General features: G+C 70.8%; 102 protein-coding genes and 1 riboswitch (2 of these 103 running past the window's edge). Of the genes, 37 read left to right on the top strand and 65 right to left on the bottom strand.

Translation table 11 applies throughout. The features are described from left to right. Together ABD784_RS10620 and mmuM are read left to right on the top strand one after the other, a co-directional pair. A protein-coding gene (locus ABD784_RS10620; RefSeq protein WP_344884105.1) for an amino acid permease crosses the window boundary here: on the top strand, positions 1-23 show its 3' end. 1,414 nt of this gene lie to the left of the window's left edge; the window shows 23 of its 1,437 coding nt (coding positions 1,415-1,437); its start codon lies beyond the left edge, outside the window; the stop codon is at positions 21-23. 98 nt (positions 24-121) lie between these two features. Further along, the gene (mmuM, locus tag ABD784_RS10615; protein ID WP_344884102.1) at positions 122-1,078 is read left to right on the top strand and encodes a homocysteine S-methyltransferase; all 957 of its coding nucleotides are present in this window, start codon (positions 122-124) and stop codon (positions 1,076-1,078) included. Positions 1,079-1,232: 154 nt separating this feature from the next. Here mmuM and ABD784_RS10610 read toward each other — a convergent pair whose 3' ends face one another. From ABD784_RS10610 to ABD784_RS10590, 5 genes are all read right to left on the bottom strand, one after another. Then, positions 1,233-1,832 carry a C40 family peptidase gene (locus ABD784_RS10610; RefSeq protein WP_344884099.1) on the bottom strand — a complete coding sequence of 200 codons (600 nt, stop codon included), beginning with the start codon at positions 1,830-1,832 and terminating at the stop codon, positions 1,233-1,235. Positions 1,833-2,155: 323 nt separating this feature from the next. Beyond that, complete coding sequence (locus ABD784_RS10605; protein ID WP_344884096.1) at positions 2,156-2,482, bottom strand: hypothetical protein; 327 nt, start codon at positions 2,480-2,482, stop codon at positions 2,156-2,158. 42 nt (positions 2,483-2,524) lie between these two features. After that, the gene (locus tag ABD784_RS10600) at positions 2,525-3,103 is read right to left on the bottom strand and encodes a hypothetical protein (protein ID WP_344884093.1); all 579 of its coding nucleotides are present in this window, start codon (positions 3,101-3,103) and stop codon (positions 2,525-2,527) included. A 23-nt stretch (positions 3,104-3,126) separates the two neighbouring features. After that, complete coding sequence (locus ABD784_RS10595) at positions 3,127-4,467, bottom strand: MATE family efflux transporter (RefSeq protein WP_344884090.1); 1,341 nt, start codon at positions 4,465-4,467, stop codon at positions 3,127-3,129. A gap of 9 nt (positions 4,468-4,476) precedes the next feature. Next, entirely contained in the window at positions 4,477-5,748 is a 1,272-nt protein-coding gene (locus tag ABD784_RS10590; protein ID WP_344884087.1) for an MFS transporter, read from the bottom strand. 256 nt (positions 5,749-6,004) lie between these two features. Between ABD784_RS10590 and ABD784_RS10585 the strand changes: the two genes are divergently transcribed. Together ABD784_RS10585 and ABD784_RS10580 are read left to right on the top strand one after the other, a co-directional pair. After that, the gene (locus ABD784_RS10585; protein ID WP_344884083.1) at positions 6,005-6,856 is read left to right on the top strand and encodes a nitrilase-related carbon-nitrogen hydrolase; all 852 of its coding nucleotides are present in this window, start codon (positions 6,005-6,007) and stop codon (positions 6,854-6,856) included. A 178-nt stretch (positions 6,857-7,034) separates the two neighbouring features. Beyond that, on the top strand, positions 7,035-7,646 hold the full coding sequence (locus ABD784_RS10580; RefSeq protein ID WP_344884080.1) for a hypothetical protein: 612 nt from the start codon (positions 7,035-7,037) through the stop codon (positions 7,644-7,646). Positions 7,647-7,694: 48 nt separating this feature from the next. Here ABD784_RS10580 and ABD784_RS10575 read toward each other — a convergent pair whose 3' ends face one another. After that, complete coding sequence (locus tag ABD784_RS10575) at positions 7,695-9,404, bottom strand: PucR family transcriptional regulator (RefSeq protein WP_344884077.1); 1,710 nt, start codon at positions 9,402-9,404, stop codon at positions 7,695-7,697. 118 nt (positions 9,405-9,522) lie between these two features. Here ABD784_RS10575 and ABD784_RS10570 point away from each other — a divergent pair, with 118 nt between their 5' ends. Next, complete coding sequence (locus ABD784_RS10570; RefSeq protein WP_344884074.1) at positions 9,523-11,010, top strand: amino acid permease; 1,488 nt, start codon at positions 9,523-9,525, stop codon at positions 11,008-11,010. 220 nt (positions 11,011-11,230) lie between these two features. Continuing rightward, complete coding sequence (locus ABD784_RS10565; protein ID WP_344884641.1) at positions 11,231-12,880, top strand: flavin monoamine oxidase family protein; 1,650 nt, start codon at positions 11,231-11,233, stop codon at positions 12,878-12,880. A 136-nt stretch (positions 12,881-13,016) separates the two neighbouring features. Here ABD784_RS10565 and ABD784_RS10560 read toward each other — a convergent pair whose 3' ends face one another. The 3 genes from ABD784_RS10560 to ABD784_RS10550 are packed head-to-tail and all read right to left on the bottom strand — an operon-like array spanning position 13,017 to position 17,634. Further along, positions 13,017-13,781, bottom strand: coding sequence for a CPBP family intramembrane glutamic endopeptidase (locus tag ABD784_RS10560; protein ID WP_344884071.1), 765 nt, complete (start codon positions 13,779-13,781; stop codon positions 13,017-13,019). Positions 13,782-13,821: 40 nt separating this feature from the next. Further along, the gene (locus tag ABD784_RS10555) at positions 13,822-15,897 is read right to left on the bottom strand and encodes an ABC transporter ATP-binding protein (RefSeq protein ID WP_425582964.1); all 2,076 of its coding nucleotides are present in this window, start codon (positions 15,895-15,897) and stop codon (positions 13,822-13,824) included. After that, the gene (locus tag ABD784_RS10550) at positions 15,898-17,634 is read right to left on the bottom strand and encodes an ABC transporter ATP-binding protein (RefSeq protein ID WP_344884068.1); all 1,737 of its coding nucleotides are present in this window, start codon (positions 17,632-17,634) and stop codon (positions 15,898-15,900) included. Between the two features lie 186 nt (positions 17,635-17,820). On the opposite strand from ABD784_RS10550, the gene bcp reads away from it, so the two are divergent. Further along, a complete protein-coding gene (bcp, locus tag ABD784_RS10545; protein WP_344884065.1) occupies positions 17,821-18,297 on the top strand; it encodes a thioredoxin-dependent thiol peroxidase in 477 nt (158 codons plus the stop codon). Between the two features lie 204 nt (positions 18,298-18,501). On the opposite strand, the gene allB is transcribed toward bcp, so the two are convergent. Genes allB through ABD784_RS10520 form a run of 5 tightly spaced genes read right to left on the bottom strand, consistent with a single transcriptional unit; the run spans position 18,502 to position 24,690 of the window. Next, positions 18,502-19,890 (bottom strand): allantoinase AllB, encoded by a 1,389-nt coding sequence (allB, locus tag ABD784_RS10540; protein ID WP_425582963.1) that lies wholly within the window; start codon positions 19,888-19,890, stop codon positions 18,502-18,504. Positions 19,891-19,938: 48 nt separating this feature from the next. Next, the gene (locus ABD784_RS10535; RefSeq protein WP_344884062.1) at positions 19,939-21,084 is read right to left on the bottom strand and encodes a glycerate kinase; all 1,146 of its coding nucleotides are present in this window, start codon (positions 21,082-21,084) and stop codon (positions 19,939-19,941) included. Between the two features lie 8 nt (positions 21,085-21,092). Then, positions 21,093-22,910, bottom strand: coding sequence for a glyoxylate carboligase (gcl, locus tag ABD784_RS10530; protein WP_344884059.1), 1,818 nt, complete (start codon positions 22,908-22,910; stop codon positions 21,093-21,095). A 40-nt stretch (positions 22,911-22,950) separates the two neighbouring features. Then, positions 22,951-23,868 carry a 2-hydroxy-3-oxopropionate reductase gene (locus tag ABD784_RS10525; protein WP_344884056.1) on the bottom strand — a complete coding sequence of 306 codons (918 nt, stop codon included), beginning with the start codon at positions 23,866-23,868 and terminating at the stop codon, positions 22,951-22,953. Positions 23,869-23,898: 30 nt separating this feature from the next. Continuing rightward, positions 23,899-24,690, bottom strand: a complete 792-nt coding sequence (locus ABD784_RS10520; RefSeq protein ID WP_344884632.1) for a hydroxypyruvate isomerase family protein — start codon at positions 24,688-24,690, stop codon at positions 23,899-23,901. Positions 24,691-24,947: 257 nt separating this feature from the next. Between ABD784_RS10520 and ABD784_RS10515 the strand changes: the two genes are divergently transcribed. Together ABD784_RS10515 and ABD784_RS10510 are read left to right on the top strand one after the other, a co-directional pair. Continuing rightward, positions 24,948-26,519 carry an NCS1 family nucleobase:cation symporter-1 gene (locus tag ABD784_RS10515; RefSeq protein WP_344884053.1) on the top strand — a complete coding sequence of 524 codons (1,572 nt, stop codon included), beginning with the start codon at positions 24,948-24,950 and terminating at the stop codon, positions 26,517-26,519. A gap of 9 nt (positions 26,520-26,528) precedes the next feature. Continuing rightward, positions 26,529-27,260 (top strand): aspartate/glutamate racemase family protein, encoded by a 732-nt coding sequence (locus tag ABD784_RS10510; RefSeq protein WP_344884050.1) that lies wholly within the window; start codon positions 26,529-26,531, stop codon positions 27,258-27,260. Between the two features lie 171 nt (positions 27,261-27,431). Here ABD784_RS10510 and ABD784_RS10505 read toward each other — a convergent pair whose 3' ends face one another. Both ABD784_RS10505 and ABD784_RS10500 read right to left on the bottom strand, forming a co-directional pair. Beyond that, on the bottom strand, positions 27,432-28,946 hold the full coding sequence (locus ABD784_RS10505; RefSeq protein WP_344884047.1) for a nucleobase:cation symporter-2 family protein: 1,515 nt from the start codon (positions 28,944-28,946) through the stop codon (positions 27,432-27,434). Between the two features lie 417 nt (positions 28,947-29,363). Continuing rightward, positions 29,364-30,749 (bottom strand): 8-oxoguanine deaminase, encoded by a 1,386-nt coding sequence (locus ABD784_RS10500; RefSeq protein WP_344884044.1) that lies wholly within the window; start codon positions 30,747-30,749, stop codon positions 29,364-29,366. Between the two features lie 452 nt (positions 30,750-31,201). Here ABD784_RS10500 and ABD784_RS10495 point away from each other — a divergent pair, with 452 nt between their 5' ends. The 5 genes from ABD784_RS10495 to ABD784_RS10475 are packed head-to-tail and all read left to right on the top strand — an operon-like array spanning position 31,202 to position 38,671. After that, entirely contained in the window at positions 31,202-31,696 is a 495-nt protein-coding gene (locus tag ABD784_RS10495; RefSeq protein ID WP_344884041.1) for a nucleoside deaminase, read from the top strand. A gap of 15 nt (positions 31,697-31,711) precedes the next feature. Then, the gene (locus ABD784_RS10490) at positions 31,712-33,265 is read left to right on the top strand and encodes an NCS2 family permease (protein ID WP_344884629.1); all 1,554 of its coding nucleotides are present in this window, start codon (positions 31,712-31,714) and stop codon (positions 33,263-33,265) included. Positions 33,266-33,295: 30 nt separating this feature from the next. Then, positions 33,296-34,738 carry an XdhC family protein gene (locus ABD784_RS10485; RefSeq protein ID WP_344884039.1) on the top strand — a complete coding sequence of 481 codons (1,443 nt, stop codon included), beginning with the start codon at positions 33,296-33,298 and terminating at the stop codon, positions 34,736-34,738. After that, the gene (locus ABD784_RS10480) at positions 34,729-35,766 is read left to right on the top strand and encodes an FAD binding domain-containing protein (protein ID WP_344884036.1); all 1,038 of its coding nucleotides are present in this window, start codon (positions 34,729-34,731) and stop codon (positions 35,764-35,766) included. Before ABD784_RS10485 ends, ABD784_RS10480 begins: the two co-directional genes overlap by 10 nt. Position 35,767: 1 nt before the next feature. Beyond that, positions 35,768-38,671 carry a molybdopterin-dependent oxidoreductase gene (locus tag ABD784_RS10475; protein WP_344884033.1) on the top strand — a complete coding sequence of 968 codons (2,904 nt, stop codon included), beginning with the start codon at positions 35,768-35,770 and terminating at the stop codon, positions 38,669-38,671. Positions 38,672-38,711: 40 nt separating this feature from the next. Here the strand turns inward: ABD784_RS10475 and ABD784_RS10470 are convergent, their stop codons facing one another. The 15 genes from ABD784_RS10470 to ABD784_RS10405 form a co-directional block, all read right to left on the bottom strand. Further along, positions 38,712-39,092: a hypothetical protein gene (locus ABD784_RS10470; RefSeq protein ID WP_344884030.1), complete on the bottom strand. Its 381-nt coding sequence runs from the start codon at positions 39,090-39,092 to the stop codon at positions 38,712-38,714. Then, positions 39,089-39,631: a DUF2975 domain-containing protein gene (locus ABD784_RS10465; RefSeq protein WP_344884027.1), complete on the bottom strand. Its 543-nt coding sequence runs from the start codon at positions 39,629-39,631 to the stop codon at positions 39,089-39,091. Before ABD784_RS10465 ends, ABD784_RS10470 begins: the two co-directional genes overlap by 4 nt. Positions 39,632-40,470: 839 nt before the next feature. Next, positions 40,471-40,884, bottom strand: a complete 414-nt coding sequence (locus ABD784_RS14345; protein ID WP_425582973.1) for a VanZ family protein — start codon at positions 40,882-40,884, stop codon at positions 40,471-40,473. An 821-nt stretch (positions 40,885-41,705) separates the two neighbouring features. Then, positions 41,706-41,981, bottom strand: coding sequence for a hypothetical protein (locus ABD784_RS10460; RefSeq protein ID WP_344884025.1), 276 nt, complete (start codon positions 41,979-41,981; stop codon positions 41,706-41,708). After that, positions 41,981-42,898 carry a hypothetical protein gene (locus tag ABD784_RS10455; protein ID WP_344884023.1) on the bottom strand — a complete coding sequence of 306 codons (918 nt, stop codon included), beginning with the start codon at positions 42,896-42,898 and terminating at the stop codon, positions 41,981-41,983. The genes ABD784_RS10460 and ABD784_RS10455 overlap by 1 nt, the downstream gene beginning before the upstream one ends. An 89-nt stretch (positions 42,899-42,987) precedes the next feature. Next, complete coding sequence (nboR, locus tag ABD784_RS10450) at positions 42,988-43,593, bottom strand: nicotine blue oxidoreductase (protein ID WP_344884020.1); 606 nt, start codon at positions 43,591-43,593, stop codon at positions 42,988-42,990. A 236-nt stretch (positions 43,594-43,829) separates the two neighbouring features. Beyond that, positions 43,830-44,666, bottom strand: coding sequence for a maleate cis-trans isomerase family protein (locus ABD784_RS10445; RefSeq protein ID WP_344884017.1), 837 nt, complete (start codon positions 44,664-44,666; stop codon positions 43,830-43,832). Continuing rightward, a complete protein-coding gene (locus ABD784_RS10440; protein WP_344884014.1) occupies positions 44,663-46,105 on the bottom strand; it encodes a dihydroorotase in 1,443 nt (480 codons plus the stop codon). Before ABD784_RS10440 ends, ABD784_RS10445 begins: the two co-directional genes overlap by 4 nt. Further along, the gene (locus tag ABD784_RS10435; protein WP_344884011.1) at positions 46,102-46,962 is read right to left on the bottom strand and encodes an aspartate/glutamate racemase family protein; all 861 of its coding nucleotides are present in this window, start codon (positions 46,960-46,962) and stop codon (positions 46,102-46,104) included. Before ABD784_RS10435 ends, ABD784_RS10440 begins: the two co-directional genes overlap by 4 nt. Next, positions 46,959-47,633 (bottom strand): GntR family transcriptional regulator, encoded by a 675-nt coding sequence (locus ABD784_RS10430; RefSeq protein ID WP_344884008.1) that lies wholly within the window; start codon positions 47,631-47,633, stop codon positions 46,959-46,961. The genes ABD784_RS10435 and ABD784_RS10430 overlap by 4 nt, the downstream gene beginning before the upstream one ends. A gap of 86 nt (positions 47,634-47,719) precedes the next feature. Beyond that, on the bottom strand, positions 47,720-49,048 hold the full coding sequence (locus ABD784_RS10425; RefSeq protein WP_344884005.1) for an MFS transporter: 1,329 nt from the start codon (positions 49,046-49,048) through the stop codon (positions 47,720-47,722). 274 nt (positions 49,049-49,322) lie between these two features. Then, positions 49,323-50,159: a bifunctional allantoicase/(S)-ureidoglycine aminohydrolase gene (locus ABD784_RS10420; protein ID WP_344884002.1), complete on the bottom strand. Its 837-nt coding sequence runs from the start codon at positions 50,157-50,159 to the stop codon at positions 49,323-49,325. Further along, on the bottom strand, positions 50,152-51,432 hold the full coding sequence (locus ABD784_RS10415; RefSeq protein ID WP_344883999.1) for a DUF6986 family protein: 1,281 nt from the start codon (positions 51,430-51,432) through the stop codon (positions 50,152-50,154). The genes ABD784_RS10420 and ABD784_RS10415 overlap by 8 nt, the downstream gene beginning before the upstream one ends. Further along, a complete protein-coding gene (aceB, locus tag ABD784_RS10410; RefSeq protein ID WP_344883996.1) occupies positions 51,429-53,054 on the bottom strand; it encodes a malate synthase A in 1,626 nt (541 codons plus the stop codon). Before aceB ends, ABD784_RS10415 begins: the two co-directional genes overlap by 4 nt. A gap of 20 nt (positions 53,055-53,074) precedes the next feature. Next, entirely contained in the window at positions 53,075-54,460 is a 1,386-nt protein-coding gene (locus ABD784_RS10405) for an NAD-dependent malic enzyme (protein WP_344883993.1), read from the bottom strand. Between the two features lie 224 nt (positions 54,461-54,684). Between ABD784_RS10405 and ABD784_RS10400 the strand changes: the two genes are divergently transcribed. Further along, a complete protein-coding gene (locus tag ABD784_RS10400) occupies positions 54,685-55,443 on the top strand; it encodes an IclR family transcriptional regulator (protein ID WP_344883990.1) in 759 nt (252 codons plus the stop codon). Between the two features lie 694 nt (positions 55,444-56,137). Here ABD784_RS10400 and ABD784_RS10395 read toward each other — a convergent pair. The 4 genes from ABD784_RS10395 to uraD all read right to left on the bottom strand — a co-directional run bounded on the left by ABD784_RS10395 (position 56,138) and on the right by uraD (position 59,849). Further along, positions 56,138-57,862, bottom strand: a complete 1,725-nt coding sequence (locus tag ABD784_RS10395) for a nucleobase:cation symporter-2 family protein (RefSeq protein WP_344883987.1) — start codon at positions 57,860-57,862, stop codon at positions 56,138-56,140. A 107-nt stretch (positions 57,863-57,969) separates the two neighbouring features. After that, positions 57,970-58,896, bottom strand: coding sequence for a factor-independent urate hydroxylase (gene pucL, locus ABD784_RS10390; protein ID WP_344883984.1), 927 nt, complete (start codon positions 58,894-58,896; stop codon positions 57,970-57,972). Between the two features lie 2 nt (positions 58,897-58,898). Next, entirely contained in the window at positions 58,899-59,255 is a 357-nt protein-coding gene (uraH, locus tag ABD784_RS10385; protein ID WP_344883981.1) for a hydroxyisourate hydrolase, read from the bottom strand. A gap of 72 nt (positions 59,256-59,327) precedes the next feature. After that, entirely contained in the window at positions 59,328-59,849 is a 522-nt protein-coding gene (uraD, locus tag ABD784_RS10380) for a 2-oxo-4-hydroxy-4-carboxy-5-ureidoimidazoline decarboxylase (protein ID WP_344883978.1), read from the bottom strand. A 372-nt stretch (positions 59,850-60,221) separates the two neighbouring features. Between uraD and ABD784_RS10375 the strand changes: the two genes are divergently transcribed. Beyond that, positions 60,222-60,455, top strand: a complete 234-nt coding sequence (locus ABD784_RS10375; protein ID WP_344883975.1) for a hypothetical protein — start codon at positions 60,222-60,224, stop codon at positions 60,453-60,455. 110 nt (positions 60,456-60,565) lie between these two features. Here ABD784_RS10375 and aceE read toward each other — a convergent pair whose 3' ends face one another. Continuing rightward, positions 60,566-63,286, bottom strand: a complete 2,721-nt coding sequence (gene aceE, locus ABD784_RS10370) for a pyruvate dehydrogenase (acetyl-transferring), homodimeric type (RefSeq protein WP_344883972.1) — start codon at positions 63,284-63,286, stop codon at positions 60,566-60,568. A gap of 163 nt (positions 63,287-63,449) precedes the next feature. On the opposite strand from aceE, the gene ABD784_RS10365 reads away from it, so the two are divergent. From ABD784_RS10365 to epsC, 5 genes are all read left to right on the top strand, one after another. Further along, positions 63,450-64,244, top strand: coding sequence for an SDR family oxidoreductase (locus tag ABD784_RS10365; protein WP_344883969.1), 795 nt, complete (start codon positions 63,450-63,452; stop codon positions 64,242-64,244). A gap of 53 nt (positions 64,245-64,297) precedes the next feature. Beyond that, positions 64,298-65,464, top strand: a complete 1,167-nt coding sequence (locus ABD784_RS10360) for a WD40/YVTN/BNR-like repeat-containing protein (protein ID WP_344883966.1) — start codon at positions 64,298-64,300, stop codon at positions 65,462-65,464. 3 nt (positions 65,465-65,467) lie between these two features. Further along, the gene (locus tag ABD784_RS10355) at positions 65,468-65,764 is read left to right on the top strand and encodes a MoaD/ThiS family protein (protein WP_344883963.1); all 297 of its coding nucleotides are present in this window, start codon (positions 65,468-65,470) and stop codon (positions 65,762-65,764) included. A 113-nt stretch (positions 65,765-65,877) separates the two neighbouring features. Further along, positions 65,878-66,408, top strand: coding sequence for a GyrI-like domain-containing protein (locus ABD784_RS10350; RefSeq protein ID WP_344883960.1), 531 nt, complete (start codon positions 65,878-65,880; stop codon positions 66,406-66,408). Continuing rightward, positions 66,405-67,001 (top strand): serine O-acetyltransferase EpsC, encoded by a 597-nt coding sequence (gene epsC, locus ABD784_RS10345; protein WP_344883957.1) that lies wholly within the window; start codon positions 66,405-66,407, stop codon positions 66,999-67,001. Before ABD784_RS10350 ends, epsC begins: the two co-directional genes overlap by 4 nt. A 24-nt stretch (positions 67,002-67,025) precedes the next feature. Here the strand turns inward: epsC and dnaB are convergent, their stop codons facing one another. Then, positions 67,026-68,396 (bottom strand): replicative DNA helicase, encoded by a 1,371-nt coding sequence (dnaB, locus tag ABD784_RS10340; RefSeq protein ID WP_344883954.1) that lies wholly within the window; start codon positions 68,394-68,396, stop codon positions 67,026-67,028. Positions 68,397-68,858: 462 nt separating this feature from the next. On the opposite strand from dnaB, the gene ABD784_RS10335 reads away from it, so the two are divergent. Continuing rightward, positions 68,859-69,329, top strand: coding sequence for a DUF1801 domain-containing protein (locus ABD784_RS10335; RefSeq protein ID WP_344883951.1), 471 nt, complete (start codon positions 68,859-68,861; stop codon positions 69,327-69,329). 10 nt (positions 69,330-69,339) lie between these two features. Next, positions 69,340-69,777: a hypothetical protein gene (locus tag ABD784_RS10330; protein WP_344883948.1), complete on the top strand. Its 438-nt coding sequence runs from the start codon at positions 69,340-69,342 to the stop codon at positions 69,775-69,777. 15 nt (positions 69,778-69,792) lie between these two features. Here the strand turns inward: ABD784_RS10330 and ABD784_RS10325 are convergent, their stop codons facing one another. Next, on the bottom strand, positions 69,793-70,314 hold the full coding sequence (locus ABD784_RS10325) for a flavin reductase family protein (protein ID WP_344883945.1): 522 nt from the start codon (positions 70,312-70,314) through the stop codon (positions 69,793-69,795). A gap of 51 nt (positions 70,315-70,365) precedes the next feature. Then, positions 70,366-70,484, bottom strand: a riboswitch (SAM riboswitch). A 189-nt stretch (positions 70,485-70,673) separates the two neighbouring features. Here ABD784_RS10325 and ABD784_RS10320 point away from each other — a divergent pair. Then, positions 70,674-71,024 carry a hypothetical protein gene (locus ABD784_RS10320; RefSeq protein ID WP_344883942.1) on the top strand — a complete coding sequence of 117 codons (351 nt, stop codon included), beginning with the start codon at positions 70,674-70,676 and terminating at the stop codon, positions 71,022-71,024. A 76-nt stretch (positions 71,025-71,100) separates the two neighbouring features. Here ABD784_RS10320 and rplI read toward each other — a convergent pair whose 3' ends face one another. The 12 genes from rplI to ABD784_RS10260 form a co-directional block, all read right to left on the bottom strand. Continuing rightward, positions 71,101-71,562, bottom strand: coding sequence for a 50S ribosomal protein L9 (gene rplI, locus ABD784_RS10315; protein WP_309081820.1), 462 nt, complete (start codon positions 71,560-71,562; stop codon positions 71,101-71,103). Between the two features lie 17 nt (positions 71,563-71,579). Further along, positions 71,580-71,819 carry a 30S ribosomal protein S18 gene (rpsR, locus tag ABD784_RS10310; protein WP_309081819.1) on the bottom strand — a complete coding sequence of 80 codons (240 nt, stop codon included), beginning with the start codon at positions 71,817-71,819 and terminating at the stop codon, positions 71,580-71,582. Between the two features lie 63 nt (positions 71,820-71,882). Next, positions 71,883-72,491, bottom strand: a complete 609-nt coding sequence (locus ABD784_RS10305) for a single-stranded DNA-binding protein (RefSeq protein WP_344883939.1) — start codon at positions 72,489-72,491, stop codon at positions 71,883-71,885. Positions 72,492-72,536: 45 nt separating this feature from the next. After that, positions 72,537-72,842 carry a 30S ribosomal protein S6 gene (gene rpsF, locus ABD784_RS10300; protein WP_309081817.1) on the bottom strand — a complete coding sequence of 102 codons (306 nt, stop codon included), beginning with the start codon at positions 72,840-72,842 and terminating at the stop codon, positions 72,537-72,539. A 329-nt stretch (positions 72,843-73,171) separates the two neighbouring features. Next, positions 73,172-73,936, bottom strand: a complete 765-nt coding sequence (locus ABD784_RS10295; protein ID WP_344883936.1) for a transglycosylase family protein — start codon at positions 73,934-73,936, stop codon at positions 73,172-73,174. A gap of 312 nt (positions 73,937-74,248) precedes the next feature. Next, positions 74,249-75,571 (bottom strand): M18 family aminopeptidase, encoded by a 1,323-nt coding sequence (locus ABD784_RS10290; protein WP_344883933.1) that lies wholly within the window; start codon positions 75,569-75,571, stop codon positions 74,249-74,251. Positions 75,572-75,635: 64 nt separating this feature from the next. Continuing rightward, entirely contained in the window at positions 75,636-75,797 is a 162-nt protein-coding gene (locus ABD784_RS10285; RefSeq protein ID WP_344883930.1) for a hypothetical protein, read from the bottom strand. 11 nt (positions 75,798-75,808) lie between these two features. Beyond that, on the bottom strand, positions 75,809-76,471 hold the full coding sequence (locus ABD784_RS10280) for a response regulator transcription factor (RefSeq protein ID WP_344883927.1): 663 nt from the start codon (positions 76,469-76,471) through the stop codon (positions 75,809-75,811). Further along, entirely contained in the window at positions 76,461-77,792 is a 1,332-nt protein-coding gene (locus tag ABD784_RS10275; RefSeq protein WP_344883924.1) for a sensor histidine kinase, read from the bottom strand. The genes ABD784_RS10280 and ABD784_RS10275 overlap by 11 nt, the downstream gene beginning before the upstream one ends. Before the next feature lie 195 nt (positions 77,793-77,987). Beyond that, positions 77,988-79,571, bottom strand: coding sequence for a phytoene desaturase family protein (locus tag ABD784_RS10270; protein WP_344883921.1), 1,584 nt, complete (start codon positions 79,569-79,571; stop codon positions 77,988-77,990). After that, the gene (locus ABD784_RS10265; RefSeq protein ID WP_344883918.1) at positions 79,561-81,045 is read right to left on the bottom strand and encodes a glycosyltransferase family 87 protein; all 1,485 of its coding nucleotides are present in this window, start codon (positions 81,043-81,045) and stop codon (positions 79,561-79,563) included. Before ABD784_RS10265 ends, ABD784_RS10270 begins: the two co-directional genes overlap by 11 nt. 9 nt (positions 81,046-81,054) lie before the next feature. Continuing rightward, complete coding sequence (locus ABD784_RS10260) at positions 81,055-82,074, bottom strand: ROK family protein (RefSeq protein ID WP_344883915.1); 1,020 nt, start codon at positions 82,072-82,074, stop codon at positions 81,055-81,057. 158 nt (positions 82,075-82,232) lie between these two features. Between ABD784_RS10260 and ABD784_RS10255 the strand changes: the two genes are divergently transcribed. Next, a complete protein-coding gene (locus ABD784_RS10255) occupies positions 82,233-83,318 on the top strand; it encodes an inositol-3-phosphate synthase (RefSeq protein ID WP_344883912.1) in 1,086 nt (361 codons plus the stop codon). A gap of 81 nt (positions 83,319-83,399) precedes the next feature. Here the strand turns inward: ABD784_RS10255 and ABD784_RS10250 are convergent, their stop codons facing one another. From ABD784_RS10250 to ABD784_RS10230, 5 genes are all read right to left on the bottom strand, one after another. Continuing rightward, entirely contained in the window at positions 83,400-85,001 is a 1,602-nt protein-coding gene (locus ABD784_RS10250) for a formate--tetrahydrofolate ligase (RefSeq protein ID WP_344884626.1), read from the bottom strand. 155 nt (positions 85,002-85,156) lie between these two features. Further along, on the bottom strand, positions 85,157-85,432 hold the full coding sequence (locus ABD784_RS10245) for a hypothetical protein (protein ID WP_344883910.1): 276 nt from the start codon (positions 85,430-85,432) through the stop codon (positions 85,157-85,159). Positions 85,433-85,838: 406 nt separating this feature from the next. Beyond that, positions 85,839-85,976, bottom strand: a complete 138-nt coding sequence (locus tag ABD784_RS10240) for a hypothetical protein (protein ID WP_344883906.1) — start codon at positions 85,974-85,976, stop codon at positions 85,839-85,841. After that, complete coding sequence (locus ABD784_RS10235) at positions 85,976-86,161, bottom strand: hypothetical protein (protein WP_344883903.1); 186 nt, start codon at positions 86,159-86,161, stop codon at positions 85,976-85,978. Before ABD784_RS10235 ends, ABD784_RS10240 begins: the two co-directional genes overlap by 1 nt. 62 nt (positions 86,162-86,223) lie before the next feature. After that, entirely contained in the window at positions 86,224-86,373 is a 150-nt protein-coding gene (locus ABD784_RS10230) for a hypothetical protein (protein ID WP_344883900.1), read from the bottom strand. 302 nt (positions 86,374-86,675) lie between these two features. Between ABD784_RS10230 and ABD784_RS10225 the strand changes: the two genes are divergently transcribed. Next, positions 86,676-87,998 (top strand): DUF418 domain-containing protein, encoded by a 1,323-nt coding sequence (locus ABD784_RS10225; protein ID WP_344883897.1) that lies wholly within the window; start codon positions 86,676-86,678, stop codon positions 87,996-87,998. Here the strand turns inward: ABD784_RS10225 and ABD784_RS10220 are convergent. Further along, a complete protein-coding gene (locus ABD784_RS10220) occupies positions 87,995-88,576 on the bottom strand; it encodes a histidine phosphatase family protein (protein ID WP_344883894.1) in 582 nt (193 codons plus the stop codon). The genes ABD784_RS10225 and ABD784_RS10220 overlap by 4 nt on opposite strands. A 58-nt stretch (positions 88,577-88,634) precedes the next feature. After that, complete coding sequence (locus ABD784_RS10215) at positions 88,635-90,071, bottom strand: CCA tRNA nucleotidyltransferase (RefSeq protein ID WP_344883891.1); 1,437 nt, start codon at positions 90,069-90,071, stop codon at positions 88,635-88,637. A gap of 163 nt (positions 90,072-90,234) precedes the next feature. Here ABD784_RS10215 and ABD784_RS10210 point away from each other — a divergent pair, with 163 nt between their 5' ends. From ABD784_RS10210 to trxA, 5 genes are all read left to right on the top strand, one after another. Further along, the gene (locus ABD784_RS10210; protein ID WP_344883889.1) at positions 90,235-90,720 is read left to right on the top strand and encodes an NUDIX hydrolase; all 486 of its coding nucleotides are present in this window, start codon (positions 90,235-90,237) and stop codon (positions 90,718-90,720) included. Continuing rightward, positions 90,710-92,491, top strand: a complete 1,782-nt coding sequence (murJ, locus tag ABD784_RS10205) for a murein biosynthesis integral membrane protein MurJ (RefSeq protein WP_344883886.1) — start codon at positions 90,710-90,712, stop codon at positions 92,489-92,491. Before ABD784_RS10210 ends, murJ begins: the two co-directional genes overlap by 11 nt. 118 nt (positions 92,492-92,609) lie before the next feature. Next, positions 92,610-94,625: a hypothetical protein gene (locus ABD784_RS10200; RefSeq protein WP_344883883.1), complete on the top strand. Its 2,016-nt coding sequence runs from the start codon at positions 92,610-92,612 to the stop codon at positions 94,623-94,625. A 188-nt stretch (positions 94,626-94,813) separates the two neighbouring features. Next, entirely contained in the window at positions 94,814-95,818 is a 1,005-nt protein-coding gene (trxB, locus tag ABD784_RS10195; RefSeq protein ID WP_344883880.1) for a thioredoxin-disulfide reductase, read from the top strand. Positions 95,819-95,851: 33 nt separating this feature from the next. Continuing rightward, complete coding sequence (trxA, locus tag ABD784_RS10190; RefSeq protein ID WP_344883877.1) at positions 95,852-96,175, top strand: thioredoxin; 324 nt, start codon at positions 95,852-95,854, stop codon at positions 96,173-96,175. A gap of 196 nt (positions 96,176-96,371) precedes the next feature. Here the strand turns inward: trxA and ABD784_RS10185 are convergent, their stop codons facing one another. The 8 genes from ABD784_RS10185 to rpmH form a co-directional block, all read right to left on the bottom strand. Next, complete coding sequence (locus ABD784_RS10185) at positions 96,372-97,742, bottom strand: ParB/RepB/Spo0J family partition protein (RefSeq protein WP_344883874.1); 1,371 nt, start codon at positions 97,740-97,742, stop codon at positions 96,372-96,374. Between the two features lie 2,617 nt (positions 97,743-100,359). Continuing rightward, positions 100,360-101,256 carry a ParA family protein gene (locus ABD784_RS10180; RefSeq protein WP_344883871.1) on the bottom strand — a complete coding sequence of 299 codons (897 nt, stop codon included), beginning with the start codon at positions 101,254-101,256 and terminating at the stop codon, positions 100,360-100,362. Between the two features lie 80 nt (positions 101,257-101,336). Beyond that, positions 101,337-101,984 (bottom strand): 16S rRNA (guanine(527)-N(7))-methyltransferase RsmG, encoded by a 648-nt coding sequence (gene rsmG, locus ABD784_RS10175; protein WP_344883867.1) that lies wholly within the window; start codon positions 101,982-101,984, stop codon positions 101,337-101,339. Positions 101,985-102,087: 103 nt separating this feature from the next. Beyond that, positions 102,088-102,603, bottom strand: coding sequence for a Jag family protein (locus ABD784_RS10170; protein ID WP_344883865.1), 516 nt, complete (start codon positions 102,601-102,603; stop codon positions 102,088-102,090). A gap of 2 nt (positions 102,604-102,605) precedes the next feature. Beyond that, positions 102,606-103,577: a membrane protein insertase YidC gene (yidC, locus tag ABD784_RS10165; protein WP_344883862.1), complete on the bottom strand. Its 972-nt coding sequence runs from the start codon at positions 103,575-103,577 to the stop codon at positions 102,606-102,608. 5 nt (positions 103,578-103,582) lie between these two features. Further along, the gene (gene yidD, locus ABD784_RS10160; protein ID WP_425582960.1) at positions 103,583-103,981 is read right to left on the bottom strand and encodes a membrane protein insertion efficiency factor YidD; all 399 of its coding nucleotides are present in this window, start codon (positions 103,979-103,981) and stop codon (positions 103,583-103,585) included. After that, on the bottom strand, positions 103,974-104,372 hold the full coding sequence (rnpA, locus tag ABD784_RS10155) for a ribonuclease P protein component (RefSeq protein WP_344883859.1): 399 nt from the start codon (positions 104,370-104,372) through the stop codon (positions 103,974-103,976). Before rnpA ends, yidD begins: the two co-directional genes overlap by 8 nt. Before the next feature lie 51 nt (positions 104,373-104,423). After that, positions 104,424-104,561, bottom strand: a complete 138-nt coding sequence (gene rpmH / locus ABD784_RS10150) for a 50S ribosomal protein L34 (RefSeq protein WP_309081787.1) — start codon at positions 104,559-104,561, stop codon at positions 104,424-104,426. Between the two features lie 603 nt (positions 104,562-105,164). Between rpmH and dnaA the strand changes: the two genes are divergently transcribed. The 6 genes from dnaA to gyrA all read left to right on the top strand — a co-directional run. Beyond that, complete coding sequence (gene dnaA, locus ABD784_RS10145; RefSeq protein WP_344884620.1) at positions 105,165-106,601, top strand: chromosomal replication initiator protein DnaA; 1,437 nt, start codon at positions 105,165-105,167, stop codon at positions 106,599-106,601. Positions 106,602-107,009: 408 nt separating this feature from the next. Next, positions 107,010-108,134, top strand: a complete 1,125-nt coding sequence (dnaN, locus tag ABD784_RS10140) for a DNA polymerase III subunit beta (protein ID WP_344883856.1) — start codon at positions 107,010-107,012, stop codon at positions 108,132-108,134. A 16-nt stretch (positions 108,135-108,150) separates the two neighbouring features. Beyond that, the gene (recF, locus tag ABD784_RS10135) at positions 108,151-109,467 is read left to right on the top strand and encodes a DNA replication/repair protein RecF (protein ID WP_344883853.1); all 1,317 of its coding nucleotides are present in this window, start codon (positions 108,151-108,153) and stop codon (positions 109,465-109,467) included. Next, positions 109,464-110,075, top strand: coding sequence for a DciA family protein (locus ABD784_RS10130; protein ID WP_344883850.1), 612 nt, complete (start codon positions 109,464-109,466; stop codon positions 110,073-110,075). Before recF ends, ABD784_RS10130 begins: the two co-directional genes overlap by 4 nt. Before the next feature lie 360 nt (positions 110,076-110,435). Further along, a complete protein-coding gene (gene gyrB / locus ABD784_RS10125) occupies positions 110,436-112,463 on the top strand; it encodes a DNA topoisomerase (ATP-hydrolyzing) subunit B (RefSeq protein WP_344884617.1) in 2,028 nt (675 codons plus the stop codon). 63 nt (positions 112,464-112,526) lie between these two features. After that, positions 112,527-114,712: the 5' portion of a DNA gyrase subunit A gene (gyrA, locus tag ABD784_RS10120; RefSeq protein ID WP_344883847.1), read on the top strand. Its footprint extends 520 nt past the window's final position; 2,186 of the gene's 2,706 nt are visible here — the first part of the coding sequence; its start codon is at positions 112,527-112,529; the stop codon falls past the right edge of the window.

Raw genomic sequence — 114,712 nt, 5'->3', positions numbered from 1 at the left:
GCCAGCGGATGCGGTCCGCGTAGGCGCCCGCTGCGGCCGTCTCCCCGGCCGCGGCTCCCGCTCCCCGCCCGGGCGCGCTCCCGCCGCCCGGCTCCAGCACCGACATCCCGGAGGTCATCCGATGCCCCGCAGCAATAGCCTGTCCCGCCTGCTCGCCGCCGGCGAGGACCTGGCGGTGGACGGCGCGCTCGCCACCGAACTGGAGCGGCACGGCTGCGACCTCGCGGACCCGCTGTGGTCCGCCAAGGTCCTCCTCGAGCAGCCGCACCTGATCGAACGGGTCCACCGCGAGTACTTCGCGGCCGGCGCCCGAATCGCCATCACGGCCAGCTACCAGGCGACGCCGCAGGGCTTCGCGCAGCGCGGCATCGGCCACGCGGCGGCTCTGGACCTGGTCGCCTCGAGCGTGCACCTCGCCGACGCAGCCCGCACGGCCCACGCGTCAGGGCACGCGGGATCCGCGGCGCTCGTCGTCGCCGGCTCGGTGGGGCCGTACGGCGCCTATCTGGCCGACGGGTCGGAGTATCGCGGCGACTACCGGCTGGACCGCGAGGCGTTCAAGGACTTCCACCGTCCGCGCATCGAGGCGCTCGTCGCCGCGGGCGCCGATGCCCTCGCCTGCGAGACCCTGCCCTCCGCCGCGGAGGCCGCAGCCCTGCTGGACCTGGTGGCGGAGTACGGCGTCGAGGCGTGGTTCTCGTTCACGCTGCGGGACGGGGGACGCATCAGCGACGGGACGCCCCTGGACGAGGTGGCCGCACTCTGCTCGGCGGAGCGGCGGGTGGCCGCCGTTGGGGTGAACTGCGTTCCGCTGGAGCTGGTCACCCCGGCGCTGACGGCGCTGCGTGCGGCGACCGATCTGCCGCTCATCGCCTACCCGAACTCGGGCGAGGAGTACGACGCCGCGACGAAGACCTGGTCCCCCGCGCCGGCGACGACGTCCACGGGAGCGGAGCTCGCCGGGCCCGCGGACGGCGTCGCAGAGTGGAGGGCGCTCGGTGCCCGGCTCATCGGCGGCTGCTGCCGGACGACCCCGCAGGACATCGCGGCAGTGGGCGCGGCGATCGCCGGCCACTAGCCAGACCCTGGGTCGCCCCTGAGTCGACCCGCCCCCGCGATGCGGCGAGGGACGGGCGCCGTGAGACAGGGCGCAGTGGGACAGGGCGCAGTGGCGAAGGGCGGCCCACAGCCTCAGCCGTGGGCCGCCCTTTCGCGGTGGACGAGCTGCCGCGTCAGTAGCGGCCGGCGACGTCGAGCATGTTGGCCGGGTTGTAGTTCACATCGGTCACGGCGACGCCCATCTCGGCGTTGCGCGCGTGGGCGATCTGGCCGTCGCCGATGTACAGAGCCACGTGGTAGATGCCCTCGGCGGTGCCGTCGTTGGACCAGAAGACGAGGTCGCCGACCTGGAGCTGGTCGAGCGAGACGTGCTCGCTGGCCGCGGCGAACTGGTCGCTGGAGGTGCGCGGCGCCTCGATGCCGGCCTCGGCGAGGGCGCCCTCCGTGAAGCCGGAGCAGTCGTACTTGGACGGCCCGGTGCCGCCCCAGCCGTAGTAGATCCCGGGATCGTTGGCCTTGTCCACCGCCCACTGGGCGGCGTGCTGCCACGCCGCGTCCGCGGAGTCGGCAGCGGCTGGCTCGGCGTAGCTCGCCTGCTCCACGGACTGTTCGGTGGAGCCCGTCTCGTGGGCCGAGGCCGGTGCCGGCCCGGCGAGGGCGGCGCCGGCGATGGTGAGGACGCCGGCCGCCCCGAGCGCCAGGGAGCGCAGGCGGTGGCGCGGGGACAGGGCGTCCCCGGTCGGCGTATGGGCGTCATGGAAGAAGTGGGACATTGGGATTACCTTGATAGACGGCGGTCGAGCGCTCCGGCCCAGCGACGCAGAGGTGCCCCGCAGAGGCGCCTCAATCCCCAACCCTGTTACCGGAACGTTATTCGACGATACAGGTTCGTTATCAAACCGCAACCTTTACACGTCCGAGGTGCGACGACGCCTCGCCCGGCCCGAACGTGCCCCGGGACGACGGAAGGCCGCTCTGGGGCGGCCTTCTGCGAGGTCGTTCGCGGTCCGGTCACGGAGCGCGCCCGGCCCGTCGGAGGGGGTGTCGGCTCTGTCGTCGGGGGCGGTCCTTGGCGCGTCCGCGGCCCGCCGTGGAGCTAGTGGCCCTTCTTCTGGCCGTACTCGCCGCCGCGCTTGTCCGCGGCCCTGCGGTCCGGGTGCTTCGACGAGCGGTTGACGCCGGAACCGGTGCCGAGGTCGGTGTCGTTCTCCCGCCCCGCCATGATCATCAGGGAGATGACCACCAGGGAGACGATGAAGGCCACGCCGAAGGCGATGAGGCCGATGTCGAGCCGGAGGCCGTTGTCCGTACCGCCGGCGGCTGCGAAGGTGGCGACCGCGCCGGCGATCAGGGCCATGACCAGGGAGAAGACCAGGGGTGCCTTGATGCCCTGCTGCCACGGCGCTTTGGGCTTGTTGGCCACGGGGAATGCCTCCAGAAAAAGGGGTTGCTGAACGGATCCAGTCTACCGGTCGCCCGAGGCGACTCCACCTCGGCGGCGGGCATCGAAGAGCAGGCCGAACGCGGCGATCAGCGTGAAGACGGCCACGATGATCTGTCCGCCGCCGGCGATGCCGAACACGCCGTGCGCGTCGAGCCCCGGGATGATGAACAGGCCCGCGCCGATCCCGATCTCCACGACGGCCGGCACCAGCCAGTCCCGCGCGGGCCCGAAGGTGGTGCGCAGCCGGAACCACGCGAGCAGCTGCAGCAGCCCGCCGAGGATCCACGCCAGCCCACCGGCCCAGACCAAGCCGTCGACGCTGCCCAGCAGCACCAGGGCGATGGCCCCGACCAGCCAGGAGACCACCACGAGGGCCCAGTAGGCCTTCGCCGCGGGCGGCGTCTCCTCCAGCATGGCCATCCGCCGCACGGACACCCCGGTGGCCACCAGGAACAGCGCGACGATCCAGCTCAGGGTGTCGGCGGGCGGGTCCGCCCAGAACACGCTGGTCAGGCCGAACGCCGCGGCGAGCAGGCCGCGGTAGAGCGTCGGCTTCCAGACGGAGGCGGCGAGATCGGCGGGGATGGGGGTGGCAGGCACGCTACGAGTCTAGGCGTTGCCGCCTACGCTGCTCCCACCCGCATCCACGCGTCGTTGCGCACCCGCCAGACCAGCGTCACCGCGCGGGCGCAGATGTAGCCGACGCCGAACGCCAGCCACAGCGCCAGGATCGGCTGCGCCACGTCCGCCACCGCGGCGAGGGCCAGCAGGGGTGCGTAGAGGCCGAACGCCACCAGCCCGGCGAGCGCCAGGTAGCGCGCGTCGCCGGCGCCGATCAGGACGCCGTCGAGCACGAAGACCAGCCCGCACACCGGCTGCGACGCGGCGAGGACCCACAGGCCCACGGTGGCGGCGCGGGCGACGTCCTGGTCCTGCGTGAACAGCCAGGGCACCCACGGCGCGGCGACCGCCAGCACGGCGCCGGTGACGAGCCCGAAGAGGACGCCCCAGCGCATCATGGTGCGGGTGAGCTCGTGGGCCACGTCGGTCCGGCCCGCGCCGAGCTCCTTGCCGATGAGCGCCTGCGCGGCGATCGCGAGCGCGTCGAGCGCGAAGGCGAGGAACGTGAAGAGGGTGAAGACCAGCTGGTGCCCGGCCAGCGTGACCGCGCCCTGCGCCGTGGCCACCCAGACGGTGGCGAGGATCGCGACGCGCAGGCTGACGGTGCGCAGCATGAGCCAGGAGCCCACCTGCGCCATGGCGATCATGCCCGCGGCGTGCGGGCGCAGCCGGACGCCCTCGGCGCGGGCGCGCGGCACCAGCAGCGCCAGGTAGACCGCCGCCATGGCCCACTGGACCACGGAGGTGCCGATCGCACTGCCGGCCACGGACAGTCCCGCCCCGTAGACCAGGAGCCAGTTCAGGCCGATGTTCGCCCCGAAGCCGACCGTCGCGACGAGCAGCGGCGTACGCGTGTCCTGCAGGCCGCGCAGCACGCCGGTGGCGGCGAGGACCAGGAGCATCGCCGGCAGCCCGGGCATGGACCAGCGGATGTAGTCGACGGCGAATCCGGCCACCTCGCCCGTGCCGCCCATGGCGGCCACGAGGCCGGGCGCCGTGAGCCACCCGGTCACCGCGAGGACGATCCCGAGCGCCACGGCGAGCCAGACGCCGTCGCGCCCGGCGGCGAACGCGTCGGGGAGGCGCCCGGCGCCCACGTGCCGGGCCACGGCCGGCGTGGTGGAGTACGCGAGGAAGATCAGGAGTCCGACGCCGGTGCTCACCACGGTGACGCCGAGTCCGGCGCCGGCGAGCTCGGGCACGCCCAGGTGGCCGACGATCGCGGTGTCCGCGGCGAGGAAGAGGGGCTCGGCGATCAGGGCGCCGAGGGCGGGGATCGCGAGGGCGAGGATGGCGCGGCCGAGGTCGCGGCGCGGCTGCGTGGCGGGCTGGGAGGCAGTCACCGCATCAGCCTAGCGGCGGTCGGCGTCCCGGCGCTCCCGGCCGGCTCCGGGCTGGCCGCGCAGGGTGTGCGCGGCCCACGCTGCGGCCGTCAGGGCCAGGGCGCCCACCGCGGCGACGACGCCGGGCCAGCCGAAGGGCGCGAACAGCAGGCCCACGGCCCAGCCGAAGAGGCTGGACCCGCCGTAGTACCCGAGGTTGTAGAGGCTGGTGGCCTGGGCGCGGCCCTGCGGGGCGAACGCGGAGATCCAGCCCGTCGCCACCGAGTGGGCCACGAAGAACCCGGCCGTCAGCAGCAGCATGCCGACGACTATCGCGGGCAGCCACCCGACCAGCGTGAGCAGGAGGCCGGCGGCCATGACGGCCGTGCCGCCCAGCAGGGTGCGCAGGCGCCCGAAACGGCGGACCGTGCGGCCGGCGCGGCTCGAGGACCAGGTGCCGGCCAGGTAGGTGACGAAGATGAACGCGGTCAGCTCCGGCGGCACGTTCAGCGGGCGGTCCTCGAGCCGGAAGCCCAGGTAGTTGTAGACCGCCACGAAGCCGCCCATGAGCAGGAACGCCTGCCCGTAGAGGGCCAGCAGCCGGCGGTCGCGCACGACGGCGCCCAGTCGCCCCACGAAGGAGAGCCCCGGGTCCGCGTCGGCGCGGGAGGCGGGCAGGAAGCCGCGCGGGCGGGGCGCGGCCCGCAGGCAGACGAGCGTCGCCACCGCGGCGAGCACGGTGACCGCCCCGACCCCCAGACGCCAGGAGACCAGTTCGCCGATCGGCCCGGCCAGCAGGCGGCCGGACAGCCCGCCGACGGTGTTCCCGGCGACGAAGAGCCCCGCGGCCACGGCGACGGCCGAGCGGCTCAGCTCCTCGGACAGATAGGCCATGGCGGTCGCGGGCACCCCGGCGATCGCGGCCCCCTGCGCGAACCGGGCCACCAGCAGCCACGAGTAGTCCGGGGCCAGGCAGACGCCCACACCGATGACCACCGAGGCGGTGAGCGCAGCGAGCAGGGTGGTCCGCCGCCCCAGCCGGTCCGCGACGGCGCTCCACGGGAGGACCGCGCAGGCGAGCCCGGCCGTCGCGGCCGAGACGCTGAGCGCGGCCCGGGCCTCCGAGATCTCGAACTCGCGGGCCATCGCGGGAAGCATGCTCTGCGTGGCATACAGCTGGCAGAACGCCGCGACGCCCGCGGCGAACAGGGCCACGATGACGCGCCGAAAGGCGGCGGTCCCGGGGAGGTGGCCCTCCCAGCCGGGCCCGGAGTCGGAGGGAACCACGCCGCTGTCTGCCACGATCACAGCCTAAGCCGCCCCGCGACCTGATCGCTCCCGCCGCACAGGTCGGCCTCGACGCGGCGGGGACTGCGCCCCCGCGGCGCACGCCCGGGCGGGGACGGGCGGGGACGGACGTGTCGGGACGGATGGACCCCGGGCCGCCATCGCCGGGGACGAATCGTCCCGGAGCGGACGCGACGCTCCGCGCCTATGCTGAGCGGAGCACGCAATGGCAGAAGAGAGCGCCACGGGCAGAAGAGAGCACAGGAGCACCATGCGGATCAGCGTCATGCAGGCCACGGCCTCCGTCCCCGGCGACGGCGTCGCGCTGGAGGCGGCGGTCTCCGAGAACCTCGCGTGCATCGACACGGCCGCGGGGCGGGCCGCCGCGGACGGCGCCTCGCTGCTCGTCACCCCCGAGCTGTTCACCACCGGCTACGCCCCGGCCACGATCGCGCCGCATCTGACGGACGCCGTCGTGCGCCGGATCGACGCCGCCGCCGCCGAGATCGCGCGCACGCGCGGCCTGCACCTGGTCTACAGCGTCCCGCGGCGGACCGGGGACGGCTGGGGCATCACCGCCGGCATCGTCTCCCCGTCGGGCGAGCGCCTCGCCACCTACACCAAGGTCCACCTCTTCGGCGGCGAGGAGCAGGAGGTATTCACGGCCGGCACGGCGGCCCCGCCCGTGGTGCGGATCGACGGCCTCAACGTGGGGCTGCTGATCTGCTACGACATCGAGTTCCCCGAGTCCGTGCGCGCCTCCGCCGAGGCCGGCGCGGACCTGGTCGCCGTGCCGACGGCGCTGACCGCCGAGTTCTCCGAGGTGCAGGACATCCTCCTGCCGGCGCGGGCGCTCGAGTCCCAGGTGGCGATCGCGTACGCCAACCACGCCGGGCCGGCCCCGTCCCTCGGGGGGCCCATCCAGCTCGGCGGCGGCAGCCTCGTGGTCGGGCCCACGGGCACGCTGCTGGCCGGCGCGGCCCGCCAGGAGACGGGATCGGCGGGCCTCTCCGTCATCACGGCGGAGGTCTCGGCCGAGGACGCGGCCGCGGCCCGCGAGCGCGTCCCGTACCTGCGCGAGCGCCGCCCCGCGGTCTACCGGGAGTGGTCCGCCGACCACTGAGCCCCTCCCCGGCGCCTGCCCCTCCCCGGCGCCTGCCCCACGCGGGCGCCCGCCCCGCACGGGCGCCTGCCCGCCCCGCCTGGCAGCGCGGGCCCCACAGGGTGGACACGCCTCGGTGCGCCGGGTAGCTTGCGTCGGACGGGATGCCGACGGGGCGGGGGAAGCGACGATGCGCGAAATGACGAGGGGCACGGCGGCGAGAACCCGGCCGGCGAAGCGGGAGCGGGCCGCACGCACCGCCGGCACCGGACTTCTGGGCCCGGCACTCGCGACGGCGGCAGCACTCCTCCTCGCGGGCTGCTCCGCAGGTGCGCCCGACGAGAGTCCCGGCACCGAGGCCGGCCCGCCCGCGTCCGCCGACGCCCCGGTGGGCACCGCCGATCCGCTGACCGGGATGGACGTCGGGGACGCCTCGGACGCCCAGGCGGCGGAGATCGACGACCGCGCGGCGACGGCCGAGGAGTACGAGGCGGCTTTCCAGCGGTACCGGACGTGCCTGTCCGAGGCCGGTGTCGAGTTGTCGGTAGCGGACTCGGATGGCCCGCTGCGCGTCTACTCGGTGCCGGGGACGGCCGTGGACTCCGGCGTCGACGGGGACTGCTACCGGGCGGAGTTCCAGTACACCGACATGCTCTGGCAGAGCACGGACACCGTGCAGGACAGCGCACAGGCGACCTCCCTGCTCCGCGAGTGCCTGCAGGACCACGGCATCGAGCCCGCGGACACGCGCGACGAGTTGGACGCGCAGCTGCGCGGGGCCGACCTCGAGATCATGGACTGCTTCGACTGACCTGCGAGCCGGGCTCCGCCTGGCCGCCGGCCGGCGCCGCTGCGGGGCTCAGCCGGACGTGGCCGGCGCCGTGCTCAGGTACGACGACGGCCGGTAGCGCAGCGCGATCAGCAGCTCGGCCCGCGTCTGCGCGTCGTCGAGGTCGCGGCCGATCAGGTCGCCGACCTGCGCCACCTGCCGGCGCACGCTGTTGCGGTGCAGTCCGGTCGCCTTGGCGGTGGCATCCCACCCGCCGTGGGCGGAGAGCCAGGCCTCCAGCACGTCCAGGAGTCCGGCCGCCCGCTCCGGCTCGAGCGCGCCGAGCGGCGAGAACGCATCGGAGAACAGCAGCTCCCCGGCCTGCCGGCCCAGCAGGCCCGGCACCGAGACCGGGTCCCCGGAGGCCCGCAGGGTCCGCCCGGTCTCCATCGCGCGGTGCCGCAGCGCGCTGAGGCGGCGGTGCGTCTCGGGCAGTTCGGCCACCGGGACGGCGTCGGAGATGACGAGCCGCCACCCGAGCGCCTCCACCTCGTTGACCACCGCGCGCTCGACCCCCAGGCGCGTCACCGCCGTGAAGCCGGTGTCCGTCAGCTCCACCAGCTTGGTGTCGAAGATCCGGCGCCAGCGCAGCACGGCGCTCGCGGCGTCGATCCGCGCCGACGGCCGGGAGCCCCGGCCCGCCGCGCCGGCCCCGGACGCGGCGTGCCCCGGGCTCCCCGGGATTCCCAGCGTCCCGGGCGTCCTCGCGGCGTCCCCGGCGGGGAATCCCTGCACCACCCGCAGCGGCGCACCGACCGGCGCGGCGGCGCTCTGGGCGGCCAGCGCGGCGGTCTCGTCCCGCCCGGCGGTCTCGGCGTCGGCGCGCAGCAGCAGTCCCGTGGCGAGCTGGCTGGGCGCCAGCGCCCCCTCGGTGCGCTGGCGCAGGAGCGCCTCCAGGAGTCCGACGGCGGTGCCCACCACCGACTGCTCCCCCGCCTCCAGCGGCCGCGCGGCCCCCAGGAGGAGCGCCCCCAGCGTGCCGTCGCGGGCGCTGCGCAGCGGGTGCGCCGCGATCCAGCCGGCACCGTCCTGCGGCAGCTGGCGCGTCTCGACCCGCGGCCCCCGGCCGGCGAAGAGCGCGTCGAGGACCTCGTCCAGGACCTCCTGCCCGGGGATGCCGGTCTGGGAGCGGGCGGAGACCGCCCGGGCGCGCGTCCGCCGGTCGGGGCCGACCACCAGAGCCCAGCCCGGGACCGTGAGCATCAGGGCCTTGAGCAGGTCCGCCTCGGGGCGGGCGGCCAGCGCGGCCCGCATGAGATGGCGGTTCCCCTCCGCCATGCGGCGCATCACCTGCATGTTCTCCGCCTCCAGCAGCCGGGAGAACTCCAGGCCGAGCGCGGCGAACGGGACGGCGGAGGGCACCTCCACCAGGGTCAGCCGGTGCCGCCGGCAGGCCTCCACGAGGGCCTCCGGCACCCGGTCGAAGTACGGCTGGACCCCGAACAGCAGGGCCGAGACGCCCGCGTCCACCAGGCGCCGCACGTAGCGGTCCACCGCCCCCTCCTCGCCGCCGTCGCCGGCGAACGGCAGCCCGGCCGTCATGACCACCTCGGCCTCGAGCAGGTAGGGCGTCGGGTCCTCGAGCTCGCTCGGCTCCACCCAGCGCACGGCGACCGGGCCGCCTCCGTCCGCGACGGCGTCGTACACGAGGCGAGTACCCGCCGGAAGGGCGGCCAGGAAGCGCTCGAGCGGCACGGTGGCGAGGCCGCCGACGGCGGTCGGTGGTGCAGAATGTCCCATACTGGAAAACTCTAGGATGAATCCGCCCATTTTGTTAGTCAGCTCACATGGCACGCTGGTGGGCGACCGGCAGAGGATGCGCCTGCGCATCCACGACCCCGCCAGAACAGGACTCACTATGATCGACACTCACGCGCCGACGCTGCCGCGGGAGCCCTTGGCCCGGCAGCTCAAGCGCCGCAAGCCCATCGAGCAGATGGTCGCCGCCTCCGGCACCGACGGCTCCCCCGGCGGCGGGCGGCTCAAGCGCTCCCTCGGCCTCTGGCAGCTGACCATGATCAGCGTGGGCGCCACGCTCGGAACCGGCATCTTCGTGGTGCTCGGATCCTCCGTGCCGATGGCCGGGCCCGCCGTCTGGATCTCCTTCCTGATCGCCGGCGTGGCCGCCCTGCTCTCCGCCGTCTCCTATGCCGAGATGGCCGGCGCCGTGCCGGTCTCCGGCTCCAGCTACTCCTACACGTACGCCACCATGGGCGAGGGCCTCGCCTGGGTCTGCGGCTGGTGCCTGGTGCTCGAGTACGGGGTCTCCGTGGCGGCCGTGGCCGTCGGCTCCGCCGAGTACGTCAACGAGACGCTGCGGATCTTCGGCCTCGCCCTGCCCGTGGAGCTCTCCGCCCCTCCCGGCGGTGCCGACGGCTCCATCGTCAACCTCCCGGCGATCGTCCTGGTCCTGCTCGCCATGGTCCTGCTGATCCGCGGCGTCAACGAGGCCGCCTGGGTCAACACCGTCATGGTGGTCATCAAGATCGCCGTCCTGCTGCTCTTCGTGGGCATCGCGTTCACCGCCTTCCAGGCCTCCCACTACGAGACGCTGATGCCGATGGGCGCGGCCGGCATGTCCGCGGCCGCCTCCCGCCTCTTCTTCTCCTACATCGGCTTCGACGCCGCCTCCACGGCCGGCGAGGAGGCCAAGAACCCGCAGCGCGACCTCCCGCGGGCCATCATCCTCTCGATGGCGATCGTCACCGCCCTGTACATCCTGGTGGCCATCGCCGCGGTCGGCGCCCGCGAGTGGAGCTGGTTCGACGGCACCGAGGCCGCCCTGCTGATCATCCTGCAGGAGCTCACCGGGGCCGAGTGGATCTCGCTGATCTTCGCCATCGGCGCCGTCGTCGCGATCGCCTCCGTGGTCCTGACCGTGCTCTACGGGCAGACCCGCATCCTGATGACCATGGCCCGCGACGGCCTGGTCCCCCGCGTCCTCGGCCGCGTCGACCGGCGCACCGGGACCCCCGTCATGGGCACCCTGATCTGCGGCGTGGTCATCGCCGTCATCGCCGGGCTGATCCCGCTCGGCCAGCTCGCGGACGCCACCAGCATCGGCACGCTCTTCGCGTTCATGCTGGTGAACCTCTCGGTGGTCTACCTCCGGCGCAGCCGCCCGGACATGGAGCGCACCTTCCGGGTGCCGTTCTTCCCGGTGGTCCCGCTGCTCGGTGCCGCCATGTGCGTCTACCTCATGGTCAACCTGGGCCTGTCCACCTGGTGGGTCTTCCTCGCCTGGATGGTCCTCGGCGCCTTCCTCTACCTCGGCTACGGCCGCCGGCACTCGCAGGCCAGCCTCGCCGCCCGCGCCGAGGCGGCCCAGCCCGCCCGCGACGCCTGACCGCCGCCGCGACCCCGCACGCCCCGGCCCCCGCACCCCGCACTCCGCGGAGGGCCGGGGCGCCCCGCGTCGCCGGCCGCCCCCGCACGACACCCGACCCCTCCCGCGCCCCGCAACGGGCTCGACCGCGAAGGAATCCGCTGAGATGACCACAGCCTCCACGTCACCGTCCACCGCCACCGCCTCCGGCGGACTCGACACCGACCTGCCCCCGGTCACCATGCTGAACCCGGACTTCCCGTTCAGCTACGACCACTACCTGCAGCACCCCGCCGGCCTGGGCGCCGTCCCGCCGGAGCAGTACGGCACCGAGGTCGCCGTCGTCGGCGCCGGCCTGTCCGGACTGGTCGCCGCCTACGAGCTGATGAAGCTCGGCCTGAAGCCCGTGATCTACGAGGCCGGGCACATCGGCGGCCGCCTCAAGACGGCGTCGTTCGACGGCGCCCCGGGCGTCACCGTGGACCTCGGCGGGATGCGCTTCCCGGTCTCCGGCAAGTCCTTCTACCACTACGTGGAGATGCTCGGCCTGGAGACGGAGGAGTTCCCCAACCCGCTCTCCCCCGCGACGAGCAGCACGGTCATCGAGCTCGCCGGCGAGAAGCACTACGCCGAGCAGGAGACGGACCTGCCCGCCTTCTTCCACGAGGTCTCCGATGCGTGGAGCGCCGCGCTGAAGGAGCACGCGATGTTCGAGGAGATGCAGGAGGCACTGCGCTTCCGCGACGTCCCGCGCATCAAGGAGATCTGGAACGCCATGATCCCGGCGTTCGACGAGCAGACGTTCTACGGCTTCGTCGCCGCCAGCCGCTCCTTCAAGGAGGCCGGCTTCGAGCACCGCGAGGCCTTCGGGCAGGTCGGCTTCGGCAGCGGCGGCTGGGACACCGACTTCCCGAACTCCATCCTCGAGATCCTCCGCGTGGTCTACACGAACGCGGACGACGAGCACCGCGGGATCGTCGGCGGCGCCCAGCGCCTGCCGGAGGCCCTGTGGAACCACGCGCCCGAGGACCTGGCCCACTGGCCGGCGGGCACGTCCCTGGCGAGCCTGCACCACGGCAGCACGCGCGGCGCCGTCGCCCGCCTCTCCCGCGGCCCCGCGACCGACGAGCGCCCCGAGGGCGACCTGCTGATCACGGACAAGTGGGGCCACACGGCCGCGTACCCGACCGCCGTCGTCACCTGCCAGACCTGGCTGCTCTCCACCCGGATCGAGACCGAGGAGGCGCTCTTCGAGCCGGGCCTGTGGACGGCGATCGAGCGCAACCACTACATGCAGTCGTCCAAGACGTTCGTGATGGTGGACCGCCCGTTCTGGAAGGAGCGCGACCCGCAGACCGGCCGCGACGTCCTGTCTATGACGCTGACGGACCGGCTGCCGCGCGCCACGTACCTGCTGGACAACGGCCCGGACCAGCCCGCCGTCATCCTGCTCTCCTACACGTGGAACGACGACGCCCTGAAGTGGCTGGCGCTGGACGCCGACGAGCGCGTGCGCCTGATGCTGCACTCGCTGGCGCAGATCTACCCGGACGTGGACATCGCCTCCCACATCGTCGGCGAGCCGATCACCGTCTCCTGGGAGGCCGAGCCGAACTTCATGGGCGCCTTCAAGGCCAACCTGCCGGGGCACTACCGCTACCAGCAGCGCCTGTTCACGCACTTCAAGCAGGACCGGCTGCCGGCGCACCAGCGCGGCATCTTCCTGGCCGGGGACGACGTCTCCTTCACGGCCGGCTGGGCCGAGGGCGCCGTCACCACGGGCCTGAACGCGGTCTGGGGCGTGGTGAACCACCTGGGCGGCTCCAGCAGCGCCGAGAACCCGGGCCCGGGCGACCTGCTCGACGAGATCGGCCCCATGCCGCTGGTCTGACGCAGCTGGACTGTCCCCTGGTCCGGGCGAAGCCCACGGGCCAGTACGACGGCGGGCGGTCGCCCCGCGCTGAGTGCGCGGGGCGGCCGCCCGTCGTCGTCGGTGGCTCAGCGGCCGGTCCGGCCGGTGGTCCCGGTCAGCCGCCGAGCAGCGGCAGCATCAGGTAGGAGAGCACCAGCGAGACGGTGTTGTTGAAGGCGTGCAGGACGTACGCGTACGCGAGTGATCTGCCGCTGAAGACGTAGGCGAGGCTGATGGCCGTGCCCAGCACCAGGTACGGGATCGCCGAGACCGGGTCGAACGTCCCCGAGCCGATGAAGTGCAGGGCCGCGAACGCGGCGATCGAGAGGGGCACGCAGATCCACACCGGGATCTTCCGGCCCAGCTTGCCGATGAGCAGGTGGCGGAAGACGTACTCCTCCACCATGGGGCCCATGATCGCGGTGGTGACGAGCATGGTCGCGAACGGGACCTCGCGCGTCATGCCCTCGATGGCCAGCTGGTTCTCGCTCTTGGTGGGGTCCGCCCCCGCCGCGACGAGGATGGCCGCCGTCGTCAGGATGGACGCCAGCCACAGGCCGGGGATGAGGAACGCCTTGGCCCACGGGTGGTAGCGGAAGGTCCGGAAGCTCTCGAAGAGCCTCGGCGCCACGACGATCATGACGGCGGTGAAGAGGACCGCGTAGGTCAGCAGGTTGACGGAGAACAGGGCCAGCGTGTCGGTGGGGAACTGCTCCCGGTAGCCGGGGACGAACAGCAGGAGCCCTGCCATGCCGAGGACGAGCAGGCCCGCATAGAGGGCCAGGACGACGCCGTCCGCGAGGCGGAAGCGCCCCGCGTCGAAGACGGGCTGTCTGCGACGCGGGGGCGCCGGGTACGGCGACTGCTGGGTGTCATGCATACGTGCCACGATATCGGCGTGCAGCCGGGCGGCCGGACCGCTACAGGCCGGGCGCGGCGGCGCCCGCCTCGGCCTGGGGCACGGTGCTCCCGTCGGGCTCCGCGTCCGGGTCCTCGGCCGGACCGGCGAACTGGCTCGTGTAGAGCCGGTGGTAGGCGCCCCGGGCCTCGAGGAGGGCCTCGTGGTCTCCCTGCTCCACGATCCGCCCGTCCTCCATCACGAGGATGGTGTCTGCGTCCCGGATGGTGGAGAGCCGGTGCGCGATCACGAACGAGGTCCGGTCCGTGCGCAGCGCGTTCATGGCCTGCTGGACCAGGACCTCGGTGCGCGTGTCCACTGAGGACGTGGCCTCGTCGAGGATGAGCAGCGACGGGTTCGCCAGGAAGGCGCGGGCGATCGTGATCAGCTGCCGTTCGCCGGCGGAGACGTTGGTCCCGCCGTCGTCGATCACGGTCTCGTAGCCCTCCGGCAGGGCGCGCACGAACCGGTCCACGTAGGTGGCCCGGGCCGCCGCGTACACCTCCTCGTCGGTCGCGTCGAGCCGCCCGTAGCGGATGTTGTCCATGATGGAGCCGTTGAACAGCCACGCGTCCTGGAGCACCATGCCGGCCTTGGAGCGCAGCTCGGAGCGGGAGAGCCGGGTGACGTCCACGCCGTCGAGCGTGATCCGCCCGGCGTCCAGCTCGTAGAAGCGCATCACCAGGTTGACCAGGGTGGTCTTCCCGGCGCCGGTGGGTCCCACGATCGCCACGGTGTGCCCGGGCGCCGCCTCGAAGGAGAGGTCCTCGATGAGCGGCCGCTCGGGCGTGTAGGAGAAGGAGACGCGGTGGAACTCGACGTGGCCGTCCGTGCGCGGCGGCAGGTGCTCCTCGGCGGTCTCCGGGTCCTGCTCGTCGGCGTCGAGCAGCTCGAAGGTGCGCTCGGCGGAGGCCACGCCGGACTGCAGCATGTTCGCCATGCCCGCGATCTGGCCCAGCGGCTGCGTGAACTCGCGGGAGTACTGGATGAACGCCGTCGCGTCGCCCAGGCTCATCTGGCCGGAGGCCACGCGCAGGCCGCCGACGACGGCGATGCCCACGTAGGCGAGGTAGGAGACGAAGTTCATCACCGGGAAGATCGTGCCGGAGACGAACTGCGCCCCGAAGGACGCCTTGAAGAGCGCCTCGTTCTTCTCGTCGAACTGCTCCCGGGCGTCGCCCTCGCGGCCGAAGACCTTCATCAGGTCGTGGCCGGAGAAGGCCTCCTCGATCTGGCCGTTGAGAGTGCCCGTGGCGCGCCACTGCTCGGTGAACAGCTTCTGCGAGCGGACGCCGATCAGTCCCGCCGCGACGGCCGAGAGCGGGAGCGCGATGAGGGCTATCAGGGCCAGCTGCCACGACACCACGAACATCATGACCACGATGCCGATGACGGTCAGCACGGACTGGACCAGCTGGGCGAAGGCCTGCTGCAGGGCGTTCTGGATGTTGTCGACGTCGTTGGTGACGCGCGAGAGCACGTCGCCGCGCTGGCGGGTGTCGAAGTAGTTCAGCGGCAGCCGGTTGAGCTTGTCCTCGACGTCCCGGCGCAGGTTGTAGACCACCCGCATGACCAGCTTGTTCAGGATGTACCCCTGCGCCCACATGAAGACGTTGGCGACGAAGTACATGGCCAGGACGATCATGATGATCATGCCGAGCTTCTGGAAGTCGATCCCGGTGCCGGGGACCAGCTCCATGCTGGCGATCATCTGGGCGACGTCCTCCTGCCCGTCGGCACGCAGACCGGCCACGACCTGCTCCTGGGTGGCCCCGGCGGGCATGCGCGCGCCGATGAACCCGGAGAAGATGACGTCCATGGCGTAGCCGAGGACCTTGGGCGCGATCACGTTCAGGACGACCGCGACCGTCACGAACGCGAAGACGAGCGTCAGGCCCAGCCTCTGCGGGGCCAGCAGGCCGATGAGGCGCTTGGCCGACGGCCAGAAGTGCCGGGGCTTGCGCGGGGGCGCCATCTCCCCGAAGCCGTCGGAGATGCTGACGTTGAGTTCCTCCTCGGTCAGCTCCTCGGGCGCGGTCTTCGGCTCGTCCACGGTCACGCCCGACTGCTCGCCGGAGGTCTTCCTCTTCCAGGCCATCTAGGCCACCTCCTCCGCCGTGATCTGGGACTCGACGATCTCGCGATACGTCTCGTTGGTCTCGAGCAGCTGCTCGTGGGTGCCGCGGCCGACGATCCGGCCGTCGTCCAGCACCAGGATCTCGTCCGCCTCGGTGATGGTCGCGACGCGCTGGGCCACGAGGATCACGGTCGCGTCGGCGATGCTGCGCTTCAGCGCGGCCCGCAGCCGCGCGTCGGTGGCGACGTCGAGGGCGGAGAACGAGTCGTCGAACAGGTAGACGGACGGCCGCGCGGCCAGGGCCCGGGCGATGCAGAGTCGCTGCCGCTGCCCGCCGGAGACGTTGGTGCCGCCCTGGGAGATCGGCGCGTCGAGCCCGCCGTCCTTGTCGCGGACGAAGTCCGTGGCCTGGGCAATCTCCAGCGCCTCCCACAGTTCCTCGTCGGTCGCGCCCTGGGCGCCGTACCGGAGGTTGGAGGCGATGGTGCCGGAGAACAGGTATGGCTTCTGCGGCACGGCGGCGACGGCCTCGGAGAGCGCCTCGCGCGTCAGCCGGTCCACGGGGACCCCATCGATCAGCACCTGCCCGCCGCCGGCGTCGTACAGGCGCGGGATCAGGTTCAGCAGAGTGGTCTTGCCGGCACCCGTGGAGCCGATGATGGCCGTGGTGCGGCCCGGCTCGGCGGTGAAGGAGATGTCCTTCAGCACCGGCTCCTCGGCGCCGGGGTAGCCGAAGGAGACGTCGCGGAACTCGACGCGGCCGCGGCCGGCCGCGGGGAGCTCGGCCCCGGTCTCCGGGTCGCGCAGGGACGGCTCGACGTCGAGCACCTCGCCGATGCGCTCGGCGCAGACGAGGGCGCGCGGGATCATCATGGCCATGAACGTGCCCATCATGACCGCCATCAGGATCTGCAGGAGGTACTGCAGGAACGCGGTCAGGGCGCCGGGCTGGATGTCGCCGGCGTCCACCCGCTGGCCGCCGAACCACAGGACGGCGGCCGTGGCCAGGTGGAGGATCAGGCCGATGACCGGGAACATGAGGACGAACAGCTGGCCGACCTTCACGCCGGTCTCCGTGAGCTTCTCGTTCGCCTCGCGGAAACGCTCCGTCTCGTAGGGCTCGCGCACGAATGCGCGGATGACGCGGATGCCCGTGATCTGCTCGCGCAGCACGCCGTTGATGCCGTCGATCCGCTCCTGCATGACGCGGAACAGCGGCATTAGCTTCACCACCAGGAAGCCGACGACGAGCAGCAGGACCGGCACCGACACCCAGACGAGCCAGGACAGGCCCGGGTCCTCCTGCAGGGCCATGATGACGCCGCCGATGCACATGATCGGGGCGGTGACCATGAAGTTGAGGCCCATCAGCACCAGCATCTGGACCTGCTGGACGTCGTTGGTCCCGCGGGTGATGAGCGTGGGCGCCCCGAACTCGTTGACCTCGCGGGCCGAGAACGCGGCGACCGAGTGGAAGACGGACCGGCGGAGGTCCCGGCCGATGGCCATCGAGGTCTTGGCGCCGAAGTAGACGGCGGCCACGGCGGTGAGAACCTGGACCAGGGCGACGGCGAGCATCACGTCGCCGGTGCGCCAGATGAAGTCGATGTCCCCGCTGACCACGCCCTCGTCGATGATCGACGCGTTGAGGCTGGGCAGGTACAGGGTGGCCATGGTGGTGGCGAGCTGCAGCAGCAGCACGGCGACGATCCACCCGGCGTAGGGCTTGGAGTACTGCGCGATGAGACGCAAGAGCATGATGAGCGGAGTCCTTAGACCAGAAGCGCCCGGGGAGCCGGATGCGGCCGGGCAGTAGCACCCTACTGCGGGGCTCCCCCGGAATGATCCACCCTCAGGATGATCTTGCCTGTACTTCATCGGGCGCAGTTCGTATCATGAGAAAGCGTTATCGCATGACGGAATAAGCAACCCGAGGAGTCCTCCATGTCAGACCAGCAGCACCGGCTCTCGCCCGGCGACCAGGCGCCGAACTTCGAACTCCCCACCGCCCGCGGCGGCACGGCATCGCTGACCGACTTCGCCGGCCGCAGCGTCGTGGTCTACTTCTACCCCAAGGCCGCCACCCCGGGTTGCACCACCGAGGCCTGCGACTTCCGCGACAGCCTCTCGGCCCTGCAGGGCGCGGGATACGACGTCGTGGGCATCTCCCCGGATCCGATCGACGATATCGAGGCCTTCGCCGCCGACGAGGCACTGACGTTCCCGCTGCTCTCCGACGAGAGCGCGGAGGTCGCGAAGGCCTACGGCGCCTACGGCGAGAAGGAGTTCAACGGGCAGCGCTCCACCGGCGTCCTGCGCACCACCGTGGTGGTGGGACCGGACGGCCGCGTGCAGCACGCCGAGTACAACGTCGCCGCGCAGGGGCACGTCTCGCGCCTGCGGGACCTGCTCGGCGTCTAGTCCGGCACAGTAGAAAAACCAGCGCCCACCCCGTCCGTCCCGGGGTGGGCGCTGGTCGCTCTGCCGGGCGGAGGGGCCGGCGATCCCCTCCGCCCTGGCCGGCGCGCTGAGCAGAGCGCGCCGGGTGCGCGGGGACCGCGGACGGTCCCCGCTACCGCGGCCGGCGACGACACGAAGCCACCGGCCGCGGAGTTCTCGTGAGGCTCAGGCCTCGCCGCGGCGGATCAGGCGTCCGCGCGGGGTCTGGAAGTCCACCTTCTCGCCGCGGACCCAGGTCCCGGACACCTCGCCGACCAGCTCGCGGCCGTCGTACGGCGAGATCTGGTTCCGGTGGTGCAGGCGGGTCACGTCGATGAGCTGCGAGGCCTCCGGGGAGAAGACCGCGAAGTCGGCGTCGACGCCCGGCTCGATCCGGCCCTTGCGCTCCAGCCCGGCGAAGCGTGCCGGGTTGGAGGACATCCACTGGACCACGCGCTCCAGCGCGATGCCGCGCTTCTTCGCCTCGGTCCAGATCAGGGACAGCCCGAGCTGCAGGGAAGCGACGCCGCCCCAGGCGGTGCCGAAGTCCCCGGTGTCCACGTGCTTGAGGTCCACGGTGGACGGCGAGTGGTCGGAGACGATGAAGTCGATCGTCCCGTCCTCCAGGCCCTGCCAGAGCAGCTCCCGGTTCGCCTCCTCGCGGATCGGCGGGCAGCACTTGTAGGCGGTGCCGCCGGCGGGGATCTCCTCGGCCAGCAGGGTCAGGTAGTGGGGGCAGGTCTCCACGGTCAGGCGCACGCCGTCGCGCTTGGCCTGCGCCAGCATCGGCAGCGCGTCGGACGAGGACAGGTGCAGGATGTGGGCCCGGGCACCGGTGCGGCGGGCGCGCTCGATGACCTCGGCGATGGCGATGTTCTCCGCCTCCCGCGGGCGGGAGGCGAGGAACCGCTCGTACGCGTCGCCCTCGGCCTGCGGTGCGCTGTCGATCGTCGTCGAATCCTCGGCGTGGACGATCATCAGGCCGTCGAACGTGGCCAGCTCGGCCATGTCCTCTTCCATCTCGTCCGCGGTCAGGTGCGGGAACTCGTCCACGCCCGAGTGCAGGAGGAAGCACTTGAAGCCGAACACGCCGGCCTCGTGCAGCGGGCGCAGGTCCGCCTTGTTGCCCGGGATGGCGCCGCCCCAGAAGCCCACGTCGATGTGGGACTGCGGTGCGGCGACGGCCTTCTTCTCCTCCAGCGCCGCGACGTCCACGGTCGGCGGGATGGAGTTCAGCGGCATGTCGATCAGCGTGGTCACGCCGCCGGCGGCCGCGGCGCGGGTGGCCGAGTCGAAGCCCTCCCACTCGGTGCGGCCCGGCTCGTTGACGTGCACGTGGGTGTCCACGAGGCCGGGGATCATGACCTGCTCGGCGCCCAGCTCCACGGTCTCGGTGCCGGTGAGGCCGCTGCCGTGCGGCTCGACCACGGCGATGCGCCCGTCGCGGATGCCGACCTCGCCGGCGACGATGCCGTCCGGGGTGAGGATCCGCTCGGCGCGCACGACCAGGTCGAACGCGGTGTCGCCGGAACCCGGCACGGTGGCCGCGGACGCGGCGCTGCTGTCGATGCTCAAGGCTGTCTCCTTCGTGTCTGGACCCGCCGGGGCGGGCCGGTGCTCAAATCATGCAGTGGTCGGGACGCGCTGCTCAAGGGCGCGCCCGATGCGGCCGCCGACCTCCTGCAGCAGGGGCCCGGGACGGGCGATGCAGGTGGCGACGTCCGGCTCGACGTCGGTCAGGGCGATCGCGGCGCCGATCCCGGCGGCCGCCAGGGTGTCCGCATCGAGGTCGAGGCGGCCGCAGACCGCGTAGACGGGGATGCCGCGCGCGGCCGCCGCGGCCGCGACGCCGGCGGGCGCCTTCCCCTCGAGGGTCTGCGTGTCCAGCCGGCCCTCGCCGGTGACGACGGCGTCGGCGCCGTCCAGCGCGGCCGTGAAGCCGGTGAGCTCCATGACCACGTCGATGCCGCGGCGACGGGACGCCCGCAGCACGGCCAGTGCCGCGAAGCCGACGCCCCCGGCGCTGCCGGCACCCGGCTCGGCGGCGGCTCCGGCCCGCTCGGGGCCGGCGACGCGCTCGAAGACCTCCACGAACTGCGCGAGCCCGGACTCGAGCTCGGCGACGATCTCCGGCGTCGCACCCTTCTGCGGTCCGAAGACCGCAGCGGCGCCGCGCTCCCCGAGCAGCGGGTTGTCGACGTCGCTGGCCAGGACGAAGTCCACCTTCTCGATCCGCGGGTCCAGGCCCGAGAGATCGACGCAGGCGAGCTGGTTCAGCGCTGCGCCGCCGTCGTCCAGCACGGCTCCTGACGCGTCCAGGAAGCGCGCGCCGAGGGCCGAGAGCAGCCCCGCGCCGCCATCGGTGCAGGCGCTGCCGCCGACACCGAGGACGATCCGGCGGGCACCGGCGTCGAGCGCGGCGGCGACGAGCTCGCCCGTGCCGCGGCTGCTGGCCGTGCGGGCGTCCCGCTCGGCCTCCGGCACCAGGTCCAGGCCGGAGGCCGCGGCGAGTTCGACGACGGCCGTCTCGCCGAGGACGGCCAGGGCCGCCTCGACCGGGCGGCCGTGGGGCCCGGCGACGGTGCGCCGGACCTCCGTGTAGCCGGCCCCGAGGGCCGCGGCGACGGTTCCCTCGCCGCCGTCGGCCACCGGGATGGTCGCGATCCTCGCCCCGGGCAGCACCTCGGCCAGGCCGGCGGCGACCGCCGCGGCGACGTCTGCCGCCGCGAGGGTCCCCTTGAACTTGTCCGGAGCGATGAGCACGTACATGGAGTGCCTCAGGCCCCGGCGCCGACCGGCTCGGCCACGACGTCCGTGAGGGAGGCGGCCAGCGGCACCAGCGCGGTCGGGGCGTCCTCGGCCGAGCCCGCGAGCTCCTCGAACTCGTTGACCGCGTTCAGCGAGGCACCCATCGAGATGTTGGTGACGCGCTCGAGGATGACCTCGACGACCACCGGCACGCGGTGCTCCTGCGCCAGGCGGCCGGCCTCCGCGAAGCCCGCGGCGAGCTCCGCCGGGTCCTCCACGCGGACGGCCTTACAGCCGAGGCCCTCGGCGACCTTGACGTGGTCCACGCCGTAGCCGTTGGTCTCCGGGGAGTTGATGTTGTCGAACGCCAGGGACACGTGGTAGTCCATCTCGAACGGCCGCTGGGACTGGCGGATCAGGCCCAGGTACGAGTTGTTCACCACCACGTGGATGTACGGCAGGTTGAACTGCGCGCCGACGGCCAGCTCCTCGATCATGAACTGGAAGTCGTAGTCGCCGGAGAGGGCCACCACGGTCTGGTCCGGCTTGCCGCGGACCACGCCGAGGGCGGCCGGTCCGGTCCAGCCCAGCGGGCCGGCCTGGCCGGCGTTGATCCACTGGCGCGGGCCGTAGACGTGGAGCATCTGGGCGCCGGCGATCTGCGAGAGGCCGATCGTGGAGACGTAGGTGGTGTCCCGGCCGAAGGCCGCGTTCATCTCCTGGTAGACGCGCTGCGGCTTGATCGGCACGTTGTCGAAGTTGGTCTTCCGGTGCCCGGTGCCCTTGCGGGCCGTGCACTCGTCGGCCCAGGCCGAGTAGTCCGGCAGGGTGCCGGCGGCGCGGCGCTCCCGGACGACGGCGAGGATCTGCTCCAGCGCCGCGCCCGCGTCGGAGACGATGCCCAGGTCCGGGCCGAACACGCGGCCGATCTGGGTCGGCTCGATGTCGACGTGCACGAACGTGCGGCCCTGGCGGTACGTGTCCAGGTCGCCGGTGTGGCGGTTGGCCCAGCGGTTGCCGAGGCCCAGCACGAAGTCGGAGGCCAGGAACGTGTCGTTGCCGTAGCGGGTGTGCGTCTGGATGCCCACCATGCCGGCCTGCAGGCGGTGGTCGTCCGGGATGGCGCCCCAGCCCATGAGGGTCGGCGAGACCGGGACGTTCAGCTCCTCGGCCAGCTGCACCAGCAGGTCGGAGGCGTTGGCGTTGATGACGCCGCCGCCGGCGATGAGCAGCGGGTGCTCGGACGCGACCAGCAGGTCCACGATCTTCTCCGCCTGGCCGCGCGTGGCCTCGGGGCGCAGCGCGGGGAGCGGCTCGTAGGCGTCGATGTCGAACTCGATCTCGGCCAGCTGCACGTTGATCGGCAGGTCCAGCAGGACCGGGCCGGGACGCGAGGAGCGCATGACCTGGAACGCCTTGGCGAAGTAGCCCGGGACCAGGCCCGGCTCCAGGATGGTCGCGGCGAACTTGGTGACCGGCTTGGCGATGGACTCGATGTCCACGGCCTGGAAGTCCTCCTTGTGCAGCACGGAGGTCGGCGCCTGGCCGGTGATGCAGAGCATCGGGATCGAGTCGGCGATCGCGGCGTACAGGCCGGTGATCATGTCGGTGCCGGCCGGGCCGGACGTGCCGATGCAGATGCCGATCCCGCCGGTCGCCCGGGAGTAGCCGTCGGCGGCGTGCGAGGCGCCCTCGACGTGGCGGTGGAGGGTGTGGCGGATGCCGCCGTGGGCCTTCATCGCCGAGTACAGCGGGTTGATGGCGGCGCCGGGGAGGCCGAAGGCCTCGGTGGCGCCCTCCTTCTCGAGGATCAGGGTGATGGCGTCTACTGCGCGCATGCGGGTCATGGGGTGCTCCTTGGTGCTGGGACGGACCTGGGGTCCGGCCTCAGGCAGTGGTGGGGGTCGGTTCGGTGGCGGCGTCGGCGAGGCTGCCGGAGACGCGCTGGACGCCGCGGAAGAGGCCGGAGTGGTCGAGTCCGCCGTCGCCGGTGGCGACGGTCGAGGCGACCAGCTGGGCGACGATGGCGCCGAGCGGGAGCACGACGCCGGCCTCGCGGGCCGCCGAGGTCACGATCCCCATGTCCTTGTGGTGCAGGGCGAGGCGGAAGCCCGGATCGAAGTTGCGGTCCAGGATCTTCTGGCCCTTCTGGTCCAGGACCTTCGAGCCGGCCAGGCCGCCGCCGAGGACGGACAGGGCGGCGGAGGTGTCCACGCCGTAGGCCTCGAGGAAGACGACGGCCTCGGAGAGGGCCTGGATGTTGGCGGCGACGATGAGCTGGTTGGCGGCCTTCACCGTCTGGCCGGAGCCGGCGGGGCCGACGTGGACGATCGTCTTGCCGACGGCCGCGAAGACGTCCGCGGCCGCGTCGAAGTCGGCCTTCTCGCCGCCGACCATGATGGACAGGACGCCGTCGATGGCGCCGGCCTCGCCGCCGGACACCGGGGCGTCCAGGGGGCGGGCGCCGGCCGCGCGGGCCTCCTCGGCCAGGCGGACCGCGACGTCCGGGCGGATCGTGGAGTTGTCGATCCACAGCACGCCGTCCTTGGCGTTGGCGAAGACGCCGTTCTCGCCGGTGACGACGGCCTCGACGTCCGGCGAGTCCGGGACCATGGTGATGACCACGTCGGCGTCGGCGACGGCCTCACCGATGTTGGCGGCGGCCTTGCCGCCGGCGGCCTCGAGCTCGGCGGCCTTGCCCGGGCTGCGGTTGTAGCCGGTCACGTTGAACCCGGCGGAGACCAGGTTCTTCGCCATGGGCAGACCCATGATGCCCAGTCCGATGAAAGCGATGTTCTTGCTCATGTTCAGCTCCTTGGAGAATTCGTTGTTGGCTCAGGCGGGCTGGCGGATGAGCCAGCCGAAGGCGTCTTCGCGGGCGGCCTTGTACTCGAGGCCGATCGGGCCGGCGTAGCCGAGCTCGCGGCTGCGGGTCACCCACTCGCCGAGCGGGAGGGTGCCGGTGCCGGGGGCGCCGCGGCCCGGGTTGTCGGCGATCTGGATGTGGCCGAACACCGGTGCGTGCTGCTCGACGACGGCGCTGACGTCGTCGCCGTTGACGGACAGGTGGTAGAAGTCGGCCAGCAGGCGGACGTTGTCGACGCCGGCCTCCTGGGTCCTGGCGATGACGTCCAGGGCGTTCTGCGCCGTCTTCAGCGGGTAGGCCTCCGTGCCGGAGACCGGCTCCAGCAGGACCGTGCCGCCGATGCGCTCCACGCCGCGGGCGGCGAGAACCAGGTTCTCCACGCCGAGCGCGTCCTGCGCGGCGGCGTCCTGGCCGTCCTGCCGATTGCCGTAGAGGGCGTTGAAGTGGCGGCAGCCGGTGGCCTCGCCGATCGCGGCGACCACGTCGATGTTGGCGCGGAACTCGTCCTCGCGGCCGATCCACGAGACGAGGCCGCGGTCCCCGCCGGGCATGTCGCCGGCGTTGAAGTTGAGGCCGGTCAGCTGGACGCCGGCGTCCTTGAGCGCGCCGACGAACTTGTCGATCTCGCCGTCGGCCGGGACCGACTCGGCGAACGGCCACCAGAATTCGACCTTGTCGAAACCGGCCGCCTTGGCCGCGGCCGGGCGCTCCAGCAGCGGCAGCTCAGTCAGGAGGATCGAGCAGTTCACGGTGTAGGACATCGCGGTTCCCTTCGTTTCGCCGGGTTTCCTGATCGTGGAAACCTTATTCTGCATTACGAGAAGCGTAGGTGTGGGCCGGAACACCTGTCAAGGGGCTCGCTCTCGCGATGCGACGAATCATTGTCGCGATGCGAGAAGTGGTTGACACGGCCCGTGTGATGGGCGTTACTTAATCCCACGTCGCGCGGAATCTTATTTCCGTGCTGTGAAAACTACTCCCCCACTCGCCGCAGCTGCGGCATGACAGAAGGCCTGCTATGAGCGCCACCGACGAAACGATCTCCCCGCCCACCGGCACCGGCGCCGGTCCGGCGGCCGCCGTGACGAACACCCCGGGCGTCGACCCGGGCAGCCCCACGGGCACCGTCCGCGAGAACAACCCCTTCGACCTGAGCCCCGATCTCTACAACCAGGACCTCGCCCCGACCAAGCGGGAGGGCCGCACCTGGCGCGCCTACAGCATCTTCACCCTGTGGGCCAACGACGTGCACAGCCTCGGCAACTACGCATTCGCGATCGGCCTCTTCGCCCTCGGCCTCGGCGGCTGGCAGATCCTGCTCGCCCTCGGACTGGGCGGCGCCTTCCTCTTCGTCCTGCTGAACCTCTCCGGCTTCATGGGCGAGAAGACCGGCGTCCCGTTCCCCGTCATGAGCCGCATCGCGTTCGGCATCCGGGGCGCCCAGATCCCCGCGCTGATCCGCGGCGCCGTCGCCATCGCCTGGTTCGGCATCCAGACCTACCTGGCCTCCGTCGTCTTCCGCATCATGATCGTCGCCGTGATCCCCGGCGCGGCCGCCCTCGACCAGAGCGACTACCTCGGCCTCTCGGCCCTGGGCTGGATCTCCTTCGTCCTCCTCTGGGCCCTGCAGCTGGTCATCGTCAGCTACGGCATGGAGATGATCCGCAAGTACGAGGCGTTCGCCGGGCCGGTCATCCTGGTCACCATGGCCGCCCTCGCCGTGTGGATGTTCGTCGAGGCCGGCGGCTCGATCGCCTGGAGCACGCCCGACTCAAAGACCGGCGTGGACATGTGGTTGGCCATCCTCGGCGGCGCAGCACTGTGGGTCTCGATCTACGGCACGTTCGTGCTGAACTTCTGCGACTTCACCCGCGGCGCGCACTCCAAGGGCTCGATCGTGCGCGGCAACTTCTACGGCATCCCCATCAACATGCTGCTCTTCGGGGCGATCGTGGTGGTCCTCGCCGGCGCCCAGTTCAAGATCAACGGCACCGTCATCGAGTCCCCCGCGGACATCGTCCAGACGGTCCCGAACACGCTCTTCCTGGTGCTGGCCTGCCTGGCCCTGCTGGTCCTGACCATCGCCGTGAACCTCATGGCGAACTTCGTGGCCCCGATCTACGCGCTGTCCAACCTCTTCCCGAAGGTCCTGGACTTCCGCCGGGCCGGCCTGGTCTCGGGCATCCTGGGCCTCCTGATCCTGCCGTGGAACCTCTACAACTCGCCCGTGGTCATCACGTACTTCCTGGGCGGCCTCGGCGCGCTCCTCGGCCCGCTGTTCGGCATCATCATGGCCGACTACTGGCTGCTGCGCCGCGCCCGCGTGAACGTCCCGGACCTCTACCGCGACCGGCCGGCGTCGGAGTACTACTTCAAGCGCGGCTTCAACCCGCGGGCGGTCGCCGCCCTCGTCCCCACGGCCGTGATCGCCATGCTCCTGGCCTTCGTCCCGGCGTTCGCCGTCGTCTCGTCCTTCTCCTGGTTCATCGGGGCCGGACTCGGAGCACTCGTCTATCTGGTGGTCGCCGACCGGCGCGCCGCCGTCACCGACGTCTCCGGCGAGCCGATCGCCGTCGCCAGCACCCACTAGGAGCACCGCATGCGCATTCTCGTCGTCAACGTCAACACCACAGAGTCCATGACCGAGGCCATCGCGGCCTCGGCCCGGGCCGTCGCCTCCCCGGGGACCGAGATCGTCGGCCTCACCCCGCGCTTCGGCGCGGACTCCTGCGAGGGGAACTTCGAGTCCTACCTGGCGGCGCTGGCCGTCATGGACGTCGTGACGTCCTACCCGGAGCCGTACGACGCCGTCATCCAGGCCGGCTACGGCGAGCACGGCCGCGAGGGGCTCCAGGAGCTGCTCGACGTGCCGGTCGTGGACATCACCGAGGCCGCGGCCTCCACCGCGATGTACCTGGGCCACAAGTACTCCGTGGTCACCACCCTGGACCGGACCGTCCCGCTGATCGAGGACCGGCTCAAGCTCGCCGGCCTCGACGCCCGGTGCGCGTCCGTCCGGGCCTCCGGGCTCGGCGTCCTCGAGCTCGAGTCCTCGCCGGAGCGCGCCGTCGAGGCGATCGTGGCGCAGTCGCGCGAGGCCGTGGAGCGCGACCACGCCGAGGTGATCTGCCTCGGCTGCGGCGGCATGGCCGAGCTGGAGGAGGCCGTCTCCGCCGCCACCGGCGTGCCGATCGTCGACGGCGTCCGCGCCGCCGTGGCGATCGCCGAGGGCCTGGTCCGGCTGGGCCTCTCGACCTCCAAGGTCCGCACCTATGCGCCGCCGCGGCCCAAGCAGGTCACCGGCTGGCCGTTCTCGGCCGCACGCGTCTGATCCATCCCCCACCAGGGCACGGCAGCGGGATCCCGGAAGGCCGGGGTCCCGCTGCTGTGTCCGGAGCATGATCTCCGCCTTCCTGCTCGCCACTGGTCGTTCTACTCGGTGCTGCTCGGCCCCGCTCGGTGCTGCTCGGCCCTGCTCGGCCCCGCTCGGTGCTGCTCGGTGCTAGTGCTCGCCCGCGGTGGACTTGATCGGCACCTCCCGGCCGTCGCAGTCGATCAGCCGGCCGCCCTCGAACCGGTCTCCCTCGGACAGGCACGCGACGTCCTGGTCGGTGACGACCCGGTCGGTCCCGGCGACGAACACGGACTGGTTCTCCGAGTTCCCCTTCTTCACGTGGTTGAACAGGATGTTCAGCAGGATCGCCATGACGGCCGCCGAGCTGATGCCGGAGTGGAAGATCGTGGCGAACCAGGTGGGGAAGTTCTCGTAGAAGTGCGGGGCGGCGATGGGGATCATCCCGAAGCCGATCGACGTCGCCACGATGACCAGGTTCATGTTGTTCCGGTACTCGACCTTGGCGAGGGTCCGGATGCCGCTGGCGGCCACCGTGCCGAAGAGCACCACGCCGGCCCCGCCGAGCACGGGCGTCGGCACCGCAGCGACCACGCGGCCCAGGATGGGCAGCAGGCCGAGGATCACGAGGATCAGGCCGCCGGCGCTGACCACGAACCGGCTCTTGATGCCCGTGATGGCCACGAGGCCGACGTTCTGGGCGAACGCACTCTGGGTGAAGGAGTTGAACACGGGCGAGAGGACCGAGGAGAGCATGTCGGCGCGCAGGCCGTTGCCGATCCGCTTGGAGTCGACCTTGGAGCCGGTGATCTCGCCGACGGCGATGATGTCCGCGGAGGTCTCCGTCAGCGTCACCAGGATGACGATCAGCATGGAGATGATCGCGGCGAGCTCGAACGTCGGAGCGCCGAAGGCGAACGGCGTGGGGAAGGCGACGATCGCGCCCTCGCCGACCTTGGAGAAGTCGGCCATGCCGGTCGCGAGGGCGATGAGCGTGCCGATCACCATGGCCAGCAGGATGGAGAGGCGGGAGATGGCCGCGTTGCCGATCTTGCTCAGGAGGAGCACGACGGCGGTGGTCGCCGCAGCGAGCCCGATATTCGCGACGCTGGCGTAGTCCTCCGCCGAGGAGTTCCCGCCCATGGCCCAGTTGGCCGCGACCGGCATGAGCGTCAGGCCGATGGTGGTGATGACCGTGCCGGTGACGACGGGCGGGAAGAACTTGATGATCTTCGAGAACAGCGGCGTGATGGCCAGGCCCACCAGGGAGGCGACGATCACGGAGCCGAAGACGGACTGGATGCCTCCGCCGCCGTGCACGATCGCGACCATGGTGGAGACGCCCGCGAAGGAGACTCCCTGGACGAGCGGCAGCTGGGAGCCGAAGAACGGGATCCCCACCGTCTGCAGGATGGTGGCGAACCCGCCGACGAACAGGCAGGCCGCGATGAGCAGGCCGATGTCCTGGGCGGACATTCCGGCCGCGGCGCCGACGATCAGCGGCGGTGCGATGATGCCGCCGTACATGGTCAGGACGTGCTGGAAGCCGTAGGCGAACGTGCTGCCCAGGGGCAGCCGCTCGTCCTCGGGGCGGCCGGACGCCGGCCGGTTGCGGGCCGACTCCCGGGAGGCGCGCTGGGAGGCGCTGGTCTTCTTGCTGGTCATGGTGCTGGTCCTGTCTCTGGCCGGCGTCGTCGCCGGACGGTTGAGTGGCCGCGGTGCGTCGTGGGGGTGCGTCGTGAAGAGTGCGTTTCGTTGGGTTCCGTCGGGCGGCTGCGGTGCGATGGGTTCGACTGCGGTGGGTTCGACTGCGATGGGTTCGACTGCGGTGGAGTTCGCTGGATGGGAGATGCGCTGGGGGCTGGTCGGGCATAAAAAAATGAGCCGGCATCGGTTGATGCCAGCTCATTACGACCCTGCCTGCTGCTCCCAGGTTACGTGATCGAGATCACGAGATGTGGATCACAGTAGCCCGCTTCCGGGTCGATGGGAATGCTTTCGGGAAAGTATTTCCATGAACCGGAAGCGGGCTGGGGTGTGGCGGCCGCCGCAGCGGGGCCGGAAGAGACCCTGGACGCCGCCTCACGCACCGGCCACCAGCCGGCGGGCCGCCGCGGAGTGCCGCGCCGCCAGCGCCGGGACGTCCAGCCCGGGGATCGCCCCGTCCACCACGCGCCAGCGGCCACCCACCATGACCCGGTCGGCGCGGTCGGCCCCGCAGAGCAGGAGCGCCGCGAGCGGGTCGTGGCTGCCGGAGAACCGCAGCTCGTCGAGCGTGAACAGCGCCAGATCCGCCTGCAGGCCCGGGGCCAGTTGGCCGAGGTCGGACCGGCCGAGCGCCGCCGCGGAGCCCCGGGTGGCCCACCCGAGCGCCCGCTCCACGGGGACCTGGGCCCCGTAGCGCAGCCGCTGCAGGTAGAGCGCCTGCCGGGCCTCGAGGATCATGTTGGAGGCGTCGTTGGACGCGGACCCGTCCACCCCCAGCCCCACCGGGACGCCCGCGTCCTCCAGCTCGAGCACGCGCGCCGTCCCGGACGCGAGCCGCATGTTGGACGTCGGGCAGTGCGCCACCGCGGTGCCGGCGGCGCCCAGCCGGGCGATCTCGGCGCCGTCGAAGTGGATGCCGTGGCCGAGCCACGTGCGGTCGCCGAGCCAGCCGACGCTCTCCAGGTAGTCGACGGTGCGCAGCCCGAACCGCTGCCGGCAGAACTCCTCCTCGTCCAGTGTCTCGGCGAGGTGCGTGTGGAGCCGGACGTCGTGGCGCTCGGCGAGCGCCGCGCTCTCCGCCATGATCTCGGTGGTCACGGAGAACGGGGAGCAGGGGGCCAGCGCGATCTGGACGAGGGCCCCGTCGCCGGGCTCGTGGTAGGCGCGGATCACCCGCTCGCTGTCGGCGAGGATCGCGTCCGCCCGCTGGACGGTGGAGCGCGGCGGGAGTCCGCCGTCGTCCTCGCCGAGGGACATGGAGCCCCGGGTCAGCGTGGCGCGCATCCCCATCCGGCGCACGACGGCGACCTCGACGTCGATGGCCTCCTGCAGTCCCGCCGGGAAGAGGTAGTGGTGGTCGGCGGCGGTGGTGCAGCCGGAGAGGAGGAGTTCGGCGAGCGCCACCTCCACGGCGAGCTCCAGGTCCTCGGGGGTCAGCCGCGCCCAGACGGGGTAGAGATTCTTCAGCCAGGGGAACAGCGGCGCATCCGCCACCGGCGCCCAGGCCCGCGTGAGGGTCTGGTAGAAGTGGTGGTGCGTGTTGACCAGGCCCGGCAGCAGGACGTGGCGGCCGGCGTCGAACACCTCCTGGCACGGCTGCGCCGGCGCTCCGCCGGCCGGGACCAGCTCGGAGATCCGGCCGTCCGCCACCACGAGGCCGCCCCGGGCGTCGAGCCCGTTGGCAGTGAAGACCGCGAGCGGGTCCTTGATCCAGAGCCGCGACGGGGCGGGATCAGTGAGGGCGTGGGTGCTGGCGTTCATGCGGGGCCTCCTGCACCGATGCGGTGCTCGACGTCGACGGTCGTCGGCGTGGGCCGACGAGCCAGCTCAGTGGGGCCCTGTCTGCTGATCCAGGGGCGCGCTGCCGATCCGGGGACGCAGGCGCGCGGGTCCGGGTCCGCCGCGGCATCGACCGCATGGCCTGCCACGGAGGAGGGACTCGTCCGCTCAGCATAGGCCGTCGTCAGCGCCGGGTGCGACCCAGAATTTCGTAGTGTGGGAAAAAAGTTCCAGAAAACCTATGGCGTGCATCACACACTGGTGCTAATCTCGGTTCTGCCCATGGCGGGCTCCCGGATCCCGGGGCGCTATCTACCAGGCAACTCAACGTTCATCCCCAAGCTGAAGCCTGGTAGCCGCAGCGCCGCAGGATCCTCGACGAAGACCCCCGCTACGGCGCCCCCGGGCTTCCTCAGCACCAAGGAAGTCACACAATGAGTACCACTGAAACCGCCACCTCCTTCCTCGCCACCGCCATCGAGCTGGCGACCGCCAACGCCCTCAACCAGGGCGGCCCGTTCGGCGCCGTCGTCGTCACCGCCGACGGCCATGTGTTCGAGGGAGTCAACCGCGTCACGGCGACCAACGACCCCACGGCGCACGCCGAGGTCACCGCGATCCGCACCGCCTGCGCCGCGCTCGGCACGTTCGATCTGACCGGCGCGACCCTCTACACGAGCTGCGAGCCGTGCCCCATGTGCCTGGCCTCGGCCCTCTGGGCGCGCATCGGCGACGTCGTGTACGCCGCCGACCGCCACGACGCCGCGTCCGGCGGCTTCGACGACGTCGTGTTCTACGAGTACTTCGAGAACGCCGACCGGGACCGCCTGATGCCCGTCCGCAAGCTCGACGGCTCGCCGGAGGACTTCCCGGACGTCAGACAGCCCTTCACCACCTGGAACTCGCTCGAGACGCGGATCGACTACTAGGACCCGGTGGTTGAGATGACCCTCCTCGACAAATCATCGGACTCCGGCCAGCGCCGGACCAGCGGCAAGAGCGCGACCAGCGGCAAGAGCGGGACGGCGTCGTCCCCCTCGACGGCCAGCGCCGTCCCGCCGCCGGGCCCCCTACGGGTGCTGGACGCGTTCTTCGAGATCAGCCGCCGCGGCTCCACGCTGACGCGCGAGTTCCGCGGCGGCGCCGTCACGTTCTTCACCATGGCGTACATCGTCATCCTGAACCCGCTCATCATGGGCGGCTTCTCCCCCGAGAACGCACCGGTCGACGTCGCCGGCGGGTGGCTGCCGGCCGCCCAGGTCGGCGCCGTGACCGGGCTGACCGCCGGCGTGATGACCATCGCCTTCGGGCTGATCGCCAACCTGCCCTTCGGGCTCGCGGCCGGCCTGGGCATCAACTCCTTCCTGGCCGTCTCCGTGATCCAGGACGTCACCTGGCCGGAGGCCATGGGGCTGGTGGTCATCAACGGCGTCCTGATCGTCCTCTTCGGCGTCACCGGCGCCCGGACGGCGATCTTCCGGGCGGTGCCCAAGGAGCTCAAGGCCGCCATCACGGTCGGCATCGGCCTGTTCATCGCCTTCATCGGGTTCGTGGACTCGGGCTTCGTCAGCGCCACCGACGGCGGCCCGCCCGTGCAGCTGGGCACCGACGGCTCCATCTCCAGCGTGCCCACCCTGGTCTTCGTGGCCGGCCTGCTGCTCATGGGCGTGCTCGTAGCCCGTCGCGTGCAGGGTGGCCTGCTGATCGGGATCGTCGCCACCACCGCCCTGGCCGCGGTCGCCGAGGCCGTGCTGCGGCTCGGCCCCGGCGGGGCGGACAACCCGGGCGGTTGGCACCTGAACACCCCGGTGCTCACCGGGCAGCCGATGTCCCTGCCGGACCTGACCCTGGTGGGCGAGTTCGATCTCTTCGGCTCCTTCTCCCGGGTCGGCGCCCTCGCCGCGGTGATGCTGGTCTTCACGCTGGTCTTCACCAACTTCTTCGACGCCATGGGCACCATGACCGGCCTGGCCAAGAGCTCCGGCCTGGCCTACAAGGACGGCACGTTCCCGCGGCTGAAGGCGGCGTTCGTGGTCGAGGGCATCGGGGCCGTGGCCGGCGGTGCGACGTCGGGCTCGTCCAACACGGTCTACATCGACTCGGCCGCCGGGATCGGCGAGGGCGCCCGGACCGGGCTCGCCTCCGTGGTCACCGGGGTCCTGTTCCTGGGCTCCATGTTCTTCACGCCGCTGACCTCGGTGGTGCCCATCGAGGTGGCCGCGGCCGCGCTGGTGGTGGTCGGCGCCATGATGATGGCCCAGATCAAGGAGATCGGCTTCAAGAAGTTCTCGGTGGCCCTGCCGGCGTTCCTGACCATCGTGACGATGCCGCTGAGCTACTCGATCGCCAACGGGATCGGGGTCGGCTTCATCTCGTTCGCCGTGATCAGCGCCGCCTCCGGGCGGGCCCGCAAGGTCCACCCCCTGATGTGGGTGGTCTCCGCCGGGTTCCTGGTCTACTTCGCGCGCGGCCCCATCAACGCTCTGCTCGGCGCCTGAGGCGCCCCGACCACACGGGAGGTGTGCTCCATGCTCGATCTGATGCCCCTGCTCGGCGACTGGCCGCCGACACTCGGCGGACGCCGCTGCGCCGTCGCCACGATCGTCTCGGCCAGCGGCTCCGTGCCGCGCCCGCCGGGGACCTCGATGCTGGTCTCCGAGGACGGCGACGTCCTGGGCAGCCTCTCCGGGGGCTGCATCGAGGGCGCCGTGGTGGAGGCCGCGCTCGAGGTCCTGCACGACGGCGTGAGTCGGCTCGAGCGCTTCGGCTACAGCGCCGACGACGCCTTCGCCGCGGGCCTGACCTGCGGCGGGGAGCTCGAGGTCCATCTGGGGCCGGCGGGCCCCCGCGAGCTCGCCGAGCTGCTGGCCATCGAGTTCGGCGCCGCTGGGCTCGTCCCGGCGGCACCCCAGGCGGGCTCGCGCACCGGGCGGGGACCGGGCTCCCGCATCGGCGCGCCCACCGGATCGCGGCGCGGCGGGGGCGCCGGCGCGCGGGCCGCTGCCGGGGACGCGGGGACCACCGCGGCACCGCTGGCACTGGTGCGCCGCCTGGACGGCCCGGGCGGGGCCGTCGTCGTGCACGACCCCGCCGGATTCCGGACCTCCCGGGCCGCCGAGCTCTCCCGCCTGCTGGGCGGGACTCAGCGGCTGGGCAGGACTCAATTGCTGGGCGGGACTCAGGGGCTCCTGGCCTCGGTGGCCGCGCAGCTGGGGCCCCTCTTGCGCGGCGGGGTGACCGGCCGCGTGGAACTCGCGGTCCCCGGCGAGTGCGAGTCCGGCCCGGTCTCGTTCTTCGTCGAGAGCCGACTCCCCGCGCCGCGGCTGCTGGTGTTCGGCGCCAACGACTTCGGGGCCGCCCTGATCCCGGTGGGGCGCATGCTGGGCTACGAGGTCACGCTCTGCGACGCGCGCCCGGCCTTCGCGGGCCAGGCGCGCTTCCGCGCGGCGGACCACGTGGCCGCGGAGTGGCCGCACCGCTATCTCGCGGAGGAGGCGGCCGCGGGGAGGATCGACGCCCGGACCGCGGTCTGCGTGCTGGGCCACGACCCGAAGTTCGACGTCCCCCTCCTGCGCACCGCCCTGGACCTGGACCTCGCCTACGTGGGGGCCATGGGGTCCCGCCGCAGCCACGGGCAGCGGATCGACGCGCTGCTCTCCGCGGGCACGGCCCCGGAGCGGCTCCTGCGGCTGCACTCGCCGATCGGACTGGACCTCGGGGCGGTCACCCCCGCCGAGGTGGCCGTCTCCATCGCGGCCGAGATCATCGCGGTCCGCGTGGACGCCCCGGCGACCTCCTTGAAGGAGGGCGCCGGGCCGATCCACGCGGACCACCGCCCGGGGCCGTCCCGGTCTCCGCTCGTGACAGCAGCCGCGCGGACCGAAAACGCACCCGGCGCTGCCCTCGCCGACGCTGCACCGCATCCCACCTCCGTCACCGGAGCCGACCGAGAGACCTCACCATGGACCTGAACACGATCGAGGCGGTGGTCCCCACCACGGACCCCGCCGACTGGCGCGACGGCGACGCCTGGCTCGCCGGGGGCACCGTGCTCTTCTCCTACGGCGCCTACGCCTTCGGCCCGCGCCCGCTGCGCCGGCTGCTGGACCTCGGCCGGGCCGGTTGGCCCGCCGTGACGGTGGACGACGACGGGATCGAGCTCGCAGCCACCTGCACCATCGCGGAGCTCTACGCGCTGCCCGGCTCCGAACCGGTCGCCGGACGCGACTGGCCCGGCCTGGAGCTGATCCGGCCCTGCTGCGACTCGTTCGTGGCCTCCTTCAAGATCTGGAACCTCTCCACCGTGGGCGGCAACATCTGCACCTCGCTGCCGGCCGGCCCGATGACCTCGCTCTGCGCGGGGCTCGACGGCGTCGCCACCGTGATCGGCGCCGACGGGGCCGCGCGCACGGTCCCGGTGGCGGAGTTCGTCACCGGGGACGCCCGCAACTGCCTGGGCCCGGGCGAGCTCCTGCGCAGCATCCGCATCCCCGCGGCCGCGCTGGCCTCCAAGGTCGCCTTCCGGCGGCTCTCGCTGAGCAACCTGGGCCGCTCCGGCGCGCTGCTGATCGGCCGGCTCGGCCCGCGGAACGATGCCGACGGCGCCCGGGGCCAGCTGGTCCTCACGGTCACCGCGTCCACCCGGCGGCCCGTGCAACTGAGGTTCCCTGCGGACGCGGCGCCGGACGCCGACCGGCTCGCGGCCGCCGTCGTGCAGTCCATCCCCGCGGAGCTGTACCACGACGACCAGCACGGCCTGCCGGAGTGGCGGCGGGACATGACCCTCCGGCTCGCGGAGGAGCTCCGCGCGGAACTGCTCGGCGAGCACGGGCCGGACGGGACGTTCGCGGTCTCCGGGGACTTCTGGGAGTGCCCGGACGGGACGGGTCGCGCCCACGCGCGGTCGGCCCAGCCCACCACGCAATCCAGCCCGCGGCCGAACGCCCGGCCCAGCGCCCAGCCCCCGACCACGCAGCCGATCCACCGGAAAGAGGCCTGACATGGCCATCGAGATCAATGGGACGCCGGCCGCGGCCGAGCCCCGCCCGGGCCAGTGCCTGCGCACCTTCCTCCGGGAGCAGGGCAGCCTCGGGGTCAAGAAGGGGTGCGACGGCGGAGACTGCGGCGCCTGCACCGTCCACGTGGACGGAACCCCGGTGCACAGCTGCCTCTTCCCGGCCGTCCGCGCCGAGGGCCACGCGGTCACGACCATCGAGGGCCTCGGTGCCGCCACCGGCCACGGCGAGGGCCTCCATCCCGTGCAGGAGCAGTTCCTGGAGGCGCAGGGCTTCCAGTGCGGGTTCTGCACCGCCGGCATGATGATGACGGCCGCCGCCCTGGACGAGGACCAGCGGGCGAACCTGCCCCGCAGCCTCAAGGGCAACCTCTGCCGGTGCACCGGCTACCGGTCCATCGCCGACGCGGTCGGCGGGGCCGTCGGCGGGGCGGACCAGCCCGCCGCGGAGTCCTGCCCGGGCCACACCGAGCCCTCGCCCTCAGCGGGCACCGGCACCGGCACGGGAACCGGCACCGGGAGGATGGGGGACGACGTCCCCGCGCCGGCCGGACACGCCGTCGTCACGGGCACCGCCCGCTACACGCTCGATGTGCCGCCGGAGGACCTCCCGGGTCTGCTGCACCTGAAGGTGCTGCGCTCCCCGCACGCCCACGCCCGCATCCGTTCCATCGACGCATCGGCGGCGCTGGAGATCCCCGGGGTCGTGGCCGTCCTGACGCACCGGGACGCCCCCGCGCAGCTCTTCTCGACCGCCCAGCACGAGATCTACACCGACGATCCGGACGACACTCGGGTGCTCGACGACGTGGTCCGGTTCGTCGGCCAGCGCGTGGCCGCCGTCGTCGCCGAGACCGTCGCCGCCGCCGAGGCCGGCACGCGGGCCGTCGTGGTCGACTACGAGCCGCTCGCGGCCGTGCTCAAGCCCGTTGACGCCCTCGCGCCGGGAGCGCCGGCGCTCCACGGGGACAAGGACGCCGAGGCCGCGCGGGTCGCCCGGCCGCACCGGAACGTGGTGGCGGAGGTGCACTCGGAGCTCGGCGACGTCGACGCTGGGCTCGCCGCCGCCGACGTGGTCCACGAGAGGACCTACCGGACCCAGCGCGTGCAGCACGTGGCCATGGAGACGCACGCGGCGATCGCCTGGGTGGAGCCCGGCGACCGGCTGGTGGTGCGCAGCTCCAGCCAGGTGCCGTTCCTGGTCAAGCGCACACTGGCCCGGGTGTTTGCCCTGCCCGAGGAGCGGATCCGGGTCTTCACCGGCCGGGTCGGCGGCGGATTCGGCGGCAAGCAGGAGGTCCTGACCGAGGACCTGGTGGCCCTGGCGGCTCTCAAGCTCGGCCGGCCGGTCCAGCTGGAGCTGACCCGGACCGAGCAGCTCACCGCAACCACCACCCGGCACCCCTTCGAGATCCGGCTCAAGGCCGGTGCCAGCCGCGACGGGCGCCTCACCGCCCTGCAGCTGGACGTCGTCACGGACGCCGGCGCCTACGGCAACCACTCCCCCGGCGTCATGTTCCACGGCTGCGGCGAGTCGCTGGCCGTCTACAACTGCGCCAACAAGCGCGTGGACGCGCAGGCGGTCTACACCAACACGGTGCCCTCGGGCGCGTTCCGCGGCTATGGGCTGAGCCAGATGATCTTCGCGATCGAGTCCGCCGTGGACGAGCTCGCGGCGGGGATCGGGATGGATCCGCTCGAGTTCCGCGCCCGGAACATGGTCCGCCCGGGCGACCGCATGCTCTCCACCCATCCGGACCCGGAGGAGGACGTGCACTACGGCAGCTACGGGCTGGACCAGTGCATCGAACTGGTCCGCGACGCCCTGGAACGGGGCGCCGAGCGCTTCCGCGACGCCGGGCTGGAGGACCCCGGCCCCGGCTGGGTGGTCGGGACCGGGACGGCCCTGTCCATGATCGACACGGTCCCGCCGCGCGGCCACTACGCGCACACGCGCCTGCGGCTGCTGCCGGACGGCGGGTACGCCGCCGCCGTCGGGACCGCCGAGTTCGGCAACGGGACCACCACGGTGCACGCCCAGCTCGCCGCCACGGCGCTGGGCACCGCGGCGTCCCGGGTGGCGGTCCGGCAGTCGGACACCGATCTCGTGGAGCACGATACGGGCGCGTTCGGCTCGGCCGGGACGGTGGTCGCCGGGCAGGCGACCCTCCTGGCCGCCCAGGAGCTGGCCCGCCGCATCCGGTCCGCGGCCGCTGCGGTCGGCGGTGTCCCGGAGGAGGACTGCCAGCTGGACGGCGACGCCGTCGTCCTGGCCGGGGACCCCTCCCGGCGCCTGCCGCTGGCGGAGCTGTACGACGCCGCGGCCCGGCTCGGTCTCGACCTCGCGGCGGAGGGCCGCTGGGGCGGGACGCCGCGCTCGGTGGCGTTCAACGTCCACGGGTTCCGGGTGGCCGTGAACACGGGGACCGGGGAGCTGCGCGTCCTGCAGAGCGTGCAGGCCGCCGACGCCGGCGTGGTGGTGAATCCGCGCCAGTGCCGCGGCCAGATCGAGGGCGGGATCGCGCAGGCCCTGGGGGCCGCCCTCTACGAGGAGGTGCTGATCGACGGGACCGGGCGGGTCACCACGGACATCCTGCGGCAGTACCACATCCCGTCCTTCGCGGACGTCCCGCGCAGCGAGGTGTACTTCGCGGACACCAACGACGAGCTGGGCCCGCTGGGCGCCAAGTCGATGAGCGAGAGCCCGTTCAACCCGGTGGCACCGGCCCTGGCCAACGCCATCCGGAACGCCACCGGCGTGCGGTTCGCCCAACTGCCGATCACGCGGGACCGGATCTACCTGGCCCTGAAGGCGCGGGCGGCCGAGGGTGCCCCCGCAGCGAGCGAGGAGGCGCCCTCGGCGGCGGGGCTGATCGGAGCGGCCGGCTGACGCATGGTGCCGTCGGTCGGTGGCGCCTCGTCCGAGCGGCTCATTCGGGCGAGTACTCGAACACGAACCCTATCGGGGTTCTGTCCACGACATAGTCGCGGTTCGGGCTCCAGCGTGTGAAGGCTGCCTCGTCGAGCAGCCGCGCGATGGCATCGACCAACCGATCGTGAAGATGTCTGCCACTCCACAGCGCCCACATCTGGCTGTTCTCGCCGCTGACCCAGGTGCCCGTTGATGTATGGACCTCCAGCCGGAAGTCATCGTCGGCGACTTGAAAGAGGACGAGGTTGAAGCCCTCTCCCTCGATTCCTAGACACTGCGCTCCTTCCCCGGCCAGAGCAGCTGCCTCGTGCCAGGAACGGACATGCAGGGCCGGGAACATGGAGGCGAGTCGACGCTCCATGTAGTTCGGACCGCTCATCTCTCCCTCTCATCAGTGCCGCGGTGAACCATCGCGGGGTGGCCGACGTCGAGCTGTGGGCACTGGATCACCTCGTCGAGTTCGCCCTGATGCTCCGCCGCCATGGCGAGGAGTGCTCTCACGTCGATCAAGAACACGACGAGCGCTGCCCCGCAGATCAGGCAGAACGCGACCCCCAGAACGACGCCGGGGCCCCCGATGCCCACGACGAACAGAAGATGCAGCATGGTGAGGGCGGGTAGCAGTGCGGCTCCGGCCACCGCATAGATGATGGCCCCGACCGACTTGATCGCCCTCGTCGCGAAGAACTGTCCTCGGCTAACGAGGGACAGCAGGCGCCAAACCACCACCAGGGCGACCTGCCAGCAGAGCAGCGAGAGGATGCCCGCCACCGAGTACGGCGCCACGAGATGGCTGACTTCTTCGAAGGGTCCGCCCAGCTTCTCCGCCGCGAACGGGATCAGGATCTGCGCGGTGAGCACAGCCGCGAGCAAAAGGATGAGGACGGCTCGAAGGGGCAGGACCAGCGACTTGTTCACATATCGAGCATCATTCGATTGAGATTGAAAGTCAATAGACGAAGGCGGGCGTCCGATATCCGTGGTCCGAGCTAGCGAGGAACGCGGCCTCGTTATCCCGCAGCCGGCGCACACACTCGACCAGTCCCTGCTCACCCAGAGATGTCAAGGAACACGGCTTGCGGCGGCGACGCTCGATTAACGCGTGCGGCCCCAGGCGATGAGCCCGGGGCCGTGCATGCTTCCGTCTCGTTGGGAGGGCCGGAAGCCGTCTCCGAGCGTACGAACAGGGTCCCTCCCTAGGTCACTCCCCCAATCTGAACAGCGCTCGACGCTCACATGTGCACGGCAAGAGCTCCTCCGCTCCGCTGCTTTTCCCGCACACAGGTGGACGCCGGGGCTCCGCCTGACCGCCTGCACACCCCCGCCAGGGCACCGAGCCGTCGAGAGATTATCGCCCGCCGCCAGCTGGCGTGCACGGTCTCGAAACGCCATTGGTCACTGCCGGCCAGGCCCCATGCTCCAAGCCGCAGCGCAGCCGGCTCACCTGACCCCGCGGCCGGTTTCTTCTTCCACGGACGGGCGACTGCACGGGCAGTCCGGTCAGGTGGCGCCGCGATCTAGTACCCGCGCGGGGCCGTGTCCCGAAAGGGCCTTCCTGGCCTTGACCACCGAGTACCGCGGGCAAGCCCGGCCTACCAGGGCCACGCCGCACCGGAAGAAAGAACCCAAGAAAACTAGGAAAATATCTAGCTAAGAAACCAGAAAACTGACCGGCCGACTAATGTTCAACCGAATGTGGCTTCGTAACTGACAGGAGTCAGTTACGAAGCCACATTCGGAAGTCAATTCTGAGCTATTTAAACACCGGCCTGTGCAGTTTCTCGCTGATGCTTCCTCATTGCCCTAGCCAGAAACAGTCCTACAGCGGATCCGACGCCAGCCCAAATTACATCGTCAACGCTTGCAACACGGCTGGCGGCGAAAGCATATTGGAGAACCTCCACAAGAACGGCCATCCCCAAGCAGAAGCCGACGATACGGCCTGGCTTGTCTGTTGCAAATTGGAGGAGGAATCCCCCAATTAGGAACATGAGGCAGTTTGCGGCGACCTCAAAAAGTACAGAATTGCCCACTCCCAAATCGCTGCCACCAAAGGACGCAAAGGGCACGAGTGACAGGGCTCGTCCTGGCTCCATCCCCCAAGCCTGCGGATACAGCGTGACAAGGAACACGCCGACTAACCACGAGGAAGTCGCCCATAGCCAGAGCATCTTCGTTCTAACTTTTCTCCGCGCACGTAGGGCCGGAATGTAAGTTAGAACAATTACGACGGCCAATACCAGAATCACCACAAGGAATATCGGTATTACATGGCCAAAAGATCTAAAGAGATTCGTCATAGGAGGCCGCTCTTACTATTTCAGGGGTAGGTGACACTACCGGAAAGGTTCAGCGTGGCCCCATCATTGGGTCGGGACAAGTAGAAACGGAATGTTCCACGTTCCATTCCTGTCCACGAGCTCGTCTGGGCGCCGCCACAGACGTATGATTTCCTGCCCTTGCTCTCCCAGCCATTCCAATTCTTCCGCTGAAGGGTTATACTGTAGCCCTTCTGGTAGTTCCCACCGGGACAAATCGCGCTGGCCTTAATCTTAGTGGTGCCGGCTGACTGGGTCCATTCGCGGGATGTGACCGACACCTTGATGCTTGCATTCCAGGTGAAACTTCCGGCTGCGTGAGCGGGAGCAGCTCCAAGCACCAGCGACACACAGAGTACAAGGAGCGCCAACAGGGAACCCCTCTTGCGAACGGGCGTAGGCGACGATGCAGTTTTCAGGGGTTCTCCCAACTCAGATACGGATCACGAGGCTCTCTGAACAGAGGCCCGGCCCCGACTATACTCCATTTTCCATCTATACAAAATATTTAGACCTCTTGGTTGAGTTATAGCGGTCTGGTGCGCATGTGCGATTGCGACTCTGGGTGGTTGGTGCGGCCGCGGTTAGGCCGCAAGAGAGAAGTGCGTCCGCATCTTGGAGTGCGCACAGTCCCCCTCAATACCCGACTGCCCCCGATGACAGCAAATAAATATTTATTTACGTCCATACTTGTGGCCCCAGTGGGCGACGATGGCCTGCTCGAGCGCCTCATAGATTTTGAGGTTCTCCTCGAGTTTGACCCGATTGAGGATGTACCGGACGTCGGGGTCGATCGCTGTCGTGAACGGCTCGCGGCGGACCTTCGCAGCTGGCGCGGATGCAGGGGCGGGCGCCGGGGCCGGCTCGATGGGGTCCACGTTGGCGTCGTGGGCCGGCCTCGGGCGGCGCTTGCCTGGCTCGGGGCGGTCTGGGCGGTTGTCGGCGGACATTAGTCGATGACCTTTCGTGCGATCTCGGTGTAGGCGTCGAGGACGATCTGCCCCTTGCGGTAGTTGCCGTACCACTCCCCCGCCGAGCGGGTCTCCTGGACGATGGTCCGCTCGGGGACCAGGGGTGTGATGAGCATGCCCGTCTCCCTCAGCTCCTCGACCGACGCTGTGATGGCCCGGGGAGTGATGTTGGCGTAGTACGCGATCGTGATCCCAGCACCACCGGCACCGCTGTTCGCCGCCGTCGTCCCCGTCGCCGGCGCATCCGCCGCCGGGATCGCGGTCATCCTCCCGAGCGTGTCGATCGTGTAACCGCTGCCCGTGGACCGATCAGCCGCATCCCAGGCCCAGTTCCTCGCACTGGTGGTGGGGCTGGCCGTGGTGAGACCGCTGGTAGTGGTCAGTCCGGTCCGATTGCCGTTCGCGTCGAACGCGTAGGCGCGCTTCTGATCGCTCACGTGATCGGTGACGCTGGCGAGCCGGTCGACCTGATCGTAGGTGTAGGTACGCTCGTACGCGCCGGTGCCGTCGGGTTCGCCGAGTTCTGGGGCGAGCCCGTCCGGGCTGGCCTCAGCGGCGATCTTGCCATCGGCCCGGTAGGCCAGGCTCCAAGAGACCCAGTCCCCGGTGGCGGTGGTGGTGCCGGTGGTGACGGCGCCGCGGTAGGTCAGGTCGGTGACCCGTCCGGCGGTGTCGTAGGAGCGGACTTGGCTGATCCCGCCGGGCATGGTCTGGGTGGTGAGGTTCCCGGCGCCGTCGTAGGCGGCGGTGTAGGTGCCGGTGGTGCCGGTGGTGCCGGCGGCGCCGTGGTTGCTGATGACCATCTTGGTCGGCAGGGAACGGTACTCGCTGGTGCCGTGCCCTGTGGCCGCCCCGTACCAGTACTCGGTGCTGCCGTGCGGGGTGGTGACCTTCAACGGTTCAGCCGGCCGCGAAGCATCTGCAATCGCTACGAAATATCGAGGCTCCGGTGCCGCCGCCGCTGGGCTCGTCGCAGCAGGAGGCTTCAATCCAGATGGTGTAAGTCCTCAGCAGTGTCGACGTCGTCGTCCGAGCCGAGGTCCGAGCAGTCGACGACGTCGATCAGCTCGGGATGGGCGCGCAGGAAATCGCGGGCGCCGGCGTCCCCGGTCGCCGACTCGGCCGCGGCGCGCTTGAGCGACGCGTCGAGGACGAGCGGGTGGCCCCGGCGGAGCTCACCGTCCCTGCCGCGGTAGCCGGCCGCGGTGACGCGTCCCGGTCGGTGCGCGCCGAGGAGGCGTTCGACGATCGCGGCGCCCACGCCCGGCTGGTCCACGAGCGCGACCAGGACGTGGTGGTCCGCAGGCGTCGAAGCCAGACCTACCTGGAGGGAGCCGCCCATGCCGTTCCGCCACCGCGGGTTCTCGACGAGGTTGCAGTCATGAAGCCCGGGCAGCCGCCGGACCTCTTCCGCCCCTGCCCCTAGCACCACGGTCACCTCCGCGCAGCCGCCGGCCCGGAGCTCGCCGGCGAGCGCCTCCACGAGCGTGCGCCCGCGGAACGGAAGCAGCGCCTTGGGCCCACGGCCGAGCCGAGTGCCGGCACCGGCGGCCAGGAGGAGGCCGGTGGTGGGTGCGGGCGAAGTGTGCATGAGATCACCCTAGGCAGAAAAAGGCCCGCTCGATCGCCGCGACGGCGCCGTCGTGCCGGCGAGACTCCGGGAGACCGCCGACCTCGGCAGGGAATGGGCAGTCCGCGGTCAGGTTCTTCCCAGTCAGACGCACTATCGTCGTAGACACCTCATGAAGGTGCGAGTGATGAGGCGAAGGCCCCCAGCCAGTGGTTGGGGGCCTTCGTTTGTGCTCGGTCAGCTGCCCGAGGGGCCGTTCAGGAGAGCAGACGCCCCCACCGCGGATCCAGCCCCTCGGCGCCGGCGAGCTTCAGGCAGTGCCACAGCGTCACCGCCACGGAGTCGAGGACCGGGACCCCGGTCTCCGCCTCCAGCCGTTCCACCGCCGGAGCCCCGTAGAGGTTGGTGCACAGGTACACCAACGCGTCCGGCCCCTCGGCGGCGAGCTCGCGGGAGACCGGCAGCAGATCCTCGGGGGCGACCCGGGCGAACGACTCGTTGTCGCTGAGTCCCCAGTGCCGCTCCCCCACCACCTCGAGGCCCTCCCGCGCATAGGCCTCGGCCACGGCGCTATTCACGTCCCGCGTGTACGGGGTGACCAGTCCCATCCGGCGCAGCCCGAACTCCGCGAATGCCTCCAGGTAGGCCAGGGTCGACGTCGTCGCGGGGATGCCGGTCGCGGCCGTGATCTCGGCCGCGATAGCGCGGTCGTGGTCCGGTCCCAGCCACGATCCGGACGTGCCGTTCCACGCGATGACGTCCACGTCCGCCGTCGCGAGCAGCTCCGCGGCCGCGCGCATCCCCGCGACGTCGAACTGCTGGTCGGAGCCGGAGTCCAGCGCGATGCGCGTGACCGGGATGCGGCTGCTGTGCACCGTCACGTCGGCCCGGTCCGCCAGCATCCGGTAGGTCTGCGGCTCCAAGCAGGTGTTCGACGAGGGGACGATCATGCCGATCCGCCGCGGCCGGGCCGCGCTGATCGGGCCGGGCGCCTCCGTCGCCGACGACGTCGTCGTCTCGGAATTCGTCGTCTCGGTACTCGTGGCGCCGGTACTCGTAGTGCGCGTGCTCTCGGTCTCCAGGGTGCGGTTCATCGGGTGCTCCTCGCTGCGTGGGATTCGGTGGCCGGGGCGCCGAGCGGGCCCCAGGAGAGGGCCTCGCTCAGCGGCGCCTGCTCCAGGACGCGGCCGGCGGGCCCGGGATCGTGGAAGCCGTCGCGGTCGAGCACCACGCGGCCCCCCGCGACGACGGCGGTGGGCCAGCCGCGGAGCCTGAGCCCCTCGAACGGCGAGAAGTCCGTGCCCATGTGCAGCGCCGCGCCGTCCACCGCGCGGACCGCCGCCGGATCGACGAGCACCAGGTCGGCGTCGTACCCCGGGGCCACGGCGCCCTTGCCGCGCAGGCCGTTGAGGCGTGCGGGCGCGGCCGCGAACACGGACACGAAGTCCTCCAGTCCGTCCAGGCCCTCCCCCACCATCTGCGTGAACGTCACCGGCAGGCGGGTCTCCACGCCGGGCAGCCCGTGGGGCATCTGGCGGATGTCGTCGGTGTGCTCGCGCTTCTGGTCCAGGCTGTAGCAGGAGTGGTCGGACGCCACGGTGTCCACGGCGCCGCCGAGCAGGCGCTCGCGGAGCCCCGCGACCGTCTCCGGATCCCGCATGGGCGGGCAGCACGCGTAGAACTCCGGCAGCGGGCCCGCGTAGACGCTGCTGTCCAGGGCCACGTAGTGCGGGCACGTCTCGGAGAACGCCGCCTGGCCGCCGAGCCGGGCCGCGGTCACCAGGTCCACCGCCCCCGGCGTGGACTGGTGCACGAAGTACACGCCGGCGCCCGTGTACTCGGCGAGCGCCAGCACCTCCCGGACGGAGGCCTCCTCGGCGAGCTCCGGGCGGGTCCGCGGCAGCTCGGCGATCCCGATCTCCCCGGCGTCGGCGTGGCGCTGGGTGCAGTCCACGATGATCTCGTCGTGCTCGGCGTGCACGTAGGCCAGTCCATCCAGCCGCGCCATCTCCCGCAGCGTGCGCAGGACGGTGTCGCCGTCGGCCATGGTGGTGCCGCGGTTGGTGGTGTAGAGCTTCACCGAGCGGATGCCGCGCGCGGCCAGCTCCTCGAGCTGCCCGGGCACGGTCTCGTCCCACTCGACCACGGACGCGTGCAGCGCGACGTCGCAGCGGGCCGCTGCGGCCAGGTCCAGCTTGCCGAGCGCGGCCGCCAGCGGGGTCTCGCCCGCGTGGGCCGGGATGCCGAAGTCCAGGACGGTGGTGGTGCCGCCGTGCAGGGCGGCGGTTGTGGTGGTCGCGTAGTCGTCGAGCGTCGTGTAGGGCCCGGTGGTCTGGGCGATGTGGCAGTGCCCGTCGACGCCGCCGGGCATCACCACTAGGCCCGTCGCGTCGATCACTCGGGCGGCCTCGGGGACGGGCTGCCCGGCGTCGACCACATCGGCGATGCGCCCGCCGTCCACCACCACGTGGGCGACGCGGCGTCCGTCCGCGTTGGCGACGAGCCCGTGGGCGAGGACGAGGTCCGCGCTCATGCCGTCGCCCCGGCGGCAGCGGTGACGGGTGCGGTTGCGGGTGCGGCTGCGGGCGCGGCTGCGGCGGGGGCCGCCGTCGCGGTGTCCGCGCCCGCGGCCTGGCGCGCGGCCAGGTGCGCGTCGAGCCCGGCGCTCAGGCCGGCCCGCGGCTTCGGCGGCGGGCACGCGTAGGACCCGGCGCGGTGCGTGCCGCAGGCCAGGCCGGCGACGGCCTCGGCGAGGCGGACTCCGGCGGAGATCCCGTCCACCACGGGGACCGGGATCCGGTGCGCCACCTCGCGCGCCAGCCCCGCCAGCGGCGCCCCGGCGAGGATGACGACGTCGGCCCCGTCCTCCTGCACCGCCCGGTTGGCGAGCTCCACCAGGGTCTCGGCGAAGTCCTGCTGGACGGTGCCGATGCCGTTCAGCTCCTCCTTGATGCTGTGGATCGAGGCCAGGCGGGCGCCGAAGCCGAACCGCTCCACGCAGTCCCGGTACCAAGCGGTGATCCGCGGGGAGATGGCGATGATGGAGAAGCGCGAGCCCTGCAGGGCCGCCGCGCACAACGCGGCCTCGGTGATCCCGAGGACGGGGACGTCGGCGAGCTCCTTCAGCGCGGGCATGCCGGGGTCGCCGAACGCGGCGACGACGACGGCGTCCGGGCGGGCGTCGTCGTCGTTCTGGAAGGCGTCGGCGACGACCTCGGCGACGGCGCCGGCGGCGATGAGCGACTCGAGGCGGGTCTCGATGTACTGGACGCCGTGCGGGGCGGTGCGGACGTCGAGCCGGGTGTCCGGGCCGGCGCTGCGGGCGGCCTCGGCCCGGATGAGGTCGGTGACCTCGTCGCTGGTGTTCGGGTTGACGATCAGAAGTCTCATGGGGTTCCTGTCCGGGTGAGAGCGGCGTGGAGGCCGGGGAACTGGGTGCGGTACTTGGCGACGTGGCAGGCCGATTCGAGACCGGCCCGGTCCGGGTCGCCGCTGGCGATGGCCAGCAGGAGGCGGCGGTGCTCGGCGATCAGCTCGGCGAGATCGTCCGCGTGGCGGAAGAGCCAGTGCATGCGGCCCTGGAGCGGCTCGAGCGCGTTGCGCAGCAGCTCGTTGTCGCAGATGCGGGTGACGGCGTCGTGGAACTCGGAGTTGGCCCGGCGGGCCTCGTCGGCCGCGCCGCGCGCCAGGTGGGCCTCGGCGTCGGACAGGAGGCGCTCCAGCGCCGCCAGCTCGTCCTCCGTGGCCCGCTCGGCGGCGAGGCGGCAGGCCAGGACCTCCAGCGCCTCGCGCATGTCGAAGAGGTCGCGGACGTCCTTCTCCGTCAGGCCGGCGACCACGGAGCCGCGCGTCGCCTTCTCGGCGACCAGGCCCTCCTGGCGGAGCATCCGCAGGGCCTCCCGCACCGGCAGGCGCGAGACGTTGAACTCGGCGGCGAGGTCTCGTTCCACCAGCCGGGCGCCCGGCTGGTAGTCGCCCTCGAAGATCCGCTGGCGCAGCGCATCGCGCACCTGCTCCCGGAGCGGCCGGCTGCGGGCCGCGGCGTCGCCGGTGCTGTGCATGGTTCCTCCTGAGGGGTGGTGGTTCGGACCGGGAGGGTGCGGGGGCGGCTGCCGCCCCCGCACCGTCTTGGCCGGTGCCGGGTGGATCAGACGGCGAGCCGCTTGCTGTAGTCCAGGGTGACGACGGCGGCGCCCATCAGCAGCGCCGAGCCCACGAAGTACAGCAGCGCCCACGTGTAGCCGCCGGTGGCGCCGACGATCAGGCCGACGGCGATCGGGGTGACGAATCCGGCGATGTTGCCGCTGAAGTTCATCGCCCCGCCGAGCACGCCGGCGTTGGTGCGGCCGCCCAGGATGGACGGGACGGACCAGAACAGGCCCACCCAGCGCAGGAAGAACAGCACCACGGACAGCAGCGTCACGGCGGTGATGGGATCCGGGATCACGGTGGTGCCGATCAGGCCCAGCGTCACCATGAGCGCCGAGAAGCCGAGCATGGAGCGCATGACCTTGTTGGCACCGTGGCCCTTGGCCCGCAGCCGGTCGGCCAGCGCGCCGCCGAGGATCTCGCCGACGAAGCCGGCGCCGAAGATCACGAAGGTGGACCAGCCAATCGTCTTCAGGTCGAAGCCCTTGGCCTCCGACAGGTACAGCGGGCCCCAGGTCAGCAGTCCGTAGAAGACGCCGTTGAAGCCGAGCCAGCCCAGGCACATGGCCCAGAAGGAGCGGTGGCGCAGGTACGGCAGCAGGGCCCGGCGCGTCTCGCCGCCGCCGGCGGCCGCGTCCTCCTCGCGGTGGGAGGCCTCGATGTACTCGGCCTCGGCGTCGTTCACGCCCGGGTGCTCCCGGGGGTTGTCACGCACGTACTTCCAGACGGCCAGGCCGAGCAGGACAGTGGCGGCGCCGGCGATGATGAAGGCCCACCGCCAGCTGCCGGTCATGGCGATCAGTCCGGCGATGGCGACGCCGCCGATGCCCGCGCCGAGCGGTGCGCCGGCGTCCAGGATCGTGGCGCCGCGGCCCCGCTCCTTGGCGTGCATCCAGATGGCGTTGAGCTTGCCGCCGGCCGGCATCACGCCGGCCTCCGTGACGCCGATGCCCATGCGGGCGATGAACATGGAGAGGAAGCCGCCGGCGAGGCCGGAGGCCGCCGTGGCAGCGCCCCAGCCGACGCAGGAGGCCGTCATCATCTTCCGGGGGCCGAAGCGGTCGATCAGCCAGCCCATGGGGATCTGCATGGCGGCGTAGGTCCAGAAGAACGCGGAGAGCAGCAGGCCGACGAGCTCCGGCGGCAGGTTGAACTCCTCCTGGATCATCGGCAGGGCGACCGAGATGGAGCCGCGGTCGATGTAGTTGACCGTCACGAGGACGAGCAGCAGTATGAACAGCTTCCAGCGGACGTTGGTGGGCGCGGACCGCTTCGTCGCGGTGCCGGCCTCCTCCGTGGTGATCGGCGAATCCTGTTGAGTGGACACGGGGTGTTCCTCGCTTCTCGAAGGGAGTGATTTTTGGGATCCCATTCAGCGTAGAAGTGTCCCAGCTCACGTTTCAACGGATATTTGGGCTCCTTTCGGAGCCCATGCGCGCCACCCCGTCCGGACCCGCCGTGCCCGTCCGGACGCACGCAGGGAGGGCCCGGGGGACCGCTCTCGCGGCCCCCGGACCCTCGTGCCCGTCCGGACGCACGTAGGGAGGGCCCGGGGACCGCTCTCGCGGCCCCCGGACCCTCCCTGCGTGGTGCTCTGCTGGCTACAGGCTGACCTGGCGGTTCACGTCCTTGTAGAGCAGGTAGCGGAACTTCGCGGGGCCGCCGGCGTAGCAGGCCTGCGGGCAGAAGGCGCGCAGGGACATGTAGTCGCCCTCCTGCACCTCGACCCAGTCCCCGTTCAGGCGGTATACGGCCTTGCCCTCGAGGACGTAGAGGCCGTGCTCCATGACATGCGTCTCCGCGAACGGGATGGACGCGCCCGGCTCGAAGGTCACGACGTTGACGTGCATGTCGAACGCGAGGTCCTGCGGATCGAGCATGCGGGTGGTCCGCCAGGCGCCGTTGGTGTCCGGCATCGGGTTCGGCTCGATGTCCTGCTCATTGCCGACCACCGGGCGCGGGGTGTGGCCGGCCAACGGCTCGTAGCGCTTGCGGATCCAGTGGAAGCTGGAGGTCTCGACGCCGTTGTTGGCGACGGACCACGCGGTGCCGGCCGGGACGAACGCGAAGCCACCGGCGCGGAGCACGTTCGGGGTCCCCTCGATGGTCACCGTGAGCTCCCCGTCCATCACGAACAGGAAGCCCTCGACCTCGGCCTGCGGCTCGGGGTGCTCCGAGCCGCCGCCCGGGGCGACCTCGACGATCGACTGGGCGAACGTCGTCGCACCCCCGGCCACGGGCCGGTTGAGGACCCAGGCGCGGGAGCCGGTCCACTCGGGGAAGACCGAGGTGACGATGTCGCGCAGCACGCCGCGCGGGATGACCGTGTAGGCCTCGGTGACGATGGCGCGGTCGGTCAGCAGGTCCGACTGCGGGGGCAGACCGCCCTGGGCGGAGCGGTAGGAGGCGGCCGGGGCCGCCGTGGCGATGTCAGACATGGGAACCTTCCGGGGAGTTGAGCGGGATGTTGAGGGCGATGGAGCGCAGCTGCGCCTCGTCGACCCCGGCCTGGGACTGGACGTCCTCGGCGGTGAACGCGCCGCAGACCAGGCCGCGGTAGATGAACAGGGCCAGGGCCCGGGCGGTGGCCGGCTCGTCCATGACGGACGACTCCACCTGGTGCACGTAGTTGTACAGGCGGGTGGCCGCCGCCCCGAAGCCCTCGCGGTAGAACGAGTACGTCGCGAGGAAGCGCGTGGGCAGCTGGGCCGCGTGCAGGTCCCAGCCCTGGTAGATGCCCCGCTCCAGGTGGCGGCGCACCAACCGGGCGTGGAGCCGCCAGGCGGCCACCCGGTTCTCGGGGTCGCCGAGCGGCAGGATGTTGGTCGAGCCGTCGGAGAGGTGGACGCCGGTGCCGGCGACCGCGACCTGCATGACCGACTTGGCGTAGTCGGCGGCCGGGTGCTCCATCGACTGGTAGGCCGCCGCGATGCCCAGCGAGGCCGAGTAGTCGTAGGTGCCGTAGTGCAGGCTGGAGACGCGGCCGCGACCGGCGTGGATGAGCCGCGCGGACGGGACCGTGCCGTCGTCGGACAGGATGAGCTGCGGGGTCTCCATCTGGACCTCGAAGCGCAGGCGGCCCGGCGTGAGGTCGTGCGCCCGCTCGAGTTCCTCGACGGCGAAGACCATGGCCTCCACCTGCTCCACCGAGGTGACCTTCGGCAGCGTCAGGACCAGCCCGTCCGGCAGGCCGCCGGCGGCGACCAGGCCGCCGACGAACAGGTCCAGCGTGCGCAGGCCCCGGGCCCGGGTGGGGGCCTCGAAGGACTTGAACCGGATCCCGATGAACGGCGGGGCGGTGCCCTCGACGACGGCGTCGCGGACCGCGAGCGCGGCACGGACGGCGTCCGCGTCCTCGGCCGCGTCGCCGCGATCGCCGTAGCCGTCCTCGAAGTCCAGCCGGAGGTCCTCGATCGGCTCCGAGCGGAGCTTGCGCTCGACCAGCTCCGCCAGCGTCGCCGAGTCCTGGAGACCGAGCAGGCCCGCCAGCCGGGCGAGGCCGCCGGCCTCCCCCGCCGCCGCGAGGGCGCGAGTGCCCCAGTCGGCCGCGGTGCCGGTGACGAACTGGTCCGCCGGCATGTAGACGGTGTGCACCGGCTGCCGGCGCCCGTCCTCGCCCGGGTAGAGGTCCGAGAGGCGGCGGTCCGCCGCGGCGAGGCGCCGCTCGATCTCCGCGAGTGCGTCCGCGCCCAGGGCTGGGGAGACGCTCACGAGGCCACCAGCTCCTCGGTGAGGAAGCGGTACGCCGGCAGCGTCAGGAAGTCCTCGAAGTCCTCCTCGCGCCCGGAGACCAGGCGGCCGATCAGGTCGGCGGCCGGGCGGTAGTAGCGCTCGAAGCGGGCGTCGTCGTCCACCTCGGTGCGCAGGTGCTCGATCTCCTCGGCGAGGATCCGGGCGGCCAGCTCGGCCGTGATGGTGTTGCCGGTGTCCTCGGCGACCACGCCGTTGCGGATCTGCTGCCAGACCTGAGACCGGGAGATCTCCGCGGTGGCCGCGTCCTCCATCAGGTTGTGGATCGCCACGGCGCCGTTGCCCGAGAGCCAGACGGCCGTGTAGGCGACGGCCACGTAGAGGTTGGCGCGCACGCCAGCCTCGGTCACGCGGCCCGGGGCGGAGGCGATGTCCAGGAGGTCCTCGGCGGAGACGTCAACGTCCTCGCGGAGGCGGTCCAGCTGGTTCGGCTTCTCGCCGAGCACGGCGTCGAACCGCTCGCGGCAGACCGGCACCAGGTCCGGGTGCGCCACCCAGGAGCCGTCGAACCCGTCCTTGGCCTCGCGGGACTTGTCCGCGCGGACCTTCTCGAACGCGGCCTCGGTGACGGCCGGCTCGCGGCGGTTCGGGATGAAGGCGGCCATGCCGCCCATCGCGAACGCGCCGCGCTTGTGGCACGTGCGCACCAGCAGCTCGGTGTAGGCGCGCATCATCGGGGCGGTCATCGCGACGTCGGCGCGGTCCGGCAGGGTGAAGGCGCTGCCGGCCTCGCGGAAGTACTTGATGATGCTGAAGAGGTAGTCCCAGCGGCCAGCGTTGAGGCCGGACGCGTACTCGCGCAGCTCGTAGAGGATCTCGTCCATCTGGAAGGCCGCCGGGATGGTCTCGATCAGGACCGTGGCGCGGACGGTGCCGTGCTCGATGCCGATCTCGGCCTCCGCGAACGCGAACACCTCGTTCCACAGCCGCGCCTCGAGGTAGGACTCCATCTTCGGCAGGTAGTAGAACGGGCCCTGGCCGGTCTCGGCCAGGTGCTTGGCGTTGTGGAAGAAGTGCAGTCCGAAGTCCACGAGCGCGCCGACGGCGGGGGCGCCGTCGACCTCGACGTGCGCCTCCGGCAGGTGCCAGCCGCGCGGACGGACCACGACGACGGCGCGGTCGACCTCGCCGCGCAGGGCGTACTTCTTGCCCTCCGGCGACGTGAACTCCAGGGTGCCGCGGGCGGCGTCGTGCAGGTTCTTCAACGCATCGATGACGTTGTGCCACGACGGCGTGGACGCGTCCTCGAGGTCGGCGAGCCAGACCTTGGCGCCGGAGTTCATGGCGTTGATCGCCATCTTGGCCGGCGTCGCGGGGCCGGTGATCTCGACGCGGCGGTCGCGCAGCGCCTCGGGGGCCTCGGCGACGGTCCAGTCACCGGCGCGGACCTCGGCCGTCTCCGGCAGGAAGTCGAGCCGGGCGGCCGCGGAGGCCTTCGAGCGCGCCTCGACGCGGGCCTCGAGCAGCTCGTCGCGGGTGGCGGCGAAGCGCTGGTGGAGCTTCTCGACGAAGGCGAGCGCCTCGTCGGTCAGCACGGTCTCGGCGCCGGCGACGGTGGGGGCCGGCTGAGCGGAGATGGTCATGACGGATTCCTTCTCTGAAGCTAGTTGGACTGGGCTGCGTTGACGACCGCTGCGGCCACGTCGCCGGCGACGCGCGGGTCGAACACGCTCGGGATGATGAAGCCCGGGTGCAGCTCCTCGTCCGAGACGCGGTTGGCGATCGCCTCGGCGGCGGCCACGAGCATCGGGTCCGTGATGTCGCTGACGTGCGCGTCCAGCAGGCCGCGGAAGAAGCCCGGGAAGGCCAGGACGTTGTTGATCTGGTTCGGGAAGTCCGAGCGGCCGGTCGCGACGACGGCGGCGTGCCGGCCGGCGGCGATCGGGTCCACCTCGGGGTCCGGGTTGGCCATCGCGAAGACGATCGCGTCGTCGGCCATGGCCTCGATGTGCTGCTCCTCGAGGACGTTCGGCGCGGAGACGCCGATGAAGACGTCGGCCCCGGTCATGGCCTCGTGGAGGGTGCCGTCGAAGTTGTCCTGGTTGGTGTTCTCGGCCAGCCAGATGCGGTGCGGGTCGGTGTGGTCCTGGCCCTGGTGGACGGCGCCCTGGCGGCCGCAGGCGACGATGTTGCGTGCGCCGGAGGCGATGAGGAGCTGGATGATGGCGTGGCCGGCGGCGCCGACGCCCGAGACGACGATGTGGACGTCCTCGATCTTCTTGCCCACCACCTTGAGGGCGTTCTTCAGGGCGGCGAGCGTGACGATCGCCGTGCCGTGCTGGTCGTCGTGGAAGACCGGGATGTCGAGCTCGTCGCGCAGGCGGCGCTCGATCTCGAAGCAGCGCGGGGCCGCGATGTCCTCGAGGTTCACTCCGCCGTAGACGGGCGCGATCGCCTTGACGACCTGGATGATCTCCTCGATGTCCTGCGTGTCCAGGCAGACCGGCCAGGCGTCGACGCCGGCGAACTGCTTGAAGAGGGCGGCCTTGCCCTCCATCACCGGCAGGGCGGCCTCCGGGCCGATGTTGCCCAGGCCCAGGACGGCGGAGCCGTCGGTGACGACGGCGATCGTGTTGCGCTTGACGGTCAGGCGGCGGGCGTCATCCTTGTTCGCGGCGATCGCCTGGCAGACACGGGCGACGCCCGGGGTGTAGGCACGGGAGAGATCGTCGCGGTTGCGGAGGGCGACCTTCGGGTTGACCTCGAGCTTGCCGCCGAGGTGCATGAGGAAGGTGCGGTCGCTGACCTTGCGGACCTCCACGCCCTCGAGCCCGTCCAGGGAGGAGCGGATCCGCTCGCCGTGCTCGGCGTCGGACGTGTTGCAGCTGACGTCGACGACCATGCCCACGTGCGTGGACTCGACGACGTCCAGGGCCGTCACCGAGCCGCCGGCAGCGCCGACGGCGGCGGCGAGTTCGCTGGTGACAGTGATGGACGCAGGCGTCTCGACACGAAGCGTCAGTGAATATCCGGGGCTCGGGTTGCCCATGTGGTCCTCCTCGTCGTGCGGTCCTCCCTCTGCGGGCGGACCACGAAAAACTGTTTCCGTATAGTGGATACTAGAATCTGTGATGTGGAAATGCAAGACTTTTCGTGCGGTGGAACACAGTTAATTTTCGGTGCACGGAATTTCTGGTCGCCGATGCGATAACCTGACCGCACGGACAGCCCACGAGGCGAGGTCCGGACAGACCCCCACCCGAGGAATAGCCCATGCCTGTCAAACCCGCCGCAGGAGTCCAGTCGGTCGAGCGCGCGTTCGAGCTCCTCGAGCTCATCGCCCGCGCCGGTGGTGAGTGCACGCTCAGCGAGCTGGCCGCCGAGACCCCGCTGCCGCTGCCGACCATCCACCGCCTGCTGCGCACGCTCGTCGGCATCGGCCACGTTCGCCAGATGCCCAACCGCCGCTACGCCCTGGGCCCGCGGCTCATCCGGCTCGGCGAGGTCGCCAACCGCCAGCTCGGCGCGCTGGCGGGCCCCGTGCTGCGCTCCCTCGTGGACGATCTCGGCGAGTCCTCGAACCTCGCGGTGCTCGACGGCGACATGGTGGTCTACACCGGACAGGTCCCGTCCGCCCACAGCATGCGCATGAACACCGAGGTGGGCCGCCGTGCCAACCTCCACAACAGCGGCGTCGGCAAGGCGATCCTCTCGGTGCTGGACGACGAGCGCATCGCCCGCCTCGTCACCCAGGCGGGGATGCCCGCGGCCACGCCCAAGAGCATCACCACCCTGTCCGGCCTCTTCGCCGAGGTCGAGCGGATCCGCGAGCAGGGCTACGCGGTGGACGAGGAGGAGCAGGAGATCGGCGTCCGTTGCTTCGCCATGGCGATCCCGGGGGCGCCGACTCCCATGGCGATCTCCATCTCCGGTCCCGTCTCGCGCGTGGGCCAGGACTTCGCGGACCGGGCCGTCCCGGCCCTGCAGCGCGCTGCCGCCACGATCTCCTCCGCGCTCACCGGCAACCTCTGAGCGCACGCCCCCCGGTCGGCGGCCTCCGGGCCGGCGCCAGACAGGAGACGGCCTGCGCGTAACCCGCTCTGGGGCCCGCCCCTGGCTCCGACAGCCGGTTCGCCAGTGGGTTCGCCTCGGTCGACGTCGCACTCCTGCAGGATCCGGCGGCGATTCAGCTGTAGCACTGCGACCTCGGCGCGCGAGCCCCGAGAAATCGCGACCCCGGTGCTCCGTCCCTGCAGAATCGTGACCTCGACGCGTCCGCGGGGCACGACAGGTGCGACTCGAGCACGGCCGGCGCTGCGACGTCGCGGTTCAGCACCGGCGGGTACCCATACACGGTGCTGAAGCTGCTCGTCGCAAGGCCGCTGGGGCTGAAACGGCACCTCGCGTAGCCGCCGGGGCTGGATTGGCACCTCGCGCGCACCCTGCGAACCACCACGGCTGGATTGGTCCCTCGCACGCACCCTGCGAACCACCGGACCTGGAATGGCACCTGGCAGAGGCGCAGGAGCGGCAGCGCACCCCGCGCGAAACGCCAAGGACCGGAAAGCCCCCTGGAGACAGCCGGGCTGCAACGCCAACTCGCGCAGCAGCGGCCCTGCTCCGGGCACAGAGAAGCGGTGCGGCCCCCTCCCCCAAGGTTTCCGCACCGCTCCCCGTGCAGCCGGGCCCGTCGCCGGGCCGGCTGGCTTCGCTGACGCGCTACGTCTCAGTCGTTGCGCTTCAACGCTGCGCTGCGGCGGGTGCCGGCAGCGAAGCTCTCTGCGGCGTGATCCAGCCGCTCTCCGCCCTCGGAGCCGGGACCCCCGGACCCCGGGGCCGGCCGCTCGTCCGCGGCCTGTTCCTCCTGGGCCCGCTTGGCGGCGGCCTCCTCCTCGGCGATGCGGCGGAGCTCGTCCGGGTCGACGCCGTCGGGCAGTTCGGCCTCGACGCCTGCGTCGTCGCAGGCCTTGACGTGCTCGGCCAGGGCCACGGTGAACTGCTCGGCGGTCACCACCGGCACTTCCTCGCCGTCGGCGTCGATCAGCTTGCCGGCCTCGAAGTGGTCGCCGTCGCGCAGGCCCTGGATCTGGTCGGTCGGGACCATGCGCGGCGGGGCGGCCTGGAAGACCGAGCCGCCGGCGGAGTTGCCGGTCTTGATCTCGTTGAACAGGATGTTCAGGAACACCGCCATGATCGCGGCGGAGCTGATGCCCGAGTGGAAGATCGTGCTCGCCCAGGCGGGGAAGTCGTGGTAGAAGTCCGGCTTCACGATCGGCACCATGCCGAAGGCCACGGACGCGGCCACGATGATCATGTTCGGGGTGGAGAACTTGACCTTGCCGAGGGTCCGGATGCCGGACGCGGCGACCGTGCCGAACAGGACGATGCCGGCGCCGCCGAGGACCGGCGTGGGAACGGCGGCCACGACGCGGCCCAGCACGGGCAGCAGGCCCAGGACCAGGAGGATGCCGCCGCCGGCGGTCACCACGAAGCGGCTCTTGACGCCCGTGATGGCGACGAGGCCGACGTTCTGGGCGAAGGCGCTCTGCGTGAAGGTGTTGAAGACCGGCGCGAGGATCGAGGAGACCATGTCCGCGCGGAGACCGTCCGCGATGCGGCGGGAGTCGACGCGGGTCCGCGCGATCTCGCCGACGGCCAGGATGTCGGCGGTCGTCTCCGTCAGGATGACGAGCACCACGATGGTCATGGAGATGATGGCGCCGACCTCGAAGATCGGAGCGCCGAAGGCGAACGGCTGCGGCAGCGCGAAGAAGGCGCCGTCGCCGACCTTCGAGAAGTCGGCCATGCCGAGGGTCCAGGCGACGAGCGTGCCGATGACGATGGCCAGCAGGATCGACAGGCGGGAGATGGCCGCATTGCCGACCTTGCTGAGGATCAGGACGACGACGAGCGTGAACGCGGCAAGGCCGATGTTGGCGAGGCTGCCGTACTCGGGGTCCTCGGCGTTGCCGCCCATGGACCAGTTCGCCGCGACCGGTGTCAGCGACAGGCCGATCATCGTGATGACGACGCCGGAGACCACCGGCGGGAAGAACCGGACGATCCTGGCGAAGAACGGGGCGATCAGGAAGCCGATGACTGAGGCGGCCAGCACCGCGCCGAGGACGGACTGGATGCCTCCGTCGCCATTGGCGATGGCGACCAGTGTGGCCACCGAGGCGAAGGACGTTCCCTGCACGAGCGGGAGCTGGCAGCCGAAGAACGGGACGCCCACGGTCTGCAGGATCGTCGCCAGACCGCCGACGAAGAGGCAGCAGGACACGAGCAGTGCCAGTTCCATGTCGCCGAGCCCGGCGGCGCCGCCGATGATCAGCGGCGGGGCGATGATGCCGCCGTACATTGTGAGAACATGTTGCAGTCCGTAGGCGAAGGTGCGCCCGATGGGCAGGCGTTCGTCCTCCGGGCGGATGGTTGTGCTTGCAGCTGTCATAGCTGATCTCCTTGTCCAATGCCCGGAGAGGACGGCCGGGCCCGTGTTTGCGGCACGGGCCCGGCCCTTTCTTCCTCCCCGGGTCCGGGTCCTTCTAGATGTGTTGCTCAGCAGAATCCGGAGGAGTTCTCCCAGATCGGATGCGTGTCGGCGACGCCCTCACGCTTGATCGCTGCCTCGATCAGCCCGTACGGGCGATCCGCGGCGAAGAAGACCTCGTTGGGGTTGTCCTGGCCGAACGGGTCCAGGTCCACCAGGAAGTGGTGGTTGTTCGGCAGGCTCATGCGGATCTCGTCGATCTCCGGGTGCGCCTCGAGCACCGCGCGGCCCATCTGGAACATGCTCTGCTGCAGCGCCAGCGAGTGCGTGTCGGCGAAGGCCTTCAGGAGCAGCGCCCGGACGGACGTGTAGATCGCGTCGAAGTCGATGTCGCCGGCGTTGACCGCGTCGGTGTTGTAGCGCCAGCGGGCCGTGAGGTCCGTGGCCAGGATGCGGTCCGTGGTCTCCTTGAGCGTGGTGAAGCGGTCACGCGGGAAGCCGTGGAACTCGCTGCCGGTGGACTTCAGGACGGTGACGCCCTCGATGCCGGCGACGATGTTCTTGGTGCCGTCGGTGATCTCGAGGATCGCGGTCCGGACCTCGCTCTTGTTGCGCGAGAAGGCGTGGTCGTGATCCTCGATGCGGTCCCAGAAGTACTGCTCGGCCTTCCACCGGCCGCCGCTCACCCAGTCGAACTCGCCCGTGAAGTGATCGCCGAGGCGCTTCAGGAAGTTCTCGATGGTGCCGACGCCCTCGCGGGCGAAGCCGTAGACGGTGTTCTTCTGGGTGTCGGTGGCGACGACCTTGCTGTTGTCGCCCTCCGTGTGCGCGGTCTCGAAGTCGCCGTGCAGCTGCGAGGACACGTTGAGGTCCTCGATCTCGTGGCGGTCTGTGTCGCGGCTGATCTTCACCAGGCGGACTTCGGCCTTGCCGTACTGGTTCTTGCCGAGCACGATCTTCGTGCCGGTCACGGTTTCCGGTGCAGTCATAGTCATCGTTAGCTCCCTCGGTAGCTCGAGTATGCGAATGGGCTGATCAAGAGTGGTACGTGGTAGTGCTGGGCGACGTCGGCGATGACGAAGCCCAGGACGACCTCGGGGAAGAAGGTTTCCGTTCCCGTCTTCCCGAAGTAGGACCCGGTGTCGAAGGTGATCCGGTAGTGCCCTGCTTCTACGCGAGTCGGGCCGAGGTTGCGGATGCGACCATCGTCGTCCGTCTGTCCCGAGCCGACTTCCTGCCAGCCGGATGCGCTCTTGTGCTCCAGCGTGGCCTTGACACCGGAGGCAGGCCTCCCGGTCCCGGTGTCGAGTACATGGGTGGTGATGTGGCTGCGTTCGCCATCGGGATTGCTCATCGGAATGCTCCTCTGCGCTGAGTTCTGGGCTGCTCTCCCCCGAGGGAGAGCGGGATCGGTGGACGCGGTGCGTCAGGAGTGGGCGGCCGAGGCCGCTGCGGGCGCCTCGAGGGCGCCGCGGAGCCGGAGCAGGGCGATCTGGCGCAGCTGATCCGCGGTCTCGCGGTCCTCCTGCTCGGCCGTGTTCTCCAGGCGGCGCTGCAGCTCGGCGAGGATCTCCTCGGGGCTGCGGCCGGCGGCGCGGATCAGGAACACGTGGCCGAAGCGCTCCTCGTAGGCGAGGTTGCCCTCGTTGATACGGCGCGTGACGTCGGACTCCGGGTCGACGGCGGCCTGCTCGCCACGGCTCAACTTGGCCTCGGCGGTCTCGCCGTCGGCGCGCTCGCCGATGCGGGGGTGGTGCGAGAGCGCCTGCTCAACCTCGTCGGCGGTGAACGGGAGTGCGGCGGTGGCGGCCACGGCCTGGAGCTCGTCCAGCGAGGCGTAGGGGCGGCCCGCTTCCAGCGCGTCGATCCAGCGGTCGACGTCGATGCAGGGGCGCAGCGCGGCGCGGGCGCTCTCGGGGTCGGTCGAGTTGAATTCTTCGAGGTCCATTGGGAGTTCAGCTTTCGTCGTTGCGACAGCTCCGCCTCAGTGCTGAACACCCTTGACCATTGGCGTGAACCAACTTGACTCGATGTTTCTGTATGACGGAACTTTTATTTCACTAGGACCATGTAACGCCGATCACAGCCATCCTGTCAAGCTCCGGGGCGAAAAATCTTTGAAGCATTGAGTTCCTGACGCCGGGATCCCCGGCGAATTGGCTCGACCCCTTGTGCGGACGGCCCCAGGCGGCGATACTTGGATTCCATAGTTCAAGAAGATTCTTCCGCGTAGCGAAAGTGTTCGCCACGGAAGGCCGGCCGCGCGGGCCAGCCGCACAGGACGCGGACCACCAGGAGTCAGGCACCCAGAGGAGCAACCATGATGACGGACACGACCAGCACCCCCGGCCCCCAGCCCGCCGATCTGTCGGCGCGCTACGGGACGACTCCGCCCTGCGCAGCGACCGGTGTGCCCGTCGATCTCCGTCACGGCAAGACCTCCGGGCCAGACATCTCGTTCTACGCGGCCGGCGGACTCGATCCGGACTTCGCACTCGAGCGGCCCAAGCGCGCATCGCTCTGGAGCCGCCTGAAGACCCGGCTGGCCGGCTAGAGTCCGGCCCAACGCCGCGCGGCGCCTGGTCGGGGCCTGGCCGGCGGACAGAGCAGAAGGACCGGCCCCCGGGATTCCCGGGGGCCGGTCCTTCTGTCATGCGTGGGCGGTCAGCTGTCGCCGCCGGCGTTGCCGCTGGTGCCGGCGTTGACGTCGTCGAGCCGGTAGCGCTCGAAGGCCTGGGCGGGCGCCTCGGTGGGCACCTCGCCGCGCCGGGCGAGCATCTGCAGGGCCCGGACCACGATGCTGTGCGCGTCGATGTTGAAGAACCGGCGGGCGGCGGCACGGGTGTCCGAGAAGCCGAAGCCGTCGGCCCCCAGCGTCGCCCACTCGTTGGGCACATACTGGCGGATCTGATCCGGCACCTGGGACATGTAGTCCGTGGCCGCGACGACCGGCCCCTCGGCCCCGGCCAGCTGCCGGGTCACGAAGGGCTCCCGCGGGCTCTGCGCCGCAGGATCCAGGAAGGCGTCGCGTTCGGCGGCGAGGCCGTCGCGGCGCAGCTCCGTCCAGCTGGTCACGGACCAGACGTCGGCGGAGACGCCCCACCCCTCGGCGAGGATGCGCTGGGCCTCCAGGGCCCACTGGACCGCGACGCCGGAGGCGAGCAGCTGCGTCCGCGGCCCCTCCGTCTCGCTCGCGGCGATCCGGTGGATGCCGCCGAGGATCCCGTCGACGTCCACGCCCTCCGGCTCGGCGGGCTGCACGTACGGCTCGTTGTAGACGGTCAGGTAGTACATGACGTTGGGGTCCGGGTGGTTCCCGCCGTACATGCGCTCCAGACCGGCCCGCATGATGTGCCCGATCTCGTAGCCGTAGGCCGGGTCGTACGTGACCACGGCCGGGTTGGTGGCGGCGAGGATCGGCGAGTGGCCGTCGGCGTGCTGCAGGCCCTCGCCGGTGAGCGTGGTCCGGCCGGCGGTCGCGCCGATGACGAAGCCGCGGGTCATCTGGTCGGCGGCGGCCCAGAAGGAGTCGCCGGTCCGCTGGAACCCGAACATCGAGTAGAAGACGTAGACCGGGATCAGCGGCTCGCCCTGGGTGGCGTACGCCGTTCCCGCGGCGGTGAACGCCGAGACGGCGCCGGCCTCGTTGATGCCCGGGTGGATCAGCTGCCCGGCCGGGGACTCCTTGTAGGCCAGGACCAGGTCCCGGTCCACGGAGAGGTACTCCTGGCCGCCCGGGTTGTAGATCTTCGCCGTCGGGAAGAACGCGTCCATGCCGAAGGTCCGCGACTCGTCCGGGACGATCGGCACGATCCTGCTGCCGAACTCCTTGTCCCGCATCAGATCCTTCAGCAGGCGCACGAAGGCCATGGTGGTGGCGGCCTGCTGCTTGCCGGAGCCGCGCTTGGCGATGGTGTACGTCTTCTCCTCCGGGAGCACGACGTCGGCGTGCCGGGTCCGGCGCTCGGGGAGGAACCCGCCGAGGGCGCGGCGGCGCTCGAGGAGGTACTCGATCTCGGGCGCGTCCTGTCCGGGGTGGAAGTACGGCGGGCGGTAGGGGTCCGCCTCCAGCTGCTCGTCGGTGATCGGGATCCGCAGGTAGTCGCGGAACGACTTGAGGTCGTCGAGGGTCAGCTTCTTCATCTGGTGGGTCGCGTTGCGGCCCTCGAAGTGCGGGCCCAGGCCGTAGCCCTTGACCGTCTTGGCCAGGATGACCGTCGGCTTGCCCTTGAACTCGGTGGCGGCCTTGTAGGCGGCGTAGACCTTGCGGTAGTCGTGCCCGCCGCGCTTGAGGTTCCAGATCTCGTCGTCGCTCAGATCCGCCACGAGTTCCTTGGTGACCTGAGACTTGCCGAAGAAGTGCTCGCGGACGAACCCGCCGTTCTCGGCCTTGTACGTCTGGTAGTCGCCGTCGGGCGTGCGGTTCATGATGTCGACGAGGGCCGCGGAGTTCTCGCTGGACAGCAGCGAGTCCCACTCGCGGCCCCAGACGACCTTGATGACGTTCCAGCCGGCGCCGCGGAAGAAGGCCTCCAGCTCCTGCATGATCTTGCCGTTGCCGCGGACCGGTCCGTCGAGGCGCTGCAGGTTGCAGTTCACCACGAAGTTCAGGTTGTCGAGCTTCTCGTTGGCCGCCAGCTGGAGCAGGCCGCGCGACTCGGGCTCGTCCATCTCGCCGTCGCCGAGGAACGCCCACACCTGCTGGTCGGACGTGTCCTTGATCCCGCGGTTGTGCAGGTACCGGTTGGACTGCGCCTGGTAGATGGCGTTCATGGGGCCGATGCCCATCGATACCGTGGGGAACTCCCAGAACTCGGGCATGTTCCGCGGGTGCGGGTAGGAGGGCAGCGCGTGGCCCTCCTTCGACTTTTCCTGGCGGAACCCGTCCAGGTCCTCTTCGCTCAGGCGTCCCTCGAGGAAGGCGCGGGCGTACATGCCGGGGGAGGCATGTCCCTGGAAGAAGACCTGGTCGCCGCCGCAGGGGTGGTCCTTGCCGCGGAAGAAGTGGTTGAAGCCCACCTCGTACAGCGTCGCCGCGCCCGCGTAGGTGGAGATGTGCCCGCCGACGCCGATGTCGGGGTGCTGGCCGCGGTGCACCATGACGGCGGCGTTCCACCGCATCCAGGCGCGGTAGCGGCGCTCGACCTCCTCGTCGCCGGGGAACTCCGGCTCCTGATCGGCCGGGATGGTGTTCACGTAGTCTGTGGTGATGGCGGCCGCGACGGCGACCTGCCGCTCACGGGCCCGCTCGAGCAGGCTGCTCATGATGGTGCCGGCGCGATCCGCGCCGCCGACCTTGAGCATGGAGTCGAACGATTCGATCCACTCGGCCCGTTCCTCCGCGTCCGGTTCGGATGCGAACCGGGGCTCGTCGATGATGGTCATGTCTTCCCTCCGAGGACAACGGCGGTTTTCGCCGATGCGATCCAGTTACCGCTATACGGAATTGTTTTTTCGCACAGTAGTATCCTAGTGAAAGCCGTCACGTCGCCGATGTCAACGTGCCGCCCCGAAAGCGTCCCTCCGAGACACCCGCCGAGGAGCCCCCATGACCACCAGCGCACCCATCGACTCCCCCCGCGACGAGTCCGGCCGGCCCGAGCCGCGCACCGCGGTCATCACCGGCGCCGGCTCCGGCATCGGCGCGGCCAGCGCCCGGCGGCTGCTCGCCGCCGGGTGGAACGTGGTGCTCGCCGGCCGCCGCAGCGCACCCCTGGAGGAGACGGCCGGCGGTCACCCGCAGGCCCTCGCGGTCCCCACGGATGTGACGGACCCGGACTCGGTCGCGGCCCTCTTCGATGCCGCCGTCGGACGCTTCGGGCGCATCGACCTGCTGCTGAACAACGCCGGCACGTTCGGCCCGGCGGTCGACGTCGGCGACCTGACCGCGGCCCAGTGGAACGACGTCGTCGCCGTGAACCTCACCGGGGCCGTCCTCTGCGCCGGCGAGGCCTTCCGGCGCATGCGGGACCAGCTCCCGGCGGGTGGGCGGATCATCAACAACGGCTCGATCTCCGCGCAGGCCCCCCGCCCCCGCTCGGTGGCGTACACGACCACCAAGCACGCGATCTCCGGCCTGACCAAGTCGATCGAGCTGGACGGCCGCGCCCACGGCATCTCCTGCACGCAGCTGGACATCGGCAACACCGCCACCGACATGATGACCGCGATCGGCACCGGCAGCGGCGCGCTCCAGGCCGACGGCACCCGCCGGACGGAGCCGACGTTCCCCCTGGAGGAGGCCGCCCGCACCGTCGAGTTCCTGGCCTCGCTGCCGGCGAGCGCGAGCGTGAACCAGCTGACCATCACGGCCGCCGGGATGCCGTTCGTCGGCCGCGGCTGACGGACCCGGGCGCCGGTCTTGCCACGGCGGGGCGGCGGTGCTGGACTGTGACCATGACCACACCAGCACCGGCTCCGCCGGAGACCATGGTTCTGCTGGCGATCGGCACCAAGAAGGGCCTCTGGCTCGCGGCGAGCGACGACCGCGTGCACTGGACCCTGTCCGATCCGCACTTCCTCGTCCTCGAGGCCTCCTCCGTAGCGATCGACAACCGCCCCGACCGGCCGCGCGTCCTGGCCGGCCTGCTCGACTGGCACTGGGGCCCGACCGTCGTCACCAGCGACGACCTGGGCGCCACCTGGTCCGAGCCCGAGCACGGCGCCATCAAGTTCCCACCGGAGACGGACACCGCGCTCGAGCGGGTCTGGCACCTGCACCCCGATGCGGCGGACCGGCCCGGCGTGGTCTGGGCGGGCGCCGAGCCGCACTCCCTGTGGCGCTCGGAGGACGGCGGCGAGTCCTTCGCCCTCAACGAGGGCCTGTGGAACCACCCGCAGCGCCGCCAGTGGCAGCCCGGCGGGGGCGGGCCGTGCCTGCACACGGTGCTCCCGGACCCCGGGCGCGAGCAGATCCACGTGGCGGCCTCGGCCGCCGGGGTCTACCGGTCCGACGACGGCGGGGCCACCTGGGCGCCGAAGAACCGGGGGATCGTGGCCGGGTTCCTGCCGGACGAGCAGCCCGAGTTCGGCCAGTGCGTCCACCGGATCGCCCGCGACGCCGAGAACCCGGACCGGCTCTACGCCCAGAACCACGGCGGCGTCTTCCGCTCGGACGACGCCGGGGACTCGTGGACCTCGATCGCCGACGGCCTGCCCGGCGACTTCGGCTTCACCTTCCTCACGCACCCGCACCGCGGCGGCACGGGCTGGGTCCTGCCCATGGGCGCGGACATCGACCGGAAGCCGGCGAACGCCCGCCTGTCGATGTACCGCACCGACGACGGCGGCGATACCTGGACCGAGCAGCACGACGGGCTGCCGGACCGCGACTACAACACCGTCCTGCGCGATGCCGCCGCCGTCGACGACCACCCGGAGTCCACCGGCGTGTACTTCGGCACGCGCGCGGGCGAGGTGTACGCCAGCGGCGACGAGGGCGGCACGTTCGTCCGCGTCGCCGAGCGCCTGCCGGACATCCTCAGCGTGCAGGCCGCGGTGGTCCCGCGGGCGCCGCTCCCGCAGGGCTCGGAGCCGTACGTCCCGCAGTTCCCGGAGGAGTAGACCATGGCGCACGTGACCGTCCGGGTGCCGGCGGTCCTGGCCGCCGGCCTCGGCGGGCGCAGGGAGGTGGAGGTCCCGTACGACGCCGATGCCGGGCCGCCGACGGTCCGTCGCCTGCTCGACGTGCTCGCCGAGCAGCACCCGCGCTTCGGGCGCCGGGTGCGGGACGAGCGCGGCGAGGTGCGCCGCTACGTCAATGTGTTCGTGGGCCCGGACAACATCCGGGACCTCGCCGGCCAGGACACGGCGGTGCCCGCCGGGGCCGACCTCCTGGTGGTCCAGTCGGTCGCCGGCGGGTGACCTCCCGCCGGTCCGCGTCGCCGGCCGGCGTCGCAGGCTCGTCGCGGCCTTGACACCGCCGGTGGCGCGAATCAGAGTTCAAGGTGATGCCAGACCAACCGCAGGAGGCCGCCATGTTCCGCACCGAACCGCACCAGAGCCCGGAGATCGTGAGCCTCTCCAGCGCCCGCACCGCCGTGGTGCGCGGCCAGGACATCCGGTTCGAGGACCTGCGCGAGTTCTACGACTCGGCATTCGCCGCCCTGGGCGAGGTGCTGGAGGCCGAGGGGCTCATCGCGGTGGGGCCCGGCTTCGGCCTGATGACGCGGGAGCCGACCGACTCGCTGGACCTGGAGGTCGGCTTCGCCGTCGACCATGCACTGGCCGGGACCCGGGCTGCAGCCAGCGGCGTCGAGGTGGTGCCCTCGGAGATCCCCGGCGGTCCCACGGCCGTGACCTCACACCTCGGCTCCTTCGACGATCTGGCGGGCGCCTGGGAGGGCTTCATGGGCTGGATCGCCGACAACGGCTACACCGCGTCCCTGCCCTTCTGGGAGCTCTACGTGACGGAGCCGCGCCCGGAGATGGGTCCGGAGGAGCTCCGCACGGATCTCTTCGTCCCGGTCTCCGGCGCGGACGCCGACGAGCACCACCGCCGCGGATGAGGCGTCTGCTCTCCCTCCTGCGGGAGGACCTGAAGGCCGCCCGCGCCCAGGACCCCGCCGCCCGCAGCGACGCGGAGGTCGCCCTGGCCTACGCGGGCGTCCACGCCATCTGGGCGTACCGGGTGGCCCATGCCCTCTGGCAGCGCGAGCAGACCCGGGGGCTGGCGCGTCTGGTCAGCCAGGCCGCGCGGTTCTTCACCGGGGTGGAGATCCACCCGGGTGCGCGCATCGGCCGGAGGCCCTTCATCGACCACGGCTCGGAGATCGTCATCGGCGAGACCACCGTGATCGGCGACGACGTGATGATGTACCAGGGCACCACCATCGGCGGACGGACGCTGCACGTGCCCGTCAGGCCGGGGGCCCGGCGGCACGCGATCGTCGGGGACCGGGTGATGCTCGGCGCCGGCTGCCGCATCATCGGGCCGGTCACCATCGGTGACGACACGGCGATCGGCGCGAACGCCGTCGTCGTCCGCGACGTCCCGGCGGAGTCGATCGCGATCGGTCTGCCGGCCGTCCACCGCCACAAGGACAGCGACTACGCACTGGACCCGCGCACCGACCTGATCGACCCGGCCTTCCTGCTCTGATCCCGCCGGGCCCGGCGGCCCCGGCTAGAGGCTGCCCTCGGGCGCCATGTTGGAGAACCGGGAGTAGTGGCCCTGGAAGGCGACGACGATCGTCTTGGTGGGACCGTTACGGTGCTTGGCGACGATCACGTCCGCCTCGCCGGCGCGCGGGGACTCCTTGTCGTAGATGTCCTCGCGGTGGAGCAGGATGACCATGTCGGCGTCCTGCTCGATCGAGCCGGACTCGCGGAGGTCGGAGACCATGGGCTTCTTGTCCGTGCGCTGCTCTGAGCCACGGTTCAGCTGCGACAGGGCGATCACCGGCACGTCGAGCTCCTTGGCGAGGAGCTTGAGGGCACGGGAGAACTCGGAGACCTCCTGCTGGCGGGACTCGACGCGCTTGCCGGAGCTCATCAGCTGCAGGTAGTCGAGGACCACCAGTTTCAGATCGTGCTTCTGCTTCAGGCGCCGGCACTTCGCGCGGATCTCCATGAGCGACATGTTGGGCGAGTCGTCGATGTACAGCGGGGCGTCGTTCAGCTTGCCCATGGTGCTGGCGATCTTGGCCCACTGCTCGTCCTTGACCGTGCCCTTGCGCAGGTCCTGCAGGCCGATGCTCGCCTCCGCGGAGAGGAGGCGCATGGCGATCTCGTTCCGCCCCATCTCGAGCGAGAAGAAGACGGTGGTCATGTTGCTCTTGATGGCCGCGGACCGCGCGAAGTCGAGGGCGAACGTCGACTTGCCGACGGCGGGACGGGCCGCGACGACGATCATCTGGCCGCCCTGCAGGCCCTGCGTCAGCTCGTCGAGCTCGTAGAAGCCGGTCGGGACGCCGATGACGCCCTCGCCGCGGCTTCCGGCGGACTCGATCTCGTCCACGGTGCCCTCGATGATGTCGCGCAGGGGGACGTAGTCCTCCGCGCCGCGGCGCTCCGCGACGGACATGACCTCGGCCTGGGCCTCGTTGACGATCGCGTCCACCTCGCCGTCCTGCGCATAGCCCAGCTGGACGATCTTGGTGCCGGCGTTGACCAGGCGGCGCAGGACCGCCCGCTCCCGCACGATCTCCGCGTAGAAGCCGGCGTTGGCCGCGGTGGGCACGGACTGGATCAGCGTGTGCAGGTAGGCGGGGCCGCCGACGCGGCTGATGTCCCCGCGCTTGGTGAGGAGGTCCGCGACCGTCACGGCGTCGGCCGGCTCGCCGCGGCCGTACAGGTCGATCACGGCCTCGTAGATCAGCTCGTGGGACGGACGGTAGAAGTCCTGCCCGCGGAGGACCTCCACGCAGTCGGCGATGGCGTCCTTGGAGAGCATCATGCCGCCGAGGACGGACTGTTCGGCCACGATGTCCTGAGGGGGCGTGCGGCCGAACTCGGCGCTGCCGCTCTCCTCTACATCCGTTCGTGCCAGAGCCACCGAAGTCCTTTCACCATGCCCGTCGGGGCGCTCGATCGCGCCCGTCACGCGACGTCGGCGGGGCCGTCGACTCCGCCAGGGTACGCCCGTGACCCCGTAAGAGTAGACCCGAGGGGGGACCCCTCCAAGTCACTTATCCACAGGGTTTGTGGACAACCTGTGGGGATCGCCGGTGGACATGTGAACACACTGGGGACACGCCTGTGGATTGTCGGGAAAGATCTGTTCCCAAGCCACTCTGACTAGGCCGTTTACTTATACATGGCTGTGGGGAACTTAAAGTTCCGGCGAGTTCGTGAACGTTGATACAGCACTTGAGGCTCCTAATGGCCCGTGCGCTGCGCCACTTTCGCCGGCGTTATCCACAGCAGAGCCCTGATTCTCCACAGCCGCGCCCACCGGGTGGAGCGCTCCGGCGGGCGCGCTCTTGTGGGGGCGGGGCCCCGTTGGAATACTGGTGCCATGCCGGAGCCCGTGATGCGCCCCACCTCCGTCGATGCCCGGTCCTTCGTGTCCGGCGTCGACCACCCGCGGCGGCGCGCCGACGCCGAGACGCTGCTGGAGCTCTTCGGCTCGGCCACCGGCGAGGAACCGGTCATGTGGGGGCCCTCGATCGTCGGCTTCGGCGCCTATCACTACCGGTACGCCACCGGCCGCGAGGGCGACGCGCCCGCCGTCGGATTCTCGCCCCGCCGGGCTAATCTGGCCCTGTACGTCCTCACCGGCAGCGAGGAGTCGGAGCGCTGGCTCTCCCGCCTCGGCAAGCACCGCCGCGGGGTGTCCTGCCTCTACGTGAACAAGCTCGACGACGTCGACCTGGACGTGCTCCGGCAGCTGGTCCAGGAGGGCTACGAGCATGCGGGCGGCGGGCCGGACGGCCCGGCACCGGACCGCCGACCCGACGGCGGCGCCCGCGCCGACGCACGCGCCTAGGATGGACAGCATGTTCTCGCTCGGGCTCCTCGAAGCACTCATCGTCATCGCCGTCCTCGTCGGGATCGTCGGCGCGCTCTGGTACGTCTTCAGCCGGACGACCACCGGGCAGCTCAGCGAGGAAGAGCAGTACATCCAGCGGCTCAACGCCAAATGGGTCCAGCAGCGCGAGGAGCAGCGCCGGGAGGCCGAGCGCGTGCGCCACGAGACGCAGCAGCGGATGCCCACGGCCCAGCGCACCCCCACGGCTCCCGTGGACGACCCCACCGCCCAGGCCGGCGCGGGCGCCGTGCCCGCCACCCGTCCCGCGGGCCAGGCCGACTACGCCGCCGTGGTGAGCCTGGTGCAGCAGGGCAAGGTCGTCGAGGCGATCAGGAAGGTCCGCCGCGACACCGGCGTGGGGCTGGCGGACGCCAAGCGGCTGGTGGACGACATCCAGCACCGCTGAGGGCGGCCGCCCGCGTCAGGCGTAGGCGGGCGCGCCCAGCGTGGCGAAGTCCGAGTCGTGGAAGACGAGGGGCTGGTGGAGCCCCTCGTGGGCCGCGTGCCGGTGGACGCGGAGGATGACCACCGCGTGATCGCCCGCGTCGACCTCCTGGTCGATGCTGCAGTCCAGCCAGAGCGCCGCCTCGTGCAGGAAGAGGGCACCGGCGTCGCTCGACTCGAAGCGCACGCCGGCGAAACGGTCCCCGTCCCGCGCGGCGATCTGCCGGCACACGTCCCGGTGCGTCGCGCCCAGGACGGAGACACCGATGCGCTGCGCGGCGCGGATCCTCGGCCAGGTGCGCGAGCTCTTCTGCACGGCGAACAGGACCAGCGGCGGGTCCAGGGAGACGCCGACCGTGAAGGAGGAGGCGACGATCCCCTGCGGCTCTCCGTCGACGACGGCGCAGAGGGCCGCCAGGCCGGAGGGATGCCGCGCGAACGCCTGCCGCAGCGCGCCCGCGGAGAGATCGGTCGAGAGGTCGGATTCGGGTGCAGTCATGGCCACCGCCTGTGATCATGCGCCCATCCGGCCGGGAGGGGCCGGGCTGCGACGCGGTACTTGCCCACCGGCGTGTTCCGGAAGGCCGAATCATCACCTGGAGCACCCCACTACCGCAATGGGAGGGTTGCCGTTCAACGAGCCAGGGCTTGACGTTGAATCTCTTGATTCGCTCCCCACGCTACGTGCGGGGAAGGATCTGTGACAACGACGGACGCAACATTCCGCAAGCTGGCGACACACGGGACCGGGGCGCGCCGGGCACGGGGCCGCACAGGCGTACCGCCGACGAGGTCCGCGCGCTAGGGTGGCCGCACCGGAGCCGCCCGGCCCGGTGCGAGCGGGGAACTGGAGGCACCATGGCACGGATCCGGCTGTCGACGGCGCACGGACTCTTCGATCTGGCGGCCGGGCTCTGGCCGCTGGTCCACTACCGCAGCTTCGTGGCCGTCACCGGACCCAAGGCGGACCGCTGGCTCGTCCAGACGGTCGCGGGCTTCTCGGTCGCCGTCGGCTACGCCCTGCTGCGCTCGACGCCGAGCGATGAGGGACGCCGCACGGCCCGCCGCCTCGGCATCGGTTCCGCTCTGGCCTATGGGCTGGTGGACCTCTACTACGGGTCGACCGGGCGCATCCGCCGAATCTACCTGGCGGACGCGGCCGTGGAGGCCGGCTGGCTCCTCGCCTGGCTGGCGGCACGACGCCGTTAAAGCGACGAGGCCCCACCCCCGCGAAGGGATGGGGCCTCGTGGCGCTGAAGCACTCGAGCGGCTGCTGCCGCGCGGACTACTTCTTCTTGGCGGCCGGGACGACCTGCAGCGCGATGGTCGCCGAGACGTCCTCGTGCAGGCGCACGGTGGCCTCGAAGTTGCCGGTGGACTTGATGTGCTCCGGCAGTTCGACCTTGCGCTTGTCGATGGAGCCGAGGCCGGCGGCCTCGACGGCCTTCGCGATGTCGTCGACCTTGACGGTGCCGAACAGGCGACCGGACTCGCCGGTCTTCACCTGGACCTTCACCGGCTTGGAGGCCAGCTTCGCAGCCAGCTCCTTGGCCTCCTCCAGCGACGCGACGGCGCGAGCCTCGCGAGCGGCCTGGATGGACTCGACCTGCTTCTCGCCACCCTTGGACCAGGTGACGGCGAAGCCGCGCGGCAGAAGGTAGTTACGGGCGTAACCGTTCTTCACCTCGACGATGTCGCCTGCGGTGCCGAGACCGGTCACTTCGTGGGTCAGAATGAGCTTTGCCATGTTGTGGGTCCCTTCCCTTAGCCGCGGCCAGCGCCGGAGTAGGGCAGCAGGGCAATCTCGCGGGCGTTCTTGATGGCCTGCGCGATCTTGCGCTGCTCCTGAACGCTCACGCCCGTCACCCGACGAGCGCGGATCTTGCCGCGATCGGAGATGAACTTGCGCAGCAGTGCGACGTCCTTGTAGTCGATGACGGTGATGTCAGCGGCCTTCAAGGGGTTGGACTTTGGTTTGGGCTTACGGATATCAGCCTTAGCCATCGTGGAGCTCCTTTTTTCTATGGAGCCCGCAGAGTCTTCTGCGGGATGGTGAATAGTGAGTGTTTAGAAAGGCGGTTCGTCGCTGCCCGGGCCCCAGCCGCCACCGGCGGCATTGCCGCCCGACGGAGTGGACCACGGGTTGCTGTCGGCGCCGGGCGCTGCCCAGCCGCCGCCATTGCCACCGGCCGGTGCAGCCGTGCCGCCGCCGAAACCGGAGTCGCCGCCGAAGCCGCCACCCTGGTTCCCGCCGAAGCCGCCCTGCTGCTGGTTGCCGCCGCCGAAGCCGCCCTGGTTGCCGCCAGCATTGCGCTGGGTGCGGGTGACCTTGGCCGAGGCGTAGCGCAGGGAGGGGCCGATCTCGTCGACATCCAGCTCCATGACGGTGCGCCGCTCGCCTTCCTTGGTGTCAAAAGAACGCGACTTCAGCCGGCCCTGGGCGATGACGCGCATGCCCTTGGTCAGCGTCTCGGCGACGTTCTCAGCGGCTTCGCGCCAGACCGATCCGCGGAGGAACAGCGTTTCGCCGTCCTTCCACTCGTTGGTCTGCCGGTCGAACGTCCGCGGGGTGGAGGCGATGGTGAAGTTCGCCACCGCGGAACCCGACGGAGTGAAACGCAGTTCCGGGTCGCCGGTGAGGTTACCGACGACCGTGATCACGGTTTCGCCTGCCATGACGTCTCCTGACTATCGGTTCTTCTGATACAGACTCGAGGCGAATTACTTCGCTTCGGCCTTCGGCTCTTCCGGGCGGAAGATCTTGACGCGCAGGATGTTCTCGTTCAGAGACAGCTGGCGGTCGAGCTCCGCGGAGGTCGCCGGGGTTGCCGTGAACTTGACGAAAGCGTAGATCGCTTCCGACTTCTTCTGGATCTCGTAAGCCATGCGGCGACGGCCCCAGATGTCGACGTTGTCGATGGTCCCGCCATCGTTGCGCACGACATTCAGGAACTTCTCGAGAGTCGGCTCGACGGTACGCTCATCGACCTCAGGGTCGATCAGCACCGCAAGTTCGTAATTACGCATGTGAACCCACCTCCTTTGGGCTAAACGGTCACGGTCTCTCCGTAACAGGAGGTTCTTTGCGTTGGTCGGACGCCGCGCCCGATGTGCGGGCGGGCAAAAACAACCTCCACCATCCTACCGGACGCGGCGCCGCCTCCGGGACGGACGGGGTGAGGTGTGGACAACAGGTCCGGGGCACCCCGCCCGCGTCCGGGCCGGTGGGGCGCACGACGGCCGCGGGGACCCCCTCGGACACGACTGTGGCGGACCGCTCGGAAGCGGTCCGCCACAGGGATCGGGGCAAGCCCCGGGTCACGGTCCGGCGGGGCCGGCCCGGTGATCGGCCGGTGCTACTTGACCGGCAGGTCGAGCGTCTCGCCGACGTAGATCACGTCGGGATCGGCCACGACGTCGGTGTTCAGCGCGAAGATCGCGCGCCAATCGGTGATGCCGTGCTCCTCGGCGATGGTCGCCAGCGTCTCGCCGGCGGCGACCTCGTGGTCCTCGCCGGAGTCCTCCGCCTTGACCTCGGCGACGTGCTTGCCGGCGCCGCCGGCGGCCTTCTCGGTGGACGCGGGGCCCTCGGCGCGGTGCTTGGCGCTGGACTGCGCCTCAGCGGCGGCCTGCTCCTCGGCCGCCTCCGCCTCGGCCTGAGCCTGGGCCTCGGCCTCGGCCTCTGCGGCCTGGCTGGACTCCTGCTGGGTCGGCTCGGACTCGGCCTGGGCCTCGACCTGGATGTCGCTGCTGGTGGAGGCCTCGGTGCCGGAGAGCCCCAGCTCGGCGGAGCAGGCGGGCCATGCGCCCCAGCCCTGCGAGGCGAGGACCTTCTCGGCGACGGCGATCTGCTGCGATTTGGAGGCGTCGGCCGGGTTGCCGGTGCCGCCGAAGGCCTGCCACGTGCTCATGCTGAACTGCAGGCCGCCGTAGTAGCCGTTGCCCGTGTTGATGGACCAGTCGCCGCCCGACTCGCAGGCCGCGAGGGAGTCCCAGGTGGACGTGGAGGCTGCGTTGGCCGGCACGGCCGCGACGCCGGCCGCTGCCAGCGCGAGGACCGCTGCGCCGCCGGCGAGGCCGGCACGGGAGAAGTTCTTGGTGTTCTTGTTCTTCTGGATCACAGTTTCTCCAGGGCCATCCCTACGCTCAGACCGTCCCCGGCCATCAGTGCGCGATCGTCCGGCGTCCGAATAGGCTTCAGGGCTCGTCGACCCGTGGACGATCTGGGATACGGGTCGTTCCTGTTTTGGCGCCCGAGAGGCAGTTACCAAAACGTGACTTAATAACGATACGGTCACGACGGTCGGGCGGGTCAAGCCCAGGCGGGGATTCACACGGGGCTTCCAGCTCGCGCATAAGAACTCGCGCACAGGACACAGAAGGACAGGGCCGGCCTCGCGCGCACGCGAGGCCGGCCCTGTTCGCGGGGGCGCTCAGTCGGCGAAGAACCGTGCCGCCACCCGGGCCAGACGCCACGGGTCGGCCACGCCGCACAGCTCGCGCGCCGAGTGCATCGACAGCAGCGGGATGCCGACGTCCACCGTGCGGATCCCGAGCCGCGTGGCCGTGAGCGGGCCGATCGTCGAGCCGCAGGGCATGACGTTGTTGGAGACGAACTCCTGGTACGGCACCCCCGCCTCTCCGCACAGGCGCGCCCACAGGGCCGCACCGACCCCGTCGGTCGCGTAGCGCTGGTTCGCGTTGATCTTCAGCAGGGGCCCGCCGCCGAGCAGCGGCTGATTCGCGGGGTCGTGGCGCTCGGGGTAGTTGGGGTGGATCGAGTGTCCCGCGTCGGCGGAGACGCAGACCGAGTCCGCGTAGGCGCGGTACCGGTCCGCCGCGGTCGCGCCGAGCCCGCCGGAGACCCGCTCGAGGACCTCCTGCAGGAAGGGGCCGGACGCGCCCGAGCGGGAGCCGGAGCCGATCTCCTCGTGGTCGAACGCCGTCAGCATGGCGATCCGCCCGCCGCCGGCCCCGCGGCCCGCGCCGGCGTGCTCGGCCAGGGCGACCAGGGACGCGTGCATCGAGGAGAGGTTGTCCAGCCGGCCGGAGGCGAAGAACGCCTGCTCGTGCCCGAACACCGCGCCGGGCTGGGAGTCGGCCACGACGACGTCGTACCCGCCGATGTCCTCCGGGGCCACGCCCGCCGCGGCGCCGAGCACGCCGAGCAGGTCCTCCTGCGCGGGCGCACCGGTCCCCCAGACCGGGTTCATGTGGCGCTGCTTGTCCAGGGTGAGGCCCTCGTTGACCTGGCGGTCCAGGTGGATGGCGAGCTGCGGGAAGCGCAGCAGCGGATCGGTCCGGGTCAGGACCTCGGTGCCGTCCCGGAGCACCAGCCGACCCGCGAGCAGCAGCTCGCGGTCCAGCCACGAGTTCAGCAGCGGCCCGCCGTAGACCTCGACGCCGGCCTGGAGCCAGCCGTGCGCCCCGGTGGTCGGGCGCGGCTTGAGCTTGAAGGACGGCGAGTCGGTGTGGGAGCCCAGCAGGTGGAAGCCGGTCCGGGGCCCGACGCCGTCCGGGACCACCCAGGCGATCAGGGCGCCGTCGCGCACCACGTAGTAGGCGCCCGGGGCGGACGGCCAGTCCGCGGCCTCGTCCAGGCCGGTGAAGCCGGCGGCGGCCAGCCGCCGGGCCCCCTCCGCCGCGGCGTGGTAGCTGGACGGGGAGGCGGCGACGAACGCCGCGAGGTCCTCGACGTGCTCGAGGGCGGCCGGCTCGACGTCCCGGGCGGCGTTCAGGGCTTGCTGGTCGACCACGGTGTTCCTCTTCCTCAAGCGTTCGTTTCAGGTCCTGCTCTCCGCCGATCCTACCGAGCCGGCGTCAGCCCTGCCGGTACCGGGCGAATCCGACCGCTGCCAGGCCCACCACCACGAGCGCCCAGCCGGCCGCGTGCCAGTCCGAGGCGGAGAGCAGGAACGCGCCGGTCGCGAGCAGCAGGACCGCGACCATGAACCACGGGCTGCGCAGGAATTCGATGTTCACTCCGGCCCCCGTCAGTAGTCCAGGCCCTGGGTGGGGACCACCAGGCCGGTCTCGTACGCGTACACCACGGCCTGCACCCGGTCCCTCAGGTGCAGCTTGGTCAGGATCCGGCGCACGTGCGTCTTCACCGTCGCCTCGGAGACGAAGAACTTTCGGGCGATCTCCGCGTTGGAGAGCCCCTCGGCCATGGCCTCCAGCACCTCGCGCTCGCGCGGGGTCAGGTCCTGCAGCAGCGGGTCCTCGGCGCGGGCCCGGCCGAACTCGGCGAGCAGCCGCTTGGTCTCCTGCGGGGCGACGGCGTCGCTGTTCGCGGCCGCGCGCACCGCCGCCACCAGCTCCGGCGGGGTGACGTCCTTGAGCAGGAACGCCGACGCGCCGGCCTCCAGGCCGCTGTAGGCGTACTCGTCGAGACCGAAGGTGGTGAGGATGATGACGCGCGTGTCCGGGAGCGCGGCGGTGATGCGCCGGGTCGCCTCGATCCCGTCGAGGACGGGCATCCGCACGTCCATGAGCACGACGTCGGGGCGCAGCCGCATCGCCTCCTCCACGGCGGCCGCGCCGTCCGGCGCCTCCCCCACCACGGTCAGGTCGTCCTCGCCGTCGAGGATGAGCGAGAAGCCCATCCGGATCAGGTGCTGGTCATCGGCCAGCAGGATGCTGATCTCACTGCTCATCTTCTGTATTCCCCCCTGGGCATATCTCTCCGGTGACTCTGAGCTCGGCGTCGACGCTCCACCCGCCGGCCGGGTCCGGGCCCGCACGGAACGAGCCGTCGTAGATCGCCACCCGCTCGGCGATGCCGCGCAGTCCCTGGCCGGGCCCCGGCGGGCCGACGTCGCGGCCGGCCTTCGGCGGGGCGGCCCCGCCGGTGTCCGCGCCACCCCGGCCGTCGTCGTGCACGCGGAGGCGGACCGAGTGGCCGCCGGACGGGCGCTCCGCAGTGGTGCAGTCGACGGTCACGCGGGTCACGTCGCGGCCGTGGCGCAGCACGTTGGTGAGCGACTCCTGGATGATGCGGTGCACGGTCAGCCGGAGCCCGGCGTCGTCCGGCAGCTCGCACCCGGACGCGCTGTACTCCAACGGCAGCCCGGCCACGCGGAAGCCTTCGAGCATCTGGTTGAGCGTGGCCTCGGCCGGCTGCGGCTCCAGCGGGGCCGCCCCCTCGCGGAGCACGCCGATCACGCGGCGCGTGTCGCGCAGGGCGCGCCGACCGGTGGTGGAGAGTTCGCCGAGGACCTCCTGGGCGCGGTCGGGGCTGCGGCGGACCACCACAGCCGCGCCGTCGGCGAGGGCGACCATCACCGAGAGGGAGTGCGCCACGACGTCGTGCATCTCCCGGGCGATCCGGTTCCTCTCGTGCACCTGGGCCAGCCGCTGCACCCGGAGCCCCCAGTTGGCCAGCTCGGCCTGGTGGAGCCGGTTGCTGCGCACCGCGGCGCCGATGCCGACGGAGATCAGGTTCGCGGAGACCGTCAGCGCCGAGATCAGGAGGATCGCGTCCGGCAGGCTGCCGATCTGGATGTCCATGTGCGGCTCGTGCTGCTGGTCCATGAGGTGCGGGAGGACCCACAGGGCGGTCATGAGGACCTGGACGGCGCTCATCAGGACGGCCATGGCCATGGAGCGCCACCACGTGTACTGGGTCCCGGCCGCGTAGAGCGCCAGCCAGAGGCCCATGCTGAACACGCCGTGGAACGGGTCCACCACCATGAGGGCGAGCGTCGCGACGGCGACGATCCCCAGCACCGCGAAGGGCGCCGCGCGGCGGAACCAGAGCGCGGCGGCGACCACCGCCACGCACACGAGCGCGGGCCACGGCACCGGCCCGGCGGCCATGGTCAGCAGCGCGCCGGCGGAGAGGAGGTAGAGGGCGACCACCAGCGCGTCCGTGCCGCGCGGATGCCGGCGCAGGAACCGGAGCACGGGCCCGCGGCGGCGCTCGGCCAGCTCGGCGAAGCTGACGTCGGCCGCGTCGTAGTCCTGTGGCTGGCTCATCGTCCGCGCCTGGTCTTCCGCTTCAGAAGGATGCGTCTGCCGGGGCAGCCGTTCGTTTCTGCCCCGGCAAACGCGGATTGTGGACTGTGCGTCTCGAGGCCGTGCGTGGCCGAGACATCTGCAACAGTTTCTCCAACGCTAGCGTGTTACAGGGGCGAACGGCGAACGGATTCGGCTGTATGGCGCCGATTCGGGTCAAAGATCAGCCCTGCGGAGGAGGCCGGAGTCGGCCAGTGCCCGGCGGGCGGCGAGGTGCCCGGCCATCCCGTGCACCGCCGGGCCGGGCGGCGTGAACGCCGAGCAGAGGTAGACGCCGGGCGCCGGCGAGCGCCAGGGCGCGCCGCCGAGCGAGGAGCGCAGGCCGAATCCGGGGCGCAGCAGCAGCCCGCGCGTGTCGACGGCGCCGCCGGCGATGTCCCCGCCGACCAGGTTGGCATTGCCCGCCTCGAGCGCGGCCGGGCCCTCGACCCAGGCGTCCAGCACGGTGGCCCCGAACCCGGGGGCGTGCCGCTCCATCTGCGCCTGCACCGCGGTGCGCACGGTGTCCGGCGAGGTGTTCGGCGGGACGTGCGTGTAGGTCCAGAGCACGTGGTGGCCGGCGGGCGCGCGGCCGGGGTCGAACGCCGATGGCTGACTCAGCAGGACGTAGGGGTTCTCGGCGGGGAAGCGCCGCCGGCTCGCCCGCTCGGAGGCGGCGATCCGCGCGGCGTCTCCGCCCAGATGCAGGGTCCCGGCCGCCCCCAGCCGCGGATCGGACCAGGGGACGGGGCCACCGGTCACGAAGTGCACGACGGCGGCGCCGGGCCCGCGGCGGCGGTTCCGCAGACGCCGCTCCACGGCCGGCGGCAGCCCGGGCACGGCGGCCGCGAGGGTCTCCGGGGAGGTGTCGAACAGGACGAGGGGCTCGGGCAGCTCCTGTCGGTCCGCGACGCGCCGGCCCAGCTCGATCCGCCCGCCGGACTCGGCCAGCACCCGGCCCAGGGCCTGCGTGATCGCCCCGGAGCCGCCGAGCGGGATCGCCCAGCCCTCCCCGTGGGCCAGGGCCGCGAGGAAGAGGGCGGCGCCCTGCGCCCCGGGCCCGGTGCCGCCGCCGGGCAGGTGGCCGCGCAGCCCGGCCAGCATCGCGGCGACCACCGGCGCCCGCCGGACGAGCGCGCCATGGAGCGGTGGGACGGCGAGCGCCGCGGAGGACAGCACCAGCCGGGCGGCCGTCGCGGTGCCCCGGCCGCGCGGTCCGAGGTCCGGGAGCGGGAGGACGGGGTGCAGCAGGAGCCGGGCGAGGTCCGCGGACCGGCGGGCCAGGGGCAGGACGGCCCTGCGGTAGGCGTCGGCCTCGGCGGGCGCGGCGCCGGCGAGGCCGGTCAGCGTGCGCTCGGGGTCCCGCCAGGCCAGTCCGGCCGTGCGGTCCCCGGGCAGCGGATGCGCGTAGGAGAGCTCGGGCCGGGCGAACCCGACCCGGTCCGCCAGCCCGATGCCGTCGAAGAACTCGGAGACCAGGGCGGTCGGGTGGACGGCGGACCCGACGTCGTACCGCACGCGTCCCACGCCCGAGACCTCGCGCTCCGCGGTCCGCGCGGCCCCGCCGATCGCGGCGGCGGCCTCGTAGACCGTGACCCGCGCGCCGGCGCGGGCGAGGGTGACGGCGGCGGCGAGCCCGTTGGGGCCGGAGCCGACGACGGCCGCGTCCAGTCCCGCGGCGGGGCCGGAACCTGCGGCGGACGACCCGGCGGGGTCGGGACGGTCCGCGGAGCCGGGGGTCGTGCCGGCCTCAGGACGCACGGCGCCGCAGCGTTCCCCGCAAGGTGGCCAGCGTCAGCCGGTCGGCCGCGCCGGCGAAGGGCCCGCCGGCGGGATCGTCCTGGACCACGTTCCCCGCCCCCGGGCGCCGGACCGGGTCCGCCCCGGCGTCGAGCATCCCGTGCACCACCCGGCCCATGAGGTACAGGAGGGAGAGCATGTGGCCGGCGACGGCCAGCACGTACGCCGACGGGGCGAGGGCGTTCGCCGCCTCCAGCTGCGCGTCCATCGAGTACAGGTACGCCCAGATGGCGAAGAAGTGCAGGACCTCGAAGAACTGCCAGATCAGGAAGTCCCGCCAGCCCGGCAGCGCCAGGACGGCCAGCGGGATCAGCCAGACCACGAACTGCGGCGAGTACACCTTGTTGAAGAGGACGAAGCTGGCGACGATCAGGAACGCGAGCTGGGCCACGCGCGGACGCCGGGGCGCCGCGAGGCCGAGGACCGCGATGCCGGCGCAGGCGAGGAAGAAGAGCCAGAAGCCTGCGGAGTTGATCGTCTCCGCGGACAGGCCCTGCCCGCCGAGGCTCGAGGCCACCGTGTTCCACGCGTGCCAGAGCGAGGACCAGCCGGCCTCCCGCTCCTGCGTGAACGTCCAGAAGACGCTCCAGGCCTCGAAGTTGAACGCCATCACCGGCAGGTTCACGGCGAGCCAGGCGCCCACGGCCCCCGCCGTCGTCCGGCCCAGGGCCCTCCACCGGCCGGTGCGCAGCGCGAGGACCAGGACGGCCCCCAGGAACAGCACCGGGTACAGCTTGGTGGCCGTGCCGAGCCCGATCAGGACGCCCGCGAGGAGGGTGCGGTCGCGGCCGAACGCGTACATGGCGCCGGCCAGTGCGGCGACGGCCCAGAGGTCCCAGTTGATCGTCGACGCGAGGATCATGCCCGGGGCCAGCGCGACCATCGCGGCGTCCCACGGCCGCCGCCCGGCGGTCCGGGCGGTCAGCAGCACGACGGCGGCCCACAGCAGACCGATGAAGAGGACGTTGACGTCGAAGAAGGCCAGCGAGCGGTTGTAGTCGCCCGGGGTGACGAGCGCGGCCGTGAAGGACGCGACCGCGGACATGAGCACCGGGTACTCGAAGTCCGAGCCGGCCAGGAACGGGGCCAGCGGGTTGTCGGCGAGGCCGCGGGCGTAGTACAGCGCGGGGAAGTCCGAGTAGCACGCCCACTGGTAGGCGTTCAGGCCGGTCCAGCCGCCGACGCGGCAGGCGTTCTTCACGCCGACCGCGAGCAGCACGCCGACGATGGTCAGGGCGATGAGCACCCGGTCGATGGACCAGAACCCGGTGGGCGTGGTGCCCGGCTCGGTGTGCCGGCCCAGTGGGCCGCCGATCACCTCGGTGAAGCGCCGGAGCAGGGAGTCGTTGCGCGACGGCGCGGTGATCCGCGCGGACGCCCCGGGACTGGCGGGGCGGGGGCCCGTGGTGCGTGAGCGGGGCGACGTCGATGCCATGCGGCCAGCCTATCGGCGCCGCGCCAGGTCGGCCGCCCCGATCAGTCCGGCCTCGGCCCCGAGCTGGGCCTGGGCCACGCGGGCGAACGGACGGTAGCCGCGGCCGCTGAGGGATCGCCGGTAGGAGTGCTCGGCCGTCTCGACCAGTGCGGTCGAGGCCGAGCCGAGGCCCCCGCCGATCACGAAGACCCCCGGGTCCAGCACCGCGGCCAGGTTCGCGATCCCCAGGCCGAGCCACTGGCCCATCTCGTCGATCAGGTCCCGGCAGGCGGGGTCGCCCTCGGCCGCGAGCTGGGTGACGAGGGCGCCGGTGACGAGCGCGGCGTCGTCGTCCACCGCGGCCCGCAGGGCGTGGGCGATCGGCGAGGCCGCCTCCACGAGGCCGCGTCCCTCCCGCCCGAGCGCGTTGCCGGAGGCGTACTGCTCCCAGCAGCCGCGGTTGCCGCACGCGCACCGGTGACCGCCCGGCACGATCGTCTGGTGCCCGAACTCGCCGGCGACGCCGAAACGGCCGCGCTGGATCCGCCCGTCGACGATCGTCGCCCCGCCGATGCCCGTGCCCAGGGTCAGGCAGACCACGTGGGTCTCCTCCCGGGCGGCCCCGAACCGCCACTCGGCCCACGCGGCGGCGTCGGCGTCGTTGGTCAGGAGCACCGGGCGCCCGAGCGCCTGCTCGAGGCGTTCCTGCAGCGGCTCGTTCCGCCAGGCGAGGTGCGGGCTGAAGAGGACCTCGCGGCCGGAGCGGTCCATCCAGCCCGCCGCCCCGACGCCGACCGGAGCGTCCGGCGCGTCCGCCCCGAGCTCCCGCACCACCGCGACGACGGCCGCCTCGACCGCCTCCGCCTTCATCTCCTCGGAGGCCGGGTCGCTGACGGGGCGGGGCGTGCGCCGGCCGGCCCGCTGCAGGAGCCGTCCGTCCCCGCCCACCAGGCCGGCCGCGATCTTGGTGCCGCCGACGTCGATGCCGATCGCCGGGCCTCCCCCGCTCGCCGGTGCGGCGCCGGGCCCCTGCAGCTGGTTCTCGCTCATCCCGGCATTCTCCCCCATCCGTCCCGGACGAGACGGGCGTCACTCCGCGCGCCGGGAATACGGCGCCCCCATGGTCACTTAGACTTCATTAAGACTGTGGACACGGCCCTGCCATGCCCTGTCCACCTTTTTTCGCGAAATTCTCTTGAGGAGTCACGTTGTCGGGTAATCCCATCCGGGTAGGAATCGTGGGCGTGGGCAACTGCGCCGCGTCACTAGTGCAGGGCGTCGAGTACTACAAGGACGCCGATCCCCAGGCGAGCGTCCCCGGCCTGATGCACGTCCAGTTCGGCGATTACCACGTCAACGACGTCCAGTTCGTCGCCGCGTTCGACGTCGACGCCAAGAAGGTCGGTCTGGACCTCGCCGATGCGATCGGGGCCTCCGAGAACAACACCATCAAGATCGCCGACGTCCCCGCCACCGGCGTGACCGTCCAGCGCGGCCACACCCTCGACGGCCTCGGCAAGTACTACCGCGAGACCATCGAGGAGTCCGCGGACGAGCCCGTCGACGTGGTGCAGGCGCTCAAGGACGCCGAGGTGGACGTCCTGGTCTGCTACCTGCCCGTCGGCTCCGAGGACGCCGCGCACTTCTACGCGCAGGCCGCCATCGACGCCAAGGTCGCGTTCGTCAACGCGCTGCCGGTGTTCATCGCCGGCACCAAGGAGTGGGCGGACAAGTTCGCCGACGCCGGCGTCCCGATCGTGGGCGACGACATCAAGTCCCAGATCGGCGCCACCATCACCCACCGCGTGATGGCCCGCCTGTTCCAGGACCGCGGCGTCACGCTGGACCGCACGTACCAGCTCAACGTGGGCGGCAACATGGACTTCAAGAACATGCTCGAGCGCGAGCGCCTCGAGTCCAAGAAGATCTCGAAGACCCAGGCCGTCACGTCCAACACCAACGCGGTGCTCGGCGCGGACGACGTCCACATCGGCCCGTCCGACTTCGTCTCCTGGCTCGACGACCGCAAGTGGGCGTTCGTCCGCCTCGAGGGCCGCAACTTCGGCGACGCCCCCGTCTCCCTCGAGTACAAGCTGGAGGTCTGGGACTCCCCGAACTCCGCGGGCGTGATCATCGACGCCGTCCGCGCGGCGAAGATCGCCAAGGACCGCGGCATCGGCGGACCGATCCTCTCCGCGTCCAGCTACTTCATGAAGTCGCCGCCGGAGCAGTACAACGACGACGTGGCGCACGAGAAGGTCGAGGCCTTCATCCGCGGCGACGGCGACCGGTAGCGGTCACCGCCTTCGTCCAGAGGCCGGCCCCTCCTCCGCGGGAGGGGCCGGCCTCTGCCGTTGGCGCGCACCGCGTCCGACTCAGGAGAGGCCGCTGGTGGTGCCGTCGTCGAGCACGTCCATGCCCTCCGCGGCGGGCGCGGCCGGCAGGCCGGGCATCGTCATGATGGTCCCGGTCAGCGCCACGATGAATCCGGCCCCCGTCCGCGGGATCAGCTCCCGCACGCGTACGGTGAAGCCGCTGGGCGCGCCGAGCAGCTTGGGGTCGTCGCTGAAGGAGTACTGCGTCTTGGCGATGCAGACGGGCAGCCGCTCCCAGCCGTGGGCCCGGATCCGCTCGAGCTGCGCCCGGGCCTCCGGGGCCAGCTCGACGCCGTCGCCGCCGTACACGGTCCGCACGATCGCCTCCAGCTGCTCCTCGACCTCCGCGTCGGCGGGGTAGATCGGCCGGTAGCTCGGCCGGGTGCCCAGCAGCTCGCCGACGTGGCGGGCGAGCTCCGCGCCTCCGGACGCGCCGCGGGAGTGGACCTCCGTGAGCGCGCAGCGCACGCCGTTCTCGGCGCAGAACCGCTCGATCACCGCCAGCTCTCCGTCGGTGTCCGTGCCGAACCGGTTCACGGCCACCACGGGCTCGTAGCCGTAGCGCCGCACGTTGGCGACGTGCCGGGCGAGGTTGGGCAGCCCGGCCTGCACCGCGGCCGGGTCGGCCTGGGCCAGCTCGTCCTTCGCCCGGCCGGCGTTCATCTTCAGCGCCCTGACGGTCGCCACGAGGACGACGGCGGTCGGCGCGCAGTCCGCGACCCGGGCCTTGATGTCGAGGAACTTCTCCGCTCCCAGGTCGGCACCGAACCCGGCCTCGGTCACCACCACGTCCGCGAGCCGCCGGGCCGTGGTGGTGGCGATGGCCGAGTTGCAGCCATGGGCGATGTTTGCGAACGGACCGCCGTGCACCACCGCCGGCGTGCCCGCGGCGGTCTGCACCAGGTTCGGCTTGAAGGCCTCGCGCAGGAGCATCGTCATGGCCCCCGCGGCCCGGAGGTCGTCCGCCGTCACCGGGGAGCCGCTGCGCGTGAATCCCACGGTGATGCGGCCGAGTCGCGCACGGAGATCGGGGATGTCACGGGCAAGGCAGAGGACGGCCATGACCTCGCTCGCCGCGGTGATCTCGAACCCGGTCTCCCGACCGCCGCCGGACTCGAGGCGGATCCGGCGCAGCGCGCGGTCGTTCATGTCCAGGACGCGCTTGAAGCCGATCGAGCCGGGATCGATATCGAGCGAGTTGCCGTGGTGGAGATGGTTGTCGACCATGGCCGCCAGGAGGTTGTTGGCGCTCGTGATGGCATGGAAGTCAGCAGTGAAATGCAGGTTGATCCTGTCCATCGGCACCAGCTGGGCTCCGCCGCCCCCGGTGGCGCCGCCCTTCATGCCGAAGACCGGCCCCAGAGACGGCTCGCGGAGGGCGATCATGGTGCGGTGCCCGGCGGCGGCGAGCGCGTCGCCCAACCCCACGGTGACGGTGGACTTGCCCTCGCCGGCCGGCGTTGGGGAGACGGCGGTGACGAGGACGACGGCGCCGGCCGGTTCCCCCGGAGGGAGCTGGTCGACGTCGATCTTCCCGAGGTGGCGGCCGTAGGGCTCCAGGGCGGCCTCCGGGATCCCGGCGGCCGCTGCGATCTCGGCGATGGGCCGGGGAGCGCCGGGTACGGTCCCGGCGGATGCGGTCTCGGCGGCATCGCCGGCGACTCCTGCTGATGTGTCGGTGCTCACATTCCGACGCTACCAACGAACCCGCGTGCCGGATAGGGCGCCGGTCCCGAACCCCTCCACCGCGGCACGCCTCAAGGGAACAGGACCGGGTGGATGGTCGCGTCCGCCTCGACGAGAGTCAGGCAACCGTCGCCGTCCGGACGGAGGACTCCCTGCCGCAGGATGTCCGGCGACCCCTCCAGCGGCGTGTAGGTCCCGGCGACGAAGGCGGTGGCCCCGGTGGCCACCAATACCGTCGCCGGCTCGGGCCCCGGCGTGGGCCCCGGCGCCGACGTCGCGCTGCAAGAGACCAGGAAGAGCGTGGCCGTCGCCAGCACCATGGCGCTCGCCCGTCTGGCCCGTGTCACGGACTCCCTCATTCGGCACCATTCCTCGGCTTCATCTCGCCCAGCGGCCACGCTCCCCTGCGTACGCCGGACTCTCAGTGTGCACGGCGATGGAGGCCCTGGCCAGACCGGCCGGGCGGCGCAATGCCATGAGGGGGAGGCCGGGATAGTGGGGACGCCGCGACGGTGGAAAGCACCGGGCCCGCCGCGTGCACCTCTCGGTGCGGCGACGGGCCCGGGCTCGGTTCCGCGGGACGGCTGCGACGTCGTCGTGCGGTTCCTGCGGAACTCAGGAGGCGAAGGCCTCCGGTGCAAAATCAATCATCTCTGTACTCCTCCTCTCGTTCGGCGGCACCGCCGGTGAGGCGGCCCCGAGCTGGTGCTCAGGCTGGAAGATCCCGGTCAGGGTTCGCCGCTCGGGGCGATCTCACCTGACGCGGAACCACATCTCGTGGGGCACGTTGGGCCGGTGGCCCTTCAGCGACTCGGCGTTGATCTTGTGCTGGTCGACGAACTCGGGCCGGTTGCTCTGCTTGGCCTTGCCGGACTGCTTGTGGCGCTTCATCAGTACTTCACCTCCTCTCGCTCGAGGAGGCTGGTGATCTGGTCATCGCGCACCGCGTGGTGCCGGCGGGCGCTGATGAAGTCTGGGCCGGAGAAGTAGAACTCGATACCGGCGCGCTCGGTGCCGATCTGGGCGCTGAGGGAGCGGGGGGCCTGCGAATGGAACGACGTCTGCTGGGCGGACATTGCTGCTCTTCCTGGTGGTAAGCCTCGGTGTGTGGGAGAGGCCCCGGAGCAGCGTGAGCGTTCTAGGTCAGGCTGCCCCGGAGGCGATTCGTGCGACGGAAACGACGACGATCGTCGGTCCGGCCGGTGGTAAAACCGGCCGCGGCGGTGATCCCTCCGCCCGCATAGATCGGGGAGAGTGCCACTGCGTCAAGCGCCATGTTCTTGTTCACGAATCCACCTCCTTCACTCGCGAGTGCCGGTCTCCCGGCTCTCGAATGCCTGCAATGTCAGATTGAGGAAACTCAATCGCAAGCATCACTGTACGCCGAAGCCCCGGCGAGCGCCAGTGGTGCTCCGAAAATATTTCTGCCGGTCGTCGCGCCGACCGGACGCGTGCGCTCGAGGGACGCTCCGCCGGCCCCGGACGGGCGCTGGGCGGCTGCCGGCGGCTGCCGGACAGGTCCCCGCCGGCGGGGAAGATCAGCCGTTCGGCGGATACCGGCGGGAGGGCCCGCTCTCTACGCTGGAGCTCATGAGCTCCCAGTGGATGGACCCCGCGACGCCGAGCACGCCGCCGGCCTCCCCGACGACTGCCGCCGCCTCGACGGGGCCGTCCCGGGAGGGGCACGGACCGACCAGCCGGGCCACCACCCGCCACCGGCTGGTGGACCTGGACGCGATCCGGGCGTTCGCCCTGCTGGGGATCTTCCTGGTCAACGTCCAGACGTTCGCCGACCCGGCCTCGCTGCTGGGCGTCCCCTCCCCCACCGATGCGGCCGGCACCGCGGCCCACGCGCTCGTGGCCGGCCTGTTCATGGGGAAGTTCTACATCCTCTTCTCGTTCCTCTTCGGCTACAGCTTCGCCCTCCTCTGGCAGGCCACGGCGCGGCGGGCCGCCGCGGCCGGGCGCCCGGACGACTTCGCCGCGGTCGCTATGCGCCGCTTCGCCGGCCTGTTCGTGCTGGGCCTGGCCCACGGCCTCCTCCTCTTCACCGGCGACATCCTGCTGACGTACGCCCTCGCCGGGATGCTGCTGCTCGGCCTGAGGTATATCGGGACCCGGCCGGCGCGCGTCACGGCGGGGATCATCGTGGGCGTGATCGGCGCCGGCATGGTGGGGATCGCCGCGCTCATGGGGCTGGCGCTGTCCGCCCCGGAGTTCGAGTCGATCCTGCAGGGCGAGCTCGCCGGGACGGCCGAGCTGCTCTCCCAGCCGTACGCGGAGTTCCTGATCGGCATGTACCCGAGCACGCTGGCCAGCATGGTCTTCGTCCAGGGGCCGATCGCCTTCGCGGCCTTCCTCATCGGCCTGTCCGCTGCGAAGGACCGCTGGTTCGAGCGCCTGACCCGCCGGACGCTGGTCCGCGTGGCCCTCGTCGGCGCCGCCGTCGGACTGCCGGGGGCGATCGCGACGGCGTGGGCGTACGTGGGTCTGCATCCGCTCGTCGGCAGCACGGCGGCCTTCGGGCTGGCGGCCCTGACCGGCCCGTTCCTGACCGCGGCCTACGTCGCGGCCCTGCTGCTCCTGTTCCGCAGCGGGGCGGGCCGGCGCGTGCGGAGCGCCCTGGTGCCGGCGGGCCAGATGGCCCTGTCCAACTACCTGGGGCAGTCCGTGGTGATGGTGATGGTCTACACCGACTACGGCCTGGACCTGGCGAACCGGGTGCACCCGTTCGCCGCCCTGGGGATCTGCGCCGGCGTCTTCGCCGTCCAGCTACTGTTGAGCGCGGTGTGGATGCGGCGCTTCGCGCGCGGGCCGGTCGAGGGCCTGCTCCGCGCGCTCACCTACTGGCAGCGCCCGTCCTGGCGGCGCGGCGCGCCCGGCAGCGAGCCCGGCGCGGCGGCGGACGGCTAGAGTCCCCAGGCCTCGATGACGGGCGTCTTCTTGTCCCAGCCGAGCCGGGAGGCCTGCGCGGTACCGAGCACGAAGTGCCGGCCCCGATCGGCGGGCAGCCCCAGCCAGCGGGCCGCGACCACGCGGCTGAAGTGGCCGTGGGTGAAGAGCAGCGCGTGGCCGTCGTCGTCCACTTCGGAGCGCACGCGCTCGATGACCGCGTCGGCGCGAGCGCTCACGTCCGCGAGCCGCTCGCCGTTGGGCACGCCGTCGTCCCAGATGACGTACGACGGCGTGCGGCGCCGGATCTCGTTGGACTCGATGCCCTCGTAGTCGCCGTAGTCCCACTCGTGGGCGTCCCGGACGATCTCGGCGTCCGGGAATCCGGCGAGGGCTGCGGTGCTCTTCGCACGCCCCAGGGGGCTGGTGAGCACCAGGTTGAACTCGATGCAGAATCCGGCGAGCTTCTGCCCGACCACCCGCGACTGGGCCTCGCCGTCCGGCGTCAGGGGCATGTCGGTCAATCCGGTGTACTGGCCGCTGCGGGACCACTCGGTCTCGCCGTGGCGGACCACCCAGAGACGGGGCTGGTTCGGCACAGATCGCTCCTCTATCGCGTCGGCCCGGGCCCACCCGGGATCCGGTCCGTACTCTACGTCACCCATCCGACTCGGGCTGCTCGGCCCACCAGGCCCGCAGCTCCGCCTCCGCCCGCTCGCGCTCCAGCGGCCCGTGGTCCAGGCGCAGCTCGAGCATGTGCCGGTACGCCCGGCCCACCAGCGGGCCGGGCCGGATGCCGAGCAGCGCCATGATCGCCTCGCCGTCCAGATCCGGGCGGACCGCGGCGAGCTCCTCCTCCTCGGCGAGCTCGGCGATGCGCCGCTCCAGGTCGTCGTAGGCGTGCGCCAGCCGCTCCGCCTTGCGCCGGTTGCGCGTGGTGACGTCGGACCGGGTCAGCCGGTGCAGGCGCTCCAGCAGGTCTCCCGCGTCGTTCACGTACCGGCGCACGGCGGAGTCCGTCCACCCGGCCTCGCCGTACCCGTAGAACCGCATGTGCAACTCCACCAGGCGCGCGACCGCCTTGATCGTGTCGTTGTCGAAGCGCAGGGCGCGCATCCGCTTCTTGACCAGCTTCGACCCCACCACGTCGTGGTGGCGGAAGGTGACCGCCCCGTTGGACTCGAACCGGCGCGTCGCCGGCTTGCCGACGTCGTGCATCAGCGCCGCGAACCGCAGCACGAAGTCCGGGGCCGGCACGGCCCCGTCGGGACCGGTCTCCAGGCCGGCGGCCTGTTCGAGGACCTGCAGCGAGTGCTGGTAGACGTCCTTGTGGCGGTGGTGCTCGTCCGTCTCCAGCTTCAGCGCGGAGACCTCCGGCAGGACCTTCTCCGCCAGCCCGGTGTCCACCAGCAGGTCCACCCCGGCGCGCGGCGCGTCCCCGCAGATCAGCTTGACCAGCTCGTCGCGCACCCGCTCCGCGGAGATGATGGCGATCCGCTCGGCCATGCCCACCATGGCCGAGCGCACGTCGTCGTGCACGTCCATGCCCAGCTGGGAGGCGAAGCGCGCGGCGCGCATCATGCGCAGCGGGTCGTCGGAGAAGGAGGACGACGGCGCGCCCGGCGTGCGGATCACGCCCGCCTCGAGGTCGGTGTACCCGCCGAACGGGTCGACGAGCTCCAGCTGCGGCAGGCGCAGCGCCATCGCGTTCATCGCGAAGTCGCGGCGGTAGAGATCGTCCTCCAGGCTGGATCCGAACGCGACCACGGGCTTGCGGGACTCGGGATCGTAGGCCTCGGCCCGGTACGTGGTGACCTCGAGGGTCGCCCCGCCCACGCGGAAGGCGATGGTCCCGAACTCGCGTCCGATCTCCCAGACCGCGTCCGCCCAGCCGGAGACGAGTTCGAGGGTCTGCTCCGGCGTCGCGTCCGTGGTGAAGTCCAGGTCCGGCGACACGCGCCCCAGGAAGAGGTCGCGGACGGGGCCGCCGACGAGGGACAGCTCGTGCCCTGCCGCCGTGAAGCGTGCTGCGAGGTCGAAGACGACGCCGGGCAGGGCGCGCTGGAGGGCGGCGGGTGCGGGGAGCTGCTGCATAGTTCCTTAATGGTGTCAGATTTCCCGGTGTCCGGGGGCCGAACGGGGGGTGACTCGCGTCCGACGTGGGCAAGAACGCACCGGGGTGGAAATCCTCGCTAGAGTGGATCGCATGGCCCATCCTGTACCCCGCGCACCCAAGCGCACGCCGTTGACTGCGTCAATGGCGCACGCGCAAGCGCAGCAGCAGGGCCAGCAGACGCTTCCGACCGTGGAGGAGGTCTCCTCGGGCGGTGTGATCGTGGACGTCGAGAAGGCGGAGCTCCCCGTGGCGATCATCGCCCGGTACAACCGGGGCGGGCGCCTCGAGTGGTGCCTGCCGAAGGGCCATCCGGAGGGCGCCGAGTCCAACGAGGAAGCCGCGGTCCGCGAGGTCGAGGAGGAGACCGGCATCCGCGGGGACGTCCTGGCCCCGCTCGGCAGCATCGACTACTGGTTCACGGTCTCGACCTACCGCGTGCACAAGACCGTCCACCACTTCCTGCTGCGCGCCACCGGCGGGGAGCTGACCGTGGAGAACGATCCCGACCACGAGGCGGTCGACGTCGCCTGGGTGCCGATGCGCGACCTGGGCCGCCGGCTGTCCTTCCCCAATGAGCGGCGCATCGCCGAGCTCGCCCGTGAGGTCCTTCCGCGGCATGTCGACTGAGGGCTCCACCCGGCCGGTCCCCGCGCAGGACGGCACGCCCGGGCTCGAGGAGTCCGTGCACGACGACGGCGGCCCGGGCGGCGATCCGGTGGAGGCCGACGCACGGCAGAACTCCCGCGCCTACGCGCTGATGGCCAGCGGGACCACGGTGTCCCGCGTGCTCGGCTTCGTCCGCACGGCCCTCCTTGCCGTGGCCATCGGCTCTGTCACGCCGATCGCGGACATCTTCGAGAAGGCGAACGTCATCCCGACGATCATCTTCATGCTGGTCGCCGGCGGCGTCTTCAACGTGGTGCTCGTCCCCCAGCTGATCAAGGCCTCCAATAACGAGGACCGGGGCTCCGAGTACACCTCCAAGCTCATCACCCTCACCGTCGTCTTCATGGCGGCGGCGGCCGCCCTGCTCACGCTCCTCGCCGGTCCGATCATCGGACTCCTGACGGTCGGCTGGACACCGCCGATGCTGGCCCTCGCCACCGCGTTCGCGTACTGGTCCCTGCCGCAGATCTTCTTCTACGGGGTCTACTCGGTGGTCGGCCAGGTGCTCAACGCCCACGGCCGCTTCGGCTGGTTCATGTGGGCGCCGGTGGTCAACAACGTCGTCCAGATCGGGGTCATCGGCACGTACATCGGCCTCTTCGGAGCCTTCCGCGCCGGCGACGACCAGCTCGCCGCGTGGACGCCGGCGCAGACCGCCCTGCTCGCGGGCGGGTCCACCTTCGGCATCGCCCTGCAGGCCATCGTCCTGTTCTGGCCGCTGCGGACCTCGGGCCTGCGCATCCGCCCGAACTTCCGCTGGCGCGGCATGGGCCTGACGCACGTCGGCAAGATCGCCGCGTGGACGCTCGCGTCGATGATGGTCGGCAACCTCGCCTCCCTCCTCTACTCGCGCATCGCCTCGGAGGCCACGGCCGCCCGCGAGCAGCTCGAGTCCGGCGCGGGCGCGGTCGCCGGCGAGTACGCCCTCAACACGTCGCAGCTGATCACGGTGCTGCCGCACTCGATCTTCGCGCTCTCGCTCGCCACGGTCCTCTTCAACCAGCTCACGCGGGCGTTCCACGACCACCGCGCCGGGGACATCCCCGCGCTCGTCTCCCGTGGCCTGCGCACGACGGCGGTGCCGATCGTCTTCGCGTCCGTCGCCATCGTGGTCCTCGCCGGTCCCCTGGGCCGCCTGTTCGGCGGCACGTCGGAGAACGGCGCCGCGGCGGGCGCGGCCATCGGCCAGCTGCTGGTCCTGACGGCGCTCGGACTGCCGTTCAAGAGCATCCACTTCTTCCTGATCCGGGTGTTCTACGCCCAGGAGGACACCAAGACGCCCATGCTCATCCAGACGGCGATCGCCGTCGTCGGACTGATCGCCGCGTTCACCATGTCCGCCGTCGTCCCTCCCACCGAGATCGTCGTGGGCATCGCCCTGCTGTACGGGGCCACCAACGTGCTCAGTGCGGTCATCGCGCACGTGCTGGTGGTGCGCCGCCACGGCGACTACGAGGTCGGCCGGGTCGCCGACGCGTACATCCGCATCGGCTGGATGGCGGTCCTCTCCGGCGTCGCCGGCGCGATCGTCCTCGCTCTGCTGGGCGGCTACAACCGCGGTTTCGCGTTCTCCGGCCTCCTCCCGGCACTCGTCTCCCTGGCCCTCGCCGGCACCGTCATGGCGGTGGTGTACCTGCTGCTGCTCCGGGCCGCCCGGGTGGAGGAGCTCGGCGAGTTCCTGGGCCCGCTCTCGCGGCGGATCCCGGACCTGTCCCGGCGCCGCCGCGGCTGAGCGGCCCCGCCCGCACGCTTCCCCGGGGCTCCCACGCGCCCTCGGGGCTGGCCGGTAGCATGGTCACAGCATTCGACAGGGGTCCTCTGTACCCGGAAGACAATCTTGGGAGTCAATAGTGTCGCAGCCCATCGACGTCGGCACCGTTCTCGGCGGCCGGTACAAGGTGACCAGTAGCGTCCTGACGTCAGCCGAGGGCGACGTCGTCCTCCAGGGCATCGACCAGGTCCTCAACCGCACGGTGAGCATCGCCGTCGCCGCGGCGGAGAACGCCGAGCAGATGACCACCAGCGCGCGCGAGATCGCCACGGGCGAGCGCTACAGCAGCGTGCAGGTCCTGGACCTCGGCGTCTCCGACGGGGCGACCTATCTGATCACCAACCTGGCCGAGCCGACGGACCTGCTGGACCTGATGGTCGCGACCGAGGGCCCCTACGTGGAGCCCTTCTACACGGACACGCTCGGCTCGGAGATCTTCGGCGAGAGCCGCTCCCGGGAACCGCAGACGTACGAGGACGACCCGGAGTACTACGCCGAGCTCCAGGACAACGACCGTCCAAGTCCGCTGGGCGAGCGGCTGCCGGAGATCAACCTCTCCGACCGGATCGCGGGCCTCCGCTCCCGCCTGACCAAGGCACGCGGCGCCGCGGCCGCCGGGATGGCCGGGGCAGCAGCGGCGAGCGGCGCGGCGGCACGTCGACGGAGCGGGCGGCCGGAGGGCGACGAGGAGCCGGGCACCGCCGAGCAGGATGCCCAGCAGCAGGCTCAGCGGCAGGAAGACGCTGCCGCGGATCCCCGGAGCGGCGAGCACGGTCAGGCCGACCAGGGAGCCCCGAACAGCGCAGCGCTGTACGGCTCCGACCCGTACGCCACCGGCCAGTACGGCGGAGACGACGCGGCGTCCCCCTACGGCGCGGACGAGTTCGACACCGGCGAGTTCGATGCGGGCGAGCAGCCGACCCAGGCCCAGTCCGTCGGCGCCGTACCCGTGGAGGAGCCGGAGCGCACCGAGGACCAGGACGTCCGCACCACGGAGCACGCGACCGCCGAACCGACCCCCACGGCCGCCGGGCCCGCCGTCTCGGACAAGGTCACGGTCTACGAGGACGACGACCAGGACGAGGCCGACCCGCGCTTCGGGGCAGCCGCGGCCGGGGCCGGAGCGGCGGCCGCCGGGGCCGCAGCGAGCAGCCCGCAGCCTCCCGCTCCAACGAGTTCGCAGCCGCGCGTCGGATCCCCCTCGGACGACTCTCCGCAGTCGACCCCCGCTGGCCACGGCGCCGCGGCCAGCCGCCACGCGGCGGCGGGCGTCGGCGCGGGTGCGGCCGCGGGGGCTGGAGCCGAGCGCGCCCCGTCCCGCTTCCCCGTGGCCGCCAGGAACTTCCAGGACGACGACACGGCCGCGGCGGCGGCCGCCGGCGGGGCTGGCGCGGGCGCCGGTTACGCGGACGACGAAGAGGACGAGTCGGAGGGCGGCCCGCGGTGGACCCGCCTCATCGTCGGGGCCCTGCTCGGCCTCGTGCTGATCGCCGCCGTCATCTTCGCGTTCAACACGCTCGGCGGCGACGAGGAGCCGACGGCGGGTGGCGAGAGCACCAGCGCCGAGGAGTCCCCGTCGGCCAGCGAGTCCGGTTCCACCGCCCCGTCGCCGTCGCCCACGGAACAGGCCGTCGAGCCGGTCGCGACCGGCGTCGAACGCGTCGTCCCGGGCGCGCAGGAACTCAACGCCCAGACCGACGACACGCTGCCGAACCTCATCGACGGCAACGAGGCCAGCCTCTACCGCTCGCTGTCCTTCACCCAGCCGGACTTCGGCGGCTTCGCCTCGAACATGATCCTCGTGGTCGAGCTCGAGGAGGCCTCGAAGATCAGCCAGATCGAGCTCTCCGGCCTGAACGGATCCGGGGGGACCTACGAGATCGCCGTCGGCGAGTCGGACGACTTCGGCTCGGCGCAGAGCATCACGCAGGGCTCCTTCACCGGCCCGAGCGTCACCGTCCCGGTCGGCAGCGAGGGCGAGGCCGTGGAAGGGCAGTACGTGTTCTTCAACGTCACCGAGCTCCCGCGGCTGGCGAACCCCTACAACGAGTCCCGCCCCTACGGGCTCCAGCTGGCCGAGTTCAAGGTCAGCTGACCCCGGCCGGGCCGCGGGCACCGTTGCGTTACTCGGCGGCGGTGCCCGCGTAGAGGGAATAGGCGCGGACGGCTTAGGGTTGAAGTAGGCAGAAACGGCCCTGCCCGCCGCGCTCAGCGCCGCAGACCGGGCCTCCCATCCCCTCGGCGCGCTCGTGTCGAGACTCGTACCAGGAAGGTTCACTCCGAGTGGCCACTGAAGCAGCAGAGTCGATCCGCAACGTCATCATCGTCGGTTCCGGTCCGGCCGGTTACACGGCGGCGATCTACACCGCGCGCGCCAACCTGGAGCCGCTGGTCATCGCCGGCTCCGTGACCGCCGGCGGCGACCTCATGAACACCACCGATGTCGAGAACTTCCCGGGCTTCCCCGAGGGCGTCATGGGACCGGACCTCATGGAGAACATGCGCCAGCAGGCGGACAGGTTCGGTGCGGAGATCCAGTACGAGGACGTCGCCAGCGTCGAGCTCGCCGGCCCCATCAAGACAGTCACGCTGGCCAGTGGGAAGGTCTACAAGGCCCGTGCCGTCATCATGTCCACGGGCTCGGCCTACCGTGAGCTGGGACTGCCCGGCGAGAAGGAGCTCTCGGGCCACGGCATCTCCTGGTGCGCCACCTGCGACGGCTTCTTCTTCCGCGACCAGGAGATCGCCGTCGTCGGCGGCGGCGACTCCGCCATGGAGGAGGCCCTGTTCCTGACGAAGTTCGCCTCCAAGGTCACCGTCATCCACCGCCGCGACGCACTGCGGGCGTCGAAGACCATGGCCGACCGTGCGCTGCACCACCCCAAGATCGACTTCATCTGGAACAGCGCAGTGGAGGGCTTCGAGGGCGAGGGCAAACTCACGGGCGTGAAGGTGCGCAATCTCGTGGACGGTACCAGCACGGATCTCCCGGTGACCGGCCTCTTCGTGGCCATCGGTTCTGATCCCCGCGTCGATCTGGTCAAGGGGCAGCTGGACCTGACGGAGGACGGCAACATCGCCGTGCAGGGCCGCACTTCCAAGACCAGCGTTCCCGGCGTCTTCGCGGCGGGCGACGTCATCGACTCCACATACCGTCAGGCGATCACGGCCGCGGGTTCGGGATGCGCCGCCGCGGTCGACGTCGAGCACTACCTCGGCAACCTCGGCGTCTCGCACGACCTGGGCGCCGAGGACGAGGCCGACGCGTCCGCGCCCGCCTCCCTCTGATTCCTCCCAAGCCCATACCGAAAGGGGTACACAATGAGCACTGCCAAGGACGTCACCGAGGCCACGTTCCAGGCCGACGTGCTGGAGAACAGCAAGCCCGTCATCGTCGACTTCTGGGCTGAGTGGTGCGGTCCCTGCCGCATGCTCTCCCCGATCCTCGATCAGATCGCCGAGGAGCACGCCGAGAAGATCGACGTGGTCAAGGTGAATGTGGACGAGAACCCGGGCATCGCCGCGAAGTACGGCATCACGTCCATCCCCGCGGTCTTCGTCTTCAAGGGTGGCGAGCACGTCGCGAGCTCGATCGGCGCCAAGCCGAAGCAGGTCATCGAGCAGGATTTCGCCGACTACCTCTGATCGGCACCCCGCAGAAAAGGCCAGTGGGCGGCATTCCCGACGAGGGAATGCCGCCCACTGGCCTTTAAGCCGCGTACAAAGCCCCTGGAAGAATAGGGGCCGTTTTGAAGCCGGTTAAAGTTTCAGACCTGTTTCGGTGCCGACATGCCGGCCGACTCGGATGGAGGAAGGGACCCGACGCTCGAGCCGGCCCCTTCTACTGGTCCGCCTCGGGGGCGATCAAGCCCATGATCCGATTGAGGTCGTCGACGCTGGCGAATTCGATGGCGACCTTGCCCTTCTTGGCCCCCAGCGTGATCTTCACGTTCGTGTCGAGTCGGTCGGACAGCGAGGTCGCCAGGTAGTCCAGGCGCTCGTGCCGGGCATTGGTCCTCGGCTTGGATGACTTCCGCTTCTCCTCGACGCCATCGCTCATGGCCACGATCTCTTCGGTCGCCCGGACCGAGAGGCCCTCCGCAACGATGCGCTGGGCCAGACGTTCCACCTCGGCAGGATCGGTCAGCGCCAGCAGCGCGCGGGCGTGACCCTGACTGAGTACGCCGGCCGCCACGCGCCGCTGAACCAGCGGCGGCAGTTTCATGAGACGGATCGTATTGGAGATCTGCGGGCGGGACCGTCCGATCCGCGCGGACAGCTCCTCTTGAGTACAGCCGAACTCCTCGAGCAGCTGCTGGTAGGCCGCTGCCTCCTCCAGCGGATTGAGCTGCGAGCGATGGAGGTTCTCCAGGAGAGCATCGCGCAGCAGGTCTTCATTCGTCGTCTGCCGGACAATGGCGGGGATCGTCTCGAGTCCGGCCTCCTGGGTGGCACGCCAGCGGCGCTCTCCCATGACCAGCTCGTATCGCTCCGGGCCCTCCTCGGCGGAAGGCCGCACGACGATCGGCTGCAGAAGCCCGATCTCCTTGATGGAGTGGACGAGCTCGGCCATGTCCTCCTCGTCGAAGACCTGGCGGGGCTGCTTGCGATTCGGGTGGATGCTGACAACAGGGATCTCGGCGAACGAGGCACCTGGGACGGGCACCAGCGTTTCACGTGAAACGGTCTCCTCGGAGGCCCCAGAGTCGTCGGCCCCCACCGCCTCTACCTCGGCCGGTGCAGCAGCGCCGGCTGCCTCGGGGGCCGACGCGGCCGACCGTGCGCGTGCCTGTCCGATGACATCCGGCATGGCCGGTCGCTTACCGTTCGAGCGAGCCGACGTCTTCTTGGGGGACGCGGCGTCACTCGGGGCCTCCTCGGCGGCAGGGCCCGGTGTGAAGAACATGTCCACGGGACGAGCCTTCCGAGGGCCGCTCTGCGTACCCGCGCCCGAGCCGGCACGCAGTGGTGCCTCCCCCGCCTCTGCAGCCTTCTGAGGGGCCTTAGTGGGCTTCTGAGCCGGCTTCGTCGCGGTCGCCTTCGGGGCCGGTGACTTCTTGGGGGCCGTCCGCTCCCCTGCCGTGGCCACGGAAGCGGTCGTCGGAGAGTCTTGAGTCGGCGCGGCCGTGTCATCACTGTCCTGCGCATTCGATGGCGAACTCGAAATCAGGGCGCCCAAGCCGCGCCCCAGGCCTCGTCGCTTCTCAGTCATCTAGTACCCTCTCAGAATCTCCAGTGCAGACGGTCGAGCCGACCGCGACCTCTGATCAGTTTACTGGCATCCACCCACGCCAGCCCTGCAGGCGGCACGATCGGCGCCCCGTGGCCCAGAGACGCTCCGCTCTGGCCCTCGTGGGGTGCCACAGAGGTCCCAGCCGTCCGCGTTTCACGTGAAACGCCCGCCCCTCGGGTGTGTCGGCTGACGGAACCCACACGTCGCCCGGCGGCTTCGGCGTCGGTCGCCGCAGCAAAGGACCCTATCGAATACGACGATCCTTCCGCTCGGTTCTCCTCGTGGCTCATCCGGGCGAAGTCGCGTCCTCCCGCTGCGCTCGCTCATGCAGCAACACACCACCAGCCAACCGGTCGCGCAGGTACGTTTCACGTGAAACGAGGAACATCAGGTCACCCCGCACATAAGCCGCATCCCGACATTCTCTCTCCCGACCACTGCTGCAACCCGTCCGATCCCCGCCTTCATACGCGGCTGCCGGGCGTGCGGCTGCGCGTGCGGCTCTGCCCCGCCACGAGCCCACCCCTCCCCCTCTTGAGCCCACCCTCCCCGCCGTCCAGTGCCGTCGCTCGTGAATCCCCGTTTCACGTGAAACCGAGTCGATGTCCGTCCGTCAGAGTCAGGTGCCTCCCTGGGTTGGCCACCGAACCCGGCGGCTCCAATGCCCACGGTCCGGGCAGGCGTCACAGACTGCTGCAGCGTCGCCGCATTCGCGTGGCCGGGAATGCGGCACAGAGAAACCACACCAAGCGAGACACCCCAAAGTCAGCAGCTCAGGCGCACACACCGCAGGGCCGTCAATGGCCCGCCATCCAGCTGCCGAGACCCCTGTGCGCGCGGAGCCACACCCTGGGCCGGTCTCCTGGCCGACCGGAGGCTGCGACGGGCAGCACCGAGTGCCCCGGTGCCACGGCGCTCCGTCGGAAGGACGTCCGATTCCCCTCCGGCGGAGAACGAGATCTCGACGGAACGGCGATACGACCCGATCAATATCGTCAGGACACTGCGAATGAGGGTTTCACGTGAAACGCCCTCTCAACGGCGGATAGAAGCGAGACCACGGCCACCATGACGGGCCGCCGATCCGTTGGCACAGCCGAGGCCCCTCGAGCAAGGGACAATCCTCTGCCGGCCCCCTCCGGGCCGCGGGCGCTCTACCTCGCGGATAGGGTGTGGACAATCCCTCCATCCCATCGCCGCGCTCCCCCGCTCACGTGCTCGACACCTCGCCAGGATTTACCCCGATCAACTGCACGGAGACCGTCGACTATCTGGTCACCGCCGCCGAGGCCGCCGAGCCCGCAACGAGGTCGTCGTTTCACGTGAAACAGGTGCCAGGCGGTCCGCCGCACTCCCACTTTCAGCGATGGCGCGCTGTTTCGAGCTGAACGTCCATCTGTGAGAGCACTCCCGGCCGTGCCTCGGCCACGTCTCGGCTGGCATCATCCATGTCCCATCCTTGCTTCATACGTGCCGGTCAATGGACTAGGGGTCATCCGGGCGCGGGCCCGCGCGGGCCGGAGCAAGCAGCGCGATCTCCCTGCACGACAGCTCATTGTCCACGCCTGGCCACGTTTCACGTGAAACGCCACGGACCCGCGCACCTCCAGTCCTGCCGTTCGGTGCGTGAGTCCTCATCGGCCGCAACCTCCATCCCCTGGGTAGTCCGCTGGCCCATGACGACCGGGTGAGGCGCTCGCGATCGTAGCCTCCGTAGGGCGAGCACCGATCGCAGTCCCGGACCGCCGACACGCTGGAAGATCCCGTCCGCGATTTGATCGAAGGTCCGAAAGGCCGGCGTTTTGGCGCCGGCACGGTGCGTCCATGCAGGCTCGAGAGGGTACGTTCTTCGAATCGCGCCCGAGTCATTCCCAGCCCCAGCTCCGGGGGACCCCGCAGCATCGCCACTGTGCACCAAGGACTGGCTCCACCAGCGAGCCGCGCCACTCCTGCCATCCGATGCACAGACCTCTGGGGCGCTTCACCGTGCGGTCTTCCGCCCTTCGCCGCACCAACCCGGGCGGCGGCTGCACGGCCACCAGAGGAAGTGTGGTCTCCAGCGTCCACGAGGGACAAGACGAAGCAGCAACGCTCCGGCGAGCATCCACCGTGACCAACCGCCCTACGGCGTCTCCCGACGACTTCGGAGGCGCCGTACCCCGTCGTCGAGGCCACAAAGCCAAGCCCGATCCACGTCCGACCCGCAGGAAGACGCGATCACCGGCGGGCGCTGGTAGGTCCTACACCCCACTCAGCCCCCAGCGTGGAGCGAACTACTGGCCGTTTCACGTGAAACGCCCGCCCGCGGGCAGGCTTGCCCCCCTAGGGGGCAGCCGGACAGGCGTTTCCGGTACTCCATCACCCGCGCCGGTGTCGGTCGATGATTCGTGCTCCGGCGAAACTGAAAAAGGGTACGGATCCGGACCGAGGTGGCTAAGCCCCCGACTACATCCACAGACAGGGGGTCGTTTCACGTGAAACGCGTCTGCGGGACCGGCGGCGGCGGTCGGCATGCAGCGGCTTCATGCCGACCCACGACAAAGAGGAAGCCCGTCAGATGCTCCATCTCACGGGCTTCCTCTGGATCCACGGACGGCTAGCTGGAGACGCCCCGGTCGGCGATCTCGGCTGCCGCCTCCATGTAGGACAGGGCGCCGGTGGAGCTCTTGTCATAGGTGATGACGGTCTGCTGATAGCTCGGAGCCTCGGAGATGCGCACACTGCGCGGAATCACGGCTTCGAGAACCTCGTTGGGGAAGTGCTCTCGAACCTCCTGTGCAACCTGTGCCGCAAGATTCGTTCGCCCGTCGTACATGGTGAGCAGGATGGTGGAGACCACCAGTTCGCTGTTGAGATGCTTCTGGATCATTTCGATGTTCTTCAGCAGCTGACTCAGCCCCTCGAGCGCGTAGTACTCGCACTGGATGGGGATGAGAACCTCACGTGCCGCGACGAAAGCGTTGACCGTCAGCAGTCCGAGGCTGGGCGGGCAGTCCACGAACACGTAGTCCAACCGGGGCATGCCGTGCTTCTCGCGGTACTTGGCGTACTCGTCCAGTGCGCGCCGGAGGCGCTGTTCACGGGCGACCAGGGAGACGAGCTCGATCTCCGCGCCGGCCAGATGAATCGTCGCGGGGGCAACGCAGAGGGTGTCGAAGTCGGGGCACGGTGCGATCACGTCCTCGAGCGGGACATCGTTGATGAGGACGTCGTAGATGCTCTCCACCTCGGCATGGTGCTCGATGCCCAGGGCCGTCGAGGCATTGCCCTGCGGGTCGATATCAACCACTAGAACGTTCAAACCGGCTTGTGCCAGGGCGGCGGCGACGTTCACCGTGGTCGTCGTCTTGCCCACGCCGCCCTTCTGGTTGCTGATGGTGAAGAAACGAGTCTCATCTGGCGTAGGCAACGCACGACCCTTGAGACGCTCGCGCCGCTTGCTCTCGTTGAGCAGCTGGCTGGCTAGCGGGGTGCTGTCATCCATGGTGTCCATCTTGTTCCGAACTCGAGACTCTTCCAGAAGGGGTTCACTTCCGTGTGCGGCGTACGCGGACGCGCCTACAGACTATCGGTTCACGCCGCTCCGACCGGGACACGGACGACCGTGGTGGGCTCCTCCAGAATGGTGGACCCGGCCGTCAGGACCTCGGCGTTCCGGCCACCCAGCTTGCGCAGCACCTTGGTGGCCTTCTCGATCTCCTCGGCTGCGCTCCGCCCCTTGAGGGCGAGCAGCTGCCCACGTCCACCGAGCAACGGCATGGTGATGCCGGCGAGCTTGGACAGGGCCGACACCGCACGCGCGGTGACCACATCCACGTCGACGTCGTCGAAGAACTGCTCGGAGCGACCCCGGAGTACCCGAACCCGGGTCAGGCCGAGGTCCTCGATGATCTCGTTCAGCCAGATGCAACGCCGCTCCAGCGGCTCGATCAGGGTGATGTCCAGGTCCGGGCGGGCCAGCGCGAACGTCAGTCCGGGCAGGCCGGCACCGCTGCCGACGTCCGCGACCGTGGCGTCCTGCGGAATCAGCTCGGTCACCACCGCGCAGTTCAGCACGTGCCGTCCCCACAGGCGTGGTACCTCGCGCGGCCCGAGCAGGCCCCGCTCGATCCCCGACGTCGCGAGGTGCTCCACGTACCTCTCCGCCAGTTCCAGCCGGTCGCCGAAAACGGTCTCTGCCGCGACGCGCTCCGCGTCCGTCGGCGTGCATTGCTCAGCCACTCGTGTTCCCTTCAGGCCGGTCTCTGCGGCGGAGCCCGGAGCTCCCCCGCTGGATGCAGGCATACGCCCTGGTGCCGCGTCGCGCGGTCTCCGCCGCAGGGCGCTAGGCGTCGACGGAGACGACGACGTGCCGCCGGGCGCCCTCGCCGTCGGACGCGCTCTGCAGACCCAGTTCGGCCACGACGTCGTGCACGATCTTCCGCTCGTAGGCGGACATGGGCTCGAGCGCGACGTTCTCCCCGCTCTCCTTGACCTGGGCGACGGCGTCCTCGGCCAACCGGGTCAGCTCCGAGGTACGGCCGCGGCGGTAGCCGAGGATGTCCAGCACGAGCCGCGACCTGTTCCCGGTGCTCGTGAGCACGGCCAGGCGCACGAGCTCCTGGAGGGCCTCCAGCCCGTCGCCCTTGCGGCCGATGAGCTCGCGGAGGGCGGCGTCGTCGCCCTCCTCCTGGACGATCGAGATGTAGGTGCGGCCGCTGCGGACCTCGATGTCGATGTCGCCGTCGATGTCGGCGATGTCGAGCAGCTCCTCGAGGTAGTCGGCGGCGACGTCGCCCTCCTCCTCGAGCCTCGAGGCGGCCGACGCCTCGTCCGCAACGACTTCCTGGGCCTCGGTCATGGCTACTTCTTCCTACGGTTCTTGCGCTGCGGCTGGACGCGCTGGCCCTTGGCCTCGACGGCGACGGCACGGGCCTCCGCGGCCTCGGCCTCCTCCTTGCGCTTCTGCCCGATGGGCGGGAGGCCCTTGGCGGCGCGGCGCTCGTTGAGCTCGCGCTCGGCCTGGGAGCCGGGCGTCGGGTTGCGACGGATGATGTAGTACTGCTGGGCCAGCGTCCACACGTTGGTGGCGGTCCAGTAGATGAGGACACCGATGGGGAAGTTGATGCCGCCGATGCCGAAGACGAGCGGCAGGATGTAGAGCATCATCTTCTGCTGCTGCATGAAGGGGCCCTCGAGGGCCTCCTTGGTCATGTTCTTCGTCATGATCTGGCGCTGCGTGATGAACTGCGACGCCACCATGGCGATGATCATGAGCACCGACAGGACGATGACCTGGACCTGGGGCTCCCCGGAGTTGAAGGTGCCCAGGAACGTGTCGGAGAGGCCCGCGCCGAAGATCTCGGACACGGCGAAGTTGTGCGTCTGCTCCGGGGTTAGCGCGCCGATGCCCTCACCGGCGTCGGAGGCGAGGTGAGCGTTGTTCAGCACCGTGAACAACGCGAAGAAGAACGGCATCTGGATCAGCAGCGGCAGACAGGACGAGAGCGGGTTCGTCTTGTGCTTCTTGAAAAGCTCGCGCTGCTCGGCGATCATCGCCTGCTGCGAGAGCTGGTCCTTCTTGCCCTTGTACTTGGCCTGCAGCTTGCGCAGCTCCGGCTGGAGGGCCTGCATGGCGCGCTGGGCCTTGATCTGCTTCACGAAGACGGGGATCAGCGCGGAGCGGATGACGATCACCAGGAGCACGATCGAGAGCGCCCAGTTCCAGCCCGACTGCGGGTCGAGGCCCAGGAAGCCCAGGCCCTCGTGGCAGACACGCAGGACCCAGGAAACGGCCATACGGAACGGCCACAGGATCGTGTCGAAGAATCCCATTACTCTCAAGCTCCTCGTGCCGCGCTCGCGGCGTCATCTTCATCGTCGGCGGGAATCGGTGGATGATTCAACACCATGATCTTGGGGGTGCGGCCCTCCGGCCAAATCCGGCGGCCGGCGGGCACGTGGTCGATTCCGCCGTGGCTGAACGGGTTGCACCGGATGATGCGCCGCCCCGCCAGGTAGGTTCCCCGCGCCGCCCCGTGGACGGTCACCGCCTCGAGCGCATAGGCCGAGCAGCTGGGGAAGTACTTGCACACGTCGCCGTAGACCGGGGAGATCACGGCGCGGTAGGTCTTGAGCAGGCCGATCAGCGTCAGCCGCGGCACGTCCAGCAGGACCGCCAGCGGTCCCCGGCCGGATTCGGGTACGACGACGCCCGGCGTCGTCCGCTCCTCACTCACCGGCAGCTCGCTCGACGGCGGGCGCCTCGCGGTGCTCGGCACCGGGGGCTCTCCTGACGGCCGACTTCGCACCCGAGCGCATGGCCGAGCGGACGCCGTCGCGCAGCTCCGTCCACGGGGCGTCGGTCGCGGGCGGCAGGGCCCGGACCACGACGTCGTACCCGTCCGGGTACTCGCGCAGGAGTTCGGCCGCGATCGCGCGCAGCCTCCGCTTCACGAGGTTGCGCGCGACGGCGTTCCCCACCGCCTTCGAGACGATGAAGCCGAATCGAGTGGCACCATCGTGGAGGGCCGCATATAGCACGACGTTCCGGCGCCCAGAGCGGGCACCGGAACGTACGGTGGTGGAGAAATCCGTCGCGGTGCGCACACGATGAACCTTCGGCAACATGGCTGTCGACCTGTCCGGTTCTATCGGTGTACGAGCACGGACTGCTCGGATTTAGGCGGCGAGGTCGCTGCGGCCCTTGCCACGGCGGGCAGCCAGGATGGCGCGGCCGGCGCGGGTGCGCATACGAAGACGGAAGCCGTGCTTCTTGGCACGACGGCGGTTATTCGGCTGAAAAGTCCGCTTGCTCACAGTAGTAACTCCAAGACGATCATTTGATGCGCCTTAACCCGTTGCTACAGGGGGAAGAACAGGCTGACGCTCGTATTCGGTGCCGCTTCTCTGGTTCTCTGCCGCACTGTGGCGGCGGATGGCCGGGGTTCCCCCGGTCCTCCCCGCCGTGAGCGTGGGCATGAGAATCCACCAAAAGCGGACACACAGGACTAAACAACGATAGGGGACGTTCGGCGGACCCGTCAAATGGAGTCGGGGCGGGCGGCACTCCACAGCGTGTGAATCCGCAGTCCACAGGTGTGGACGCCGGCAAGTTATCCACAGCTGGTCCACACCGGGTGTGGATTCTGTGGAAAGGCTGGCAGCTCGCGGAATCACAGGCGTGTAAGTCGTCATCGGCGTCCGGTCCGACGATGAGCCAGCGACCTCAAGAGTTATCCACGGCTGTGAATAAGACTGTGGATATCGACTACAGTGGGGGCTCCGGCCCGAGCACGACCTGCGCCGGACGGGTGGCGCCCCGCCACCCTGCCAGCACGCACTTCTCGAAGGGAATCCAGGCACGTGACTTCGGACGCCTCCAATGATCTCGGCTCGCAGTGGCGTCAGGTCGTCTACCTCATGGAGCAGAACGACCGGGTCAGCCCGCGCCAGCGCGCGTTCGTGACCTTCGCGCAGCCGCAGGGTCTGATCGACACCACGCTCCTGGTGGCGGTCCCGGACGACCTCACGCGCGACGTGCTGCAGACCCAGCTCTCGGAGCCGCTCTCGAGCGCGCTCCGCCAGGTCTTCGAGGCCGACATCCGCTGCGCGTTCAGCGTCGACTCGTCGCTGCGGGAGCAGCGCGATCCCGAGCCGGAGCCGGTACGCGCGCCGGAGGCACCGGAGGCGAACCGCGGCATCGCCAACGCAGCGGATCAGAACCGGGTCCTGCAGAACGTCGCCGAGTACCGCGCCGAGGGCTCGCGGCCCCGCACGGGTCCGACTCCGGTGCCGACGCCGCCGTCGAACTCCCAGGAGATGGGCCGGCTGAATCCCAAGTACATCTTCGACACGTTCGTGATCGGCGCCTCCAACCGGTTCGCCCACGCGGCGGCCGCGGCGGTGGCCGAGGGGCCGGCCAAGGCGTACAACCCGCTGTTCATCTACGGCGACTCGGGGCTGGGCAAGACGCACCTGCTGCATGCGATCGGCCACTACGCCCGGCACCTGTTCAACGGGATCCGCGTGCGGTACGTGAACTCGGAGGAGTTCACCAATGACTTCATCAACTCCATCCGCGACGACGAGGGAACGAGCTTCAAGCAGACGTACCGCAACGTCGACATCCTGCTGATCGACGACATCCAGTTCCTGGCGAACAAGGATGCGACGCAGGAGGAGTTCTTCCACACGTTCAACGCGCTGTACAACGACACCAAGCAGGTGGTCATCACCTCCGACCTGCCGCCGAAGCAGCTCGCCGGGTTCGAGGACCGCATGCGCTCCCGGTTCGAGTGGGGCCTGATCACCGACATCCAGCCGCCGGAGCTGGAGACCCGCATCGCGATCCTCCGGAAGAAGGCGGAGGCGGAGGGGCTGCTCGCTCCCGACGACGTGATGGAGTACATCGCGTCGAAGATCTCCACCAACATCCGCGAGCTCGAAGGCGCCCTGATCCGCGTGACGGCGTTCGCCTCCCTCAACAACCAGGCGGTCGACATGGCCCTGGCGGAGACAGTCCTCAAGGACCTCATCACGGATGAGGACGCGCAGGAGATCACGCCGCAGGCGATCATCGCGCAGACGGCGGAGTACTTCAGCCTCACCATCGAGGAGCTCAACAGCAAGTCCCGCACACGGACCCTGGTGACGGCGCGGCAGATCGCCATGTACCTGCTCCGCGAGCTGACGGACATGTCACTGCCCAAGATCGGCGCCGTCCTCGGCGGCCGCGATCACACCACGGTGATCCATGCCGACCGCAAGATCCGCGAGCTGATGGCCGAGCGCCGTTCCGTGTTCAACCAGGTCACCGAGCTGACGAACCGGATCAAGCAGCAGCAGCGCCGCGGCTGAGACAGCGAAAACCACAGCTGTGGACAACTCTGTGGACAGTTAAGTGGACCGGGGCCCGAGTCTGCGGATAACCACAGGGTCTCCTGTGGAGGCCGGAAATCACGCGGATCCCCGTCCACCGGTCGTCCCTGCGAAGGGGTCCCCGAGCCCACAGCTTGTGAACAGCCTTAAAGCCCGGGACGCCGCAGTGGAGGGCAGTTATCCACAGTTTCCACACCGGTTATTAACACTCCTATCCCTTGAATGAAGACTCCCAGATAACAAGTCCCCGATCCCGAACACCGGACCTCCGACGACGAGCGAAGGCCTCAGGGAGGCGACCCGGGGAGTCGTATCTTTCGCTTCGCGCTTCGGGCTAAGCTTGCACGCGTAGTTCGATGTCGGTGGCTGTGAAAGGCGGAGCGTTCAGTGAAGTTCAGTGTTGAGAGAGACGTCCTGGCAGAGGCTGTCTCCTGGACTGCTCGCTCCCTGTCCCAGCGCCCTCCGTCGCCAGTGCTCGCCGGAATCCTCATGACGGCGGAAAACGGAACGGTCACCCTCGCCGGGTTCGACTACGAGGTCTCCGCCCGCATCGAGATCGCCGCCGACGTGGAGGAGGAGGGAACCACCCTCGTCTCCGGCAAGCTCCTCGCCGAGATCACCCGCAGCCTCCCCCAGGCCCGGGCCACGCTCGAGACCGAGGGGTCGAAGGTCAACGTCTCCTGCGGGCGCAGCCGGTTCCACGTCCCGACCATGCCGGTCTCCGAGTACCCGGACCTCCCGGCACTCCCGGAGGTCTCCGGAGTCGTCGACGGCGAGGCCTTCGCCTCGGCCATCAGCCAGGTGGTCGTCGCCGCCTCGAAGGACGACACGCTGCCCGTCCTCACCGGTGTGAAGATGGAGATCGAGGACGACCTGATCACCTTCCTCGCCACCGATCGCTACCGCCTGGCGATGCGCGAGGTCAGCTGGCGTCCGCTCACGCCCGGCGTCTCGACCTCGGCGCTGGTCAAGGCCAAGACCCTCAACGAGGTGGCGCGGACCCTCGCCAGCGGCGGAGAGCTGAAGATCGCCCTGGCCGCCAACGGAGACCTCATCGGGTTCGAGAGCGGCAGCCGACGCACCACCTCGCTCCTGGTCGACGGCGACTACCCGAAGATCCGCTCGCTGTTCCCCGAGAACACGCCGATCCATGCCACCGTGAGCACCTCCGCCCTCGTCGAGGTCGTCCGCCGTGTCTCGGTGGTCGCCGAGCGGAACACCCCCGTCCGGCTCGCCTTCACCCAGGGGCAGGTGTCCCTGGACGCCGGCACGGGCGAGGACGCCAAGGCGGAGGAGACCATCGAGGCCCATCTGGACGGCGAGGACATCACTGTCGCCTTCAACCCCGCCTACCTCAGCGAGGGCCTGAACGCGTTCAACAGCGAATTCGTCCGGTTCTCCTTCACCTCCGCCCCCAAACCGGCGATGATCACGGCGCAGGACTCGCTCGAGGGCGAGGACTCGGACGCCTACCGGTACCTCGTCATGCCGGTGCGTCTGCCGAACGATTGACCCGTAGCGACGCCGCGTGTACATCTCACACCTGTCGCTGACGGACTTCCGGAGCTACCCGCACCTGGACCTCGAGCTGGCGCCCGGGACCACGGTCCTGGTCGGTTCCAACGGCGTCGGCAAGACCAATATCGCCGAGGCCATGGGCTATCTGGCCACGCTCGGCTCCCACCGGGTCACCTCCGATGCCTCGCTGCTCCGCTTCGGCGCCGACCGCGCGATCGTCCGCGCCCAGGTCGTCCGGAACAACCAGGCGACGGCCATCGAGCTGGAGATCACGAACGGCCGATCGAACCGGGCCCGGATCAATCGCGCCAACCCGGTCCGCGCCCGCGATGTGCTGGGGATCCTGCGCACCGTCCTCTTCGCCCCCGAGGACCTCGCGCTCGTGAAGGGCGATCCGTCCAGCAGGCGGCGCTTCCTCGACGACCTGCTCGTGGTGCTGCAGCCGCACCAGGCCGCGACGCGCAGCGACTACGAGCGGGTGCTCAAGCAGCGCAACGCGCTGTTGAAATCGGCCCGTGCCGCCGGTCGGCTGACCAGCCAGCACGAGGCGACGCTCGATGTGTGGGACCACCACCTGGCGCAGGCCGGTGCACGCGTGCTCCGCGGCCGGTTCGACGTCCTCGCCCAGATCTCCGCCCCCCTGAGCTCCGCCTACGCGTCCCTCACCGACGGCACCAAGGCGGTCTCGGCAACCTACCGCTCCACCATGGTCCAGGACCTGGAGGACGACGACGAGGTACCGGGCAGCCCGTCGAGCGCTCAACCGGACCCGGGCCGGGAGGCGACCGAGGGACTCTCCGCGCTCGGCGCCGACGAGCTGGAGGAGCGCCTGCGGCAGAGCCTCGTCGCCAAGCGGCCGAAGGAGGTCGAGCGCGGCATGACGTTGGTGGGCCCGCACCGCGACGACCTGCTCCTCACGCTCGGCGACGCGCCCGCCAAGGGATTCGCCTCGCACGGGGAGACGTGGTCGCTCGCGCTGTCCCTGCGCCTGGCGTCCTACCAAGCCATGCTCGACGACGATCCGCGGCCCGGCGCCGGCCCGGTCCTGATCCTGGACGACGTGTTCGCCGAGCTCGATGCCTCCCGGCGCGACCGGCTCGCGAAGGTCGTGACCGGTGCCGAGCAGGTCATCGTCACCGCAGCCGTCGACGCCGACGTGCCCGCCGGCCTGGGCGGCCGCGTCCTGCGGGTCACGCCCGGTGCCGTCCTGCGCGAAGCCGGGGACGCCCCGGCGGCGCAGGCCGTGCCGCGGGAGGCGTCGACGTCCGATTCCAGCGGGGGGCGGACCGAGGAACGGATCGAGCCGGAGGACGGGTCGGGACCATGAACCGCGACCGGGACGAGCAGCAGGACGGAGGGGGCGGCGAGGCCGCCGGCGGCCAGTCCCCCGCCGGGGCCGGGCCCGATCGCGGCCAGACGTTCGACGCCGCCCACGCGACCCTGAACCGGATGCGCATGATGGCGGAGAACCGCGGCGAGGCCCGGATCGATGCCAAGCGGGCCGCCGCCATGGCGGAACGGCAGGCCGCCGCCCGCGCCAAGCGGAGCAAGCGCACGGAGTCGGCGATGTACGACGACGGCCGCGACCCCCAGGAACTGGGCTCGGTCCTGGGCCGGCTGGTGCGGAACCGCGGCTGGACGTCGCCCGTCGCGGTGGGGTCCGTGATGTCCCGCTGGGCCGAGCTCGTCGGCCCCCAGGTCGCCACGCACTGCAAGCCGGAGAGCTTCGAGGGCACCACGGTGGTGGTCCGGTGCGACTCGAGCAGCTGGGCGACCCAGATGCGGCTGCTGAGCCACAGCATCCTGAAGTCGTTCGACGAGAAGCTCGGCCCCGGCATCGTGACGCGGATCGAGGTGCTGGGTCCGCTGGCGCCGAGCTGGAGGAGGGGCCGGCGGACGGTCGAGGGCCGCGGCCCCCGCGATACCTACGGGTAACCTGCCGCCCCCGGGTCGCGGTGCAAATCGAAGCTATGGCCGCTAGGAGCGCAGCGGGGTCCTCTCAGTACCCGGCCACATGCGGGGGGTCCCAAAGCGTTCTGGGGGCACTTTTTGCCCTTTCAGGCCATAGAGGTGATCCAAACGGCACCGAAAACGCGGGGCAGGCGGTAGAATCCATGGGTAAGCTTCCCTACACCCGAGGAGTCTGCAGCGCCTGTGGATACTGAGCACAACCAGCCGACCGAACCGACGGAGGGCGCACCAGGGGGAGCTGCGTCCGGCGCCGAGGCGTCGTCAGCCGTCGAGGCCGCTGCGGAGTACCCGAACACGAATACGCCTGCGGAGAAGAGCGGGCGCGTGACCAACGACTACGGCGCCAGCGCCATCACGGTGCTCGAGGGGCTGGAGGCGGTCCGCAAGCGCCCGGGCATGTACATCGGCTCCACCGGCATGCGCGGCCTGCACCACCTCGTCTACGAGGTCGTGGACAACTCCGTCGACGAGGCCATGGCCGGCCACTGCGACCACATCAAGATCACGCTGCAGCAGGACGGCGGGGTCCGCGTCGAGGACAACGGCCGCGGTATCCCGGTGGACATCCACCCCACGGAGGGGAAGCCGACCGTCGAGGTCGTCATGACGATCCTCCATGCCGGCGGCAAGTTCGGCGGCGGCGGCTACGCCGTCTCCGGCGGCCTGCACGGCGTCGGAATCTCGGTGGTCAACGCGCTCTCGCGGCTGGTGAACACGGAGGTCCGCCGCCAGGGGCACGTATGGCGGATGTCCTTCGCCGACGGCGGCGTCCCCCAGGGCGAGCTGTCGAAGGGCGAGGAGACCAGCACCACCGGCACCACGCAGACGTTCTACCCGGACCCCGAGATCTTCGAGAGCACCGAGTTCGACTTCGAGACGCTCCGGGCCCGCTTCCAGCAGATGGCGTTCCTGAACAAGGGCCTGCGCATCACGCTCACCGACGAGCGCACGCTCGCGGACACGGACGACGACGTCACGGACCCGGACGGCGCCGGCGAGGCCGCCGCGAACGGCGAGGAGACGGCCGCCGAGGACCGCGCCCCGAAGCACCGCGTGGTGGACTACCTCTACAAGGACGGTCTGCTCGACTATGTGAAGTACCTCAATGCCTCCAAGAAGGTCGAGATGGTCCACCCGGACGTCATCGCCTTCGAGACGGAGGACACCGAGCGCATGATCTCGGCGGAGATCGCCATGCAGTGGACCACCGCCTACTCGGAGTCGGTCCACACGTACGCGAACGCGATCAACACGCACGAGGGCGGCACGCACGAGGAGGGCTTCCGGGCCGCGCTGACGTCCCTGATCAACCGGTACGCCCGTGACAAGGGGCTGCTCAAGGAGAAGGACGAGAACCTCACGGGCGACGACATCCGCGAGGGCCTCACGGCCGTCATCTCCGTCAAGCTCGGCGAGCCGCAGTTCGAGGGACAGACCAAGACGAAGCTCGGCAACTCCCTGGCGAAGGGCTTCGTGCAGGGCGTCGTCAACGAGGAGCTCGGCGACTGGCTGGAGCGCAACCCGAACACGGCGCGCGACATCGTCCGCAAGGGCCTGCTCGCCGCGCAGGCGCGCCTGGCCGCGCGCAAGGCCCGGGACACGGCCCGCCGCAAGTCCCCGCTCGAGACCTTCGGCATGCCGGGCAAGCTCTCCGACTGCTCGTCGAAGAACCCGGCCGAGTGCGAGGTCTACATCGTCGAGGGCGACTCGGCCGGCGGCTCCGCCAAGCGCGGCCGCGACCCGCGCACCCAGGCCATCCTGCCGCTGCGCGGCAAGATCCTGAACGTGGAGCGCGCCCGCCTGGACCGGGCGCTGGGCAACACCGAGGTCCAGGCGATGATCACGGCCTTCGGCACGGGCATCGGCGAAGAGTTCGACATGGCCAAGCTCCGCTACCACAAGATCGTCCTCATGGCCGATGCCGACGTCGACGGCCAGCACATCACCACGCTGCTGCTGACGCTCCTGTTCCGGTACATGCGCCCGCTGATCGAGCACGGCTACGTGTTCCTCGCGATGCCGCCGCTGTACCGGATCAAGTGGTCCAACGCCCCGCACGACTACGTCTTCACCGACGCCGAGCGCGACGCCAAGCTCCGCGAGGGCCAGGCCGCCAACAAGCGCCTGCCCAAGGACAACGGCATCCAGCGCTACAAGGGCCTCGGCGAGATGGACTACGCCGAGCTGTGGGACACCACCATGGACCCGGCCCACCGCACGCTGCAGCAGGTCACCATGGAGGACGCGGCCGCAGCGGACCAGATCTTCTCCGTCCTGATGGGCGAGGACGTCGAGTCCCGCCGCAACTTCATCCAGCAGAACGCCAAGGACGTGCGCTTCCTGGACATCTGATCCGGAACCCCACGTCAGATCCTGTTCTGCGCGGATGCGCAACCGACTTAGAGGAAATGCTCGATGAGTGACGAGACCCCCGAAAACCTGCCCGGCGACGTGAACGAGGACGCCGAGCACACCGGCGCCGTCGTGGCGCCCGCGCCCGTGACCGAGGCGGAGATGGACCGGATCGAACCGGTCGACCTGCAGACCGAGATGCAGCGGTCCTACCTGGACTACGCCATGGCGGTCATCGTGGGCCGTGCCCTGCCGGACGTCCGCGACGGCCTGAAGCCCGTGCACCGCCGCGTCCTGTACGCGATGTTCGACGGCGGCTACCGCCCCGAGCGCTCGTACAACAAGTGCGCCCGCGTGGTCGGCGAGGTCATGGGCCAGTACCACCCGCACGGCGACACCGCGATCTACGACGCCCTGGTCCGCCTGATCCAGGACTGGGTCATGCGGTACCCGCTGGCCCTCGGCCAGGGCAACTTCGGCTCCCCCGGCAACGACGGCGCGGCCGCGCAGCGGTACACCGAGACCAAGATGGCCCCGCTGGCCATGGAGATGGTGCGCGATATCGACGAGGAGACCGTCGATATGCAGCCGAACTACGACGGCAAGAACCTCGAGCCGACCATCCTCCCGGCCCGCTTCCCGAACCTGCTGGTCAACGGCTCCTCGGGCATCGCCGTCGGCATGGCCACGAACATCCCGCCGCACAACCTGCGCGAGGTCGCCGACGGCGTCCAGTGGTACCTGAAGAACCCGGAGGCCTCCCGCGAGGAGCTGCTCGAGGAGCTCATCCGCCGCGTCAAGGGACCCGACTTCCCGACCGGCGCGACGATCCTCGGGCACAAGGGCATCGAGGACGCCTACCGGACCGGCCGCGGCTCCATCACCATGCGCGCCGTCGTCAGCGTCGAGGAGCTCCAGGGCCGCACCTGCCTGGTCATCACCGAGCTGCCCTACCAGGCCAACCCGGACAATCTCGCGATCAAGATCGCCGAGCTGGTCAAGGACGGCAAGATCGCCGGCATCGCCGACCTCCGCGACGAGACCTCCGGCCGCACCGGCCAGCGTCTGGTGGTGGTGCTCAAGCGCGACGCCGTGGCCAAGGTGGTGCTGAACAACCTCTACAAGCACACCGACCTGCAGACGAACTTCTCCGCGAACATGCTCGCGATCGTCGACGGCGTGCCGCGGACCCTCTCGATCGACGCCTTCATCCGCCACTGGGTGGCGCACCAGGTCGAGGTCATCGTCCGGCGCACCAAGTACCGGCTGCGCAAGGCGGAGGAGCGCGCACACATCCTGCGCGGCCTGCTCAAGGCGCTCGATGCCCTCGACGAGGTCATCGCGCTCATCCGGCGCTCCCCCACCGCCGACGACGCCCGCGAGGGCCTGCGCGAGCTACTGGGCCTGGACGACCTGCAGGCGCAGGCCATCCTCGACATGCAGCTGCGTCGCCTGGCGGCGCTCGAGCGGCAGAAGATCCAGGACGAGCACGCCGAGCTGGAGCTGAAGATCGCCGACTACAAGTCGATCATCGAGGACCCGGCCCGCCAGCGCTCGATCATCTCCGAGGAGCTCGCGGAGATCTCCGAGAAGTACGGCGACGACCGCCGGACCAAGATCCTCATGGGCTTCGACGGCGACATGTCGATGGAGGACCTGATCCCCGAGGAGGAGATGGTCGTCACCATCACCCGCGGCGGCTACGTCAAGCGCACCCGGATCGACCAGTACCGGTCCCAGAACCGCGGGGGCAAGGGCATCAAGGGCGCCAACCTGCGCGGGGACGACGTCGTGGAGCACTTCTTCGTCACCACCACGCACAACTGGCTGCTGTTCTTCACGAACCACGGCCGCGTGTACCGGGCGAAGGGCTACGAGCTCGCCGAGGGCGGGCGCGACGCCAAGGGCCAGCACGTCGCGAACCTCATGGCCTTCCAGCCGGACGAGACGATCGCCCAGGTCATGGAGCTGAAGTCCTACGAGCAGGCGCCGTACCTGGTGCTCGCCACGAAGCGCGGCCTCGTCAAGAAGACCCGGCTGGCGGACTATGACACCAACCGCTCGAACGGGCTCATCGCGATCAACCTTCGCGACGGCGACGAGCTGGTCGCCGCCCGCCTGGTCGCGGAGACCGACGACCTCATGCTCGTCTCGCGCAAGGGCCAGTCCCTGCGCTTCACCGCCACCGACGACGCGCTGCGCCCCATGGGCCGCAACACGTCCGGCGTGACGGGCATGAAGTTCCGCGA

The organism is Zhihengliuella alba (assembly GCF_039538765.1).
In the GTDB taxonomy this organism is placed as follows: Bacteria; Actinomycetota; Actinomycetes; order Actinomycetales; family Micrococcaceae; genus Zhihengliuella; species Zhihengliuella alba.
This window is presented reverse-complemented; position numbering and strand designations above follow the sequence as displayed.

Bases quoted from the DNA above. Each gene is read 5' to 3' on its own strand.
- mmuM (WP_344884102.1), top strand. From the start codon at position 122: ATGCCCCGCAGCAATAGCCTGTCCCGCCTGCTCGCCGCCGGCGAGGAC.
- ABD784_RS10610 (WP_344884099.1), bottom strand. From the start codon at position 1,832: ATGTCCCACTTCTTCCATGACGCCCATACGCCGACCGGGGACGCCCTG.
- ABD784_RS10585 (WP_344884083.1), top strand. From the start codon at position 6,005: ATGCGGATCAGCGTCATGCAGGCCACGGCCTCCGTCCCCGGCGACGGC.
- ABD784_RS10580 (WP_344884080.1), top strand. From the start codon at position 7,035: ATGACGAGGGGCACGGCGGCGAGAACCCGGCCGGCGAAGCGGGAGCGG.
- ABD784_RS10575 (WP_344884077.1), bottom strand. From the start codon at position 9,404: ATGGGACATTCTGCACCACCGACCGCCGTCGGCGGCCTCGCCACCGTG.
- ABD784_RS10570 (WP_344884074.1), top strand. From the start codon at position 9,523: ATGATCGACACTCACGCGCCGACGCTGCCGCGGGAGCCCTTGGCCCGG.
- ABD784_RS10565 (WP_344884641.1), top strand. From the start codon at position 11,231: ATGCTGAACCCGGACTTCCCGTTCAGCTACGACCACTACCTGCAGCAC.
- ABD784_RS10560 (WP_344884071.1), bottom strand. From the start codon at position 13,781: ATGCATGACACCCAGCAGTCGCCGTACCCGGCGCCCCCGCGTCGCAGA.
- ABD784_RS10555 (WP_425582964.1), bottom strand. From the start codon at position 15,897: ATGGCCTGGAAGAGGAAGACCTCCGGCGAGCAGTCGGGCGTGACCGTG.
- ABD784_RS10550 (WP_344884068.1), bottom strand. From the start codon at position 17,634: ATGCTCTTGCGTCTCATCGCGCAGTACTCCAAGCCCTACGCCGGGTGG.
- bcp (WP_344884065.1), top strand. From the start codon at position 17,821: ATGTCAGACCAGCAGCACCGGCTCTCGCCCGGCGACCAGGCGCCGAAC.
- ABD784_RS10535 (WP_344884062.1), bottom strand. From the start codon at position 21,084: ATGTACGTGCTCATCGCTCCGGACAAGTTCAAGGGGACCCTCGCGGCG.
- gcl (WP_344884059.1), bottom strand. From the start codon at position 22,910: ATGACCCGCATGCGCGCAGTAGACGCCATCACCCTGATCCTCGAGAAG.
- ABD784_RS10525 (WP_344884056.1), bottom strand. From the start codon at position 23,868: ATGAGCAAGAACATCGCTTTCATCGGACTGGGCATCATGGGTCTGCCC.
- ABD784_RS10520 (WP_344884632.1), bottom strand. From the start codon at position 24,690: ATGTCCTACACCGTGAACTGCTCGATCCTCCTGACTGAGCTGCCGCTG.
- ABD784_RS10515 (WP_344884053.1), top strand. From the start codon at position 24,948: ATGAGCGCCACCGACGAAACGATCTCCCCGCCCACCGGCACCGGCGCC.
- ABD784_RS10510 (WP_344884050.1), top strand. From the start codon at position 26,529: ATGCGCATTCTCGTCGTCAACGTCAACACCACAGAGTCCATGACCGAG.
- ABD784_RS10505 (WP_344884047.1), bottom strand. From the start codon at position 28,946: ATGACCAGCAAGAAGACCAGCGCCTCCCAGCGCGCCTCCCGGGAGTCG.
- ABD784_RS10500 (WP_344884044.1), bottom strand. From the start codon at position 30,749: ATGAACGCCAGCACCCACGCCCTCACTGATCCCGCCCCGTCGCGGCTC.
- ABD784_RS10495 (WP_344884041.1), top strand. From the start codon at position 31,202: ATGAGTACCACTGAAACCGCCACCTCCTTCCTCGCCACCGCCATCGAG.
- ABD784_RS10490 (WP_344884629.1), top strand. From the start codon at position 31,712: ATGACCCTCCTCGACAAATCATCGGACTCCGGCCAGCGCCGGACCAGC.
- ABD784_RS10485 (WP_344884039.1), top strand. From the start codon at position 33,296: ATGCTCGATCTGATGCCCCTGCTCGGCGACTGGCCGCCGACACTCGGC.
- ABD784_RS10480 (WP_344884036.1), top strand. From the start codon at position 34,729: ATGGACCTGAACACGATCGAGGCGGTGGTCCCCACCACGGACCCCGCC.
- ABD784_RS10475 (WP_344884033.1), top strand. From the start codon at position 35,768: ATGGCCATCGAGATCAATGGGACGCCGGCCGCGGCCGAGCCCCGCCCG.
- ABD784_RS10470 (WP_344884030.1), bottom strand. From the start codon at position 39,092: ATGAGCGGTCCGAACTACATGGAGCGTCGACTCGCCTCCATGTTCCCG.
- ABD784_RS14345 (WP_425582973.1), bottom strand. From the start codon at position 40,884: ATGCTCTGGCTATGGGCGACTTCCTCGTGGTTAGTCGGCGTGTTCCTT.
- ABD784_RS10460 (WP_344884025.1), bottom strand. From the start codon at position 41,981: ATGTCCGCCGACAACCGCCCAGACCGCCCCGAGCCAGGCAAGCGCCGC.
- nboR (WP_344884020.1), bottom strand. From the start codon at position 43,593: ATGCACACTTCGCCCGCACCCACCACCGGCCTCCTCCTGGCCGCCGGT.
- ABD784_RS10445 (WP_344884017.1), bottom strand. From the start codon at position 44,666: ATGAACCGCACCCTGGAGACCGAGAGCACGCGCACTACGAGTACCGGC.
- ABD784_RS10440 (WP_344884014.1), bottom strand. From the start codon at position 46,105: ATGAGCGCGGACCTCGTCCTCGCCCACGGGCTCGTCGCCAACGCGGAC.
- ABD784_RS10435 (WP_344884011.1), bottom strand. From the start codon at position 46,962: ATGAGACTTCTGATCGTCAACCCGAACACCAGCGACGAGGTCACCGAC.
- ABD784_RS10430 (WP_344884008.1), bottom strand. From the start codon at position 47,633: ATGCACAGCACCGGCGACGCCGCGGCCCGCAGCCGGCCGCTCCGGGAG.
- ABD784_RS10420 (WP_344884002.1), bottom strand. From the start codon at position 50,159: ATGTCTGACATCGCCACGGCGGCCCCGGCCGCCTCCTACCGCTCCGCC.
- aceB (WP_344883996.1), bottom strand. From the start codon at position 53,054: ATGACCATCTCCGCTCAGCCGGCCCCCACCGTCGCCGGCGCCGAGACC.
- ABD784_RS10405 (WP_344883993.1), bottom strand. From the start codon at position 54,460: ATGGGCAACCCGAGCCCCGGATATTCACTGACGCTTCGTGTCGAGACG.
- ABD784_RS10400 (WP_344883990.1), top strand. From the start codon at position 54,685: ATGCCTGTCAAACCCGCCGCAGGAGTCCAGTCGGTCGAGCGCGCGTTC.
- ABD784_RS10395 (WP_344883987.1), bottom strand. From the start codon at position 57,862: ATGACAGCTGCAAGCACAACCATCCGCCCGGAGGACGAACGCCTGCCC.
- pucL (WP_344883984.1), bottom strand. From the start codon at position 58,896: ATGACTATGACTGCACCGGAAACCGTGACCGGCACGAAGATCGTGCTC.
- uraH (WP_344883981.1), bottom strand. From the start codon at position 59,255: ATGAGCAATCCCGATGGCGAACGCAGCCACATCACCACCCATGTACTC.
- uraD (WP_344883978.1), bottom strand. From the start codon at position 59,849: ATGGACCTCGAAGAATTCAACTCGACCGACCCCGAGAGCGCCCGCGCC.
- ABD784_RS10375 (WP_344883975.1), top strand. From the start codon at position 60,222: ATGATGACGGACACGACCAGCACCCCCGGCCCCCAGCCCGCCGATCTG.
- aceE (WP_344883972.1), bottom strand. From the start codon at position 63,286: ATGACCATCATCGACGAGCCCCGGTTCGCATCCGAACCGGACGCGGAG.
- ABD784_RS10365 (WP_344883969.1), top strand. From the start codon at position 63,450: ATGACCACCAGCGCACCCATCGACTCCCCCCGCGACGAGTCCGGCCGG.
- ABD784_RS10360 (WP_344883966.1), top strand. From the start codon at position 64,298: ATGACCACACCAGCACCGGCTCCGCCGGAGACCATGGTTCTGCTGGCG.
- ABD784_RS10355 (WP_344883963.1), top strand. From the start codon at position 65,468: ATGGCGCACGTGACCGTCCGGGTGCCGGCGGTCCTGGCCGCCGGCCTC.
- ABD784_RS10350 (WP_344883960.1), top strand. From the start codon at position 65,878: ATGTTCCGCACCGAACCGCACCAGAGCCCGGAGATCGTGAGCCTCTCC.
- epsC (WP_344883957.1), top strand. From the start codon at position 66,405: ATGAGGCGTCTGCTCTCCCTCCTGCGGGAGGACCTGAAGGCCGCCCGC.
- ABD784_RS10335 (WP_344883951.1), top strand. From the start codon at position 68,859: ATGCCGGAGCCCGTGATGCGCCCCACCTCCGTCGATGCCCGGTCCTTC.
- ABD784_RS10330 (WP_344883948.1), top strand. From the start codon at position 69,340: ATGTTCTCGCTCGGGCTCCTCGAAGCACTCATCGTCATCGCCGTCCTC.
- ABD784_RS10325 (WP_344883945.1), bottom strand. From the start codon at position 70,314: ATGACTGCACCCGAATCCGACCTCTCGACCGATCTCTCCGCGGGCGCG.
- ABD784_RS10320 (WP_344883942.1), top strand. From the start codon at position 70,674: ATGGCACGGATCCGGCTGTCGACGGCGCACGGACTCTTCGATCTGGCG.
- rplI (WP_309081820.1), bottom strand. From the start codon at position 71,562: ATGGCAAAGCTCATTCTGACCCACGAAGTGACCGGTCTCGGCACCGCA.
- rpsR (WP_309081819.1), bottom strand. From the start codon at position 71,819: ATGGCTAAGGCTGATATCCGTAAGCCCAAACCAAAGTCCAACCCCTTG.
- ABD784_RS10305 (WP_344883939.1), bottom strand. From the start codon at position 72,491: ATGGCAGGCGAAACCGTGATCACGGTCGTCGGTAACCTCACCGGCGAC.
- rpsF (WP_309081817.1), bottom strand. From the start codon at position 72,842: ATGCGTAATTACGAACTTGCGGTGCTGATCGACCCTGAGGTCGATGAG.
- ABD784_RS10280 (WP_344883927.1), bottom strand. From the start codon at position 76,471: ATGAGCAGTGAGATCAGCATCCTGCTGGCCGATGACCAGCACCTGATC.
- ABD784_RS10275 (WP_344883924.1), bottom strand. From the start codon at position 77,792: ATGAGCCAGCCACAGGACTACGACGCGGCCGACGTCAGCTTCGCCGAG.
- ABD784_RS10265 (WP_344883918.1), bottom strand. From the start codon at position 81,045: ATGGCATCGACGTCGCCCCGCTCACGCACCACGGGCCCCCGCCCCGCC.
- ABD784_RS10260 (WP_344883915.1), bottom strand. From the start codon at position 82,074: ATGAGCGAGAACCAGCTGCAGGGGCCCGGCGCCGCACCGGCGAGCGGG.
- ABD784_RS10240 (WP_344883906.1), bottom strand. From the start codon at position 85,976: ATGAAGCGCCACAAGCAGTCCGGCAAGGCCAAGCAGAGCAACCGGCCC.
- ABD784_RS10235 (WP_344883903.1), bottom strand. From the start codon at position 86,161: ATGTCCGCCCAGCAGACGTCGTTCCATTCGCAGGCCCCCCGCTCCCTC.
- ABD784_RS10225 (WP_344883897.1), top strand. From the start codon at position 86,676: ATGAGCTCCCAGTGGATGGACCCCGCGACGCCGAGCACGCCGCCGGCC.
- ABD784_RS10215 (WP_344883891.1), bottom strand. From the start codon at position 90,071: ATGCAGCAGCTCCCCGCACCCGCCGCCCTCCAGCGCGCCCTGCCCGGC.
- ABD784_RS10210 (WP_344883889.1), top strand. From the start codon at position 90,235: ATGGCGCACGCGCAAGCGCAGCAGCAGGGCCAGCAGACGCTTCCGACC.
- murJ (WP_344883886.1), top strand. From the start codon at position 90,710: ATGTCGACTGAGGGCTCCACCCGGCCGGTCCCCGCGCAGGACGGCACG.
- trxA (WP_344883877.1), top strand. From the start codon at position 95,852: ATGAGCACTGCCAAGGACGTCACCGAGGCCACGTTCCAGGCCGACGTG.
- ABD784_RS10185 (WP_344883874.1), bottom strand. From the start codon at position 97,742: ATGACTGAGAAGCGACGAGGCCTGGGGCGCGGCTTGGGCGCCCTGATT.
- ABD784_RS10180 (WP_344883871.1), bottom strand. From the start codon at position 101,256: ATGGACACCATGGATGACAGCACCCCGCTAGCCAGCCAGCTGCTCAAC.
- ABD784_RS10170 (WP_344883865.1), bottom strand. From the start codon at position 102,603: ATGACCGAGGCCCAGGAAGTCGTTGCGGACGAGGCGTCGGCCGCCTCG.
- yidC (WP_344883862.1), bottom strand. From the start codon at position 103,577: ATGGGATTCTTCGACACGATCCTGTGGCCGTTCCGTATGGCCGTTTCC.
- rnpA (WP_344883859.1), bottom strand. From the start codon at position 104,372: ATGTTGCCGAAGGTTCATCGTGTGCGCACCGCGACGGATTTCTCCACC.
- dnaA (WP_344884620.1), top strand. From the start codon at position 105,165: ATGGAGCAGAACGACCGGGTCAGCCCGCGCCAGCGCGCGTTCGTGACC.
- ABD784_RS10130 (WP_344883850.1), top strand. From the start codon at position 109,464: ATGAACCGCGACCGGGACGAGCAGCAGGACGGAGGGGGCGGCGAGGCC.